This window comes from Streptomyces gamaensis, assembly GCF_042656465.1.
Lineage (GTDB): Bacteria > Actinomycetota > Actinomycetes > Streptomycetales > Streptomycetaceae > Streptomyces > Streptomyces gamaensis.
The window spans coordinates 54,065-164,430 of record NZ_JBHSPB010000004.1 but is presented as its reverse complement, the minus strand read 5'-3'; the positions used below and the strand labels follow the sequence as shown (position 1 = coordinate 164,430).

Sequence of the window (110,366 nt, the reverse complement as noted above, 5' to 3'; positions counted from 1 at the left end):
TAGTACGTGACGTCGTGCGGATCGCCGCCGGCCTCGACCCCGTACGCCTCCAGGCCCGCAGCGTCGCACAGCGCCAGCGCCCGCCGTATGTGAAAGCCCTGGCTGACCAGAACGGCCTTCTTGACCCCGAAGACCCGCACCGCGCGCGTGCACGAGTCCCAGGTGTCGAAACCCGCGAAGTCGTCGACGATCCGGCTGTCCGGGATGCCGCGCCGGGTCAGATACGCGCGCATCGCGCCCGGCTCGTCATAGCCCTCCCGGCTGTTGTCACCCGTGACCAGCAGCACCTTCACCTTGCCCGCGCGGTACAGATCCGCCGCCGTGTCCAGCCGGTGGGCCAGATACCGCGACGGCGTGCCGTCCTCCTCAAGACCCGCGCCGAAGACCACGGCGACCGGCGCCGACGGCACCTCACCGGCCTCCCGCAGCCGCGGCGAGGCCGACGCGTACACCCACGTCGAGGGCAGCAGGGCCAGCACGCACAGCGCCATCGTCCACCGCGCGGCGCGCCGCCGCTCCCGCGCGGTACGCGGCAGCCGCAGCGCGCGCACCGGGCCGACGCCCGGCAGCCGCCTTCCCATGCTGCCCCCTCTCCGCGCAAGAGCTCTTTTCCGGTCACGAGGATCAACGCCGGGGGATACCCGGCGGTTCCCGCCGGGTATCGGCCGGATGGCCGGACCGCACGCCGTCGCTGCTGTCACACCCTGCCGTTACCGTCGGGGTATGAACGGAGTCGGGGTATGAACGGATCGGCACCCACGGCGAGGGCGGCGGCCGAGGTGCCCGGAATCGCCGGATACGCGGAGGCGGACTGCGAGCGCTGGGCCCCCGAGCCCGACAAGCGCCCCGGCCGCACGGCCTTCCAGCGCGACCGGGCCCGCGTGCTGCACTCCGCCGCGCTGCGCCGGCTCGCCGGCAAGACCCAGGTCGTCACCCCCGGCGGCAGCGGCGCCGCCTGGGACGCCAGCCCCCGCACCCGGCTCACCCACTCCCTGGAGTGCGCCCAGGTCGGCCGGGAGCTCGGCGCCGCCCTCGGCTGCGACCCCGACCTCGTCGAGGCCGCCTGCCTGGCGCACGACCTCGGCCACCCGCCCTTCGGCCACAACGGAGAGCACGCCCTCGACGAAGTCGCCGCGCCCTGCGGCGGGTTCGAGGGCAACGCCCAGTCCCTGCGCCTGCTCACCCGGCTCGAACCCAAGCGCTTCGTCCCCGGCCCCGGCGGCGCGGAGCCCGTCAGCGTGGGCCTCAACCTCACCCGCGCCGCCCTCGACGCCGCCACCAAGTACCCCTGGCCGCGCGGCGGCCACCCCGCCGGCCCCGCCTCGCGCAAGTACGGCGTCTACGCCGACGACCTGCCCGTCTTCGCGTGGTTCCGCCGCGGCGCCCCCGAGGGCCGCACCCCCTTCGAGGCCCAGGTCATGGACTGGGCCGACGACGTCGCCTACTCGGTGCACGACGTCGAGGACGGACTGCACGCCGGGCACCTCGACCCGCGCGCCCTGCTCGCCGGGCCCGAGCGGCGCGAGGTCTTCGCCGTCGCCGCCCGCCGCTACGCCCCCGGCGCCGGCGAGGAGGAGCTCGCCGGCGCCCTCGACCGGCTGCTCCGCCAGGAGTGGTGGCCCCACGGCTACGACGGCTCGGCCGTCGCCCAGGCCCGGCTCAAGGACGCCACCAGCCAGCTCATCGGCCGCTTCTGCCTCGCCGCCGAGGGCGCCACCCGTGCCGCGTGGGGGCCCGGCCGCCTCACGCGCTACCGCGCCGAGCTCGTCGTCCCCCCCGAAGTCCGCCTGGAGTGCGCCGTGTTGAAGGCCGTCGCCGACCGCTACGTCATCCAGCGCGAGGACCAGGAGAAGCTCCGCGCCGACCAGCGCGTCGTCATCGCCGAGCTCGGCGCGGCGCTCGCCGCCCGCGCTCCCGACGGCCTCGACCCGCAGTTCCGCTCCCTGTTCGACGCCGCGGCCGACGACGCCGGCCGGCTGCGCGCCGTCGTCGACCAGATCGCCGCCCTCACCGACAGCTCCGCCCGCTCCCTGCTCACCCGCCTCAAACAGCACGGGAGCTGACCGGAACGTGCCGCAAAGGACGACGGAATGTCCACACAATCCAAGGAGTTCCCCCACACCGTGCGGGTACTGACCCGCACGGGGTAGTACCTTCCTCCGGCGGCCCGCTCCGCGGGAGGACCCTCCCCCGGAGGACGCCGGCCGGGGGCGGTCGACGCAGCCGTACTGCGTGGCAGCGAGGAGGCAGCAAGTGGTCGACGCACACCAGACGTTCGTGATTGTCGGAGGGGGCCTGGCCGGCGCGAAGGCCGCCGAGACCCTGCGCGAGGAGGGATTCACCGGCCGTGTGATCCTCATCTGCGACGAACGCGACTACCCGTACGAACGCCCGCCGCTGTCCAAGTCGTACCTCACCGGCGACGCCGAGCGCGACAGCGTCTTCGTCCACGAACCCGCCTGGTACGCCCAGGCCGACATCGAGCTCCACCTCGGCCAGCCCGCCGTCCACCTCGACCGCGCGGCCAGGACCGTGCGGCTGGGCGACGGCACCGTCGTCGGCTACGACAAGCTGCTGCTGGCCACCGGCGCCGAGCCCCGCCGCCTCGACATCCCCGGCACCGGCCTCGCCGGCGTCCACCACCTGCGCCGCCTCGCCCACGCCGAGCGGCTGCGCGGTGTCCTCGCCTCCCTCGGCCGCGACAACGGCCATCTCGTCATCGCAGGCGCGGGCTGGATCGGTCTGGAAGTGGCCGCCGCCGCCCGCGGCTACGGTGCCGAGGTGACGATCGTCGAACCCGAGCCCACCCCCCTGCACACCGTCCTCGGACCCGAACTCGGCTCCGTGTTCACCGATCTGCACTCCTCCCACGGAGTGCGCTTCCACTTCGGCGCCCGCCTCACCGAGATCACCGGCCAGGACGGCATGGTGCTGGCCGCCCGCACCGACGACGGGGAGGAACACCCCGCCCACGACGTCCTCGCCGCGATCGGCGCCGCCCCCCGCACCGCCCTCGCCGAGGCCGCGGGGCTCGCCCTCGTCGACCGCGCCGACGGCGGGGGCATCGCCGTCGACGCCTCCCTGCGCACCTCCGACCCCGACATCCACGCCGCCGGTGACGTCGCCGCCGCCGAACACCCCTGGCTGCACACGAGGTTGCGCGTCGAGCACTGGGCCAACGCCGTCAACAGCGGCCCCGCCGCCGCCCGCGCCATGCTCGGCCAGGAGATCGTCTACGACCGCGTCCCCTACTTCTTCTCCGACCAGTACGACATCGGCCTGGAGTACTCCGGCTACGCCCCGCCCGGCGCCTACGACCAGGTCGTCTGCCGGGGCGACGTCGGCAAGCGCGAGTTCATCGCCTTCTGGCTCTCCGAGGGCAGGCTCCTGGCCGGGATGAACGTCAACATCTGGGACGTCACCCAGCACATCCAGACCCTCATCCGCACCGCCACCCCCCTCGACCCCGAAGCCCTCGCGGACCCGGCGGTGCCCCTGGAGTCACTGCTGCCCTAGGGTCGTCGCATGACGAGCGCACCGATCCGTACCGCTGTGGTGCCCGTGGCGGAGATCTTCGGCCTCCGCCACCCGGTGCTGCGCCCCGGCCTGCCCGCCGAGGCCGCCGTCTACCCCGAGGACGGCGACCCGCGCACCTTCCACGTCGCCGCCTACGACGGGGCCGGCGCGGTACGGGCCTGCGTCACCTTCTTCCCCGACCCCTTCCCGCACCCCGCGCCGGGCACGGACGCCGCCTGGCGGTTCCGCGGCATGGGCAGCCACCCGGACGTCCGCGGCCTCGGCTACGGCGCCGCCGTGCTGCGCGCCGGGCTCGCCGAGGCCGCCGCCCGCGGCGCCGGCCTGGTGTGGTGCAACGGCCGCACCTCGGCCCGCGGCTTCTACGAGCGCCTGGGCTTCACGGCCACCGGCGAGGAGTTCGTCCTCGCGCCCAGCGGCCCGCACCACGTCTTCTCCCTCCCGCTGCCGCACCCGCGCGGCCGCGGCGACGGGACTGTCGGCGGTCCCCCGTAGAATTCACGCGTGGCAGGCAGGATCAATGACGACGATGTGAGGGCGGTGCGGGACGCGGTCCCGATCGACGCCGTCGTCTCCGAGTACCTCCAGCTGCGCAACGCCGGCGGCGGCAATCTCAAGGGCCTGTGCCCCTTCCACGACGAGAAGTCCCCCTCCTTCCAGGTCAGCCCGGCCAAGGGGCTCTTCTACTGCTTCGGCTGCCAGGAGGGCGGCGACACCGTCGACTTCGTCATGAAGATCGACCACCTCTCCTTCACCGAGACCATCGAGCGGCTCGCCGCCCAGGCCGGCATCACCCTGCGCTACGAGGAGGGCGGCTACACCCCCGGCCGCCAGCAGGGCGAGCGCATCCGCCTCGTCGAGGCCCACAAGCACGCCGCGAAGTTCTACGCGGAGCAGCTCGACTCCCCGGAGGCCGAGACCGCCCGCGCCTTCCTCGCCGCCCGCGGCTTCGACCAGGCCGCCGCCCAGCACTTCGGCGTCGGCCACAGCCCCGCCGGCTGGGACCACCTCACCCGCCACCTGCGCGGCAAGGGCTTCAGCGACAAGGAGCTGATCCTCTCCGGGCTCGCCCAGGAGAGCCGCGGGGGCCGCCCCATCGACCGCTTCCGCGGCCGCCTGATGTGGCCCATCCGCGATATCACCGGCGAGGTCATCGGCTTCGGCGCCCGCAAGCTCCGCGAGGACGACAACGGGCCGAAGTACCTCAACACCCCCGAGACCCCGATCTACAAGAAGTCGCACGTCCTGTACGGCATCGACCTCGCCAAGAAGGAGATCGCCAAGACCTCCCGCGCCGTCGTCGTCGAGGGCTACACCGACGTCATGGCCTGCCACCTCGCCGGGGTCACCACCGCCATCGCCACCTGCGGGACCGCCTTCGGCGGGGACCACATCAAGATCCTGCGCAGACTGCTGATGGACAATTCCGGCGCCGAGGTCGTCTTCACCTTCGACGGCGACGCCGCCGGGCAGAAGGCCGCCCTGCGCGCCTTCGAGGACGACCAGAAGTTCGCCGCCGAGACCTCGATCGCCATCACCCCCGGCGGCATGGACCCCTGCGAGCTGCGCCTCGCCGAGGGCGACGAGGCCGTCCGGACGCTCGTCGACTCCCGCACCCCGCTGTTCGCCTTCGCGATCCGCCAGGTCGTCGGCCGCCACAACCTGGACACCGCCGAGGGCCGTGCCGCCGCCCTGGAGGCGGCCGCGCCCATCGTCGCGAACATCAAGAACAGCGCCATCCAGCACGAGTACGCGGTGCAGCTCGCCGGCATGCTCGGCATCCTCGACTCCCAGTTCGTGGTGCGCCGCGTCGGACAGCTCGCCCGCTGGGCCCGCGAGAACGGCCGCCGCCCCGAGCAGGCGCGTACGGGCCGTACCGCGCCCCCCGCAGGGGCACCGCAGCCCGCCCACCGGGGCCCCGCCCTGAACCTGCGCAGCCCCGCCCACCGCACCGAGCGCGAGCTGCTCAAGCTCGCCCTGCAGCGGCCCGAGCTGGTCGCCCCCGCCTTCGACGCCTACGGCGAGGACGAGTTCACCGCGCCGCCCTACGCCGCCGTCCGCCGCGCCATCGAGACGGCCGGCGGCGTCACCGACGCCCCCGCCGACTATCTGGCCCGCGTCCGCGACCGCGCCCCCGACGACACCGTGCGCGCCCTGGTCACCGAGCTGGCCGTCGAGGCCGTGCACGCGCGCACCGTCGACGAGGTCTACGCCGGCGAGCAGCTGGTCAGCGTCCGGCTGCGGGCCGTCGAGCGCCGCATCGAGGAGATCCAGACGGGCCTGGTGCGCCTCGGCCCGCACGCCGACCCCGAGCACCTGGCCGCCGTGCAGAACGAGCTGTGGGTCCTGCAGCAGTACGGCATGTCCCTCAAGGAACGCGGCGCCGCCGCCCTGTGACGCCCGGTCACCCTCCGGACCCAGAAAGTACCCGCACGCCCCTCGTGGCGGGACTGTGTTGTCCCCCACACTGGTGGGCGGTGCCGAGTCCTCCGACCGCGGCGGAGCCGGACCCGGAGCGCCCCGGCCGGTGTTCTCCCCCGTGACACCGGCCGGGGCAGCCGCGGGTCCGCCGCTGCCCGCCGGGGGTCCGGGGTCCTCCCCCGGGACAGCACTGTGCGAAGCCGCTCTCGCTCCCCGGGGCCGGACGGCGGCCCGGCCGCCGCCGTGCCCCACGATCTGCCACCGCAGCAGCGATCACCTTGGAGGTCGCCCCCGTGCAGACCCGGACCCCGACCCTGCTCACGGCCCCGACGCCGCCGCCCCCGGTCCCCGCCGTCCCCCGGCAGCCGGAGCCGCCGGCCGTCGAGAGCCTCGCCGACGACCCCCTCCCGAGGGAGGCGCCCCCGCCCGCCGACACCAGCGGACCGTCCTCCGATCTGTTCCGCCAGTACCTGCGCGAGATCGGCCGCATCCCCCTGCTCTCGGCGGCCGAGGAGGTCGAGCTCGCCCGCTGCGTGGAGGCCGGGCTCTTCGCCGAGGAGAAGCTCAACAGCACCCCCGACCTCGACACCCAACTCGCCCTGGACCTCGACCGGTTGGTCGTCATGGGCCGGATGGCCAAGCGCCGGCTCATCGAGGCCAATCTGCGCCTGGTCGTCTCCGTCGCCAAGCGCTACATCGGCCGCGGCCTGACCATGCTCGACCTCGTCCAGGAGGGCAACCTCGGGCTGATCAGGGCCGTCGAGAAGTTCGACTACGCGCGCGGCTACAAGTTCTCCACGTACGCGACCTGGTGGATCCGCCAGGCCATGTCCCGCGCCCTCGCCGACCAGGCCCGCACCATCCGGGTGCCCGTGCACGTCGTGGAACTCATCAACCGCGTGGTGCGCGTACAGCGCCGCATGCTCCAGGAGCGCGGCTGCGAGCCCACCTCCGAGGAGGTCGCCGCCCACCTCGACCTCACCGAGGAACGCGTCAGCGAGGTGCTGCGGCTGGCCCAGGAGCCGGTCTCGTTGCACGCCCCGGTCGGCGAGGAGGACGACGTCGCCCTCGGCGACCTCATAGAGGACGGCGACGCCGCCTCCCCCGTGGAGTCGGCCGCCTTCCTGCTGCTGCGCGAACACCTGGAGGCCGTGCTCTCCACCCTCGGCGAACGCGAACGCAAGGTCGTCCAGCTGCGCTACGGGCTCGCCGACGGCCGTCCCCGCACCCTGGAGGAGATCGGCCGGATCTTCGGCGTCACCCGCGAACGCATCCGCCAGATCGAGTCCAAGACCCTCAACAAGCTCCGCGACCACGCCTTCGCCGACCAGCTGCGCGGCTACCTCGACTGAGCCCGCGCGACGCCCCTCGGGGGCACCGCCTTCAGCCCGCGAAGGCCCCCGGATGGGTCTGCTCGCGCACGGTCGCGTACTGCTGGCGCACCGCCTGCCCCGCGGCCAGTTCCTCGCCCGGCTCGAAGACCTGCCCGGCGGCGGTCGGCCACAGCGGGGGCTGCTGCGGGGAGCGCGTGCCCTGCGCCGCGCCCAGCGCCCACGCCGCCTGCCGGGCCGCGCCCAGCGCCGCCCACTGCGCCGGCTGCACCACGACGACCTGCGCGCCGAACAGGGCGGGCGCCAGCGCCCGTACCGCAGGAAGCTCCGCCGCGGCCCCCAGCAGGAAGACCCGGCGCACCTGCACGCCCCGGCCGCGCAGCACGTCCAGGGCGTCCGTGAGTCCGCACAGCATGCCCTCGAAGGCCGCCCGCGCCAGGTGTTCGGGCTTCATGCTCTCGCGCCGCAGACCGGTCAGCGTGCCCGCCGTGTGCGGCAGGTGCGGGGTCCGCTCGCCCTCCAGGTACGGCAGCAGGACGAGCCCGCACGCGCCCGGGTTGGAGCGCAGCGCCAGCTCCGACAGGCCCGCCAGGTCCGTGCCCAGCAGCTCGGCCGTGCCGCGCAGCGTCCGTACCGCGTTGAGGGTGTGCACCACCGGCAGATGCATCCCGGTGGCGTCCGCGAGGGAGGTGATCGTCCCCGAGGGGTCCACGAGGGCCTCGGGGTGCACCGAGCACACCGAGCCGGAGGCGCCCAGCGAGATCATCGCGTCGCCGACGCCGACCCCCAGACCGAAGGCCGCCGCCATCGTCTCGCCCGTCCCGGCCGAGATCAGCAGCCCTTCCGGGGTGTGCCCGGCGGGCTCGGCGGGCGCCAGCACCTCCGGCAGCTCCGCCTGCCGGCCGAGCGCGAGCTCCACCAGGTCCGGCCGCCAGGACCCGTCCGCCGCCGACCACAGGCCCGTGCCCGAGGCGTCCCCGCGGTCCGTGGTGCGCCGCGCGGGCCGGCCGAGCAGCTGCCACACCAGCCAGTCGTGCGGCTGGAGCACGGCGGCCACGCGCTGGGCCGACTCCGGCTCGTTCCGCGCCAGCCAGCGCAGCTTCGCCACCGCCTGCCCGGCCTGCGGCACACAGCCGACCGCCTGCGCCCAGGCGGCCCGGCCGCCCAGCGCGTCGGCCAGGTCGGCGGCCGAGGCCTGCATCCGGCGGTCGTTGCCGAGCAGGGCGGGCCGCACCAGCACGCCGCCCGCGTCCAGGGTGAGCAGCCCGTGCTGCTGCGCGGAGACGCCGATGGCCTGCACCCCCTCCAGCAGCCCGCCGGCCGCGGCTTCGCCGAGTGACATCAGCCACGCCTGCGGGTCCCCGTCGGGGGCCGGTGGATGCGGTGCGTACCCCTGCCTGAGCACGGCGCCCGTGTCCGTGTCGCAGACGACGATCTGTGTGCTCCCGGTCGAGCTGTCAAGCCCGGCGACTATGCCCATGCGGTGATGATGCCAAACCGCAGGCATTCGGCCAGCCGGCAGGTCGCCGGCGGGGTCAGCTGCTGGAGGTGCCCCAGTCGTCCTCGCCGCCCCCGCGCTGCTCGCGCAGGGAGCGCACGCGCTCGCTCACCGACTCCGGGATCCGGTCCCCTACCTTGTCGCTGACCGTGTCGAACGCCTTGCGGGCGAAGGCCCGGCCGTTGACCGCGGCGGCCTCCGCCGTATTGCGCACCGCCGGGTTCTGGGCGAACTGCTGGGCGCCCTTGCGCAACTGCTCGTAGCGCTCGCGCCCGGCCCGGGCCCCGAGCACGTACCCGATGGCAGCACCGATGATGAACGTGAGCCGGTAGCGCATCGCGCTCCACCCTTCCCTCGGATCCCGCTCGCCTCTGGCGTCCCAGCTTCCCCCATGCCGTGCCCGCGGTCCCCACCGGACCCCGGTCCGGCGTCTGCCCCCGGGCTGCGGAGGCCGCTCCCGGATACCGATTGGCGGAGCACCCCCCTGCTTGCGCTAATGTATGTCTCGCAGCGAGCGCCCGCCGCCCGGGAGACCCGGCGGTACGGCAAATGCGGCAAACCGGACATTCCCCTGTAGCTCAATTGGCAGAGCAGCCGGCTGTTAACCGGCAGGTTACTGGTTCGAGTCCAGTCGGGGGAGCTCGGTCCTCTATAGCTCAATTGGCAGAGCAGCCGACTGTTAATCGGCAGGTTACTGGTTCGAGTCCAGTTGGAGGAGCAGTGCGAGAGAGGGACCTCTTCGGAGGTCCTTTTTTCATGCCGGCGGGAACCAACCTGCCGTGATCGAAGTCCTCAACGTCAGGTCGGTCACGCGAAACGACCCCTCGGGGGCAGCAGATCGTATGAGCGGCTATGCTGCGGCAGACGGCGCGCACAGATGTGCGCGACGCGCCGTGAACGGGGCGGTAGCTCAGCCGGTTAGAGCAGCGGACTCATAATCCGTCGGCCGTGGGTTCGAGTCCCACCCGCCCCACCGCGCGGCAGTAGTGCAGGAACGTTATGGCCTGCGCTTTTGTGTCCGAAGGGGCCGCCATCCACAGGGTGGCGGCCCCTTCGGCGTCCCCGGAGGTGTCCGCGCCGGGACGCGACCGGGCGGGCGGCGCCGGAAGGGTACACGACGGCGCGGGCGCGCCCCGTGCGCGGAGTGTGCCGCGGCCGCCCGCCGGGCAGGGCCTTCCCGTGACCGCGAAACCGCCCTCGTCCGCGTCCCGCGCCCCCGGCGGCGGCACCTGGCCCTCCGTCACCGCCGACCGTGCGGGCTCCTTCAACGCCGCGGCGGTGCAGTACGCGGCCGGCCGCCCGTCCTATCCGCCCGCCGTGCTCGACGCGGTCGAGGAGTTGTGGGGCCGCTCGTCCGCGGGTGCGCTGGCCGTCGACGTCGGCGCGGGCACGGGCATCGCCACCAGGCTGCTGCGGGAGCGCGGCGCGCGCGTGGTCGCGGTCGAGCCGGGCGCGGGCATGGCCGTCCAGTTCCGGCGGATCCTGCCCGCCGTCCCGCTCGTCCGCGGTGACGGCAACGCGCTGCCGCTCGCCGGTTCCTGCGCGGATCTCGTCACCTACGCCCAGTCCTGGCACTGGACCGACCCCGCCCGTGCCGTGCCCGAGGCCTGGCGCGTGCTGCGCCCCGGCGGCGCGCTGGCCCTGTGGTGGAACGAGGACGCTCTGGACGTCCCGTGGATCGCCGCCCAGGCGGACCGTGTCGTCCGCCACTTCGGCACCGATCCCGCCCCGCGCCCGCGCGACCACCCCGGGCGGCTGCGGCTGGCCTTCGCGGGTGTCTCTCCCGTTCCCGCCCACGCGCATCGCACGCTGCGGTGGGCCCGTACGGTGCCGGTGGACACCCACCTCGCCAACATCGGCAGCCGCAGCTGCTTCCTGGTGCAGGGCTCCGAGCGTGCCCGGGACTTTCTCGCCGAGGAGCGGGCCCGCCTCCTCGCCGACCGCCCCGACGGCCTGGTCGAGGAGGTCTACGACGTGCTGCTGATCGTCGTCAGGAAGCGTGGTCCGCGCGGCAGGGAATCAGACCGCCGTCCACAGCGACCTTGACACCCAGCGACAGGGCCGCCGGTTCCCGGCCCGGGCCGCGGGGGAGCGGCTGATAGAAGGCGAAGGCCTGGTACGCCTGGGGGTGCGCGCTCCTGTCGACCAGGTTGGCCACGGGCTCGCAGGCCGCGTCGACGATCCAGGCCCGGCGCAGGACCCGCTGTCCGCGCGACTCCTTGCGGGCGTGCAGCATGCGCAGGTTGTCGATGACGAGGATCTCCCCGCGCCGCAGCGGGATTTCGGTCCTGGGCGCGGTCCGCACGTACCCGTCGTGGAACGCCCGCGCGGCCCGCAGCGCGCCCCTCGTGCCGTAGACCGCTTTGTCGAAGCGCCAGCGGACGCCCACGGCGGTACGGCCGCGCCGGCGGAAGACCGGCTGGTTCACGGCGACCAACTCGTCCCGGCAGAACGTGAACTGCTCCCGCATGAGCTCGCGCAGCAGACGAGGATCCGCTTGCCGCACCGTGTCGAACAGCGTGGCACCGTCCACCAGGACGCTCTCGCCGCCGGCGTCGGCGGGCCGCGCGCAGTGCAGCAACAGCAGAGCCGGCGGCGCCACGCCGGGGCCGTCGATGAACGCGCCGTCGGTGTGACAGCCCACGTCCTTGGGGCCGACGGCCTGGTACTCGTCGACGTGGTCCCGCCACGCGGGGGACAGCTCGTGCCCCTCACGGCCGTCGCCGCCGGTCACGGTGCCGATGATGCCGAATCTGTCGCCCCTGGGATGCAGTTGTCTGCGTCCCAGGGCGTCGGCGAGGACCACCAGGGGGTCCGGGTCCCGGGTGTCCCGGCCCGGCGGGCGGACCTCCGCCACCGCGTACCCGTCCCGGCTGACGGCTTCGGCCAGTGCGCGGCGCTCCGCCTCCGGCACCCTGCCCGGCTCGGCCAGAGGGATCGTCAGGCGGTCGGTTCCCATCGGTGCCTCCGAAGCGTCACGGCCGCGGGCCTGTCGAGGACATCGGACCTCCGAAGCCCCCGAAGTCCCCAAGTGCGGTGTCCGCAGCCCACGGTGGCACGTGACGGGCCCCGCTGCCACAGGCTGTGGGGCCCTCGACGCGAGCGGCGCGCGCCCGTCGGGACCGCGCCCGGCCGGCACATCGGCCTGCCGCACGCAGAAACGTTCTGACCTGTGGGCACGGCAACGTCCCAGGATGCCGCGGCAATCGCGGCGGTCGTCGAGGCTTCACGGGCCCTCCGCGCGGACAGGGTGAGGACGGGCGGAACCGCTGCCGGCCGGTGGTGAGGAGGCCCGTGAGGGGCGGCCGGGTGCGGGAGTGCCGCGGTTTTCCGCCGGGATCCGGAACCCGGAGACCCGGTTCGCCCATCAGCAAGATCGGAAGAGTCCGCCATGTCCTTCGGGGCAGCAGCATCGTCCGGAGCGACGTGATGACGCACACACCCGCCGGCGCCGGCACCTACGGCCCCGAGGACAGCCGCCCGACAGCCCGCGCCAGGCACTGGCTCGTGGCCGTCGCGTCCGTCACCGTCCTCGCGCTGATCGCCTGGCCGGTCATGAGCCACTTCGAGATCCCGCCGTTCACCGACAAGGGCGACCCGGTCAGCTTCGGGCAGCCCCAGCCCCCGCCCGCACCCGAGGGACAGGCGGGCGGCAACAACGGCGCGCAGCCAGCGGACTCCAAGGTGCTCATGCCCACCGGCCCGCAGGCCGAGTTCACCAACACCGACACCCTCGGCGACGGCACGCACATCGCCGAGACGACCCTGGAGGGCAGGAAGTCCGGGTTCACGGGCAAGGTGTGGGTGTGGGCGCCCAAGGAGTACGCGGACCCCAAGTACGCGAACGCCGGCTTCCCCGTGCTCATCGCCCTGCCCGGCGGCCCCGGCTACCCCAAGAACTACTGGATCGGCCGGAACCTCAAGCTCCAGCAGTCGATCGCCAAGTGGTACAGCGAGGGCAGGAGCAAGCCGTTCCTGCTGGCCATGCCGGTGCTCAACCCGGACGCCAAGCGCTACTACGACGGCAGTGACATCCCCGGCCAGCCGAAGATGGGCACCTGGCTCACCGAGGACGTGCCGGACCTGATGAAGGCCAACTTCCGCACTGTCAAGTCCCGTGACGGCTGGGCCTTCATGGGCTCCTCCTCCGGCGGCTTCGCCGGGCTCAAAGCGGTGCTCAAGCACCCGGACAGGTTCAAGGCCGTGATCGCCTCCGGCCCGGACATCGTCCCGGACTCCCCGATGTGGAAGGGCCACGACAAGGAGAAGGCCGAGAACAACCCCGAGGTGCTCGCCAAGCAGCTCATCGACCGCAAGGGCCCGGACGTCTACCTCGCCTTCCAGGTCGGCACCAAGGAGGAGTTCCCGACGATGCGCAACGTCAAGCGCTTCATCGACAGTTACGGGCACGGGCCGGTGCACACGACGCTGCGGGAGATCCCCGGCGGCAAGCACGACGCCGCGACGTACGTGCCGAGCATGGGCGAGGGCCCGATCGAGTGGATCAGCCGGCAGCTGGAGGGCCCGACCCCGGCCTCCTGAGCAGGCCGTCCGCACATCGGGGGCACCGGATCCGCGCACGGCGGAATACGGTCCGCCGCTCGGCCGTTGGGCAAGCTGAGTGCCCAGGCCGCGATACCGGAAGAGGTAGCGACGTATGACCAGCAGCACCGTCGAGCTCACCAAGGACAACTTCGACGAGGTCGTCTCCGGAGGCGAATTCGTCCTCATCGACTTCTGGGCGTCCTGGTGCGGCCCCTGCCGGCAGTTCGCTCCGGTCTACGAGAAGGCCGCGGAGCGCCACGACGACCTGGTCTTCGGCAAGGTCGACACCGAGGCCCAGCCCGAGCTCGCCGCCGCCTTCCAGATCAGCTCGATCCCCACCCTCATGATCGTCCGCGACAACATCGCGGTCTTCGCCCAGCCCGGCGCACTGCCCGAGGCCGCGCTGGAGGACGTCATCAGCCAGGCCCGCGCCCTGGACATGGACGAGGTGCGGTCCGCCGTCGCCGAGGAGCAGTCCCGGCAGCAGGCGGCCGCCGAGGCCTCCGGCAACGGCCAGGGCAGGACCACCGGTGAGTGACCTGCTGCTCGTCCGGCACGGCGAGACCGAGTGGAGCCGCGCCGGACGGCACACCGGGCTCACCGACGTCCCGCTGACCGCGCACGGCGAGACCCAGGCGGCCGCGCTGCGGCCGCTGTTCGCGGAGCGCAAGCTCGGCCCCGTCCTCGTCAGCCCCTTCCGGCGGGCGGTACGCACCGCCGAACTCGCCGGTCTGGACGGCGAGAAGGAACCGGACCTGCACGAGTGGGACTACGGCGGCTACGAGGGCGTGACCACCGAGGAGATCCAGCGCGAGCGCCCCGGCTGGAGCCTGTGGGACGACGGCGTCGTCCCCGGGCCCGCCGGCCACCCGGGGGAGACACCCGAGCAGGTCGGCGCCCGCGCCGACCGGGTGCTCGCCCGGCTCGCCCCCTGGCTGGACGACCCGGCCGCCGGAGAGGTCGTGCTCGTCGCGCACGGGCACTTCCTGCGGGTGCTCACGGCCCGCAGACTCGGGCTGCCGCCGGCGGCCGGGGCGCTGTTCCGGCTGGACACCGCGGCGGTCAGCCGGATCGGTACGGAGCACGGGCGCCCCGCGCTGCTCGCCTGGAACCTGCCCGCCGAGGGCTCCGCCGGCCCCGGCTGACCCACCGGGCGCACCAGCACGCGCGGCGGGTACGCCACCGGCGGCCGGTCACGCGCGATGATCGGGGGGACGGCCGGGCGCCTCCGGCCGTCGTACGGACCGATTCCCCACGCCGTCACGCACCCTGGAGGGCCCATGGCCACCACCCGCACCGCGCACACCGTCTGGGAGGGCGAGCTGCTCACCGGCAGCGGCACCGTCACCTTCGACTCCTCCGGCATCGGCTCGCAGCCGGTCTCCTGGCCCTCGCGCGCCGAGAAGGCCAACGGGAAGACCAGCCCCGAGGAGCTCATCGCCGCCGCCCACTCCAGCTGCTTCTCGATGGCGCTCTCGCACAAGCTGACCGGCGACGGCACCCCGCCGACCCGCCTGGAGACCAAGGCCGACGTCACCTTCCAGCCCGGCGAGGGCATCACCGGCATCCACCTGTGGGTGCGCGGCGAGGTCCCGGGCCTGGACGAGGAGGGCTTCGCGGCGGCCGCGGAGGACGCCAAGAAGAACTGCCCGGTCAGCCAGGCGCTCACCGGAACGACGATCACGCTGAGCGCCGAGATTGCCTGACGCGCGCCCCGTACGGGGAGAGGGCCGGCGGGAGGCTTCCCGCCGGCCTTCGCCGGGTGCGGCGGCGCCGCTCAGGACTTCACGCTGAGGACTTCAGCATCGCTCAGGACTTGAGCGTCGCGTAGACGATCAGGCTGCGCACCGGGTGCCCGTTCGCGTCGAGCTCGCAGGCACAGGTGACCAGGCGCAGTGCCCGCTCGGTGGTGTCGCCGTAGACCTTCTTCGCCGGGAAGGAGTTCTTGGCGACCTTCTCCGTGCCGGTGACCGTGAAGTGCAGCACCGTGCCGTCGCCGCGCTCGACGTCGACGACGTCGCCCTTGCCGAGCCGGTGCAGCTCGTGGAAGACGGCCTGCCCGTCGGGGCCGTCGTCGTGGCCGATGATCACCGCCGGGCCGCGCTCGCCGGGGACGGCACCGCCCGTGTACCAGCCGGCGGTCTTGCCCTTCTCCGGCGGCGGCACCTGCACCGTGGCGTCCTTGTTCAGCCCCAGGCGCAGCAGTTGGCTCCGCACGCCGATGGACGGAATGGACACCCCCGCCGGCTCCTCCGGCGAGGCCGGGGTCGCGCTGGCCGCCGGACGCTCGCCGCCCAGGGAGCAGCCGGCCAGCACGGCGCCGAGCACGGAGGCGAGCAGGGCGGGCAGGGCGAGCACGGAGAGTGAGGGGCGAGAGCGGGACATTCGGGGGGATTCCGTCCGGGGCGGGGAGCCGGCCGGGATGGCGGGCGCGCACCACGCTAGGGGCCGGGCCGGGGCCGCCGCTTCGGGTAAACGGCCAGTTCTGCGCCGCCCGCCTCCCCCTAAAGAATGATCCTGACCGCCCACGGTCCAGAATGCGCCGCCTACGGCATCATCCGCTGCAGCAGCCCCCAGGTGAACTCCGCGACATGGCCCGTACGCCGCCCGGCCGCGTCCGGGGCGTCGAAGGCCAGCTGCCAGCGGGTCGGCGCCGTGCCCTCCATGGGGCGGGCGGGCGCGAAGGCCCGGGCCACCTCGTCCACGGTGCACGACCACGGGCGCAGGTCCTCGACCGTACGCAGCGCGGGGCCGGGCGTGCCCGGGGCCCGTACCAGCCACTCGTTCCACACCGCGCCGCCGGGCGCGGCCAGTACCTCGAAACGCAGGTCCGGCCAGAGCGGCAGCCGCCACCGCAGCGCGTCGAAGGCGAGCTCGCCGACCCGGCGCACGCCGGTGGCCTCGGGCTCCCCGAGCACCGAGCGGTAGCGGGAGAGGGCGGAGCGGCTCCTGGGGGAGCGCAGCATGGCCTGCCAGCGCCGGTTGGCCTCGCGCAACTCCGCGCGCGAGGCGTCCAGTTCGCGCAGGGCGTCCTCGACCAGCCCGGGCTGGTGATCGGCCATCCGCCACAGCAGGACGAGCTGGAACTGGCGCGGGCCGAAGGCCGGGCCGGAGGCGGCCCCCGGGGCCTGATCAGTGGCAGCACTCATGAAGCCATCGTGACGCACAACCGGTGCCCTGGGAGGCCACTGTGGCGAAAGGGGCCGGGTTAGGGTCGAACGACCGATCACGATCACCGATCACCCGACACCGACCGTCACACGGAGGCCAGATGGCCGCGCAGGGCGACACCGCCCCGCCCCCGCTCCTGCGGCTGCGGGGCGTCAGCCGCAGCTACGGGGAGCGCAAGGCACTGCACCCGCTCGACCTCGACCTCCAACGGGGCTCCTGCACCGCCCTGTTCGGGCACAACGGCTCCGGGAAGTCCACGCTGCTGCGCATCGCGAGCGGCCGGGACGTCCCCACCGGCGGCAGCGCCCTCTTCGACGGCCGCCCCGTCGCCGAGGACGACCCGGAGGTACGGGCCAGGGTCGCGGTCGTCGGCGACACCGTGGCCACCTACCCCGACCTGACCGTGCGCGAGCACCTCGAACTCGTCGCCGTCGCCCACGCCGTGGACGACGCGCACGCGTGGATCGACCACGTGCTCGCCGACCGCAGACTCGCCGACCACGCGCACGCCCTGCCCGGCTCGCTCTCCTCCGGCCAGCTCCAATCACTGCTGCTCGCGGCCGCGCTCGTACGCCCGCGGGACCTGCTCGTCCTCGACGAACCCGAACAGCGCCTCGACCCCGGCGCCCGCCGGCGCCTCGCCGAACTGCTCGCCGCCGAAAAGGCGGACGGCGTCGCCGTGCTGCTCGCCACGCACCAGGCCGAGCTCGCCGAAGCCGTCGCCGACCGGATGATCGCGCTGGAGGACGGCCGGCTCGTCGCCGAAGGGACACCGGCGGACGTCCTGCGGGAACTGGGGATACGGGCATGAGCGCGCCGGAGCGGCGGGGGGAGCCGCGCGAGCGGGGTGCGGAGGCGTCCGGGGTGACGGAGGCCGGCCCGGCCCGGGGTCCGCTCGCGGCGGAGGCGCCGGGGGCCGGGCGGCAGGGCCCGGCAACCGCGCGCGGCGGGGCCGCGGCTTCCGGGGGTGCCTTCGCCGGGGCGGATGCGGTGCCCGGGGGAGCCTCCGGTGGTGTCGGCGCGGTTTCCGGGGGTGCCTTCGCCAGGGCCGATGCGGCACCGGGGGGTGCTTCCGGTGGTGTCGGCGCGGTTTCCGGGGGAGCCCTCGCCGGGGCCGATGCGGCACCCGAGGATGCCTCCGTCGGCGCCGACGCGCCGTCCGAGGGCGCCTCCGACGGCACCCTCGACGATGCCCCCGACGGCACCCCCGACGACGCCTCCTGGAACGAGGCCGACGACGACCGCACCGGCGAGACTCTGCGGTGGCTGCGTGACAAGCGCCGCGCGCACCGTCGGCAGAAGGGCCGCGAGGTCGCCGTCGTCGTCTACACCCTGCTCGTCGCCGCCCTCGGCTACGGCGGCGGCTACGCCTTCCACTTCCTGCGGAACGTCGAACTGGGCGCCGACTACAGCGGCTTCGCCGACGGCGCGCAGCGCGTACTGCCCGCCCTGTTCGCGCTGCTGACCTGCGGTCTCGCTCTGGCCGCCGCGCGGGACGCGCTGTGGCGCGGCCCGGTCGTCGTACCGGGGCCGTCCGTCGGGTGGCTGCTCGCGCAGCCGGTGCGCCGTGCGCGGGTGCTGCGGCCGTGGTTCTGGCTGTCGGCCGGGCTCGCCGTCGCCTCCGCGCTGCTGCCGGCCCTCGGCGGGGCGGTCGCCCTGCGCGTGGTGGGCCTGGCCCCGGCCCCGACGGCGCTGCTCGCCCTGCTGCCGGCGGCGGTGTGCCTGCCCCTGCAGGCCGTCTGCCTGGCCATGGCCGTCGAGCGGCGGCCCGCTCTCGCGCGGGCCGTGCGCCGCTGGACCCCGGCCGTCGTGGTCGCCCTGATGCTGCTCACCGCGCAGTTCGCGGCGGCCGCCTCCGGGCGGCGGCTCGCGCCGCTGGAGACCGTCGAGTTGTGGTCCGGGCCGTGGGGCTGGGCGGCCCAGCCCGTACTCGCCGCGACGGGCGCCGCCGCGCCCGCCTGGCCGCTCGCCCTCGCGCTGCTCGGCCTGCTGACCGCCGCCGGACTGGTGCTCGGGCACCGCGACGCGGCGCACGTGCCGAACGCGCAGCTGCGCCGCAGGGCCGCGACCGCGCAGACCGTCACCTCCGTGCTGTGGACGGTCGAACTGCGGGCCGCCAGGCTCGCGTTGCTGGACGCCGTCGGCGACGGCCGCATCCGCCGGGTGCGGCTTCCCGTGCCGCGCAGCCGCCGCCTGGTGGTCGTCTGGCGCGACGCGCAGGCGCTGCTGCGTGCGCCCGGCCGGCTCGCCAAGGCCCTGATGTGGACGGTGTGCGCCGCCGGCACGGCCGCCCTGGGGGTGCAACTCGACGGCGGGAAGCGGATGTTCGTCCTCGCGCTCGCCCTGTTCCTGGGCTACGTCGCCGTGGGCGCGCTCGCCGAGCCGGCGCGGCTGGAGACGGACGACGTACGGCGGGCGGCGTGGGCGCCGTACCGCTTCCGCACGCTGATGCTCCAGCACGCGATCGTCCCGGCCGGGGTGGGCGCGCTGCTGGGGCTGCTCGCGGGGGTGCCGTTCGCCGTCGCGGGCGCGCCGTGGGCGCTGCTGCTGATGCCGGTGTGCGCGGTGCCGTGCGCGGCGGCCGCCGTGTTCGCGGCCTGCCGGGGGCCGATGCGGACGCACCTGCTGTTCACGGGCGTCACGACGCCCGTCGGGGATCCGGGGGTACTCGTCTTCTTCGCCTGGTACGCGGCGGGGCCGCTGCTGACGGTCGGGGGTCTGCTGCTCGCGCTCGGCCCGGCCCTGACGCGGGGGCTGGACGCGGCGGCCGTGGGCAACGCGGCGGCTGTGACGGCCGTGTTGACGGCCGTACTGCTGTACGCGGCGGGGCGTGCGGCGGGTCGGCTGGTGCGGCGCTGAGCGGCTGTTCCGCGTGGCGGGGGACTCGTACTGGCGGGTACGGCGCGCCGCCGGCTCCGCGCGCCGCCGGCTCCGCAAGCGTCGTGGCCGCACGCGGCGGCCGCCCTCATCGTGACCGGCCGCCCGGCGGGCGGGACCGGGCTCCGGCGGCCCCGGCGAGGGGCGCCGCCGATCAGCCGGTCTCGCCCAGCATCCGCCGCAGCAGGTCCCGCAGGGTGCCGCGCTCCTCGGCGGACAGGCTCCCCAGCGGCTCGCGGGCGAAGTCCAGCGACTGCCGCAGCCGCGCGGCCGTCACCCTGCCCTCCGGGGTGACCGCCGCGAGCTTGACGCGGCGGTCGTCCGGATCCGGGTGGCGCTCGACCAGGCCGCGCGACTCCAGGCGGTCGATGATCCCCGTGATGTTCGACGGCTCGCACTTGAGCTGCTGCGCTATGCGCCGCATGGGCAGCGGCTCGCGCGCGAGCAGGGCGAGCACCTTCGCCTGCGCCCCGGTCAGGGAGTGCTTCCCGGCCGCCTCCTCGTACTCCTCGTGGTAGCGCGCCACGACGGTCGCGATGAGGTCGACCACCTCGCAGGTCAGGGCGTCGTTTCGAGTGGCCATGCCCCCAGGATAGCGCTTTGCTTGACAACATGAAATATCAAGGAGCATGGTTGTTTCAGTTGCTGAAGTTTCATTGCTGAACCCTTGAGGAGGCGCGTCCCCCATGACCGCAGCGTCCGCATCCCCCGTGCCCGCGACGGCCCGCGAGTGGCACCTCGTCAGCCGTCCCCACGGCTGGCCGGAGCCGGAGAACTTCGCGCTGCGCGAGGTCGCGGTCCCCGAGCCCGGCGAGGGCCAGATCCTCGTGCGCAACATCCACCTCTCGGTCGACCCGTACATGCGTGGCCGCATGAACGATGCCGCCTCGTATGTGCCCGCCTACCAGCTGGACCGCCCGATGGAGGGCGGCGCGGTCGGCGAGGTCGTCGCCTCCCGCTCCGAGGCCTTCGCCGTCGGCGACCATGTCCTGCACGGGCTGGGCTGGCGCGAGTACGCGCTGGTCGACGCCGGCGCCGCCGCCAAGGTCGACCCGGAGCTCGCCCCCCTGTCGACCTACCTCGGCGTCCTCGGCATGCCGGGCCTGACCGCCTACGCCGGTCTGCTGCGCGTGGCCTCCTTCCAGGAGGGCGACGCCGTCTTCGTCTCCGGCGCGGCGGGCGCGGTCGGCAGCCAGGTCGGCCAGATCGCCAAGCTGAAGGGTGCCTCGCGGGTCATCGGCAGCGCGGGCTCCGACGAGAAGGTGCGCCTGCTCGTCGAGGAGTACGGCTTCGACGCCGCCTTCAACTACAAGAAGGGCCCGGTCGCCGAGCAGCTGCGCGAGGCGGCCCCCGACGGCATCGACGTCTACTTCGACAACGTGGGCGGCGAGCACCTCGAAGCCGCCATCGACGCCCTCAAGCAGCACGGCCGGATCACCGTCTGCGGCATGATCTCGCAGTACAACGCGACCGAGCCGAGCCCCGGCCCGCGCAACCTCGTCTCCGTCATCGGCAAGCGGCTGCGCATCCAGGGCATGATCGTGCGCGACCACTACGACCTGCAGCCGCAGTTCGTCAAGGAGGTCTCGCAGTGGATCCGCTCCGGTGAGCTCATCTACCGCGAGACCGTCGAGCACGGCATCGACTCCATGCGCGACGCCTTCCTCGGCATGCTGCGCGGCGAGAACATCGGCAAGATGATCGTGACGCTGGACGCCTGACGTCCCCTGGGCGTCGGACGGGCCGCGCTCCCGCCGGAGCGCGGCCCGTCGCCGTGTCCGGGATGTCAGCCCACCTCCGCCAGGACGAGCCCGGGCTCCGTCGTCGAGCCCTCCGCGAGGAGGCCGCCGTCCGGCGCCCAGGCCGCGCTCAGCCCGCAGGCGTCGTACGGACCGGCCGGGCCCGCGTGGTTGGCGAGCAGCACGTGCAGGCCGTTGTCGCGGGCCAGGGCCGGGAAGATCCGCCGCCGCTCCTCCGCGCCGCCACCACGCCCGTAGAGCGAACTGGCCAGCAGCACCCGGCAGCCGTCGGCGGCTGCGCGCCGGGCGAGGTCCGGGAAGTGCGCGTCGTAGCAGATGGCCAGGCCGAAGGCGGTCCCGTCGAGCGTGAACCGGCCGTCCGCCGCGCCGGGGACGAAGCCGGCGGTGCGCTCGGGGTCCGTCACGTGCAGCTTGTCGTAGCGGGTCAGGAGCGCGCCGTCCGGCCCGTACACGAAGGCGCTGATCGACGGACCGCCCGGCAGCCGCCCGGCGCAACTTGTCACGGCGGCGACCCGCGCCGTGCGGCAGGCGTCGCGGACCGGGTCCAGTCGCGGGTCGTCCGGCGCGAGCGCGAGCGCGAGCCGGTCCGGGCCGGCGGCTATCGCGTCGAGCTCGTAGCCGGGCAGGGCCAGTTCGGGGAAGACGACGAGCGCGGCTCCGAGCCGGCCCGCCTCACTGATCAGCTCCGCGGCGCGGGCGGCGTTCGCCGTCACGTCGCGAGGCTCGGAGGTGAATTGAGCTGCTGCGATGATCATGTGCACATGATTGCCGACGGGCGGGGGAGGAGGTGACGGGGATACGGGGCCGTCCCGACGCCCGGACAGTGCCCCCTGGGGCAGGACGTTGTCACCGGGGCCCGTAGGGCGCAAGGGGAGTGTCAACTCCCTCTTCCCACCGTCGATTTCGCGCCACAATGCCGACATGCAACTCGCCGAACTCGTCACCTCCGCGCACATATCCGCCTCGCCTGCCGGCCTGTTCGACCCCCGGGCCGGTCAAGGCGCCCGTCAGCTGGCCGAGTTGGGGATAGCGCTCCTGCTGTCCTCCCTCATCGGCCTGGAGCGCGAGATCCAGCAGAAGAGCGCCGGGCTGCGCACGCACACCCTCGTCGGTGTGGGCAGCGCGCTCATCATGGAGATCTCGGTGCACGGCTTCGGCGCCGCCGTCGGCCTGCCGAGCGTGTCCTTCGACCCCTCCCGGGTCGCCGCGCAGATCGTCTCCGGCATCGGTTTCATCGGCGGTGGCCTGATCTTCGTCCGCCGGGACGCGGTACGCGGCCTGACCACGGCCGCGACCATCTGGCTCACCTGCGCCGTGGGCATGGCCTGCGGCGGCGGGCTGCCGCTGCTGGGCGCGGCCGTGGCCGCCGTGCACTTCCTGGTCGTACGCGGCTTCCCCGTCGTCACCCGGCACCTGGCGACCGTACCGGCCGTCGAGCGCGTCGAGCTGCGGCTGTCCTACCGTACGCACCGGGGTCTGCTGGGCCGGGTGCTGGAGCTGTGCACGAAGCGCGGCTTCCGCGTCACCGACGTCCACATCGACTCCGCACCGAACGGCGAGGGCCCCTCCGCCGACGTCGTCCTGAGCCTGGAGGGCAAGGGCTCCGCGCACCCGCTCGTGGAGGAACTCGCCCACTGGGACGGGATCGTGGGGGTGGGGCTGCGGTCGCAGCGGGACAGTACGGAGTGAGGTGGGACGGGGCGGAAGCCCGTTCCGCCCCGTGAGTGGGCCTGCTGCCTCAGTTGTTGGTGCCGGTCGCCCAGATCGGGCGGCCCTCCGGGTTGTAGATGACCACGTTGTGGTCGTCCTGGACGGCCAGCGTCGAGCCCTGGTTCTCGTGCGCCCCCGTCCTCGACTCCCAGATCACGCGACGGTTCTCGTCGAGGACCACGAGGTTGCCGTCGTACGCGAACACGGCCGCGCGCCCGTTCGGATAGACGCCTTCCGCCTGCCACGTCGGCTTGTCGTCCTGGTACAGGACGAAGTTCCCGTCGTCCTGCAGGCGGAGGACCGAGTCGCCCCTGCCGTTGGTCAGTGCCTGGTTGCGAACGATGCTGGTGCCCGTCGGGAATACGGCGTCCGCCATGCCCTTGCCCCCTGTCGCGGGCCCGGGGCCTCTCCCCGGACCGCCCACGACGGTAGCCGCACGCCTGTCGGCCACGTCAGGGCCGAAATCGCTGTCTCGATCCGGTGGGGGAGCCGGGGATTCCGGCCGGACTGTGCCGACGCTGCCCCAGTCAACGGGGCGAGGAACGCGCGGAGTTGCTCCATGCGTTCCCTGTGGGTGACGGTCCGTACAACCGCCCCGGCCAGGCGCGCCCGTTCCGGACTCGCCGTCCTGGCGCGTCTTCAGCCACGCCGCGCGACCGCGCGGCGCGCGGTGGATCGCAGGCGGTGCGCGGTGTCGATGGCGGTGGTCCGTGTCCGGTGGGCGGCTTCCCGCAGTGGGCTGAGTGAGCGTCGGCCCGGGCCTCGCTTGAGCAGGTCCTGGTAGAGGCCGAGGTGTTGTTCGGCGATACGGTCCGGGGCGTAGCGGGCCGAGTTGTGCCGGGCTGCTTCGCCCATGCGCCGACGCAGGGTGTCGTCGCGGATGAGGTCGCACAGCGCGGCGGCGAGGCCTTCGGTGTCGCCGGGGCGGACCAGGAGTCCGTCGACGCCGTGGGTGATGATCTCGCGCGGCCCGTGGGGGCAGTCGGCTGCGACCACAGGAAGGCCGCAGCGCATGGCCTCGGCGATGGTCATGCCGAAGGACTCCCGGTCGGAGGCGGAGACAGCGATGGACGCTTCCGCCAACTCTGCTTCCAGGGAGCCGACATGGTCGTTGAGGAAGACGTGGCCGTTCAGCCCGAGGTCGTCGATGAGGGTGGCCAGGGTGTTCCTCTCGTTGCCGGTGGTGTCGCCTCTGCCGAAGATCCGCAGTTGCCAGTCCGGGTGGGCGGCGACGACGTGGGCGAAGGCCTTGACGAGGAGGTCGTAGCGCTTTACGGGGATGAGCCGTCCCGCGGCCACGACGACCTTGCCGGCGTGACCGGTCGGCCTTGCGGTCATGGCGGGGACGCTGTTCGCGATCGCCTGCACCCGTACGTCGGGCAGGCCCAGTTGCCGGTAGGCGTCCGCGTCGGCTTCGGTCACGGTGGTGAGCGCGTCCAGCAGGGGGTAGCGGTGACGTATCTCATGGCGCATGCGCCATCCGTGGCCGGAGAGGGAGAGGTGTTCCTGGCCCACTCTGATGGCGGCGGGGTGAGCCTGCCGGGCGATGTGCACGTTCAGTCCCGGTCTGGTGCCGACGATCACGTCTGTGTCCGGACGGGACAGACAGCGGCCGATCCGTTCGTCCGTGAGGCGGCTGTACTGCCGGTGACGGCCGTCCGCGCGGGGAAAGACTCGGGCGGGCTGTGCGTGGCGGGGATCGTCGCCGTCGTAGTGCGCGGAACCGCGGCGCAGGTCCACCAGAGGCGTCAACCGCACCTGCGGTGGTGCCCCCATGGCCGGTGTCGTGCGGTAGCGGAGCACCGAGATGATCTCCACGTCGTGGTGGGCGGCCAGTGCGGCGGCGAGGTTGAACGTCGACCTGATCGTGCCGCCGACGGTGTAGGCGTTGTGGAGCAGGAAGGAAATACGCATCTGTCTGCATCTCCGGCGGACTGGCTGGACGGGCGGGCACCCCTGCCTGGTGTGGTGGAGACACAGCGTGCAGAACCGACCCAAAGATGATCTAAAGAACCCAAAGATCATCTTTGGGAAAAAGGGCACGCGGTATGCAAGGCTCGACAGCGTGAAAGGCATCCTGGTCGTCGAGGACGATCCGCAGCTCGGGCCCGCCCTGCAGCGCGGCCTGACAGCGGAGGGCTACCGCGTCGAACTCGTCCGTGACGGCACCACCGCACTGGAACGGGCCCTGACCGGTGATCACGCGGTCATCGTGCTGGACATCATGCTCCCCGGCCTGAACGGCTACCGCGTCTGCTCCGCTCTGCGCGCCGCGGGCCTCAGTACGCCCGTGCTGATGCTGACCGCGAAGGACGGCGAGTACGACGAGGCGGAGGGCCTGGACACCGGCGCCGACGACTACCTGGTCAAGCCGTTCTCCTCGGTGGTCCTGCTCGCGCGGCTGCGGGCCCTGCTGCGCCGGGGCAGCACCGCCGCGACCGGCCGGTCCGTGCTGCGCGCCGGCGACCTGTGGGCGGACCTGACCTCCCGCCGCGCGGGCCGGGGTGCCACCGAATTCGCCCTGACACCGAAAGAGTTCGCCATCCTCACTTGTCTGCTGCACGCACCGGACGGCCCGGTGTCGAAGGAGGCGATCCTCGACGAGGTCTGGGACCCGGCCTACAGCGGGGGCACCGCCATCGTGGAGGTGTACATCTCCGCGCTGCGCAAGAAGATCGACGCCCCCTTCGCCACCCACAGCATCGAGACCGTCCGCGGATACGGTTACCGCCTCACGCCCTGCGAACAGCCGTCATGACCGCACAGCAGCGTTCCTCACGCCGCGCACCGGCCCTGTTCCGTGTCCTGTCCGGACAGGCGCGCATCGCACTCGCGTCAGGGGCCGCCGCCCTGGTGCTGTTCGGCAGCGGGGCGTGGTGGCTGTTCGAGCATGTCCGCGCGGACGCGTATCGGACGACGGACAACCGGGCGTACGAGCTGTCCGTTCAACTCGCCGCCCAGGCGGCCGCCGGCAGAGAAGATCTCAAGGACCCCGTGCTCAGCTGGCCCCTCATCGAGGTCGACCGGACAGGCCGCATCATCGCCGCAGTCGGCGGCACCCAGGACCTCACCGGTCTGAAAGCGCTGCTCCCCCCGCCCCCCGCCCAGCCTCCACACGGGACGACCAGCAGCCCGCAACGGGGCACGGTCCACGTCGGCGCGGTCGACGAACACGACCGGGCCCGCTTCCACCGTCCCGACGGAACGCTGAAGCCGCCCCCCAGCCACGACACCACGGCCGAGCAGCAGGCTCTCCTCGCCCACCGGCAAGCTCACACTTTCGCGCACCGCACCATCACCGTCTGGGCCACCGCCGTGCACACCCCCGCGAAGGCATGTCGCCTGCCCACCGAAGCCGACGGATCGTGCCGCTCCACCCTCTATGTCCTCGTACCCCCCTCCTACGCCGAGCTGGCCACCGCCCCCTTGCGCACCCCGCTCATGACAGGTGTCCCTCTCGCCGCGCTGCTGGTCGCCGCCCTCGCCTGGACCACCGCACGCCGCTCCCTGCGCCCGGTCGAGGCCATCCGGCAGGAGGTCGCCGTGATCACCGACACCAGCCTCGACCGCCGGGTCCCCGTCCCCGACGCCCGCGACCCCGTCCGCCACCTGGCACTGACCACCAACACCACTCTGGACCGGCTGGAGACCGCCGTAGAACGCCAACGCCGCTTCGTCGCGGACGCCTCGCACGAACTGCGCTCCCCGGTCGCCGCCCTGCGCTACGAACTCGAAACCGCTCTCGCCCACCCCGACACCGTCGACCCCCGCCGGACCCTCCACGAGGCCCTCGCCGCCACCCGGCGCATCCACAGTCTCACCGAAGACCTGCTCCTGCTGGCCCGCCCCGACCAGCCCGGCGGCCACTCCCTGATCGACCTGGCCGGCCTCGCCGCGGAACTCGTCCACGAGTACCAGCACCGCGGGCACCCCGTCTCGCTGCGCAGCAGCCCCGACCAGGCCCCCGTCCGCGGCGACGGCGCACAGCTCCACCGACTGCTGCGCAACCTCCTCGACAACGCCGTACGGCACGCACGCACCGCCGTCGTCCTGGACGTCACCGACGACGGTCCGACACACACACTCAGCATCCACAACGACGGCACCCCTCTGACCCCGGACGAATGCGAGCGCGTCTTCGAGCGGTTCACCCGTCTCGACGAGGCCCGCGCCCGCGACACGGGCGGCAGCGGCCTCGGGCTCGCGATCGCCCGCGATATCGCCGAGCGCCACCACGGCACCCTCACCGCCCGCTCCGACCACCCCCGTCCCGGCACCACCTTCATCCTGACCCTCCCCGGCCCGCCGGACACGACCGCGTGAGCTTCAAGTCGTCACGCACGATGCGGTGCGCCACTATGCCCGGTGCGTCCACCGGCCGTGCCCGCTGGACGCGGCCGGCCGGGTGGGTGCCACCGATCCTTGCCCTCGGTCTCGGGGTTTGGGGGAACACGAACCCCTCCGCGTGGACCGACGAGATCGTCACGATCGACGTGGCACGCCGGTCCTGGCCGCAGTTGATGGACCTGCTGGGGCAGGTCGATGCGGTGCACGGCCTGCACTACGCGCTGATGTACCTGGTCGGGCAGTGGAACGGGGGGCTCAACGAATTCCTGACGCGGGCGCCCTCCGCGGTGGCGGTGGCCGTCGCGGCGGCCGGCCTCACCTGGCTGGGACGGCTGCTCGGCGGTCCGCGTCTCGGGCTGTGCGCCGGGCTGCTGCTCGCCGTTCTGCCGACCGCGTCGCGCTACGCGCAGGAAGCCCGCTCGTTCGCCTTCGTCATGGCGGTAGCAGTCCTGGCCACGTGCGCCCTGGTGAAAGCCCTGTACAGCCAGGCCCGGGGCCGGTGGCCGGCCGGCTATGCCGTGCTGCTCGCCCTGCTGGGCTGGTTCAACCTGCTGGGGCTGCTGCTGGTGGCCGCCCACGCGGTCACCGTGGCCCTCCGGCGCCCGAGCCGCCGCGTCGTCGTCCGCCTGCTGCTGGCCCAGGCCGCGGGCATCGCCGCCGTCGTCCCGCTGCTGATCCTCGCTTACGCCCAGAGCTCCGCCGTGGGCGACGCCGTACCGGTCACCGCCGGAACCCCGTTCAATTACTTCACCTGGCTCCTCACCCCCGGCCAGGACACCCTCCCCACCGCGCTGAAGCTCCTGCTCACCGGCACCGCCCTCGCCGCCCTGACCTTCCTGGTGGTGCGCCGGCACAAGGCCCCGCCTCTGGCCCTCGCGGTGGGCGTGCCCTGGATGATCGTCCCCCCGCTGCTCCTGGCGGCCGTCTCGCTCGATCACCCCCTCTTCGCCTACCGCTACCTGCTGTTCTGCCTGCCGGCCCTGGCCCTGCTGCTCGCGACGGCCGCCACCGTCGCCACCTGGCGCCTGCAACTGCTGTTCGTGCTCCTGGTGGCCATCCCCCTCGCCTCGTCCCACCTGGCCATACGCCAGGAGGACAGCCGTCCGTGGGACACCAGCGCCGTCATCAGAACCCTGAGCATCCACGACGCGCCCGGCGACGCCGTCATCTTCAGCGGCGCCCGGTGCGGCCTGATCGCCAGCGCTTTCAAAGAGGCCTTCATGAACCGCCCCGACCTGGGCAGGGGCCAGACGGCCGCCACACTCGGCGCCCTGGACAACCTGCCCGCCGACCCGGCCCTACTGCAACAGCGCCTGGCCCGCACGTCCCGCGTCTGGCGCGTCGACTGCAACTACCTCTCCGGCGGCGCCCGCCAGGCCGCCGCCCGCACCGCCGAAGCCCAGGAAGAAGCCCTCACCCGCGCCGGCTTCTCCCCCGCCTGCCACCACAGCGCCCGCGGCATCGACGTCACCCTCGAACAACGCCCCACCACATGAGCCAGGACATTGTGACCCGGCAATCCCCGTGGCAGCGCAAACTTCGCCGCTTCGGCTGTGCGGGGCGGCCGCAGCCGGACGTGCGGGAGCGCCTGGTGCCGCCGTACCCCGGGCCCGGCACCCGGCTGTGGGGGCGGCTCGGGGCGCCGTCGGCCCTGGCGCTGCCTCTGGCCCCTGTACACGGGCCATCCGGTCCCGATCGACGCGTGGCGCAACCGGATGCGGCTCGACACCTGGATATAGACCTGTGTGGTGAGGCGACCAGGCCCCGTCGTCCTCAGCGGCTGCACCCTCACTGCCCGCCAGGCGCGTCTTCAGCCGTGTCGCGCGATGTACGCCATCGCGCCGGACTCCGGGAGCTCCACCCACACCTTCGTCCCCTCGTGCGACGGCGACGCCGCCGTGATGCCCCATTCCCCCTTGCACTCCCGCACCAGGCAGGACAGGAAGAGCAGTTGCCGCCTGCGGCCCGCTTCGCACGTGCGCTCCGCGTCGGGGTTCGAGGGGTGCGCGCCGTGCGGGTCCCAGTTGACGATGCGGAGCGTTTCGCGTGACCACCGCAGGGACTGGTACAGGTCGTGTCCCGGCGCGAACGCGACGCCGCACGCGAGGAGTTCGGTGACCACGTGCAGTACCGGTTCCGCGAGGTAGCGGATGCTGTGGACGCGGAGCGCGGCCAGTACGTTCGCCCGTACGACGGGGGCGTATCGGGCTTCGCCCGGGACCGTGAAGCTGTACGCGAGGCCCTCGGGGGTGGGGGTGGCGGTGCGGTACGGGGTGGGGTGCGGGTGCCGGGGGCGGCCGGGGGTGATGAACGGGCAGGGCTCGTCGGGCATGCGAACTCCCGGTTCGGGGTGGGGTGTTGGGTGCGCACGCTGCTGCGCGTGCGGGTTGTGTACGTGTGACGGCGTGCCGGTGGCCTGTCGCCCTGGCGGGCATGCCGGGGGATGCGCTTCCGGTTCGCGCCGTGCGTGCGCTGTGCGCTACTGAAGGTAGCGGATCGTGGGGCCAATTGGCCCCCTCGCTGAAAAATTAGCCCCTTCGGTGGATGGCTCTCTCCGTGAGGCGGCAGACTGCTGCCCATCCGCGAGCTGAAGGGGAGCCATGGCACAGAGGACGTCGCCCACCGAGCGTCAGAGGAGGCTCGGTTCGGAACTGCACAAGATGCGCCTGGCTGCCGAGGTGAGTGCTGAGGCCATCGCCTCACTGCTTGGTGTCGACCGCAGCAAGATCTCGAACATCGAGAGGGGGCTGAGGCCCATCAGCCCGGAGCGGCTGCGGAGTTGGGCTTGTCACTGTGCATGCGCTGACGAGGCATACGTGGATGCGCTCGCCGTCATGGCCCAGTCCGGCCGGGGCTGGTGGGAGCGCTACAGAGGGAGTCTCCCGGGTGGGCTCTTGGACATCGCGGAGATGGAGGCCTATGCGGTGCGACTGCGTGCGGCGCATATTGTGCATATCCCGGGCCTGCTCCAGACCGTTGACCACGCTCGCGCGATCTTCGGCGCGGCTGTTCCCCCTCTGCCTGAGCGGGAGTTCGAGCTTCGGATGGTGCACAGGATGGAACGTCAGCAAGTCCTCACGAGAGACCATGCCCCTGAATACTTCGGCATCGTGCATGAAGCTGCGCTCCGTATGCAGTTCGGTGGTCGGAGCGTTGCTCGTGCTCAGCTTGAGCACCTTCTGCACATGTCGGAGCTGAGTCATGTAAGTCTGCGCGTGGTGCCGGTCTCGGGTGGGGCCTTCCCGGGGGCCGGGCAGACGGTGGTGTATGCCGAGGGCCCGGTGCCACAGCTCGACACCGTGCAGATGGACAGTACGCATGGTCCCGAATTCCTCCATGGCGAGGCGCAGTTGTCCAAGTACCGTATGCAACTGGAATGGATGGAACGGATGTCGTTGGATCCGGGAGACTCGCGCAACTTTGTCCAGGACATCCTTCGACAGCTCTGAGGAGCGCGTGATGCCGCATATCCATTGGGAAGACCCGTACTGCGCGGAGGCCAGCGCCTGCTTCCGTATAGGAACCGACTCGCTGGGCAATGCCTACATCGCCGTCAGCGGTGCTGAGGATGCTTACCTCACCGACACCCGCGAAGCCCTTCGGGCTCTCATCCGGGCCATCAAGGCCGGCCAGGCCGACCACCTGCTCTGACGGCGCACCGCGCCACCGTCAGTCCGAGCAGGCCCCCGCCGGGGGCACCCCGAACCGCAACCCGGAACCGCACCCCCCGGAACCGGGAAGGTCACCCCGTCGTGATCCGCCGATACGCCAGTTCCGCCAGCGCGTTCTGGCCCTCCTTGTTCGGGTGGAACCAGTCCCACTTGCTCAACTGCTCACCCGTGAACTCATAGCCGTGCACCGCGTCGTCGAAGCGGCACAACGCGTCCTTGCCGCACACGTCCCGCAGCGCGTCGTTGTACGCCGCCACCCGCTGGGAGACCTGCTCGCGCCGCTGCCGTGCCGCCGTGTCCACGGCGTCCGCGTCGCGGAGCATGGACTGGCAAATGCCCAGTTTCCACACGGTCTTGGCGTACGGGCTTTCGCGCCCCTGCGACCACAGGCGTTTGAGGTCGGGGACGGAGGCCACGTACAGCTGGGCCTTCGGCAGGGCACCGCGCAGCTCCCGTACGGAGGCCGCGAAGCCGGCGCGGAAGTCCTCGGCGGAGGTCATCGCGTCCACGCTGGGGCGGCACGCGTCGTTGGCGCCGATGAGGACGGTCACCAGTTCCGGCTTCCGGGCGGCGGCGGAGCGTACCTGGTCCGGCAGGTCGGCGATGCGGGCGCCGGTGCGCGCGTAGTTCCAGCTGTTGTCGAGGGGGTCGGAGAGGAGCCGGCCGGCGAGGCTCTGCGGCTGGCTGCCGGTGGCCCAGGACACCTCGGGGCAGTCGCTCAGCGCGGAACAGGCGTCGAAACCACGGGAGATGGAGTCGCCTAGGGAGGCGATCGAGGCGGGTCTGGGGTTCCAGCGGGGCCCGGCGCTCGCGCTGGGGCCCGCTCCCGCGCGGCCGTCGTGGGTGGTGTCGCGCAGGCTGTCACAGCCCGCGACGGCGGCGACGGCGGCCAGTGCCGCCGTGGTGGCCACGGCGGCCCGCAGCCGGGCGCGCGGCCTGTGGTCCGTACTGCCGTTCACGGCGCGCATCGTGCGTTCCCTCCCGCCCGGTGGCAATCGTCGGTACCCGTTCGACGGTACGTCACCGCGACAGTGAGGGGCGCGGTAGCGTCGTGCGGCGGGAACCCGCGCGAAAAAAAGCGAAAGACAACACGTCACTTCCTGTCCCTTTTCAGGAGAATTGCTCCCGATGGTGTTTACTGTTGGTTACCTCGTGAGCTGGTGCGGGAGTAGCCATTGGGGCAGAATGTCTGCTGCTGTCCCAGGCGGGACCGGTACGGATGCGAGGCCGCTGGGGAAGGCGAACCTCGAACCGCACGGGAGGTCCCGGTGACGACACGTGGAGTTCTCTACGTGCACTCCGCGCCGCGCGCGCTGTGCCCGCACGTCGAATGGGCCGTCGCGGGCGTACTCGGTGTGCGCGTCACACTCGACTGGATCCGCCAGCCCGCCGCCCAGGGCACCTGGCGCTGCGAATTCTCCTGGCAGGGCCAGGTCGGCACCGCCTCCAAACTCGCCTCGGCCCTGCGCGGCTGGCACCTGCTGCGCTTCGAGGTGACCGCGGAGCCCTGCGCCACCGCCGAGGGCGAGCGCTACAGCTCCACCCCCGACCTCGGCATCTTCCACGCCGTCACCGGCATCCACGGCGACATCCTCGTCCCCGAGGACCGGCTGCGCGCCGCGCTCGCCCGCGCCGCCCGCGGCGAGAGCGAGCTGGAGGCGGAGATCGCCAAACTGCTCGGCAAGCCCTGGGACGACGAACTGGAGCCCTTCCGCTATGCCGGTGAGGGTGCGCCGGTGCGCTGGCTGCACCAAGTCGTCTGACTGTCCTGGGAGATGTGAAGCGGCCCGCCCCCCGAAGTCTTTCGGGGGGCGGGCCGCTTCGTACGCGCGGAAGCGATCAGGCCGCGTGATCAGACGCTGCGGAACGCGAGGACCACGTTGTGGCCGCCGAAACCGAAGGAGTTGTTGACCGCCGCGATCGGGCCCTCCGGCAGCGGGCGGGGCTCGTCGCGCACGATGTCCGCGTCGATGTCCTCGTCCGGATCGTCGACATTGATCGTCGGCGGGGCCGTGCGGTGGTACAGGGCGAGCACGGTCGCGACCGTCTCGATACCGCCGGCACCGCCCAGCAGATGACCCGTCATCGACTTCGTCGCGGAGATCGCGACGTGGTCCAGGTCGTCGCCGAGGACCTTGCGCAGTGCCTTGATCTCGGCCGCATCGCCCTGCGGGGTGGAGGTGGCGTGCGCGTTGACGTGCACGATCTCCGAGGGCTTGAGGTCGGTGCCGTCCAGCAGGTGCTGCAGGGCGGCGGCGATGCCGCGGCCGGTCGGCTCGGGCTGCGCGATGTGGTGGCTGTCCGCGGACAGGCCCTGGCCCAGCACCTCGCAGTACACGCGCGCGCCGCGCCGGGCGGCGTGCTCGGCCGACTCCAGCACCACGACGCCCGCGCCCTCGCCCAGCACGAAGCCGTCCCGGGCCTTGTCGTAGGGGCGGGAGGCCTTCTCCGGCTCGTCGTTGTTCTTCGACATCGCCATCATGTTGGCGAAGGCCACGATGGGCAGCGGGTGGATCGCCGCCTCCGTACCGCCCGCGACGACGACGTCGGCGCGGCCCGTACGGATCATCTCGACCGCGTAGCCGATGGCCTCCGCGCCCGACGCGCACGCGCTGACCGGGGTGTGCACGCCCGCCTGGGCGCCCACCTCCAGGCCGACGTTGGCGGACGGGCTGTTGGGCATCAGCATCGGCACGGTGTGCGGGGACACCCGGCGGACGCCCTTGTCCTTGAGCACGTCGTACTGGTCGAGCAGGGTGGTCACGCCGCCGATGCCGGAGGCGATGACCGTGCCGAGGCGCTCCGGCGAGATCGCCGGGTCCTCGCCCGCCCGGGCGGTGTAGCCGGCGTCGGCCCACGCCTCACGGGCCGCGATCAGCGCGAGCTGCGCCGAGCGGTCCAGCTTGCGGGTCAGGGGGCGCGGCAGGACGTCCTCCGGGTCCACGGCCGCCGGGGCGGCGATACGGACCGGGAGGTCGGCGAACCGCTCGCCCTCCAGGGCCTTCACGCCGGAGCGTCCGGCGAGCAGGCCTTCCCAGGTCGATGCGCTGTCGCCACCCAGCGGTGTGGTTGCGCCGATACCGGTGACGACCACGGTGCGATTGGTCGGGTTCACAGGAATTTTCGTCTCCACTGTTGAGGTACGGGCACCGCCACCGCCGGGGTGGCGACGAACGCTCAGGTCAGGCCTGGTGCTTGAGGATGTAGTCGGTGGCGTCGCCGACCGTCTTGAGGCCCTTGACCTCGTCGTCCGGGATCTTCACGTCGAAGCGCTCCTCGGCGGCGACGACGACCTCGACCATGGACAGCGAGTCGACGTCCAGGTCGTCGGTGAAGGACTTGTCCTCCTTGACGTCCTCGGTCGGGATACCGGCGATCTCGTTCACGATCTCGGCGAGACCCGCGAGGATCTCTTCCTTGGTGGCGGCCATGGCGGCGCTCCTTCTGTGCGGTGGAACTTCTGTGTTGATGGGTACTGCTGGGGGTGAGACCTGTGGATCTCGCCTAGGGGAGGGTAACGACCGTCGCCGCGTACGCCAGACCCGCCCCGTAACCGATGACGAGCGCGGTGTCGCCGCTCTTGGCCGCCCCGGTCGCCAGGAGCCGTTCCATGGCGAGGGGGATCGAGGCGGCGGAGGTGTTGCCCGTGGTCTCCACGTCGCGGGCGACCACGACGTTCTCGGGCAGCTTCAGGGTCTTGACCATCGAGTCGATGATCCGCATGTTCGCCTGGTGCGGGATGAAGACGTCCAGGTCCTCGGGGCTGACCCCGGCGTCGTCCAGCGCCTGCTGGGCGACCTTCGCCATCTCGAAGACGGCCCAGCGGAAGACCGCCTGGCCCTCCTGCGTGATGGCCGGGTAGCGGATCTCCTCGGCGGCCGGACGGTCCCCGGCGGCACCGCCCGGGGCGGGCGTGGTCCGGTAGACGTCCCACGGCAGGGTCTGCTTGATGGCGTGCGCCTTGTCGCCCTCCGAACCCCACACCGTGGGGCCGATGGCCGGCACGTCGGAGGGGCCGACGATCACGGCGCCGGCGCCGTCGCCGAACAGGAAGGCCGTCGCGCGGTCCTCCAGATCGGTCAGGTCCGAGAGCCGCTCGACCCCGATGACCAGGACGTGCTCCGCCGAACCCTCGACGATCAGGCCCTTGGCCAGGGTCAGCGCGTAGCCGAAGCCCGCGCAGCCCGCCGAGATGTCGAAGGCGGCCGGCTTGCCCGCCCCGACCAGGTGCGCGATCTCGGTCGCGACGGCCGGGGTCTGCTGGAAGTGCGACACCGTCGAGACGATCACGGCATCGATCTGCGCGGGGTCGATGCCCGCGTCGGCGATCGCCTTGCCGGACGCCTCCACCGACATGGCCGCCACCGTCTCCTCCGGGCCGGCCCAGTGCCGGGTGGCGATGCCGGAGCGGGAGCGGATCCACTCGTCGGACGAGTCGATGTACTTGAGGATCTCCTCGTTGGGGACCACCCGGGTGGGGCGGTAGCCGCCCACACCGAGGATGCGCGCGTAGGGGGCGCCCTTGGCGGGCCGGATCTTCGCGGTCATGCTCTCGGGCTCCTTATTCGGCCGGGTTCGCGGCGGCGTCGGCGGAGTGCTCGGCGATCAGCTCGCGAGCCGCGTCGAGGTCGGCCGGGGTCTTCAGGGCGAGCGTCTTTACGCCCGGCATGGCCCGCTTGGCGAGGCCCGTCAGGGTGCCGCCGGGAGCCAGCTCGATCAGCGCCGTGGCACCGAGCCGCTGGAAGGTCTCCATGCACAGGTCCCAGCGCACCGGGTTGGCCACCTGGCCCACCAGGCGGGCCACGACGTCCTTGCCGCTGTCGACGACGGCGCCGTCCTTGTTGGAGACGCAGCGCGTGTGCGGGTCGGCGGGCACCAGACCGTCGACGGCGGCCTCCAGGGCCGCGACGGCCGGAGCCATGTGGTGCGTGTGGAAGGCTCCCGCGACCTTCAGCGGGACGACCTTGCGGGTGCCCTCCGGCTTGTCCTCGGCGAGCGCGGCCAGTTGCGCGGCCGTACCGGCGGCCACGATCTGGCCGGCGCCGTTGACGTTCGCCGGGGTCAGGCCCAGCTTCTCCAGGTGCGGCACGACGACCTCGGCGTCGCCGCCCAGCAGGGCCGCCATGCCGGTCTCGGTGACGGCGGCGGCCTCGGCCATGGCCAGCCCGCGCCGGCGCACCAGGCGCAGCGCGTCGGTGTCGGAGATCACGCCCGAGAGGGCCGCGGCGGCCAGCTCGCCGACGCTGTGGCCGCCGATGGCGCCGACGCGGGCGGAGAGCACCTCCGGCGCGAGGAGCTGCCGCGCGGAGAGCAGCGCGGAGGCCACCAGCAGCGGCTGGGCGACGGCCGTGTCACGGATCTCGTCCGCGTCCGCGTTCGTGCCGTAGTGGACCAGGTCCAGGTCGATGGCGGCCGACCACTCACGGAGCCGGTCGGCGGCACCGGGGAGGTCGAGCCAGGGGGTCAGGAAGCCGGGCGTCTGAGCGCCCTGGCCGGGAGCGACGAGTACGAGCACCCTCACACTCTCTCTCGTGGACAGCAGGCCCCACCCGTGGGGACAGGGACCAAGAACCATCAGGGGAATTGTTGACGTTCGACAAAAACTACGGCTGCGGCTCGGCCTCCGCCAGACGGCCCAGGATCAGCGCGATCCGCAGCGTGAACGCCGAGCGCACATCCGACGGGGACCATCCGGTGACGTCCGTCACACGTCGGAGCCGGTATCTGACGGTGTTCGGGTGGACGAAGAGCATCCGTGCCGCGCCTTCCAGGCTACTCGCCTGCTCCAGATAGACACTCAGGGTCTCCAGCAGCGCCGAGCCCGCCTCTTCCAGCGGTCTGTAGATCTCCTCCACCAGCTGCTCGCGCGCCGAGGCGTCACCGGCCATCGCCCGCTCCGGCAGCAGATCGTCGGCGAGGACCGGGCGCGGGGCGTCCGGCCAGGCCGCGCACGCCTTCAGGCCCGCCGCCGCGGCCTGCGCCGAACGCGTCGCCGACAGCAGGTCCGCCACCACCGGACCGGCCACCACCGGGCCCGGAGCGAACGGCCCGATCAGCGCCTTCGCCGTCTGCAGCGGCTGGTCCGAGCCGCCCGCGATGACCACCAGCCGGTCGCCCAGCACCCCCGTGAGCACCTGGAGCTTGGCGTGGCGTGCGGCCCGCCGGATCGCCTCCACCGTCAGCTCGCTGTCGCCGTTGGGGGCCGTGCCCAGCACCACCGACACATGCGCGGGCGCGCTCCAGCCGAGCGCCGCCGCCCGCGACAGGGCCCCCTCGTCCGCCTCGCCCGAGAGCACCGCGTTGACCACCAGCGACTCCAGACGGGCGTCCCACGCGCCACGGGCCTCGGCCGCCTGCGCGTAGACCTGCGCCGTCGCGAAGGCGATCTCCCGCGCGTACACCAGCAGCGCCTCGCGCAGCACCGCCTCGTCGCCCGGCGCCGCCACCTCGTCGATCGCCGACTCCATGACCTCGATGGTCGTGCGGACCATCTCCACCGTCTGCCGCAGCGTGATCGCCCGCGTCAGCTCCCGGGGGGCCGTGCCGAAGACGTCCGTACTGATCGCCTGCGGGGTCTCCGGGTGCCGGAACCACTCGGTGAACGCCGCGATACCGGCCTGGGCGACCAGACCGATCCAGGACCGGTTCTCCGGGGGCATCGCCCGGTACCACGGCAGCTGGGCGTCCATGCGGGCGATCGCGGCGGCGGCCAGCGTGCCGGAGGACTTCTCCAGGCGGCGCAGGGTGGCGGCGTGCGGGTGAGGGGTGTTGGCTGCTGGTTCAGGCACGGGGACAAGCCTGCCTTATCCGGGTGCCCCGCGGGGCCGCCGGGCTACCGTGGCCCGATGACGCACGGACGAGTGGCCCTGCAGCGGGCCGCGCAGCGCTTCACCGGCGGGGACCCCGACGCCGGGATCGACACCCGGCACGCCTTCTCCTTCTCCGGCTTCTACGACCCCGACAACGTGCGCTTCGGGCCGCTCGCGGCCTGCAACGAGGAGCGCCTCGCACCCGGCGCGGGCTTCGCCGAGCACCCGCACCGCGACGTGGAGATCGTCACCTGGGTCGTCGAGGGCGAGCTCACCCACGAGGACTCCGCCGGGCACCGCACGGTGATCCGCCCCGGGGACCTGCAACGGCTCAGCGCCGGCGCGGGCGTACGGCACAGCGAACGCAACGAGGGGGCCGGACCGCTGCGGTTCGTCCAGATGTGGCTCACCCCGCGCGACTTCGGCGGCACGCCGTCGTACGAGGTCGTGCGCGCCCTGCCCGAGCGCCCCTACCGGCTCTCCGGCGCGGACGCGGTCCTGCACGTGCGCAGGCCGCACGGCGGCGACCGGCCGGAGCTGCCGGACGCGCCGTTCCTGTACGTCCACGTGGTGCGCGGCCGCGTCCGCCTCGCCGGCGAAGAACTCGGCGAGGGGGACGCGGCCCGCATCCAGGACGCGGCGGGACTGACCGCCGAAGCGGCTGCCGGCGGCGCCGAGTTGCTGGTGTGGGAGATGTTCGCGGAACCGCGCTTCGGGTAGAGCGCGGGCGCCGCGCCCGGCGGGGCCGACCGCCGAGGCGTTGTCCGGCGGCGCCGAGCCGCTGGTCCGGGAGATGCCCGCGGAACCGCGGTTCGGGCAGGGCGGGTTCGCCGGCCGTGCGGCCGCCCGCAGGGCCTACGCCGCGCGCGGTCCCGCCAGTTCGCCGAGGATCGCGTCCGTCAGCGGTGGCCAGGCCTCGACCGCCCACGGGCCGAAGGCGCGGTCGGCCAGGGCCACGCAGGCCGCGCCCGCGTCCGGGTCGACCCACAGGAACGTACCCGACTGCCCGAAGTGCCCGAACGTGCGGGGCGAGGACGAACCGCCCGTCCAGTGCGGGGACTTGGCGTCGCGCAGCTCGAAGCCCAGGCCCCAGTCGTTGGGCCGCTGGTGGCCGTAGCCGGGCAGGACGCCCGACAGGCCGGGGAAGGCCACCGACGTCGCCTCGTCCAGCGTCGCGCGCGCCAGCAGCCGCGGCGCCTGGAGCTCGGCCGCGAAGCGGGCCAGGTCCGCGACGGTGGAGACGCCGTCCTTGGCGGGGGAGCCGGGAAGAGCGGTGTCCGTCATGCCCAGCGGCTCCAGCACCGCCTGCCGCAGATACTCGGCGAAGGGGATGTCCGTGGCCTTCGCCAGATGGTCGCCCAGGGCCTCGAAACCCGCGTTGGAGTACAGCCGCCGCGTGCCCGGCTCCGCCATCACCCGCGGCTCGTCGAAGGCCAGCCCCGAGGTGTGCGCGAGCAGGTGGCGGACCGTCGAACCCGCCGGGCCCGCGGGCTCGTCCAGCTCGACCGCGCCCTCCTCGACGGCGATCAGCGCCGCGTAGGCGGCGAGCGGTTTGGTCACCGAGGCCAGCGGGAAGCGGTGCGTGAGCGGCCCGTACGACCCCGCGACGGTGCCGTCGGCCCGGACGACGGCCGCGGCGGCGGTGCTCACCGGCCAGTTCTCGATCAAGCGCAGGCTCTCCATGGCCCCGAGCCTATCCCGGCCAAGATTCCCTCAAGTCCGCGCTTGCTTGGAGTGCACTCCAGCTCTCTAGCGTTGACGACATCACAGCACTCCACGACTGTGAACGGCCCGTGAAGGGCCGCGAGGGGGAATTCACATGACCGTTCTCGACACCGCGGCGGCACTCGCGCAGGCACCGGCCTGCGCCGCGCACGAGGAGCGGCGCCGGCCCCGCCCGGCGGGCCGCGACCGCTACACGATCAGTGAAGTGGCCGCCGTCACCGGGCTGTCCGCGCACACCCTGCGCTGGTACGAGCGGATCGGGCTGATGCCCCACGTGGACCGCTCGCACACCGGCCAGCGCCGCTACACCGACCGCGACCTGGACTGGCTGGACCTCGTGGGCCGGCTGCGGCTGACCGGGATGCCGGTCGCCGACATGGTCCGCTACGCCCAGCTCGTCCGCGAGGGCGAGCACACCCTCGCCGAGCGGGAGGAGCTGCTGAGCGCGCACCGCGACGACGTACGCCGCCGCCTGGCCGAGCTGCAGAGCACCCTCGACGTCCTCGACTACAAGATCGACAACTATGCCGCCGCCCGCCGCGCGGCCTCCGAAAGGGCCTGACCACAGCATGAGCACCGACAGCAGCAACACGATCGCCACGGCCCGCCTCGGCACCGGCGGCCCCGAAGTGGGCGTGCAGGGCCTGGGCTGCATGGGCATGAGCCACGCCTACGGGACGGCCGACGCCGCCGGGTCCCGCGCCACCCTGGAGCGCGCCCTGGAGCTGGGCGTCACCCTCTTCGACACCGCCGACGTCTACGGCCACGGGCGCAACGAGGAGTTCCTCTCCCCCTTCGTCCGCGCCCACCGCGAGGAGATCACCCTCGCCACCAAGTTCGCCATCGTCCGCCGCGAGGACGACCCCTCGTTCCAGGAGATCCGCGGCGACCGGGCCTACATACGGCAGTCCGTCGAGGGCAGCCTGCGCCGCCTCGGCGTCGGGCACATCGACCTGTACTACATGCACCGCCGCGACCTGCGCGTGCCGATCGAGGAGACCGTCGCCGCGATGGCCGAGCTGGTCGCCGAGGGCAAGGTGCGCCACCTCGGCCTGAGCGAGGTCTCCCCGAACGAGCTGCGGGCCGCGCACGCCGTGCACCCGATCGCGGCCGTGCAGTCGGAGTGGTCGCTGTTCAGCCGCGACGTCGAGGACGGCGTCGTGCCCGCGGCCAAGGAGCTGGGGGTGGCCTTCGTGCCGTACTCCCCGCTCGGCCGCGGCTTCCTCACCGGCTCGTTCGCCGACGCGGACAAGGACCTCGGCGCGGACGACTGGCGGCGTACGCAGCCGCGCTTCACCGGCGACAACGCGGCCGCCAACGCCGCCCTGCTGGAGCCGCTCCGGCGCTTCGCCGAGCGGCGCGGCGTCACGCCCGCGCAGCTCGCGCTGGCGTGGGTGCAGCAGCGGGCGCGGGTGCACGGCATGACGGTCGTCCCGATCCCCGGCACCACCAAGCGCCACCGGATCGAGGAGAACCTGGCCGCCACCCGCCTGGTCCTGACCGACGCCGAGCTCGCGGAGCTGGAGCCGATCGCCGGCAAGGTCGCGGGCACCCGCTACCCGGACATGTCCTTCACGGCCGTCGGCCGGGACTGAGCCCGCTCCAACCACCGTACGCGGCAGGGGGGTTCAGCTCTCGCCCGGGGTCACCAGCCCCGACTCGTACGCGAAGATCACCGCCTGGGCGCGGTCGCGCAGGCCCAGCTTGGCCAGGATGCGGCCGATGTGGGTCTTGACGGTCTGCTCGGCCAGCACCAGGGCGGCGGCGATCTCCTGGTTCGACAGGCCGCGCGCGATGAGTTCGAGGACTTCCGTCTCCCGGGGCGTCAGCGCCTTGAGGCGCAGGCCCGGCGTCCGGTTCGGGGCGGGGCGCTGCCGGGCGAAGTCCGCGATGAGCCGGCGGGTCACCGAGGGCGCCAGCAGCGCCTCCCCGGCGGCCACCACCCGGACCGCCGAGATCAGGTCGGCGGGCGGCGCGTCCTTCAGCAGGAAGCCCGAGGCGCCCGCCCGCAGTGCCTCGTAGACGTAGTCGTCGACGTCGAAGGTGGTGAGCATCAGCACCTTCGGACGGTGGGTCACCCCCGCCGGCGGGTCGAGCAGGCGGCGGGCGGCCTCCAGGCCGTCCATCTCCGGCATCCGCACGTCCATCAGCACCACGTCGGGGTGCGCGCGGCGGCTCAGCTCGACGCCCCGCACCCCGTCGGGGGCGTCCCCGACGACGTCGATGTCGGGCTGGGCGGCGAGCAGGGCGGCGAAGCCCGCCCGCACCATGGCCTGGTCGTCGACGATGATCACCTTGATGGTCATGGGCGGGGGGAGTCCTCTTCGTTCACGTTCTCGGCCGCGTTTGTGTCGGCGTTCTTGTCCGCCTTCTTGTCGACGTGCTCGTCCGCTTGCTCGCTGCGGCCGGCCGGCGCGGTCAGCGGCAGCCGGGCCGCCACCCGGTAGCCGCCGTCCGGCAGCGGGCCGGTGTCCAGCGTGCCGCCGAGCAGCCGCACCCGCTCGCGCATGCCCACCAGTCCGTGCCCGGTGCCGGAGCTCTCCAGCGGTGAATGCGGGTGCGGCGCGGGGGAGTTGACGACCACGACGGTCAGGGCCGGGCCGTCGGCGGTCACCGACACCCGGGTCGCGGCGCCCGGCGCGTGCCGTACGACATTCGCGAGCGCCTCCTGCACGATGCGGTACGCGGACAGGTCCACCGCCTGCGGCAGCGTCTCCGGCTCCGGCAGGGGGGCGAGCCCGACGGGCACCCCGGCCCGTACGGTCGCCTCGACCAGCTGCGGCAGCCGGGCCACGCCGGGCTGCGGGGCCTTCTCCGCGCCGCGCGGCCCGCCGCCCTCCTCGCTGCGCAGTACGCCCAGCAGCCGGCGCATCTCCGTCAGCGACTCGCGGGCCGTCGCGGCGATCGAGGTGAACTCCTCCCGCGCCGCCTCCGACAGTTCACCGATGCGGTACGGGGCGCTGTCCGCCTGCACCGTGATCACCGACATGTGGTGGGCGACCACGTCGTGCAGCTCGCGGGCGATCCGGGCGCGCTCCTCCAGCAGGGTGCGGCGGGCCCGCTCGGCCTCGCTGATGGTCTCCTGCTCGGCCAGCGCCCGCCGCGCGTCGCCGCGCTCGCGCAGCGCGGCCCCCAGCACCATGAGCGCGGCGCCCACGGCGGGCACCGTCACCCAGGCCCCCGAGCCGCGCTCGACGGCGGACCGCAGCACGACGCCCGCCACGGTCGTGAGCAGCCATACGGCCATGAGCGTGCGCCACCGCTCGCGCAGCCCGACCGCGAACAGCAGCACCAGCAGCCCGATGATCTCCATCGGCGGCCAGGGCCAGGGCAGGTCGGGCGCGGGCGGAGCGGCCAGCTGGACGAGCGCGCCCGCCACATCGGCGGCCAGCACGATCATCCAGGCCGCGAGCGGCCGCTGCACCGCCATGAGGAACGGGCCGGTCTGCACCAGCGCGAGCCCGAACGCCAGGCCCAGATGCAGCCCGTACGGATGGCTGAGCACGACGGTCGTGACCGGCAGGAGGACCGCGACGAGGACGAGGGCGACGGCGTACGGCAGGCGCCGCACCCACCACCGGCGCGCCTGGCCGAGCAGCGGTACGGGCGGCCCGGCGGGGGTGAACAGATCGCGCAGGGCGGGAAGAACACGGGAGGACATGAGGGCTTCAGCCTAGGCGTGCGGCCGTGCCCGCCGCGTCGCACCACGGTGCCGGATCCGGAGTCATACCGGGGTATGAGCGCCCGGCTACAGCTCCGCCAGCAGTTCGGCCTTCTTCGCGCTGAACTCGGCGTCGGTCAGCAGCCCCGCCGCGTGCAGGGCTCCCAGGTGGCGGATGCGGTCGGCGATGCCGCCGGGATCGGGGCGGGCCGCGGGGGCGGGGTGCGGCGGGCACCCGTCCTCGCCGTCCGCCGTAGGACGCTCGGCCCGTACGGCCTGCAGGACCGCCGCCGCGAAGGGGAGCGACTCGTGGATGAGCCCGTAGCCCATGCCGAAGACGACCGCCGCCGGGTCGTGGTCGACGTCTCCGGGCCGTGTCAGCCCCTCGGCGCCGCGCCCGACGAGCCGCAGGTAGCCGCCCGCGATCTCGGGCGAGCGCCACTCGACGCCGCTCAGCGCGGAGACCTCGAAGCGCTGGTCTCCGGCCTTCCACTTCGCGGAGGACGCGCCCGTCCAGAACCAGCGGAAGGCGACCGAGCGGCCGTCGAAGGACGCCTTCCCGTCGTAGGCCTTGAACGACAGCGGCGGCGCGGGCGCCGCCACCAGGTGCCGTTCGGCGGGTGCGCCGGCGGCCGGGCCCAGCGCGGCCCGTACCTCGTCGGCGTAGTAGGCGGCCAGGGTCTCGCGCTCGGCGGGCAGGACCAGCCGGTAGGGGTCGCTGCCCTCCTTGAGCTGACCGTCGGCCACGTCCATCAGCGGATCGGCGCCCGGTCTGGGCCGCGCGCGCAGCACCACCGTTCCGCGCCGCCCCGGGGCCGTCTCGACGGCCGCGAGCGCCTCGTAGGGGACGCGCCGCTCGCCGAGCACCTGGAGCAGCCTCGGTGTGCGAATCCCCCGTTCGAAGCGGATGAGCACGGAGTCGGTCTCGAACTCCCAGGCGGTGTGGAAACCCGCCAGCACATCACCCATGCGGCTCATCGTATGCGGCGCCCGCCCGCCCGTCCCCCTCCCGGAGCTACGCGCGTCAAAGCGGCGCGGGGCCCGGGCGACGGCGCGGCGGGGCGCTGCCCGGCCGGGGGCCGCTCAGGCGAGGTCGGCCGCGCAGCCGCTCCCGTCCTTGGCGCAGCGCACCGCGGCGGGCGAACCGGCGCCGATGGCCGCGAAGTTGGCGAGGCTGGTGGTGCCGGGCTTGAAGTAACCGGCGTGCCCGTCCGCCCCGTTCGCGGAGAGCACCCGCGCGCCGAAGCCGGCCGAGACCGGGTCGGCGCCGTGGCCGAGACCGCCGAGCTCCAGGTGCGGCACGCTCTGGATCCAGTCGTCCGGATCGCGCATCGCCCATATCCGGGCGCTGGTGCCGAGGTCGGAGACCCGGTCGGCGCGCATGCCGGGGCTGCCGGCCACCGCCACGTCCGTCACCCGCGGGGGCAGCTCGCGGGCGGCGACCCCGCACACCACGGAGCCGTAGCTGTGGCAGAACAGCGCGACGGGCCCGTTGCCGGGCAGCGCCCGCAGCAGGGAGCGCAGCCGCAGCGCCCCGTCGGTGGCGAGCTTGCCGGTCGCGGCGTCCATCCCCACCCCGGCGGGGGAGGTGTAGTCGGCCCAGGCGATGACGGCCGTGCGCACCCCGGGGGCCGCCTCGCTCTCCGCGTCGTGGAGCGACTCGGCCATGCCCACGGGCGCGCTGTAGGCGCGCTGCGACTTCTCGAAGGTGAGCAGGTTGGTGTCGACCCCGGGGACCACGACCGAGACGCGCTCGGCCCGGTCGAGGTCGCCGACGACCTCGGCGACGCGGCCGCCGCCGAGCGGATCGAAGGCGAGGATCTGCCGGCCGTCCCGGCGCAGGGAGTCGAAGCGGTGCATGCGCCGTTGCGCGTCCTGGCGGCCGGCGGCGGTGAGGCCGCCCTCGCGCAGCCGTTTCTCCTCGGCGGTACGGGCCTGGCCCAGGGCGATGCTGTTGGCCCGGTAGCGCAGCGCGACGGGGGCGCCGTTGAGATTGCCGACGACGAGCGGATAGCGCTCGGCCAGCCGCTCGCGCTGGAAGCCGGTCAGCGAGCCGAAGAAGCGGCCCAGCACGGAGGGTCCCGCGCCGGGGTCGGGCAGCGGCTGTCCCGCTATGGAGCCGTGCAGCCACGCGCGCAGCGAGGCCGCCCGCGCGTCGCCTGCCCCCTGGTGTCCTCGTACGGCCGTCCAGCCGGTGGTGGCGAGCATGACGAACACCACGGCCAGGGCGAGCAGTGCGCGCCAGACCGTGGTGGCGTTCGTCCACGGGACGGAGGAGGGGGAGCCGAGCTCCGGAAAGGAAGTCACCGCGGGCCACCCTAGGAGAAACCGGCGGGCGTCCGCGAAATCAGTGAGCTATCTCACGTTTGGCTCAGGGTAATTGGGCGTGTTCGGGCGCGTTGCGATCAAGTGCGCCAGTTTTCCGCCAACGCGGGTCCGAGCTGGTCGAGGTAGGTGGAGGTGAGCCGGCGCAGCTCCTCCAGACCGCCCTCGCCGCGCTCGCCCCAGAGCTTGCCGGTGACACGGGTCACCCCGCCGAAGGCGGCGACGAGCACGTGCGGCCGGGGGTCGGTCGCGGGGTCCAGTCCCTCCCGGCGGGCGATCTCCTCGACGATCCGCTCCTCCAGCTCGGCGAGCCGGCGCAGATGCGCGGCGAGCAGCGCCGGTGTCGACTCGATCATCCGGGTCGTGCGCAGGTGCAGGTCGACGGGGACGACGGCGGCGATGGCGTCCCGCACGCTGTCCCAGCCGTCCAGGGTCGCGCCGCGCAGCGCGGCGAGCGGCGGCTCCGCGGCCGGGCGCCGCTCCAGCGCCGCGAGGAAGTGCGCCTGGCCCAGCTGCTGCATGGCCAGGGCGACTTCCTCCTTGTTCGCGAAGTACCGGAAGAAGGTGCGCTGCGAGACCTCGGCGGCCTCGGCGATCTCGTCGACGGTCGTGCGCTCGTAGCCCTTGAGCGCGAACAGCTCCAGCGCGCAGCGGATGAGGGCCTCCCGGGTGCGGCGCTTCTTGCGCTCGCGCAGTCCGGCGGGTGCCCTGTGCTCCACCACGTCCTCGGCCGTGTGCATGGTCGCCTCTCCTCGTTCTCGACCCGACGGGACCTCGACCCGACGGGACCCCGGGCGAGCCAGGCCGCGTTTCCGCTGCTCAGGATAGTCGCGGCGAAGTTGACAGATACCCACTCCTGCTGGTGTTTGTCAATTGTCAGACGCTGCCATAATCTCCCGATATGAATGCTCAGACCACCGTCGCCGCCGCGACGCCGGACCTCGGGCCCCGCAGAGGACTTCGAGGCCACCCCTGGCTGACCCTTCTCTCCGTCGCGATCGGCGTGATGATGGTCGCGCTCGACGGCACGATCGTCGCCATCGCGAACCCCGCGATCCAGAAGGACCTGGGTGCCTCGCTCGCCGACGTCCAATGGATAACCAACGCCTATCTCCTCGCCCTCGCCGTCGCCCTGATCACCGCGGGCAAGCTCGGTGACCGCTTCGGCCACCGGCAGACCTTCCTCATCGGCACCGTCGGTTTCGCCGTCTCCTCCGGCGCCATCGCCCTGTCCTCCAGCGTCTCCCTCGTCGTCGGCTTCCGCGTGCTGCAGGGGCTGTGCGGCGCGTTGCTGATGCCGGCCGCGCTCGGGCTGCTGCGCGCCTCCTTCCCGGCCGAGCGGCTGAACATGGCCATCGGCATCTGGGGCATGGTCATCGGCGCCTCCACCGCCGGCGGCCCGATCCTCGGCGGCGTCCTCGTCGAGCACGTCAACTGGCAGTCCGTCTTCTTCATCAACGTGCCCGTCGGGGTGCTCGCGCTCGCGCTCGGGCTCGTCATCCTCAAGGACCACCGGGCCGAACACGCCCCGAGGTCCTTCGACTTCCCCGGCATCCTGCTGCTGTCCGCCGCGATGTTCTGCCTCATCTGGGCGCTGATCAAGGCACGCGACTGGGGGTGGGGCGACACAAGGACCCTGATATTCCTGGGCGTTGCGCTGCTGGCCTTCCTCGCGTTCACCTTCTGGGAGGCCCGGGCGCGCGAACCGCTGCTGCCCCTGGGGCTGTTCCGCTCCGTGCCGCTGAGCGCCGGCACCGCCCTGATGGTGCTGATGGCCTTCGCCTTCATGGGCGGCCTGTTCTTCGTCACCTTCTATCTGCAGAACGTGCACGGCATGTCGCCCGTGAGCGCGGGCCTGCATCTGCTGCCGCTCACCGGCATGATGATCGTCTCCTCCCCGCTCGCCGGGGCCCTCATCACCCGGGTCGGGCCGCGCATCCCGCTCGTGACCGGCATGCTGCTGACCGCCGCCGCCTGCTTCGGCATGAGCGGTCTGGAGCCCGGCTCCGGGACGGGCCTGATGTCGGTGTGGTTCGCGCTGTTCGGTCTCGGCCTCGCGCCGGTCATGGTGGGCGCCACCGAAGTCATCGTCGGCAACGCGCCGTTGCAGCACGCCGGGGTCGCCGGCGGACTGCAGCAGGCCGGGATGCAGGTCGGCGGCTCGCTCGGGACGGCCGTCCTGGGCGCGGTGATGGCGGCCCGCGTCGACCACCTGCTGCCCGGCGCATGGGCCGGCGCCGGGCTGCCGCCCGGCACCCCCGAGCAGATGTCCCAGGCCTCCGACGCGGTCGCGGTCGGCGTCGCCCCCGTGCCGCCCCAGGCCCCGCCGCAGCTCGCCGCGAAGATCGCGGACGTCGCGCACGACACGTTCGTCTCCGGCATGAGCCTGTCCTTCACGGTGGCGGGCGCCGTCGCCCTCCTCGCCGCCGCCGTGGCCCTGTTCACCAAACGCGGCAAGAACGCCGCCGCGGGGGGAGGCGTGGCCCACGTGTGAGGGGTACGGAACGGGCTGCGCCCGTGGCACTCCACGTGTGAGAGCCGCCGGACACGGTCCGGCCCGCGCCGTGGCGCCGACTGCCGGCCCGGCGCCGGACACCCCGCTCGGCGGTGAGTGGCCGGCGCGCCACGAGCCCGGCGACCGGGGCTGTGGGCCGCGCGGCGCCCAGCCGTCGCTCGGGGCGGGGCCCGACGAGGCGGTCAACCGGTCCTGCCCGGCGCGGCGTTGACCGGCTCTGCCGAGGGGCGGCGCGTCGGCGCATGAATGCCGTACACGGCTCGTGCGCCCCGCACGTCACGGCCGACTGCCGAAGTCCCCGAAAAGCCGGTGCCCCCGGACAGCGCATTCGCTGTCCGGGGGCACCGTTCACACGCTCAGGCCGAGCGCAGCGGTCAGGCGTCGCCGCCCGCCGTGCCCGGGTCGGCCGCCGCCACGTCGAGGAGCTGGTAGCGGTCGATCGCCTGCTTCAGCGCGGAGCGGTCGACCTTGCCCTCCTTGGCCAGCTCGGTGAGCACGCCCAGGACGATCGACTGCGCGTCGATGTGGAAGAAGCGACGGGCCGCGCCACGGGTGTCGGCGAAGCCGAAGCCGTCCGCGCCCAGCGACTGGTACGTGCCGGGCACCCAGCGCGCGATCTGGTCCGGGACGGCGCGCATCCAGTCGGACACGGCCACCTTCGGGCCCTCGGCACCGGCGAGCTTCTTCGTCACGTACGGGACGCGCTGCTCCTCCTCCGGGTGGAGCAGGTTGTGCTCCTCCGCCTCGACGGCGTCCTTGCGCAGCTCGTTCCAGGAGGTCGCGGACCAGACGTCGGCCTTGACGTTCCACTCCTCGGCGAGGATCTTCTGCGCCTCCAGGGCCCACGGCACCGCCACACCGGAGGCGAGGATATGCGCGGGGATCGCGCCCTTCTCGCCCTCCTTGAAGCGGTACAGACCCTTGAGGATGCCCTCGGCGTCCACGTTCTCCGGCTCGGCCGGGTGCTGGATCGGCTCGTTGTAGACGGTGAGGTAGTAGAAGATGTCCTCCGCCTGCTCGCCGTACATCCGGCGCAGACCGTCCTTGACGATGTGCGCGATCTCGAAGCCGAACGCCGGGTCGTAGGCGACGACGGCCGGGTTCGTCGAGGCCAGCAGGTGCGAGTGGCCGTCGGCGTGCTGCAGGCCCTCACCCGTCAGGGTGGTACGGCCGGCGGTGGCGCCCAGGACGAAACCGCGCGCCAGCTGGTCGGCCATCTGCCAGAACTGGTCACCGGTGCGCTGGAACCCGAACATCGAGTAGAAGACGTACACCGGGATCAGCGGCTCGCCGTGCGTGGCGTAGGCGGAACCGGCGGCGATCAGCGAGGCGGTGCAGCCCGCCTCGGAGATGCCGTCGTGCAGCATCTGACCGGTCGGGGACTCCTTGTAGGCGAGCAGCAGCTCGCGGTCCACGGCCTCGTACTGCTGGCCCAGCGGGTTGTAGATCTTCGCCGACGGGAAGAGCGAGTCCATGCCGAAGGTGCGGTACTCGTCGGGCGCGATCGGCACGAAGCGCTTGCCGATCTCCTTGTCCCGCATGAGGTCCTTCAGCAGGCGGACGAACGCCATGGTGGTGGCGATCTGCTGCTGGCCGGAGCCCTTCAGGGTCGGCGCGTAGGCCTTGTCGCCCGGCAGCTGCAGCGGCTTGGAGCGGTTGACGCGGGTGGGCACGTAACCGCCCAGCGAGTTGCGCCGGTCGTGCATGTACTGGATCTCTTCCGAGTTCCGGCCCGGGTGGTAGTACGGCGGCAGGCCGGACTCCAGCTCCTTGTCGGCGATCGGCAGGTGCAGCCGGTCACGGAAGCGCTTGAGGTCGTCGACCGTCAGCTTCTTCATCTGGTGGGTCGCGTTGCGGCCCTCGAAGTTCGGGCCCAGCGTCCAGCCCTTGACGGTCTGCGCGAGGATCACGGTCGGCTGGCCCTTGTGGGCCTTGGCCGCCGCGTAGGCCGCGTAGATCTTCTTGTGGTCGTGACCGCCGCGGCCCAGGTGCAGGATCTGGTCGTCGGTCATGTTCTCGACCATCTTGCGGAGACGGTGGTCGTCGCCGAAGAAGTGCTCACGGATGTACGCGCCGGTCTCGGTCGCGTACGTCTGGAACTGGCCGTCGGGGGTGCTGTTGAGCTTGTTGACCAGGATGCCGTCGCGGTCCTGCGCGAGCAGCGGGTCCCAGGAGCGGTCCCACACCAGCTTGATCACGTTCCAGCCGGCGCCGCGGAACTGCGACTCCAGCTCCTGCATGATCTTGCCGTTGCCGCGCACCGGGCCGTCGAGGCGCTGCAGGTTGCAGTTGACGACGAAGGTCAGGTTGTCCAGACCCTCACGGGCGGCCAGGGACAGCTGGCCCAGCGACTCCGGCTCGTCCATCTCGCCGTCGCCGAGGAAGGCCCACACGTGCGACTTGGAGGTGTCGGCGATGCCGCGGGCCTCCATGTAGCGGTTCATCCGGGCCTGGTAGATCGCGCCGAGCGGGCCGAGGCCCATCGAGACGGTCGGGAACTCCCAGAAGTCCGGCATCAGGCGCGGGTGCGGGTAGCTCGACAGGCCGTAGGGGGCCTTCGACTTCTCCTGGCGGAAGGCGTCCAGCTGGCGCTCGGAGAGCCGGTCCAGCAGGAAGGCGCGGGCGTAGACGCCGGGGGAGGCGTGGCCCTGGAAGAAGATCTGGTCGCCGCCGTCGCCGCCGTCCTTGCCCCGGAAGAAGTGGTTGAAGCCCACGTCGTAGAGCGAGGCGGAGGAGGCGAAGGTGGCGATGTGGCCGCCGACGCCGATGCCCGGGCGCTGGGCGCGCGAGACCATGACGGCCGCGTTCCAGCGGGTCGCGTTGAGGATCTTGCGCTCGATCTCCTCGTTGCCGGGGAAGAACGGCTCGTCCTTGGTGGCGATGGTGTTGACGTAGTCCGTGCTGCGCATCTCGGGCACGGCCACGTTCTTCTCACGGGCGCGCTCGATCAGGCGCAGCATGAGGTAGCGGGCACGTTCCCGGCCTCGCTCATCGACGGCTGCGTCGAGCGAGTCGAGCCATTCCCGGGTCTCCTCGGGATCGAAGTCCGGGACCTGGCTGGGAAGGCCGCCAATGATGATCGGGTTGCGATCGGATCCGGAAGCCACGCTGTTCCTTCGCTGTTCGGGTCGTGGCGTGCTCTGCACACAATCGATGCTGTGCACGCGGTCACATACGGTCTGTGCTCATGTCGCGCCGGCTCCATCGTGGACCGCGACGGCCGAAACGTCATCTCTACCGGGCGGTAACCACCGCTCGTGAGACGACGTAGCGACGGTCGGCCGTCTCGCGACGGCCAAATCGCAACCATACGCCCCCTATGGGGGTCGTTCACGTACGGCCGTTCGGCGGGGAAACCCGAAAACGTACGGTGGCACTTCGCAAACCCGGCAGAATGCTGTGTCATGAATCACTCGGCAACCGCGCCCCACAGCTGGAGTTGCGCCGGGACAGCCGCATCCGTCACCGTTTCGGCGGTCTCGATGGCCGGGTACTTGCGCGATCCGCCCGGCACGTGTGGACTACGCCCATCGCTTCGTGTACGCGCGGAGCGAAAGAAGCTTTCGAAAGATGACAGGAGGAATCCGTGAGCGCGACCGCGGACCACGCGGAGGAGCGGACCAACCCGGCGGCACGGCTGGGGTTCGAGCCCGGACAGGTGGTCCAGGAGATCGGTTACGACGACGACGTCGATATGGATCTCCGTGAAGGCATCGAGTCCGTCATCGGCCAGGATCTTGTCGACGAGGACTACGACGACGTCGCCGACGTCGTCCTGCTGTGGTTCCGGGACGAGGACGGCGACCTCACGGACGCGCTGGTGGATGCCATCGGCTTCCTCGAAGACGGCGGCATGATCTGGCTGCTCACTCCCAAGACCGGCCGCGACGGCTACGTCGAGCCGAGCGACGTCAACGACGCCGCGCAGACCGCGGGTCTGTCCCCGGCGAAGAGCATCAGCGTCGCCAAGGACTGGAGCGGCACCAGGCTCAGCGCCTCCCGGCGCTAGCCGCACCCCTCCACAGGCGGACCTCGTTACCGCGCCCCCCTCGGCACCGGCCGACGGGGGGCGCGGTGCTGCGCCCTCCGGGCGGGATGACACACTGGCCGCACCACTCGCCGGCGACCGGGCCGCGACCGGGAGTCCCCGGGCGGCGCGCCCCTGGCCGGCCCCCGTCGAGAGAGGGATGCGAACCCATGGCGATCGAGGTCGGCACCAAGGCCCCGGACTTCCAGCTCAAGAACCAGCACGGCGAGCTGGTCCGGCTCTCCGACTTCCGCGGCGAGAAGAACGTCGTCGTCCTCTTCTACCCCTTCGCCTTCACCGGCGTGTGCACCGGCGAACTGTGCGCCCTGCGCGACGAGCTGCCGAAGTTCGTCAACGACGACGTGCAGCTGCTCGCCGTCTCCAACGACTCCCCCTTCTCGCTGCGCGTCTTCGCCGAGCAGGAGGGCCTGGAGTACCCGCTGCTGTCGGACTTCTGGCCGCACGGCGAGACCTCCCGCGCCTACGGCGTCTTCGACGAGGACAAGGGCTGCGCCGTGCGCGGGACCTTCGTCATCGACAAGGAGGGCGTGGTGCGCTGGACCGTCGTCAACGGCCTGCCCGACGCGCGTGACCTGAACGACTACGTCTCCGCGCTGGCGGCCCTCTGAGCCCCGCGCGCCGCACCGGGGTCCGCGGCGACGAAGGCCGCGAACTCCGCTGAAGAAGACGCAACCGGTGGGAACCGGTCAGCAGTCCCCGGACGTTGACCGGTTGCCATCGCACCACCGGAGACGCGGGCGCCGGAGCGGCGCCGCGTCCCCCGCAACCGATAACCAATGGAGGACTCGTGGGAGTCAGTCTCAGCAAGGGCGGCAACGTCTCCCTGACCAAGGCGGCCCCGAACCTGACCGCGGTGACCGTCGGTCTCGGCTGGGACGCCCGTACCACCACCGGTACGGACTTCGACCTGGACGCCAGCGCCCTGCTGACGAACGACCAGGGCAAGGTCGCGGGCGACCTGAACTTCGTCTTCTTCAACAACCTCAAGAGCCCCTGCGGTTCGGTCGAGCACACCGGTGACAACCTCACGGGTGAGGGCGAGGGCGACGACGAGACCATCAAGGTCAATCTGGCCGCCGTGCCCGCCGATGTGCAGAAGATCGTCTTCCCGGTGTCGATCTACGACGCCGAGTCCCGGCAGCAGAGCTTCGGCCAGGTCCGCAACGCCTACATCCGCGTGGTGAACCAGGCCGACGGCTCCGAGCTCGCCCGCTACGACCTGACCGAGGACGCCTCCACCGAGACCGCCATGGTCTTCGGTGAGCTCTACCGGCACGGCGCGGAGTGGAAGTTCCGCGCCATCGGCCAGGGTTACGCCTCCGGCCTGCGCGGCATCGCGCTGGACTTCGGCGTCAACGTCTGAGTCAGAACCCGGACCGCGCCGTGAGCGCGGCCGACACCGTACGGCGTCCGGCGTCGCACACCCGCTCCCCGGCTCCCGCCGGGGAGCCGGCGGGGTGCGGCGCCGGACGTGCGTGAAGGCTCCCTGTTCCCCGCTGTTTCCGCTGTTCCCGCGGACGGAACGCGGACGGAACAGGGGCGGGCGTCGGGACCGCGCGGTACCGCCCTAGACTTCGGGGTCAACGTTTTGTAAAGCCGCGCTCGGCGCGCGGGGGAACCCCATTAACGAAGGATTGGGTGCCAGTGCTCCTGAAAACCTTTGGCTGGTCGTTCGCCATCACGGCGGCCGGACTCGCCTTGGCCGGACTCCTGTGGGGGTGGCAGGGCCTGGCGATTGTCGCGATCCTGTCCGTCCTGGAAATTTCGCTCTCATTCGACAACGCGGTCATCAACGCCGGAATTCTGCGAAAGCTCAACCCGTTCTGGCAGAAGATGTTCCTGTCCCTGGGCATCCTCATCGCCGTGTTCGGGATGCGGCTGGTCTTCCCGGTGGTCATCGTCGCCATCACCGCCAAGCTCTCGCCCGTCGAGGCGGTCCGGGTCGCCCTGCAGGACCACGAGCGCTACGAGGCGCTCGTCACCAGTGCGCATCCGGCCATCGCGGCCTTCGGCGGCATGTTCCTGCTGATGATTTTCCTGGACTTCATCTTCGAGGACCGCGACATCAAGTGGCTGGCCTGGCTGGAGAAACCGCTCGCCCGGCTGGGCAAGCTGGAATCCCTGTCGGTCGTCATCGCCCTTGTCGTCCTGCTGATTTCCGCCACCACGTTCGCCACCGCGGTACCCGTCCACAACGGTGAGGGCACCGTCGACAAGGCGACGACGGTACTGCTCGCGGGCATCGGCGGCCTGATCACCTATCTCATCGTCGGCGGCGTCTCCGGTTTCTTCGAGGACCGGCTGGAGGGCGAGGAGGACGCCGAGGAGGAGACCGGCCAAGGGGAGAAGGCCCCCGCGGCGAAGGGCGCCTCGGTCGTCGGACTGGCCGGCAAGGCCGCCTTCTTCATGTTCCTGTACCTGGAGGTCATCGACGCCTCCTTCTCCTTCGACGGGGTCATCGGCGCGTTCGCCATCACCAACGACATCTTCGAGATGGCGCTGGGCCTGGGTATCGGCGCGATGTACATCCGGTCCCTGACGGTCTTCCTCGTCCGCAAGGGCACGCTCGACGACTACGTCTATCTCGAACACGGCGCCCACTACGCGATCGGCGCGCTCGCGCTCATCCTGCTCGTCACCATCAAGTACGAGATCAACGAGGTCATCACTGGGCTCATCGGCGTGGTCCTCATCGGGCTCGCGTTCTGGTCCTCGGTGCTGCGCAACAGGCGCGCGGCGGGCGCCGGCGAGGACGCGGGAAGTTCCCCGCACATCACCTCCGGGGTGTGACTCCGGCACATTTGCGGAAGCCTTCGGTCGGGGCGGTCGTGAGGGTCACCTCACGGCCGCCCCGCGGCAGTTGAGGCCACGAAGGGGTGGGGGCAATGGCACTGTGGGACAAGTTCTTCGGCAACTGGGGGCGTGCGGCGGAGCAGCAGCTCGACCATTTCGGCGGTGTGAACGGCGCCGTCGAGCTCACCAAGCGGCACCCGACGTTCTCGCTCACCAAGCAGGGCGCGGTCACCGGCAATCTGCGGGTCAACCTCTCCTGGCGGATGCGCACCTCGGAGTTCACCGACCGGCCGCGCGGCGGCGGGCTGCGCAGTCCGCTCAGCAAGTTCCGGCCCGAGATCGTGCAGGCGCAGGGCACCGCCATGGTCAACGTCGACCTCGACCTCGCCTGTCTGTATGAGCTCAAGGACGGCACGAAGGGAGTGGTCCAGCCGCTCGGCAACATACTGGGCAGCCTCAACTCCCCGCCGTACATCCAGCTCAGCGGGGACGACCGGTTCGGCTCGGGCTCGGGCGAGACGATCTACATCAACATGGACCACCGCGACGACTTCAAGCGCCTGCTGGTCTTCGTCTACATCTACGACGGGACACCGGCGTTCGACCGTACGCACGCGACGGTCACGCTGTATCCGGGCAACGGGCCCCGGATCGAGATCTCGCTGCACGAACGCGCCCCCGAGGCGCGTTCGTGCGCCGTCGTCCTCATCGAGAACGTCAAGGGGGAGATCACGCTGCGGCGCGAGATGAAGTACGTCTACGGCTTCCAGTCCGAGCTCGACCGGCTCTACGGCTGGGGTCTGCAGTGGGGGAGGGGCTACAAGACCAAGGTCTGACGGAGCCGTGCCCCTACGGGGCGCGGTGCCCCTACGGGGCCGGCTGGAACTGCGGGCCCTGCGGGGGCAGCTGGAACCCGTTGTCCACCGCTTCCGGGTACGCGGCTCCCTGCGGGGCGGCCGGAGCCTGCTGCGGATACCCGTAGGCGGGCTGCGTGGTCGCGGTCGCCGGGTACGCCGGGACGGCCGGGGGCACGCTCGGCGGCGGTGGATAACCGTAGCTGTGGGGTGCCGCGTGCGGTTTCGCCTGCGGTGTCGCCTGCGGCGGGCCGGGCGGCGGTACGGCCGGGGGCAGCGGCATGCCCACGGAGCCGGGCAACGGCGCGCCGGGAGCGGTCTCGGGGTACGCGGACGCCTGCCCGGGGCCGCCGGGGGCGGCGAACGGTTCCGGGGACCAGCGGGGCTGTGCGGGGTCCGCCGGCGCGGGTGCGGTCGGGGTTGTGGCGGGGTGCGCCGGGTCGTCGGGGGTCTGGGGCCAGCCGGGCTGTGCGGGTGTGCCCTGTGCCGTGGCGGGGTGTGCGGGCTGGTCGGGGGTCTGGGGCCAGCCGGGCTGTGCGGGTGTGCCCTGTGCCGTGGCGGGGTGTGCGGGCTGGTCGGGGGTCTGGGGCCAGCCCGGTTGCCCGGATGCGGCGGTGTGTGCCGGAGTCGCGTCCGGCAGTGATGCCGCCGTGCTCGTGGGGGCCGGGCCGGAGCCCGTCGGGGTGGACCCCGGTCGCGGTTCCGGGAACCGGCCCGGCTGTCCGCTCGCGGTGGGGTGTCCCGTGCCCGGAAGCGGGCCCGGTTGCCCGGGTGCGGGGGCCGGGGTGTCCCCGGGCAATGGGTCCGGGTGCGGGCCCGGCACGCCCGCGAACGGTTCCGGGTGCGGGCCCGGCTGTCCGGGTGCCGGGTCGCCGCCCTCCTCGACCGTGATGCCGAACTCCGTGGCCAGGCCCAGCAGTCCGGAGGCGTAGCCCTGGCCCATGGCGCGGAACTTCCAGGTGTCGCCGCGCCGGTAGAGCTCGCCGCAGATCAGCGCGGTCTCGGAGCCGGTCTCCGGGTGCAGTTCGAAAACGGCGACGGGCGCGGCCCCGTCGCCGGCGGCGTCGTACAGGAGCAGACACAGGTCCCCTACGGGCTCGAACGTGCCGCCGTCCGCCGACGCGGCGAGGACCACGCGGTCCACGCCCGCCTCCAGCGCCGCCAGATCTGTCTCGATCGTGTCGGTCAGCCCCTCCGTCAGCCGCCGCTTCGCCAGGTGGCGGACCGCGCCGGAGGGGTGCCGGGGCTGGTTGTAGAAGACGAAGTCGTCGTCGCAGCGCACGCGGCCGCCGGCGTCGAGCAGCAGCGCGGAGGCGTCCACGTCGGGGACGCCGGGCCCCGGGGTCCAGCGCAGCACGGCCCGTACGTGCCGGACGTCCAGCGGGATGTTCGACCCCTTCAGCATGGCGTGCGTCATGTCCGCCATCCTGCCTTCCTCCTCGCGGGCCGGACAACGCAGGGGGCGGGCGCGCCTCGAACACACGGGGCAGATGGTTCTCCAGCGCTTTGGGGAACTCTTGACCCGTCCTCGCGCGTACGATAATCGGCCACGCTTCCCGGGCGGACGGGCCGAGCCGGAGGCAGTGGCACACGGGGAGAGACATGAGGCACTTCGCACATCTTGCGCCCGCGGAGCGGAACGCTCTGTTCCACCGTGAGCCGGGCGCCTTCGACGCCGGCTCCCCGCTGCCCGTCCTCGCCACCGCCCTCGGCGCCACGCTCTACAGCCCCGCGACCCGCCCCGCCCTCGCCCGCGACGTCGTCAAACAGGCGGACCGGGGGGTGGTCTCGATGGTGCTGTGCCTGGAGGACTCCATCGACGACGCCGATGTCGCCGCCGCCGAGGACAACCTCGTGCGGCAGTTCGCCGAGCTCGACGCCCTGGCCGCGGCGCGCGGGGAGCGAGGGCTGCCGCTGCTGTTCGTCCGCGTCCGTACGCCCGAGCAGATCACGGGCCTGGTGCGCCGGCTCGGCCGCGGCGTGCGGCTGCTCACCGGCTTCGTCCTGCCGAAGTTCACCGAGGAGCGCGGCCTCGCGTTCCTGGAAGCCCTGACAGCGGCCGAAAACGCCTGCGGGCACCGGCTGTTGGCGATGCCCGTCCTCGAATCGCCCGAGCTGCTGCACCTGGAGACCCGTACCGACACCCTCGCCGGCATCGCCCGCGCCGTCGGCAAGTACCGCGACCGGGTGCTCGCCCTGCGGCTGGGGGTGACCGACTTCTGCTCCGCCTACGGGCTGCGCCGTGCCCCCGACATGACCGCCTACGACGTGCAGATCGTCGCGTCCGTCATCGCCGACGTCGTCAACGTGCTCGGCCGCGCGGACGGCAGCGGTTTCACGGTCACCGGCCCGGTGTGGGAGTACTTCCGCCAGCACGAGCGGATGTTCAAACCGCAGCTGCGCCGCAGCCCCTTCGCCGGCCCCGCCGAAGCGCTGCGCAGCGCGCTCATCGCCCACGACATGGACGGCCTGCTCCGCGAGATCGAACTCGACCGCGCCAACGGCCTGCTCGGCAAGACCTGCATCCACCCCTCCCACGTCGCCCCCGTGCACGCGCTGTCGGTGGTCAGCCACGAGGAGTACAGCGACGCGGCCGACATCCTGCGGCCCGGGCACGACGGCGGCGGCGTCCTGCGCTCCGCCTACACCAACAAGATGAACGAGGTGAAGCCGCACCGCGCCTGGGCCGAACGCACCCTGCTGCGCGCAGAAGTCTTCGGTGTGGCAAGGGAGGACGTGAGTTTCGTGGAACTGCTGGCGGCGAGCGTACGGACGGCATGAACGTGCAACAGGAAACAGACGGCCCGAACGGTACGGACGAGGGGAACAGCGCGGTGGTGTGGTCGGGACAGTGGGTCGCGGACCGGCTCGGAGTCGGTCTCGACGGCGACGCCGCCCTGCCGGAGCTGCTCGGCCTCGCGCTGCGCCGCAACCCCCGGCGCGCCCATCTGCTCGTCTCGAACGTGCTCGGCAAGCACGTCCCGCAGCGCCCCTCGACCGTGTACGGCGCGGGCCTGGGCCTCGGCCGCCGCGTCCGGGAGCTGCTGGGAGAGGAGGACGCGGCCCGTGCGGTCGTCCTCGGCTACGCCGAGACCGCCACGGGCCTGGGCCACTCGGTGGCCGACGGCCTGGCCCTCGCCCCGTACCTGCACTCCACCCGGCGGCCGGTGTCGGGCGTGGCGCCCGTCGGCGGCTTCGAGGAGGAGCACAGCCACGCCACCTCGCACCTGCTGCTGCCCGAACGGCCGGAACTGCTCGCCGGTGAGGGCCCGTTGGTGCTCGTCGACGACGAGTTCTCCACGGGCCGCACGGTCCGCAACACCATCGCCGCCGTGCACGCCCGCTTCCCCCGTGAACGCTACGTCGTCGTCGCCCTCGTCGACATGCGCGGCCCGGCCGACCGCGAACGGCTGCGGGAGTTCGCCGCGGACCTCGGCGCCCGCGTCGATGTGATCACGCTGGCGGCGGGCGAGGTCCGGCTGCCGGAAGGGGTGCTGGAGCGCGGGCAGGAACTCGTGGCACGGCACGCGGGGACGGACGGACCGGCGCCCGTACGGGTCGGCCCCGCCGCGCCCGTACGGGCGGAGCCCGGCTGGCCCCGAGGGCTGCCCGACGGCGGCCGGCACGGCTTCACCCCCGCCCACCGGGACGTGCTCCAGGCGGCGCTGCCGCGGATGGCGGCCCGGATCGCGGCCGCGCTCCCGGCGGTACGGCGGCGCGTCCTCGTCCTGGGCACCGAGGAGTTGATGTACGCGCCGCTGCGCCTCGCCGAAGCGCTGGAGCGGCTGCTCCCGGACAGCGACGTGCGGTACTCGACGACGACGCGCTCGCCCGTCCTGGCCGTCGACGACCCCGGCTACGCGATCCGTACCCGGCTCGTCTTCCCCGCGCACGACACGCCCGCCGACGGACCCGGCGAGCGGTACGCCTACAACGTGGCGGGCGGCGGCTTCGACGCGGTCGTCGCCGTCACCGACTCCACGGGCGACACGCCCGAACTGCATGCCCCTGACGGCCTGTTGGCGCGGCTGGGGGAGCACACGGGGAGCGTACTGCTCGCGGTGATCCCCTCCTACGTGCCCGCCTCCGCTGTCGCCGGCGCCGGTCTGCCGGAGCCGCTGCGCGGGCCCGCGTTCTCCTCGTACGCGCCCGACGACGTCGGCTGGCTGCTGCAGGACCTCTCCGACGTCACGCTGGAGGCACCCACCGAGGAGCGCGAGGAGGCCATCCAGCGCGGGGGCGCGCACTACGCGGAGTCCCTGCCGGTCGAGTACCAGCCCAGCGAGGAGTACCAGGCGCTCTACCGCGCCGCACTCGACGCCTCGGCCTCCCGCGTCGCACGCGCGGTCGGCACCGTCACAGAGACCGTGCTCGCGGAGCGGACGCGCCGGCCGGTCCTGGTGTCGCTGGCCCGCGCCGGCACGCCCGTCGGCGTCCTCATGCGCCGCTGGGCCCAGCACGCGCACGGCCTCGACCTGCCGCACTACGCGATCTCCATCGTGCGCGGACGCGGCATCGACGAGAACGCCCTGCGCTGGCTGGCCGACCGCCACGACCCCGCCGACGTCGTCTTCGTCGACGGCTGGACCGGCAAGGGCGCCGTCACCCGCGAACTCGCCGACGCCCTGCGCCGATCGGGCTTCGACCGGGCCGGCTTCGACCCGCGCCTCGCCGTGCTCGCCGACCCCGGCCAGTGCGTTGCGACCTACGGCACACGCGACGACTTCCTCATCCCCTCCGCGTGCCTGAACTCCACCGTCTCCGGGCTCGTCTCGCGCACCGTCCTGCGCGCCGACCTCGTCGGCCCGCACGACTACCACGGCGCCAAGCACTACCGCGAACTCGCCCGCGCCGACGTCTCGCGGGCCTTCCTCGACGCCGTCGCCGACCGCTTCACCGACGTGGGCGAGGACGTCACCCTCGACGTCAAGGCCCTCTCCGCCACCGACCGCACCCCCACCTGGGCCGGCTGGGCGGCCGTCGAGCGCATCAGCGAGGAGTACGGCATGGGCGACATCAACCTCGTCAAGCCCGGCGTCGGCGAGACCACACGGGTGCTGCTGCGCCGCGTCCCCTGGAAGATCCTCACCCGGCGCGGCGCGGGCGCCGACCTCGACCACATAAGGCTGCTGGCGCACCAGCGGGGCGTACCGGTGGAGGAGACCGACGGACTGCCCTACAGCTGCGTCGGGTTGATCCACCCGCGGTACACGCGCGGGGCCACCGGGGCGGACGGCACGGCGGTGGCGTCGTGACCACCGTTCCCCGCGCGCTGGTCGCCAGCGACCTGGACCGTACGCTCATCTACTCCGCCGCCGCACTGGACCTGCGCATGCCGGACGCCGAGGCACCCCGGCTGCTGTGCGTGGAGACGTACGAGCACAAGCCACTGTCCTACATGACCGAACAGGCGGCCGCTGGGCTGGCGGAGCTGGTCCGTACGGCCGTGTTCGTCCCCACCACCACGCGCACCCGCGAGCAGTACCGGCGGGTCCGACTCCCCGGCCCCGCACCGCGGTTCGCGGTCTGCGCCAACGGCGGCGAACTCCTCGTCCACGGCGAGTCCGACCCGGCGTGGCGGGCCCGCGTCGACCGCGCCCTCGCCGACGGATGCGCGCCGCTCACCGAGGTCCGCGCACGGCTGCTGCGCACGGCGGACCCGGCGTGGCTGCTCAAGGAGCGCACGGCGGAAGACCTGTTCGCGTACCTGGTCGTCGACCGCGCACTCCTGCCGAAGACCTGGGTCGAGGACCTGACGGAGTGGGCCGACACCCGCGGCTGGAGCGTCTCCCTGCAGGGCCGCAAGCTCTACACCGTGCCGAAACCGCTCACCAAGAGCGCGGCCGTCGCCGAGATCGTCCGCCGCACGGGAGCACGCGAAGTGCTCGCCGCCGGGGACTCGTTGCTCGACGCGGACCTGCTGCTCGCCGCCGACCGGGCCTGGCGGCCCGGCCACGGCGAACTCGCGGAGACCGGCTGGAGCGCGCCGCACGTGAACGTGCTGGAGGAACGGGGCGTGCTGGCCGGCGAGGCGATCGTGGGGGCGTTCGCGCGGGCGGCCGCCGACGGTGGCAGGATTCCCGCGAACGGACACGCACAGCAGCCCGCCAGCCCATGACCCGCCAGCCCGTGACCCGCAAGCCGATGAGTCGAGGAGCACCCCCCATGGCCAACATGAAGGCAACGCCGCTCACTCCCGAGCTCTACGAGTACGTCCTCGCCCACAACCCGCCGCTCGACCCCGTACAGCAGGCCCTGATCGAGACCACGCGCACCGCGCTCGGCCCGACCGCGCACCTCCAGGTCGCCCCGGAACAGGGCCCGTTGCTCGCCTTCCTCGTCCGCCTCACCGGTGCCCGGCACATCGTCGAGGTCGGCACGTTCACCGGTCTGTCGGCCCTGTCCATGGCCCAGGCCCTGCCCGCCGACGGCCGGATCGTCACCCTCGACGTCTCCGAGGAATGGACCGCCTACGCCCGCGAGGCGTGGGCCAAGGCCGGCGTCGCCGACCGTATCGACCTGCGGATCGCACCCGCCCTGGACTCCCTGCGCGCCATGCCGGCGGACCCGCACATCGACCTCGCCTTCCTCGACGCCGACAAGCCGAACTATGTCGCGTACTGGGAGGAGTTGGTGCCCCGGCTGCGCCCCGGCGGGCTGCTCGTCGTGGACAACGTCCTCTTCTCCGGCGAGGTCCTCGACCAGGAGGCGGCCGGCACGTCGGGCGCGGCCGTACGCGACTTCAACGAGCACGTGCGCGCGGACCCGCGCATGGAGTCCGTCCTGCTCACGGTCGCGGACGGGCTGACGCTGGCGCGCAAGCGCGGATGACGACGACGGTACGGGGCCTGTCGCGGCCCCGTACCGCTCTCTCCTGTGCTTGTGCTCAGCGGCAGCAGCCGCCACCGCAGCAGCCGCCACCACCGCCGGCGGACGGTGCCGGGGAGGCTGCGGTACCGGTGACGGCGACGGTCGACAGCAACTTCACGGTGTCCGCGTGCCCTTGGGGACAGGGAGCGGGCGCCGAGGACTCGGCCATGGGGCGGTTGAGCTCGAAGGTGTCGCCGCAGGTGCGGCAGCGGTAGTCGTAACGAGGCATGAGGGCAGGCTACCTTTGCCCACCCACCCACCCGCCCGGCACCCGGAAACGAGTCCTTCCCCACCGGGGGCTGCGCCCCCTGGACCCCCGATCGCGGCTGCGCCGCTCGTCCTCAATCGCCGGACGGGCTTGATTGTGCGGCCGAGCCGCGAATTCAAGCCCGTCCGGCGATTGAGGACCGGGGTCTGGGGCGGAGCCCCAGTTTCGGGAAGGGGCGGGGTGGGGAACAAGCCCGCCGCAGGCACCATCGACCCGCACCCCGGGGAAGGCTCAGCGGCCCGCCCGACCGCCCCGCTCCTCGCGAATCGCCCGAACAACCCCGGCCACCACCACACGCACCGCCTCCGTCTCCGTCAGGAATCGCCACCAGTCCGGATGCCGCCCCTGAAGACCGGACACCGCCCGGTCGAGCCGGGCCACGGCCTCGTCCAGCGGCTGCGCGTGCCGGGGGTCCGGGACACTGCGCCCGGCCATCGCCAGTACCTGCGCGTCACGGATCGCGAAACGCGTGCGTTCGACCTCGCCGCTGTGGTCGGCGGACACCTCGTCGAGACGGCGCAGCCGGTCACCGGCCGCCGAGACCGCCTCGTCGACCTCGGCCAGCAGCGTCCGTACCGTCGCCAGCCCGGCCAGCGCGTCCTCCCACCGCTGCTCGTCGCGCGCGGCCCGTACCTCCCGCAGCCCGGCCTCCGCGCGGGCGACTGCCCCGGCCGCCCGGTCCGGTACCTCCTGGAGGTCCTGCCAGCAGGCGGCGCTGTACCGGCGGCGCAGTTCGCTGAGGACGGGCCCGACCCCGGCCGCCCGTGTGGTGATCGCCTCGGCGCGGGTCCGCAGCGAGACGAGCCGTTTGTCGATGTCCGCGACCTGCCGCGGCAGCCCCTCGGCGTCGGAGCGGATCGCCTGCGCCTCGCGCAGGACGCGTTCCGCGCGCTCGACGGTCTCCCGCACCCCGTGCTGCGCCGCGCCCTGGTTGAGCCGGGTCAGCTCGGGGGAGAGCGCGGCCAGCCGGGCGGCGAGCCCGTCCGCGCGCAGCCCCGACGCCCGTACCGCGTCCAGCGCCCCGCTCGCGGCCAGCAGCCCCTGCCGGGCCCGTTCCACGGCCGGGGCGACCTCCGCGAGCCGGCTCTCGGCCCGGGCCAGGAGCGGGCCGATGCCCTGCGCGAACCGCTCCAGGTCGGCCCGGACGCGTTCCAGCTCGCCCTTGGCCCGCGTCAGCCCGTCGCGGGCGCGGGCGGCGGCCGAGGAGTCCAGGTCGTCCCGGTCCAGGTCGTACGCGTCGACGGTGTTGATGTAGGCGGTCGACGCCTGGTCGACGCGCTGCCCGAACGCCTCGAAGCCGGCGGCCGCCTCGCGGGCGGCGGGCGAGGGATCGGCGGCGGTGATCGTCTCGATGGAGAGCCGCAGCCCGCGCTGGGCGGTGTCCAGCTCGTAGAACGCGGCGGCCGCGGCGTCCTTCGCGGCCTGCGCGTCCGCCCGCGCGGCCGCTTCCGAACGGAAGAGACCGCCCCAGCGGCGGGCGCCCCCGCCGCTTCCGCCGCCGTCCCGGCCGCCGCTTCCGCTTCCGCCTCCGCCGAAGATCGCCGTCACGTGCCCCTGCCCTCTCCCGCTCCCGGCGGATCGCATGGATCGCGTGGATCACCCCTGGTCCGGGGGCCATTGTCCCATCCGGTACGGGGGTGCCCCCGGGGGCAGGGGCGCTCAGTCGGCGGGGGAGACCCGCACCGAACCGTTGTCGCTGCGCGCCGTGATCGAGTGGGGGCTCGCGCTGTCACGCGGGACATCGACCTGCGTACTGCCGTTGCCGCTGCGTACGTCCACCTTGTACGTGCCCTTCGGGACGGTGATCCGCGTCGCCCCGTTGTCGTTGTCGGTCTCCACCCGCTCGGGAACGCGCGCGAACGCGAGCCGGACCGTACCGTTGCCGGAACCCGCCTTCACCCGGCGGGAGCCGGTGCCCGTGGCGATCACCTCACCGTTGGCGCTGCGCAGGTCCAGGTCACCGGTGGAGTCCGTCACCTCGACGCGCCCGTTCTGCGAACGGATACGGAGCGCGGTCTCGAAGCCCTTCGCGGTGACCGCGCCGTTGCCGTCCCGTACGGACAGCTCGACCCCGCGCGGCACCTCGATCCTGTACTTCGCGGAACAGTTCGCGATGCCGGAGCAGTGGGAGCGCAGCTTGAGCGTGCCGTCCTCCATCTCCCAGCTCGCCCTGGCCGACCCGCCGAGGGTCCACGAGGAGAACCACCGGGTGACGCCGACGTCGGCCCTGCCGTCCTTCGCCGGGACGAGTTCGACGGGCGCGTTGTCCGTCTCGATGCCCAGCCGCTTCCCCGCGACCGGGAACGCCTTGTGCTCGGGGCTCGCGTCCTCGGCGTCCGCGGTGGCCGCACCGCATCCGGTCGCCGTCATCCCGATGACAGTGATCACGCCGAGGGCGAGGGCGGTGCGGGTACGGGTGCGGACGGTCATGGGGGCTCCGTAGGGGGGCGGTGCGGTGGCGATGCGGTCGGGCGTTTCGGCTTCGGTAACGAGGCTAGGGAGGCGCGGGCCGGGCGGGAATACAGCTCACTGCCGCTTCGGGGGTGGGGTTGTCCCCCGGTCCCCCGCCCCCACGGGCCCGCCCGCCCCCGTTCGCGCACCCGACCACCGCCCGGGTTTGCGAGGACCCGGGGCCCGCCCTGTAGGCTGTCACTTCGTGCCAGGGCGCATAGCTCAGCGGTAGAGCGCTGCTCTTACAAAGCAGATGTCACAGGTTCGAATCCTGTTGTGCCCACCAGTAAGAACGCCCCCGCAGAAGTCCTCCACGGGGGCGCTGACGGTAGATTTTGACGGCAGTCCCTACTCCGGACGCTTCTGCCGTCGCCGCAAGAGTCGGCCTAGCTGTCCTCGACTTCCTTCATCAGCAGCCGGAGAGTCAGCGAGTGCTTCTCGGGCGGCAGTTCATCCATGGCCGTGCGGGCATAGGCGACACCGCCGGCATGGTCACCGGACCGCGCCAGCATGAGACCACGGTGCATTTCCAAGTGCGTGGCGAAACGGGGGAGCGAGGCGGGCAGTTCACGCCGGGCCGCGTCCTGGGCCGCTACGGCGCTGTTCTCGTCGCCGAGCCTTGCGGCCAGCAAGGATGTGAAGACGTTCATGCGCCACCAGGGCACCGCGTAGTCGCTGGTCTGCTCATGGGATCCGGTGGCATCGAAGACCCGGCGCCCCTGCTCCAGGAGCTTCCGGGCTGTGGCCGTGTCGCCCCGGAGCGCGGCCGCGTGTGCCTTGCCCATGATGGCGTTCAGGAGCCCCAAGGACGGCTTGTCGCTGATGGCCATGGCCTGATCGGCCAGTACGTCCGCCACACCCAGGGACGCGCCCTCGTAACCGAGTGCGATGGCCGCCCGCCCGCGCACCCATACCCGCGCCGCCTCGTCGCCCGACTCGTCCGCCGCTCGGGCCGCCATGCGGTACCAGCTCACTGCCTTGGAGCCGTCCGCTCCCGGGAACGTCTTGGCGTACAGGGTCATCAGCCGGGACGCGACGGACCACAGCCGGGGGTTGTCGAGCTGCTGCTGGACGACCATGAGTTCGCCCGAGACGCGACGCTGGATGTCCGCCGCGCCCAACGACATGTAGTCCGTCCCGTAAGCGGCCAGCTTCCCCTCCCAGTCGTCGACGGACGGGCCGCCGGCGAGACGGGCGCTGAATCCCACGGTCAGCAGGTCGGAAGCCACCACGGGAGCTATGGCGGCCGCCGCTACATCACTGATGAACGTACGTCGCTTCACCTCGGCCTCAAGGACTGCTAGGGGTACGTCGAGCACGGCGGACAGGCACCGGAGGTAGAACGGCCCCGGCGTCACCTTGCAACATTCCCAGTTGCTCACGTACTCCCGGGTGAGGCCGGTGCCGAAGATTTTGTTGATCTCCGATGCCAAGCGGCTCTGACTCCAGCCGCGTGCCTTGCGTAGGTCCCTGATCAGTTGCCCAATGGCCATAGGCCAAGACTGCCACTGTGCGTGCACCTGGTCCGGGCAACGGAGGGTACCGGCAAGGGACTTGCCACTACTCGTGCCACTACAGCGCCTGCCCGTTCAGGTCGATGGTGTCGTGCATGGCGAACCATGGACAGCGGCTGAGGGGCGAGGCCGACCGGGAGAGCACAACAGGGGCGGACAGCGGCCGCCCCCAGCGGCGGACTCGTCGTCGGCAGGCTCCCGCGTCGCAGACAGCGCCCGTGCCCCTCTCGTACTGCGGGGTGTGCATCGGGCACCGCCTGGTCCACTGCCCCGACTGCGCCGGCTTCGGCGACATCACGGCTGAAGGGTGCGCCACCTGTCGCAGCACGGGCAAGCTCCCGTGCCCTCGCTGCGCGGGCGGGGACCGTGAACCGCACTCCTGGTGGTGACCTCATCGTCACCGAGCAACCTTCAACCCCCCTGAACAGGAAGGCAGTTATAGGTGAGAGTCGACCGGCCGGACTTGGACCAGATGCACCGCTACGTGGTCACGGTGCCGCACACCAGCGGCCCGTCACACGCCGAGCACCCCACCCCGGTACGCCCCGGGGACACCTGCCCCGGGTGCGCCACCGTGGACGCTGCTCTCGCCGAAGCGGTACGCCGCAGGGACACCGAAGCCGAAGCGCGGAGCGCGGCGGACCGCGCCCGTCACTGGCAGCGGGCCCACCGGCCGGTGTCGGCACGGTCGCCGGAAGAACGGCGGCGGCCCCTGCCCGGACGGAGCCGCGCATGACGACTCCCCAGGCGACCGGCCACGGCGAAGAGCGCCAGGCGCGCGACGTACCCGCGCCGTCTCCCACCCCGGTCCCCGCCGGCACTCGCGAGATCCCGCCCGAGGAGGCAGACAGGCCCTGCCGCTTCCCGTGCTCGATCTGCCGCAGCAAGGGGCGCCAGTGAGACGGCGCGCCCGCCAACGCCGGGCGTCGGCGTACCGCGAGCACGCGGCAACCGGGCTCGGCGCGCTCACGGCCGCGCTCATCGTCGCTGCGGTGTGCGCTGCCGTGTGGCTCGCGGTGACGAGCGTCCCCGCACACCGGTAGCAGCGGATGCCCCGCCCTGGGCGCCTCTGTGAAGGCGCGCGGGGCGGGGCATCGGCCGTCCGCCGGGGACCCTGTACGCGGTACACATTCCGTACACACGACCCCGGGACACCCCGTGATCACGAGTGAAAGTCGGTTACCTGTTTCGGCAGGTCAGAGCGTTGCCGCAACCGTTTCCGCTGGTCACGAAGGTGCTCTGAATGCGCTTACAAAGCCGTACTTGAGCCGGAACGTCGTCAAGCCGCACCCCGGGATCGAGCTGCGGCAGCTTCTGCCTGCATCCGGTCCGTAACGTCGATCCATTCTCCGGGGATCTCGCCGGTCTCGGCTTCGATGCGAGCCAGCTCGCGACCACGCACTGCGGCGGTGCTGATGTCCTCGGCGATCTGACGCCACTTCGCGAACGCGGGGCCCCTCAGGCTTCGTGGTTCTGGCGCCATCCGGCTTCGATGCGGGCTTGGGGCGAGAGTGGTTCAGAGGGCGCCGGTCCGGATCGCGGTGACGAAGGCGGTCCAGGCCGGCGCCCTGGGTATGAGTACGGGGCCGTGGGGGGTGCGTTTGCTGTCGCGGACGGGGACGGTGGTGGGGGCAGGGGCGGTTCCGGGTATGTGGTCGGCGACCTCCAGGCAGTTGCCGCCACCACCGGCGCTGTAGCTGCTCTTGCGCCAAGTCCTGGTGCGCAGTTCAGATGGTGTCTGCATGTGCGTGTTCCTCCGCCACCGACCGGATCAGTGCCAGGGACGCCTCTGGTGGCAACGCGACGGCCCGTGCGAGATCGTAGGACGCCGTGTACATGGCGACTAGGGAAGGGTCATCCAACAGTCGGCCTGTGTGTTCACTCTCCGTGTAGACCACGGGTGCCGCATCGGCGAAGGTCATGATGGATGTCAGGCCGCAACTCATGAGCGGGTGTGCTCCGGTCGCGATGGGCAGCACCTGGATCAGGATCCGGTCGCGCTGTGCCAACGTACCGATGTGGTTGAGCTGTTCGGCCATGGGCCGCCGACCACCGACAGGCAACCGGATCACCGACTCGTGCAAGATGGCCCAGAACTTCGGCTTCGCCGGTCCTTCAAGAATGGAGGCGCGTTCCAGCCGTGCCGACAGGCGCTTCTCGGCGAGTGACTCCGGTTGCAACGGGTCATGGGCGCGGATCACGGCGCGTGCGTACGCCTCGGTCTGCAGGACGCCAGGGACCAGGATCGGGGAGAACTCGCAGATGGACGCTGCGTACGGCTCCAGTTCCGCTGCCTGTGCGAAGTAGTCCGCGTGCTTGGACTTCCGCACCGCACCACAGTGCCGTTCGAAGAACCCGTTGGTCTCCAGCGCAACATCGATCCGATGCGCCAGATCCGGTGGCATCCGCCGTGTCCCGGCCTCCAGCTGACCGATGAACGCCCCACTGCAAATGACCCGTTTACCCAGATCCGCCTGTGACAGCCCCGCCGCCTCCCGCAGGTGCCGCAGTTCCGCCCCGTACAGGGCCTGCGGAGACGCGGACGGGTCGAGTTCCTTGGCAGGGGGCATCGGGCAACTCCGTGTACGCGGCATCTGACTATGTCATTGGCTGGACCACAGGCACTCCCGAGTGCACCGCTCCGACGCCAAAGTGAGCTGGCACACACGGTAGTTGCCCGTTCCGCATGAGCGGGACACGTTCGATGGAGGTTCGATGCACACCCCGGAAATCGGTGAGATCGTGCGCGACACGGAGGCCAATCGCCTCGGCCAGGTGATGGCCAGAGAAAGCAACGGCTACGCCCTCCGCCCCGTGCGTGGCGGCATTGAGTGGACCGCTCAGCCGTCCGCGCTCGAACCGCTCACCGAGCGGGAGTTGCTGAGTGCCCGGGTGGCGGAGGCCAATGCCGGGAGCCGGCGGAGCGGCCGGTGACGGAGCGGAAGGAGGAGGAGACGCACTGGTGCCTGCGGTGTGCGCGGCTGAGCATGGCGCGGACCATGGCGATCCGGGACGGGCGGATGCGGGACGCGTTCGCGATCGAGGACGAGCGCCAGCAGCACGTACGGGAGGTGTGCCCGTGAGCGTTCCGGTGCCGCACTCGGGCGGGGCTGCGGTCATCGCCCGCAGTGAAGTGGATTCGCGTACCGAGTGCGGGCGGCCCGCTGACGTACGGGACCGGGCGGCCGTCTGCCGTAACTGGGCCGCGTACGCCCGTACGTGATGCCCGGGCCGGCTCACGCCGCCGCTTCGCGGCAGTCCCGGCACAGGCCCGGGTGGGGTGCCCGGAACGCGCGGTCGCAGCCGTCGCAGTTGCGCAGGGGGTGGGGGCGTACGGGTTCCGGCTTCGGTGCGGCCGCCGGTACGGATGTGGGCAGGGCGGGCGGGAGCCAGTCGGTGAGGCGGTGGGTGAGGATCCTGGCGGGCCACTTCAGGCCCTCCGCCGGGAGTTCGCGGGTCAGGGTGTGCCTGAGCTGGTGCGGGCCGATGCCCCGGTCCAGCCAGGTCCGGACGAGCGGGGCCATGTGCCGGATGTCCCGCCCGGAGAGCAGCAGGCGCGGGTCGCGGCGGCGGAGGGAGGCCAGGATGTCGGCCGCCTCCTGGTCCACGGGTTCCTGGTCCACGGGCGGGAGTTCGGGGGTCGCCCGGGTGGGGGTGGGGGCCGCCGCCGGTACGTTCGCGGGCGTACGGTCCGTACGCGTCGGCAGCTGCGGTTCCGGGTGCCCGGTCCCGTCCGCAGGGGTACGGCCCGTACCGGCCGGAACCGCCGTACCGCCCGGCACCTTCCCCCACCGTGCCCCCGGGTGCTCGTACCACGTCGTCCGCGTCCGTACCCGCCCGTCCTTCCCCCGCACCCGCTTCCGCAGCAAGTACCCGGCCGCCTCCAGCTCGTTGAGCGCGCGGCCGATCACGGTCGCGCCCTCCGGGAAGACCTCCGCCAGCTGCTTGATACCGATCCTCGCGCCGTCCGGGAGGGCCTGGATGTACACCGCCAGGCCGCGCGCGACCAGCGACAGCGAAGCGTGCAACGCCAGGTGATTGCCGATGACCGTGAAGCGATCGGTGTGGCGGTGACGGACGTGGGTGACCCCGCGCAGCGGGACAACCGATGAGGTGGAGTGACAGGGGGCCTGGGCGATAGGCTGGGTCTCAGTCATTGGGAAGGCCGACTTCCTTGATGATCAGGCCCTCGACCGGGATGGCTAGGTCCCGTCGGGGGCCGTCTGCGTGTCTGGGTTCTTGCCGCGAACGTACACACGCAACTCACCCCGCATCCCCCGTACTTCGCCGCCTCACCCGATGGAGTGAGACCAGCCCCAAAGGCGACGTCCCCCGTCACCTGAGGTTCCAACAGGGCTGGAAGGGCTTGGTACTTACCCCACGTTCTTTACAAGAAGGCGGCAGGACCCACCGGGTCCCGGTCCACCGGGTCCCGGGGACCTCGACCCGGCACCGCGCACGCGGCCGGGGTGCGGTTCACGCGCGTCCGGGCCCGGGCCCGCAGGCCGGCTCGCGCGGTGCCAGGATGACGAGGCGGAGATCCTGGGAGTACGCGGGAATCAGCACGTGGGACACGACTTCCACTTCCTCGCGTTCGCGCCCCGGCAGTCTCAACCGGAAAACCCGGCCGTCCGCGTACGCGGTCACACTCCGGTCTTCGGTCCATATGCGGAAGCACTCGGGCTCCCGGAGGACGTCTTCGACCAGCATGGCCAATTCGCTGTCATCCGGCCGGCATGCCAGGGCGAAACGGATCTGTGCGAGGAAAACCGGTACGTGGTCGATCCAGTCGACCAGGATCTCACGCGCTTCGGGGTCGGTGAGGATCCAGTGCATGAGATTCGCCTGCGGGAGCTTCGCCCATGGGAACCACGCGTGCATTTCCTGGTTCAACGCGACGATGTTCCACAGTGAGTCGGTGCAATAGGCAGGGGCCGGGGACTGCCGGTCGAGCAGCAGCCGCACAGTGTTCAGGTCGGTCTGGCTGGCTTCTTTGGTCAGCGGAGTGGTTCCGGCCGCGTACTGGCAGAGTGCCCAGTGCTCGTCCGGTCCGAGGGACAGGACTTCCGCGAGCCGGTCGATCAGCTTCCGGGAGAGGCGCGGCGGTATGACGCCCCGTTCGAGATCACGGAACCAGCGCTCGCTGACATCCAGCGACCTCGCCACTTCCGCCTGGGACATCGGGCGCTCATGGCCCCGAGTGCGGCCGGCTTCCGCCCGCCACGAGCGTAAGAGCTCAGGAAATGCCGCAGGGGCAGGAGCTGCTGGAAGACGGGTCGATTTCCTGGAAGGAAAGTACCCAAGTGTTGTGATTTGCTGTGCGGCAGACATAGACACTCACGCAGAACGTTCCCCCCCAGCGCCCTGGCGCCGGCCGACGGGGGCAGTCTAACCTGCCGTACTCTCACCTACGCTGTGAGCGTTTTCACTGGGTAACCGAAGGGTCGATGACCGTTTTGTGAAAACGGAAGTGATCCTTCCTGCATTGCGTCAAAAATAGGTGCTGTCGGACAAGTTGGCCCTGCCGGCCTCCGGACGGGACGGCTGCCCGGGGGTCAGGCGCAGCGTGTCCCCGACGTGCACCACGGTGCGGCCTGCGGGGTGGGCGAGGGCGCCCAATATGTTGTGGTGCAGGCGGGCCAGCGTCCGGTGGATCCCCCGGTCCTCAGGAAGCGTGCCCTGCGGCCGAGTTGTCATCGAACAGCGAGGGGTGGCCTTGCGTACCCACGCGGTGGCCTCGCCCAGCGTGAGCGTTCCTCCCGGCCAGGCCTCCTCCGGAAACCCTTCGTCCCCGGTGCCCGTACCGGCCGTGTCCACCAGGAGGTTGGGGCGGAACCTGCGGACGTCCCAGTCCCCCTCCGGGTAGAGCCGGTGAGCGGCGCGGAGACTCGCTGTGGTCAGTACGTGCAGGGCCGACTTGGTGTCGAAGAAGACCCCTGGCTGGGTGGCCAGTTCCTTCGTCGCTCCGTTCGCCTCTTCGTCCTCGTCGTCCAGGACCTTCTCGAACAGGGCGCGTTGGCCGGGGAGCGGGCGGACGAGACGGGACGCGCGTCCCAGCCAGCCGGAGAGGCACTGGTCCAGTCGCGGGTCGCCGGCTTCGAGCTCCGTCCCGCCGGGCAGGCGCACAAGGACGCCGTTGTCGGGGCAGGTTCTGGCGGAGGCCAGCAGCAGCCGTCTCTCCTTCTTCGCGGAGAGGATCTTCCCCGACGCGACGTCGAGGACCGCGAAGCCGCGGTCCCCCTCCAGTCCCCGGTCGGTCAGCGTCACCGCGGGCAGGCGCTCGCCGCCCATCGACTTCACCGGATATCGCCAGACCTGCGCGACCGTCCCCACGACGTACGACAGCGTGTCCGCCCCAGGCATTGCCCCTGCCTCCGAATTGCCCGATGCCGCGCCGGGCCGCCCGTGGAATGGCGGCTCGACTTGGCCAAGGGCCGCCAACCTACCTCATCCGTCCCGGGGCGCCGGGCGGATCGCACCGGCAGATATCTGCCGGTCCACTCGCGGGGATCTTTTCGGGCAGTGCGCCCAAGTACCGGCAGATTATTGCCTGTTGACACTTCGTGCTGCCTGCATCAAAGATCTTCGTGCAGGTCGTCGGGGGTATGAGCGGACCTGAGCCTCGCCCGGCCGACGGCATACCAGCGTCAGTCACACTCCAAGGAATTCCGTGCCTCTGTTCAGCACCGCACGACAAGACCTGGCACGCTTCGCGAATGCCCATAACCTTCTGCAGGCCGGTGTCCAGTCGGTCCGTTCGGATTCGTACCGGAGCAGGTTCGGACGGTGGGAAGAACGGGCGAGTGTCCGGGCCAAGCCTCAGCGGGCACTCCGTGAGGAGGACGAGGGCAGGCTCTACTTCCCGCCCGAATTCGTCCCCGTTGTCTCGCACCCGCTGGTCCGGGAACGGGGCCAGGAATGCGCGGAGCGCATCCTCGTGCACCGTCTGCATCACTACCTGTACTTCACCGTGGAACTGGAACAGGTCGCGGTCATCCCGATCAGCTCGAAGATCAGCCGTGGGCGGGCCGGACTTCACCTGCCGGAGAAGATGAAGGAAGACGCCTTCAAGATCACCACGGATGAGGCGTGGCACGCCCAGTTCACCTACGACATGCTCAAGCAGGTCGAACGGCGCACCGGCGTTCCGGCGCACATGCCCGAGACACCGCAGTTCGTCGAGAGCCTCGACCGGATCCACCGCCGTATCGACCCGGACCTCAAGGGTCTCGACGAGCTCGTCTTCGCGGTCGTCAGCGAGACCCTGATCTCCAACATGCTGGGCGAGATCCCCCGTGACGAGCGTCTGCCCGTGGCGGTGCGCGAACTCGTCGCCGACCACGCGGAGGACGAAGGCAAGCACCACGCGTACTTCAGCAGCCTCCTTGAGTACCTGTGGCCGGCGCTCAGCCGGGACCAGCGGCGGCGTATCGGCCCGCTGATCCCGGAGCTGATCTTCACCTTTCTTGAGCCCGATTACCGGTCGATGAGCTATGGGCTCCACGAGACGGGATTCACCGCCCCGGAGATCGACCGGATCATTCACGAGTCCTACCTTCGCGACGATGTGAACAAGACCATCGGTGAAGCGGCCCAGGCCACGATCCACTACTTCAGGATGATCGGCGTCATGGACGACCCGGGGACCCGGGACGCGTTCCTCGCTTCCGGTCTCGCCGCCGACCTCTGATCAAGCCGCTCGTAAAAGTCAGCACAGGAGAACACCGTGGCAACCATCCGTCATGCGACGCGAAGTGACGGCGAGACCGTCCGGCGCATCGCCTTTCCCGTCCTCTGCGAGTACGGCATCCCGGCCGACCCGGACGGGACCGACGCCGACCTCATGTCGTTCGGCGACAGGCCGGACGACAGCGTTGTGCACCTTGTCGCGGAGGAGGACGGCATCATCGTCGGTGCGCTTCTCGCCGCGCCCGAAGGGCAGGGCCAGGGGCTCATGCGGCTCTCGAAGGTCATGGTCCGGGCCGGTCACCGCCGGAAGGGCATCGGCACCGCTCTCCTCGAAGAGGCCGCACGTACTGCGCAGGGCGCCGGTTTCACGGAAATGACCGTCACGGTCCGCCCGTTCTGCCAGGAGGCCGTGAGTCTCTTCGAGGCCCGGGGATGGCTCCGGAGCCCCGGTGCCCCTGTCTCCGCACCGGCCCCGGACCGTGGCTATGTGCTCGCACTCACCCGGGTCGTCGAAACCGTCGCGGCCTGACCGCTGCTCCGCTGCCCGGTCGAGCCATGCCTCACCCTCCACCGCATTCTCGTCAGCACAGAGATGAGTCATCAGCCATGGCCCCCGAGGGACACACACAAGAACTGCTCGTCCGTCAGGCCACCCTGGAAGCAGAAGGCGTCCTCGGCCTGGAACTCGTTTCCCCCTCCGGCAAGGACCTCCCCGAGTGGGATCCCGGAGCGCACATCGAGCTGGTACTGCCCTCGGGCCTGATCCGCCAGTACTCGCTGTGCGGTGACCCGCAGGAGCGCGGTTCCTATCGCATCGCTGTGCTGCGGGAGAGGGAGGGGAGAGGCGGCTCGGAGGAGATCCACACGACGCCGCTGGTGGGCATGGTTCTCCGGGTCCGCGGCCCGCGGAACAGGTTCCCGCTGGTCGAGGCGGGCCACTATGTGTTCATCGCCGGCGGCATCGGCATCACACCCGTTCTCGCGATGCTGCGAGAACTGCGCGCCCGTGACATCCGCGCCGGCTTCTCGCTGCTGTACGGCGGGAGGTCGCTGAACAGCATGGCATTCCGGGACGAACTCCGCCATCTCTGCGGCGACTTGGTCAGCTTTGTTCCCCAGGACGTCATGGGGCTGCCGGACATCGAAGCCGCACTCGCGGGGATGCCGTCCGACACGGTGGTGTACTGCTGCGGCCCGGAGGGTCTGTTGCGTGCCGTGGAAGACGCCTGTGACCTTCTGTTGCCGGACAGCACTTTGCACGTCGAGCGTTTCACCCCGCCCGCCCGGCCCTCCCAGGGCGCCGAGGACGCCGCGCTTGCCGAGAAGAACGCTGTCGGGGAGAACGCTGCCGAGGAGAACGCTTTCGAGGTGGAGCTGCGGCGCACCGGCACAACGGTGGAAGTGCCCCCTTGCAAAAGCATTTTGCAGGCAGTGCGGGAGGCCGGGGTCAGTGTGCCGTCCTCCTGCGAGCAGGGTCACTGCGGAACCTGCGAGACGGCCGTCCTGGCGGGCACGCCTCTGCACCGCGACACGCTGCTGACCGACGAGGAGCGGGAAGCTTCCGAGACGATGATGATCTGTGTGGGGCGATCGCGGTCCGAGAAGCTGGTGCTGGATCTATGATCCACTTCTTGCAACACGCCTGCACTGTCCATCCCGACACTTCGATCTCCCCAGGTCGCGGCACCGAAAGGGCTGCATCGTGAACACGCTTTCCGCCATAGGCTCGTTCCTGGTGGTCGCCACCACACTGATGGTGGCACCCGGCCCCGACACCGCCCTGGTCCTGCGGGCCTCGGTCGTCCACGGCAAACGTCACGCGTTCGCCACGGTCCTGGGCATCAGCAGCGGAGCGGCCACCTGGGGAATCTCGGCCGCGCTCGGCATCTCCGCGCTCGTCACGGCTTCCGAAGTGGCCTACAACACCCTGCGGATCGCCGGCGCCGCCTATCTCGTGTGGATGGGCGTGAGCATGCTGTGGAAGACGCTGCGGCGGGTCACCGCGGACAACTCCGGCGAGGAGACCGACTGGTCGACGGCCGTCACGGGCGCCGAGACGCCGATGCGGGCGTGGCGGCGCGGAATCACCACCAATCTGCTGAATCCCAAGGTCGGCGTCTTCTATGTCGCGATGCTGCCGCAATTCGTGCCGGACGGCGCGTCGCATCTCGCGATGGGCCTCCTGCTCTCCCTGATCCATGTGCTCCTTGGTGTGCTCTGGTTCGGCCTGCTCATCCAGGCGACGGATCTGGCCCGCAAGTGGCTGCAGCGCCGCTCTGTCCAGCTGGGCATGGACAGGGCCACCGGAGCCGTCCTGGTGTGCTTCGGCCTCCTGCTCGGTCTGTCCAGCTCCTGACCGACGGGTACGGGTGGCAGACTGTCCGCGACGAACCCGTGACACAGGGCAAGCGGACACAGGGGGCAACATGCGCAAGACGGTAGCTGTCGGGCTGGGGGTGCTCGTGACGGGCGCCCTGCTCGTCGGGTGCGACGGGAAGAACGGGGCCGCCGGGACGGTGTCGAGCCCCTCCGGCGCCGCCGGTACGCCCCCTGCGAGCGCACCACCCCCGGCCTCCGCCGACGGCAAGGCCGACACCGCCCACCTCCCCGACGTCATCGGCAAACGCCTCCCCGAGGCCCGCAAGGCCGTCGAGGCCGCCGGGTTCCGGCGCATCACCCCGCACGACGCCAGCGGGCGCGACCGGGCGCAGGTGATGACCTCCAACTGGAAGGTGTGCACGCAGAAGCCCGAAGCGGGCAAGCAGGACAAGAGCCAGGAGGTCGCGCTCGGGGTCGTCAAGGTCTCCGAGTCCTGCCCCGCCAAGGACAGCGGCGCCCCGGAGAAGGCCGGCGACACCGTTCCCGACCTGAAGGGGAAGTCGGTGAAGTCCGCGTACGAGTCGGTGGGCGCGCGGAAGGTGGACGCGCAGGACGCCAGTGGGCGTGGGCGGCACGTGCTGGTGGGCTCCAACTGGCAGGTGTGCTCGCAGAGTCCGCGGGCGGGGGAGAAGCTGGGCGAGAAGGTCGTGGTGCGGGCGGTCAAGTACGGGGAGAGCTGCCCGTAGCGGGTCCCGTACGGCGGGAGCCAACCGTACGGAGAGCGCCGCCCGTAGCGGGCCCACCCGCGAAGTCAGCCGCCCGCAGCGGACCGCTGCGCCGTGTCCTCCCGAAAGGACGCCGCAGCCCGCGTCGTGAGCGGTACCGGGCCCGTCGGCCCCGGCATCAGTAAGGGATGTCCCTGTCCCTCCAGCCACGCCCGGTACGTCGGGTTCCCGCGTGCCAGCGCGATGTAGGCGTCCTCCAAGTCCGTGAAGAGCGCATCGTGTTCGCAGGCGGAAAGCGCTCCCGGGCGTATCGCCAGTGACAGCTCCGCCGTGAGCGGATCGCCGTGGAGCGGGCGGATGACCGTTCCCGCGGTCGGTTCGGCGGTCGGCTGGCAGGGGCGTACGGCCTCGCCGGAGGCGACCAGGTCGGCGGCCGTGGCGTTGTCGCGTACGTGCACCAGGCGCGGGTTGAGGCCGGCGGCGGTGAACGCCCGCCGCATCGCGGCCCATTCGTGGTCGGCGGTCGGGTCGACGATCCAGGAGTCGGCGGCGAGGTCGGTGAGGCTGACCACGTGCTGCCGCGCGGCCGGGTGGGCGGCGGCGACGGCGACGAAGCGGGGTTCGCCGGTGGCCAGGACGCGGCGTTGTATGCCGGGCGGGACGTGCAGGGGGAAGCCCTCGGTCTCGTGGACGAAGGCGACGTCGAGCTGCTGGGTGGCCAGGAGTTGGAGCAGGGTGGTGGAGGAGACCTCGATGTGGATGGTCACGTCGGTCTCCGGCAGGCGGCGGTGTATGCGGCGCAGCCACTCCGTGACGACGCGGCCGCCCACGCTGCCGAGGCGCAGCCGTGCGCCGCCGATGCCGGCGGCGGCGTCGCGGGCGGCGGCGACGAGGGCCGCCATCTCGGCGACGATGGGGCGGGCGCGGGAGAGGACCGCGTGGCCCAGGGGTGTGGGGCGGCTGCCGGTCTGGCCGCGGGTGAAGAGGAGTCCGCCGATCGCGGCCTCGATACGGCGGAGTTGGGTCGTGAGCGAGGGCTGGGTCATGCCCAGTTGCAGCGCGGCTTTGCGGACACTTCCCGCGTCCGCGATGGCGCAAAGCGCACGGAGGTGTCTGACCTCTAGCTCCACGTCGGGAGCATAACTGCGGCCTCCTATGTCACACCAGACACATGTCAGGAACATGTCGGCCGGAAGCGGAATCGTTCCGGCCGGGTGCTGGGCGCAGGGTAGGCGATTCGATGGTGTTATGGCCAACTGGCATCATCCGCACCGTTGATTACTCGTCAGAGACTCGGCGGGACCAACAGTTCATCCGCGGACCCCGGTCGCACGGCCCCACCCCGTGCGGTGCGAGGGGTTCTCGGCACGAATGGAGTCCCCCACATGAAACGCTCCACCACGGTGCTGTCGGCAGCTCTCGGTCTCGGGCTCGCGGCGGCGGTCGTAACCGCCGTGCCCGCGACCGCCGCATCGGCTCCCGCCCCGTCCTCCTCCCAGGGCTACACGGCGTCCTCGTACGCCGGTTCCGCCCAGGAGAAGGCGAACAACAAGGCGTTCTTCGAGGCGGTCGTGAAGTCCGCGCTCGCCAAGCAGGCGGCCTCGCCGGGCCTGCGGACGGTCACGGTCACCTACGACGCGAGCAACGCACCCTCGTTCTCCAGAGAGATCGCCAACAGCGCACAGATATGGAACAGTTCGGTGCGCAATGTCCGGCTGCAGCAGGGCGGCAACGCGGACTTCAGCTACTACGAGGGCAACGACCCGCGCGGCTCGTACGCCTCCACCGACGGGCACGGGCGCGGCTACGTCTTCCTCGACTACCAGCAGAACCAGCAGTACAACTCCACCCGGGTCGCCGCGCACGAGACCGGGCACGTGCTCGGCCTGCCGGACCACTACTCGGGGCCGTGCAGCGAGCTGATGTCCGGCGGCGGCCCCGGCCCGTCCTGTCAGAACGTCTACCCGAACGCCAACGAGCGCGCCCGCGTCGACGAGCTGTGGGCCAACGGGCTCTCCGCGTTCGCCAAGGACGGGCTCACCAAGGTCCGCTGATCACCGGCGCGTTCCGCGAGGTCCACTGATCCACCCACCCCGTCCACCGGTCGCCGGCCACGCCACCCCCGGCCCGCACGGTGGACAACGGCGGCCCGGCTCCCCCCACGGAGCCGGGCCGTCCCCGTGCCGTACGAGAAGGAGTGCGGTACGGGCCGTACGGGAAGCGGACCCTCCGCGTACGCGCGCTCGTACCGCTGTCGCGCCCGCCCGTGCCCCGGCGCGCCCCCGGCGTACGGCCCGCGCGGTAACGGCCGCTACGGCGCCTGCGTTTCCCCCTCCTCGGGGCGGCGCATCACATACGCCGCGCCCGCGCCCGCCGCGAACAGGGCGAGGACGGAGACGGCGGTGCCGATCCAGCCGGCGCCCAGCCACTGGCCGCCGAACCAGCCCAGGCTCACGCTGTACGCCGCCCACGCGAGACCCGCCAGCGCCGACCACGGCAGGAACTCGGCGACCCGGCGGTGCATCGCGCCCGCGCCGAGGCTGACGACGCTGCGCCCGGCGGGCGCGAACCGGGCGAGGACCACGAGCGGGCCGCCGCCGCGCAGCAGGGCCGTGCCCAGGCGTTCCTGGGCGGCGGTCAGCCGGCGGGAGCGGGAGATGGCGCGGTCGAGGCGGTCACCGCCGCGCCAGGCGAGCCGGTAGGCGGCCAGGTCGCCCAGGACGGAGGCGGTCGCCGCGCACATCACCAGCGTGAGCATCTGCGAGACGTGGGGGTGGCGGCCGGCCGCGTCGCCCACCGCGTCGGCGGCGGTGCCGGCCGCGGCCGTCGCGGCGGTGATCACCAGTACGCCGCTGGGCAGCACCGGGACGAAGACGTCGAGCACGATCGAGACGCTGACGATGGCGTACATCCAGGGCGTATCCGCCCAAACCCCCAACTGCTCCAGCACGTCCTGATCTCCTGGTAGGGACCCCCGCCGCGACGTCGCAGGGGAGCGGCAGGGGCGGCCTTCACAACCGCACAGCCTACGCCTGAGGCTGGTGGGACATGAGGGCGGGGCGCGGGTTCGCGGGCGGGTGTTGCCCGTGTCACGGGGCGGTTCACGACCCTACGGACGGGCGTACGGACTGCCGTACGGACGCTCCGGCGGACGGCCCGGCGCGCGCGACGGCGGGGCCCGTCCGTGCCGGGCCCCGCCGTACGTCGTGAGGTGCTCGCGCGAGCGTCAGCGGCCGCGCCGCAGGAGCCGGTCGAGCGTGACGGCGCCGGGCCCGGTGAAGACCAGCAGCAGCATCGCCCAGGCGAACATCGCCGAGGACTCGCCGCCGTTCTGCATCGGCCACAGGCCCTCGGGCTGGTGGACGGTGAAGTACGCGTAGGCCATCGAGCCGGAGGAGACGAACGCGGCGGTGCGGGTGCCGGTGCCGAGCAGCACCAGGACGCCGCCGACGAGCTGGATCGCCGCCGCGTACCAGCCCGGCCAGGTGCCGAAGGGGATCGTGCCGCCGTTGCTGCCCGCGGCGCCGCCGAGGACACCGAGGAGCGAGGCCGCGCCGTGGCAGGCGAAGAGCAGGCCGACGACGACGCGGAAGGCGGACAGGGCGTAGGGGCGGGCGGCGTCGAGCCGCTCCGCGAGGGAGGCGGGCGCGGTGGGGGTCGCGCCGGCCGGGCGGGCGGGGCTCGCCGTGGCGGGGGTGGGGGGCATGGCAGTGCTCCTCGTATCGGGGGGACGGATGCGAGGATTCCACATTAGGTTGAGCTTTCAATGTTTGCAAGTTCAAGTTTTTATAAGGAGGTCCGGGAGAGGGTCCGGCGGCGATCATCCGGCCTAGGGTGTGGGCGTGCTCGCCGCCGCGGCCCTGCTGCCCGTGAACACCACCCTCGGGGTGGTCCTCGCCGTCCTGCTCGTCGCCGCCGTGGGCGTCGCCGCGCTCGCGCGCCTCGCCGACTTCCGCGAACGCGGCTACCACCGGGCCATCGCACTCGCCGGGATCCGCGCGGCCGTCCAACTGGCCGCCGTCTCCGCGCTGATCGGCTGGGTGGTGCGGGAAGTACCGCTGCTGCTGTGCTTCCTGTTCCTGATGTTCGCCGTGGCCGTACGGACCGCCGGGCGCCGTATCACCGACAACCGCACGTGGTGGTGGGCCGCCGTGCCCATCGCCGCCGGCGTCGCCCCCGTCGTCGCCGTGCTGCTGTTGACCGGGCTCGTCCCCCTCAAGGGCGTCGCGCTCGTACCGATCACCGGCATCCTCATCGGCGGCGGCCTCACCGCGACCGTGCTCGGCGGACGGCGCGCCCTCGACGAACTGCGCACCCGGCACGGCGAGGTCGAGGCGGGCATGGCCCTCGGGCTGCCCGACCGCGACGCCCGGCTGCTCGTCGCCCGCCCCGCCGCCTCCGAAGCGCTCGTCCCCGGCCTGGACCAGACCCGCACCGTGGGCCTCGTCACGCTGCCCGGCGCGTTCGTCGGCATGCTGCTCGGCGGCGCCTCGCCGCTCCTCGCGGGCGCGGTGCAGCTGTTCGTGCTGGTCGCGCTGCTGGCCGTGCAGGCCGTGGCGGTCGCCGTCGTCCTCGAACTCGTCGCGCGCGGGCGGCTGCACCGCGCGGACGGGGGCGGACGCGCCCGGCGGCGGTCGCGTACCCTGAGGGGAGCAGAAGGGGAGTAGCTCTTCGCCGGACCGTCGACACACTGCTGGGCCCAGCCCGGCCGGCGCCCGGAGGCCCGCGCACCGCTCGCGGGCCAGCGAGACCTTCGGCCGCAGTGTCCACGACGCTGCCGTGCCGAAGCGACCCCGGAAAGCCTTTCGGTCCCTCTCGGCGCGGCAGCCCCACCGACAGGGGAAACCGCCTCCGTGTTCAGCCTCACCGTCGCCGCGCTCGTCTTCGGCGTCATCTTCCTCGCCGAACTGCCCGACAAGACCGCCCTCGCCTCGCTGATGCTCGGCACCCGCTACCGGGCCTCGTACGTCTTCGCCGGCGTCGCCGCCGCCTTCGCCGTGCACGTCGCCCTCGCCATCGCCGCCGGCAGCCTGCTCACGCTGCTGCCGCACCGGCTGCTGGAGGTGATCGTGGGCCTGGCGTTCGTCGTCGGCGCGGCGATGCTGCTGCTGAAGAAGGACGACGGGGAGGAGGAAGTGGCCCGGCCGGCCGACCAGTCCTTCTGGAAGGTCTCCGGGGCCGGCTTCACGCTGATCCTCGTCGCCGAGTTCGGCGACCTCACCCAGATCATGACCGCAAACCTGGCCGCCCGCTACGGCGATCCGCTCTCCGTCGGCGTCGGCGCCACGCTCGGCCTGTGGGCCGTCGCGGGCCTGGGCATCGTGGGCGGCCGCGCCCTGATGAAGCGGGTGCCGCTCGCGCTGATCACGAAAGTCGCGGCGCTGGTGATGCTGGTGCTGGCGGGCTTCAGCCTCTACGGGGCGGCGGTCGGCTGACGCCGACGGGGACGGGGTGCGCTGCCGCGCGGTTCGGCGTTCCGCCGGGGCGTGGTCCTGGGCTGCCGTGCGCGCGGGTACCGGGCCGGTGCCGCTGGGCCGGTTCCGGCTGCGGGTGCACTGCCGTGCGGGGTTCCGTGTCGTGTGCGGGGGCCCGCGCCTGTGCGGCGGTGCCGCGCGGGTACGGGGCCGGTGCGGCCGTGCCGCGGGGCCGGTTCCGGCTCACATGGTCGCCGGGGTGTCCGGGTCGCGTCCCGGGTACGCGTACGGGCCGTACGGAACCGGGCACCTGTCCCGGCCGTACGGCCCGTACGGGCGTTCAGCCCGTGATGCTCAGCGTGATGCCGCCGTCCGGCAGGGCCGTCACCCGTACCCGCGTGAGGTCGGTGACGTGCGGGTCCGGCGCGTAGGCCGCCGCGCGGGGGCCCACGCCCACCACGCGCATGCCCGCGGCCCGGCCCGCCGCGATCCCCGCCTCCGAGTCCTCGAAGACGACGCAGTCCTCGGGTGCGAAGCCGAGCGCGGCCGCGCCCTTGAGGAAGCCCTCCGGGTCCGGCTTGCTCGCGCCCACGGACTCCGCCGTCACCCGCACGTGCGGCATCGGCAGTCCGGCCGCGCCCATGCGGGCCGTGGCCAGGGCGAGGTCGGCGGAGGTGACCAGGGCGTGCGGCAGCTCCGCGAGGGCGGCCATGAAGGCGGGGGCGCCACCGACCGGGACGACGCCGTCGACGTCGGCGGTCTCGGCGGCCAGCATGCGCGCGTTGTCGGCGTGGTTGAGCTCCATCGGCCGGTCCGGCAGCAGCGCCGCCATCGTGGCCCAGCCCTGCCGGCCGTGCACGACCTTCATGACCTCGTCGCCGTCGAGTCCCTGCTCCGCGGCCCAGTGGCGCCAGCAGCGCTCCACCACGGCATCGGAGTTGACGATCGTCCCGTCCATGTCCAACAGGAGAGCGCGGGCGGTCAGCGTGGTGCTGGTGGCGGGGGCGTGGTGGGCCGGCTGCATCGGCGTACTCCAAGGCGCGGGAGACAGACAAGCGGCCCCGCCCGCCGGTCAGGGAATACGGGCGGGGCCACTTTGTTCCTCAACGATACAAAAAGACCGGGGCGAAACGCCAACGCCCCAGGTCGGCCCCCCGGCACCCGCCTCCGGGACCGCGCGCCCGCCCTGCCCAATGGCCTAGCCCGGCGGGCCCCGCGCGCCGATCCGGCCCACGATGGAGCGTGACGGCACCCGCGGCCCGGCCGGAAGCCGTCGAGCCGCACGAGAGCCGCACCCCGGCCGCGTCCCCGCAGCGACAGGAGCGACCATGGCGGACCAGACCCCGGAGCCCGCCGGGGCCGCCGACCCCGCACCCGGCCGGCCGCCCGGCGCCGTGGCCGGGCCGGAGCCCGGCCGGAGCCGGTCGCGGCGCGCGGTCATGGTCTCCATCGGCGCCCTGCTCATGGGCATGCTGCTCGCGGCCCTCGACCAGACCATTGTCTCCACCGCCCTGCCCACCATTGTCAGCGACCTCGGCGGCCTGGAGCACCTGTCGTGGGTCGTCACCGCCTACCTGCTCGCCTCCACCGCCGCGACTCCCCTGTGGGGCAAGCTCGGTGACCAGTACGGCCGCAAGAAACTGTTCCAGACGGCCATCGTCATCTTCCTCGTCGGCTCCGCGCTGTGCGGCCAGTCACGGAACATGGGCGAGCTCATCGGCTTCCGCGCGCTGCAGGGACTGGGCGGCGGCGGGCTCATCGCCCTGTCGATGGCGATCGTCGGCGACATCGTCGCCCCCCGCGAACGCGGCCGCTACCAGGGCCTGTTCGGGGCGGTCTTCGGCGCGTCCAGCGTGCTCGGACCGCTGCTGGGCGGGCTGTTCGTCGACAACCTCAGCTGGCGCTGGGTGTTCTACATCAACCTGCCCGTCGGCCTCGTCGCGCTCGCCGTCATCGCCGCCGTGCTGCACATCCCCGTCCACCGCACCCCGCACCGCATCGACTACCTGGGCACCTTCCTCATCGCCGCCGTCGCCACCTGCCTGGTGCTGATGACCTCGCTCGGCGGCGTCAGCTTCCCGTGGACGTCCTGGCAGATCGTCGGCCTCGGCGTCCTGGGCCTCCTGCTGCTCGTCCCCTTCGTCCTGACCGAACTGCGCGCCGCCGAACCCGTACTGCCGCTGGGCCTGTTCCGCATGCGCACCTTCACGCTCTGCTCGGTCATCGGCTTCGTCATCGGCTTCGCCATGTTCGGCTCCATGACCTATCTGCCGACCTTCCTCCAGGTCGTCCAGGGCGTGACACCCACCCTGTCCGGCGTGCACATGCTGCCGATGGTCTTCGGCATGCTCATCGCCTCCACCGGCTCCGGCCAGCTCGTCAGCCGCACCGGCCACTACCGGATCTTCCCCATCGCCGGCACCGGCGTCACCGCCGTCGGCCTGCTCCTGCTGCACCGGCTCCAGCCCTCCAGCGGCGTCGCCGAGATGAGCGTCTACTTCTTCGTCTTCGGCTTCGGACTCGGCCTCGTCATGCAGGTCCTCGTGCTCATCGTGCAGAACTCGGTCGGCTACCAGGACCTCGGCGTCGCCACCTCCGGCGCCACCTTCTTCCGCTCCATCGGCGCCTCCTTCGGCGTCGCCGTCTTCGGCACGATCTTCTCCAACCGGCTCGGCCCCCGCGTCGCCACCGCCCTCGCCGGCACCCCGCTCCCGCCCGGCGTCACCCCCAAGTCCCTGACGTCCGACCCCCGCGCCATGGCCCTGCTGCCGCCCGGCACCCGCACCGCCGTCATCGCCGCCTACTCGCAGTCCATCACCGAGGTCTTCCTCTACGCGGTGCCCGTGATGCTGCTCGCCTTCGCCCTGGCCTTCCTCGTCAGGGAACAGCCGCTGCGCGGCGGCTGCACCGTCCCCGACGCCGGCGAGGTCGTCTCCTCCAACCCCGTCCACCGCTCCTCCCACGACGAGGCCGCCCGCATCCTCTCCCTGCTCGGCAGCCGCGAGGGACAGCGCCACATCTACGCCAAGCTCACCGCACGGGCCGGGCTCGACCTGCTGCCCGCCGCCAGCTGGCTGCTGCTGCGCATCAAACGCCACGGATCCGCCGAGCCCGCCCTCCTCGCCGAACGCGTCGACATCCCCCTGCGCGTCATCACCGACGCCACCCGGCAGTTGGAGACCCGCGGCCTGGCCGTACGCCAGGGGCTGCCGCTCGTCCTCACCGACGAGGGCCGCCGGCAGGCCGAACTGCTCTTCCGCGCCCGCGAGGAGTCACTCGCCGAACTGCTGGGCGACTGGTGGACCAAGGACCGCCCCACCGACCTGCGCCAACTCGTCCAGGAACTCTCCGGCGAACTGTGCGGATCCGACGCCGAACAACCCCACGACGGGCCCCGCGGCGACCACGACCACCCGCGCTGACCACCGCCCCCGTCACCCGCGCGTACCCCCGTCCCCGTGGCAACGCCCAGGTGGCCGGAGGGCGACCTGCGGGTGTGGCCCAGGACTCAGTAAGGTCATCCACAGCCCGACGAGGGTGACCGAACTTGGGCGACCGGAGGAGCGGCAGGGCGTGGCGAATGCACAGACGGGTGGACCGGCCGGTCCACCGGGAGCGGGGCAGCGGACCGGCCTCGCGCCGGCGGCCCTGTGGCTGCTCGCCGGGCTGCTGGCCGTGCGTCAGGCCGCCGCGGTGCTGCGGCTGCCCCCCGAGCGGCGGTTCACCGAACTGGAGCGGTGGATCGGCGAGAACGGCGTACTGCACGTCCGCGGCTCCCTCTACGACAGCGCCGGCGAGAAGTTCACCGGCACCCCCTTCGGCGGACTCGTCCTCAAACCCCTCACCCGCGCCGCCGAGAACAGCCTCGGCCTCGGCTGGACCTTCGGCACCCTGCTGCTCGTCGCCGCCGTCGCCCTCGTCGCCGCCCGCTCGCTGCCCCGCCCCGTCTCCCGCCGCACCGCGCAGTTCGCCGCGCCCGCCGCGCTCTGTCTGACGGTGCTCTCCCTGCCCGTACGCAACACCTTCACCCTCGGCCAGACCAGCATCCTTCCCGTGCTGCTGGTCCTCCTCGGCTGCGCGCTGCCCCGCCTCGCCGGCGGCACCGGCCGGGCGGGCGGCGTGCTCGTCGGCCTCGCCGCCGCGCTGCAACCGGCCGTCCTGCTCTTCGCCGTCCTGCAGTGGCTCACCGGACGGCGCAGAGCCGCCCTCACCGCAGGCGGCACCTTCGCCGCCTGCACCGCCCTCGCGTGGGCGCTGATGCCCGCCGACTCCGCCGCCTACTGGGTGCACCACATCGCCGGCGCCGGCCTCGGCCAGGCACCCGACGGGCTCGCCAACCAGTCCCTGCACGGACTGCTGCTGCGCCTCGGCCTCGGCGGACCCGCCGAACTCGCCCTGTACGGGCTGCTGTCCGCCGCCGTCGCCGTCCTCGGCCTGCGCCGCGCCGCCGCCTACGCCCGCGACGGGCAGCTGCTGCTCGCCACCGCCGTCACCGGCTGCGTCACCGTCGCCGTCTCGCCCACCGCCTGGCAGCACCAGACGCTGTGGATCCTGCTCGCCGTCGTCGGCCGGGTCGGCAGGCGCCGCGCCGACCGCCTGGTGTGGCCCGTCATGGTCGTCCTCGTCATGACGCTCACCAGCACCGTGCTGATGCCCGACAAGAACCCGGTGCTGCGCCCCATCGGCGACAACGCGCCGCTGCTCGCCGCCCTCCTGGCCGCCTGCGCCGTGCCCTTCCTCACCCGCGACCGCGAGCACTGGGACCGCCCCGTGCCCACGCCCGTCAGCGCGCCGCGCCCGGGCCGGCTCTCCTGGGTGCCGCTGTTCCGCTTCTGGAAGCGGCCGCTGACCCGGCCCAACGTGCTCCTGGAGCTGATGCTGATACGGGTCGGCTACTGGTTCTACTCCTACATCCGCGCGAGCGCGCCCGACGAGCGTGCCCTCGCCGAGGGCCACGGCCGGCAGATCCTCGGCATCGAGGAGTTCCTGCACCTCGACGTCGAGCACGGCTTCAACCGGTTCGTGGCAAGCGTGGACTGGCTCACCGGCGCCATGAACTACTACTACGGCACCTTCCACTTCCTGGTGCCCGTCTCCCTCCTCGTCTACCTGTACGTGCGCCGCCCCGGCACCTACCGCTGGGCCCGCACCGCCCTCTCCCTGGCCACGCTCCTCGCGCTCGTCGGCTTCTGGGTATATCCGCTGGCGCCGCCGCGGCTCATGCCCGGCCGCGGCTTCATCGACACCGCCAACGGCCCCCAGGACCTGGACAATCCGGACTTCGGGGCGTTGACCGAGCTGTCCAACCAGTACGCCGCCATGCCCTCGCTGCACATCGGCTGGTCGCTGTGGTGCGGCGTCGTCATCGCCGCCGTCGCCCCCAGAGCGTGGATGAAGTGGCTCGGCATGCTCTACCCGCTGATGACCTTCCTGGTCATCCTCGGCACCGCCAACCACTACGTGCTCGACGCCCTCGGCGGCGCCCTCGTCGTCACCCTCGGCTTCGCGATCCAGTACGCGCTGGCCGGACCGGGACGCGGCACGGCCGCACCGCCCGCGGAAGGCGGCCGGCCCGGCGCCGAGGGGCCGCTCGACGCCGGGCCGGTGGTACGGGAACGGGAGCAGACCCCGGCCTGAGGCCGGGCGGCGTCAGCTGCCGACCGTGATCTGCTGCGAGGAGTCCGTGGTGTCCGTGACGTCGTAGACCGCGTTGAACGTCGAGGACGTGGCGGACGTCGGGCAGCCCATGCCGCCGGTGACGGTCACGGGAACCACCGCGTCGGTGACGGTGATCTGCGACGGCGCGCCGTTGGTGAACGTCGCGGCGAAGCTCGCCGGCCCGCTCGGCGCGGCCGTCACCGTGCAGGTGGCGATGCCGGAGGTCTGCAGGACAAGGCCGCCGGTGGGCACGGTGAGGGTGGCGGTGACGGGCGAGCCGTTCTGCATCGAGACACCCCACGTGCCCGAGGTGGCGATGCTCGCGCTCACGCCCGGCATGCTCGTGGAGCAGTTGGAGTAGGTCGGCGGGTTGATGGGGCTGGCGACCGGGCCCGAGGGGTTGGTGTTGCCGGGCGCGGCCGGTATCTGGTTGTTGCCGTTCCCGGGCTGGCTGCTGGAGACCGAACACGTCACGGTCACGGATCCGGCCTGGAAGCTCGCGCTGCCGTTGAGCGTGGCCGCGAACGAGTGCCCCGCCGGGCCGACGGTGGTCGAACCGGCGTCGAGGGTACGCGCGTCGGCGCTGCCGGTGGCGGTGAGGGTCAGCGCCGCGGTAGCGGCGAGAGCGGCGCCCGAGGCGACGAGGGCACGCGTACGGACTCTCCGGACGGTCATGCGAACTCCTTCGGGGGTTGGTGGAGTTGCGGAATCGAGCGAGGTGATGGTCATCGGGACGCCGGCCCGGAACCGCCCGTGGGGCGCCGGCCGGTCTCCCGGGCGTACGACCGAGGGCCTGGCGTCACCGGAGCCGTGCGGAGGCGTGCGGGCCGGCTGTGGGGCCGTCGTTCCGGTTGGTTCCCGGGGCTGGGGCGGGCGTGGGGCCGTCGGGCCCGGCGTCCGGGGCGGCTGGGCCCGGGGGTGTTTCCGGGGCGGGTGGTACCCGCGGGTCCGGCTCCCCCGGGGAATCGGCCTCCGGCGCCGAAGGCGCCCTGGGTTGCCAGGCGAAGATCATGCTGCCGCCGACCACGCCGAGCACCGTGCCGAGCAGGAAGCCGCCGAGGTTGGAGATGACCAGCGCGGCCGCCGCGCACATGACGGTGACGATGCCGGCGAGCGTGCGGTAGTACGGCGCGAACCAGGCGCTCAGGCCCATCACGATCATCACGAGGCCCATCAGGACGGCGGGGACGCCCGCGATGCCCTGGACGAGCATGACCTTCAGCGGGGCCAGCGGGATCGCGCTGATCTCCGCGCCGGCGGCGACGGCGAACAGGCCGCCCCAGAACGGACGTCCCTTGCGCCACTGCCGCCATGCCTGCCACGGCCGGCGCCGGCCGGTCACGGGCTCGGTGCCGGCCGCCACGTCAGAAGCACTCCTGCTTGCCCTTGTGCAGCTGGAGGTTCAGGCCGGCGAGCTTGAAGGTGCCCGCGGTGGTGGCCCAGGCGGTCTGGTGGAGATTGTCGACCGTGACCTTCTGGGCCTGCTGGGAGAACATGTCCTGCATGCCCTTGGCCTTGCGCGGGCCCTTGTCCAGCGTGGAGGCGTCGCGGCCGATCTCGATGTCCTGGAACGAGGCGTTGCCGGACATCTGGGTCGCGTCGACGAACAGGTCCTCGGCCTTGACCGGGTTGCTGGGGTCCTGGCCCGCGCTGATGTTGAGCGACACCGCGCCGATGACGGGCAGTTCGGTCACCACGGACTGGCACAGGCTGTGCAGGGTGGCCTTCTTGATGCCGGTGACGACGACGGGCATCAGCTGGTCGCGCTTGTTCACGTCGAAGCTGCCGTACTGGGCGAAGCCCTCGCCCTCCAGCTGGTCGGCCGCGACCTTGAACTGCTGCCCGGACACCGCGAACGAGGCGGCCAGCGCCCCCTGCGCGAGCGCCACGGCCAGCGCGGCCGTGGCCGCGAACCCCGGTACGGCCAGTACGGCGAACCGGCGCCACCTGACGCGTCCGGTGACGGGTCTTCCTTGCTCGTCCTTCATGCTGTTGCCCCTCGTCGAAGCGGTAGGGCAGCGCTGCGTAACCGTGCCGCCGCGCTGCGGGCGTACGGGATGGAGCGTGGGGGGACGTGACGCGTCGGTGCGGGCGCGGCGGACCGCACCCCCGCGAGGTGTACCCGAGGGTAAGTCCGGCGCGGAGGGCTGGCAAGGGTTTGTGCAGGGGATGCGGCTGGAGTGGGGCGGTCCTGAGTTCCTTGTGTGCAGGGCAAGTTGAACCGCCGCGTCGGTACCACCCTCACCTCCGCGCTTTACCGGACCATGGCCCGGGTAAAGGCCTGATTGGCGTGCTGGACAGCGAGGGCAGGACGACTCATGACGACCGCAGTGCACCCAGTCCCCGTCCCCCCGGCCACCGCGGCCGGCGGACTTCCCCTGGCCGGGCACCTGTTGGCGATCCTCCGCGATCCGCTGACGTTCTTTCAGAAACAGCATGCCGTCGGCACGGAAGGAGTGGTGAAGCTGCGCCTCGGCCCCAAACCGGTCCATCTGGTCACCCGGGCGGACCTCGTGCGGCGGCTGCTGGCCGACCCGGTCGCCTTCGACAAGGGCGGCGCCTTCATCGACAGCGCCAAGGCCCTGGTGGGCAACGCCGTGGGCACCTGCCCCACGGTGGACCACAGGACGCAGCGCCCCATGCTGCAGCCCGCCTTCCACCACCGCAGGATCGTGGAGTACTCGCGGGTCATGCAGCGCTGCGCGGCCGCGCTCGCCGGCTCCTGGCAGGACGGGCAGTATGTCGAACTCGTCGACGTGCTGCACCGGTTGGCGGCCCGGGTCGCCGCCCGCACCCTGTTCTCGGGCCCCGGCGCCGCGCACGCGGCCGAGGAGATCCAGCGGCACTTCCCGGCGATGCTGGCCGGGCTGCACCGCAGGATGTTCATCCCCGTCGACTGGGTGCACCGGGCGCCCGTCCCCGTCAACGCCGCCTTCGACGCGGCGCTGCACGGCATCCAGCGCACCGTCGAGGGCGAGATCCGCGCCTACCGCGCGGAGGAGGCCGGCGGGGCGGACCGGGGGGACCTGCTGTCCGCGATGATGCGCGCCCGCGACCCGTACACGGGCGTCCGGCTCACCGACGCCGAGCTCAAGGACCAGGTCATCAGCATGCTGATGGGCGCCATCGAGACCACCGGCAGTACGGCCGCCTGGCTGCTGCACCACCTCGCCGGGGAGCCGCAGGCCGAGGAGACCGTCCTCGCGGAGCTGCGCCGCGCGGTCGGCGAGCGCGGGGTCCGTGCCGAGGACCTGCGCGGGATGGGCGCCCTCAAGCAGTGCCTGACCGAAGTCCTGCGTCTGTACCCGCCGTTCTGGCTGCTGAGCCGGGTCGCCACGCGTCCGGTGGAGCTCGGCGGCTATCTGGTCCCGGCGGGTGCGGACGTCCTCTTCAGCCCGTACTGCCTGCAGCGCGACCCGGGGGTCTTCGCGGACCCGGACCGCTTCGACCCCTGGCGCTGGGACCCGGACCGCGTCACGCCCGCCCAGAAGGAGTCCCAACTGCCCTTCGGTACCGGCTCGCGCAAGTGCCTCGGCGATGTCTTCGGCGCCACCGAGATCTCCCTGATCGTCGCGACCGTGCTGCAGCGGTGGCAGATCGGCCCGGCCACGGGGCTGAGGGTCGTGCCGGTGGTCAAGGGGACCATGCGGCCGAGCCTCATGCCGATGGTGGTGCGGCGCAGGGAGGAGGCGTACGCGCGCTGAGAAGGGCTCCCTTGGGTCCGCGGGCGCTACGGGGCGCCGACGGGCGCCGCGAGCACCGGCTGCGGGGCGGGGGCCTGCGCGATGCGCGCCTCGGGCTCCGGCCAGCACCAGGTGAGCACGGACGGCGGGGCGATGTGCCGGGGCACCTGCTCGGCGTAGCGCAGGAGTTCCGCGACGAGCGCGGCGAGCGGGGTGACGGGCAGCACCGTCGGGTACTGCCAGGCGGCGGCGCGGGAGACGGTCGCGTCCACGTACTCCCAGGAGGCGTCACGCGCCGGGTCGAGGCTGTCGCGGTGCAGGGCCGCGTAGGGGAGCAGGGTGATCAGGGCCCGGCGGAGTTCCAGGGTGACGGCCGGTGCCGCCCCGGGGCCCTGCTCCAGCGCCCGTCGCACGGCCTGGCCGACGCGGTCCGGGAGGTACGGGCGGGGGACGGGCGGCGGCTCCGGCAGCGCGGGGCCGCCGCACCGGGCGCACTCCCGGCGGTTCCGGGGCCGCGACGCTCCCGCGAGAGTGCCCGTCACGCCGTCGCGCGCGGCGCGCGCCAGCGATCTCAGACGCGAGAAGACGCCCGAGGTACGACGCGGGGAGTGACCCGGGAAGTGGCGCGCGAGGGAACGACGTTGACGGCGCGATGAGGGCATGGACATGCTGAAGTACCGCCTCGGACCAGTGCAGTTGGGCCTGAACACCGTAACGGTCTTCATGAAATATGGGCAAGTCGCTTTTCAAAAAGGCTCGTTGGCCGTGCGGCGGGTGCCGGGAAAGCGGTACCCTCAGCGTCTCTGGAGGACGTTGTGGCGGGCCGTGCCCTGAGTAACGGCCGTGCCACGGAACAGAGATCGGATGACCGTGCCCCGTACCCAAGCCGACGCCCAGGACTCCCGCTCCCTGCACGAGCGGATCGCCGCCGACCTGCGTGCCGAGATCATGGCCGGAGACCTGGCCCCCGGCGAAAACCTGCCGTCCACGGCCCGGCTCAAGGAGCGGTTCGAGGCGTCCAGCGCCACGATCCAGAAGGCGATGCAGCTCCTCAAGGACGAGCGGCTCGTCATCGGACGCTCGGGCCTGGCCGTCATCGTCCGCGAGCACCGGCAGCGCACCAGCCGCCCCGCCGGCCTTGCCACCCGCCCGGTCCCCGCGCCGCGCCGCCCGCTCGTGAACTCGCGGCGCAGCGAGGGGCAGAGCCGGTTCCTGGAGGTCAGGGAGACGGTGCCGCCCGCCGACATCTCCGCCGCCATGAACATCCAGAACGGCACCGCCGCCCTGCTCCGCCGGCACGTGCTGGAGGTCGACGGCGAGCCGGTCGAACTCGTCAAGTCCTACTACCCGTTGGAGCTCGCCCGGGGGACCGCCATCATGGAGCGCCGCGGCCTCAAGGGCGGCACTCCCGCCCTGCTGGCCGAGCTCGGCCACCCGCCCCGCCTCAGCATCGACCGCGTCTCCGCCCGGGTCCCCACCCAGGAGCAGTACGACGCGCTGCGGCTGCCCACCAGCCTGCCCGTGCTGCGTACCCTCCGCGTCGTCTACAGCGACCACGAGCGCCCGGTGGAGGTCACCGAGCTGGTCAAGGCGGGTCATCTGAGCGAGACGGAATACGAGTTCACGCCCGCTTGACAGCAGGGCGCTCCCGGCCGCCGCTCGCGGCATCATCAAAGGCAACACCCCGCTGCCCGTCCGCCGAGGGAGCCTGACATGACCGGAGCCGATGGTCTGGACATCACGCACTACGGTCCCGGAGCCCTCCCCGTCATCCGGCGGGCCCTGCTCGACATCTACGGCGAGGTCCTCGCCGACCGCCTGGCCGACCCCTTCCACTCGGTCACGCGGTTCGGCGAGCGCCTCGCCGCCCACGCCGCCCTCCCCGGCTGGGAAGTCGTCGTCGGCTACGACCGGGGGCGCGCCGTCGGCTATGTCTACGGCGCCCCGCTCCCGGCCGGAAGCGACTGGTGGTCCCGGCTGTCCCCCGGCCTGTCCGGCGCCGAGACCGCCGAGGACGGCACACGCACCCTCGCCCTGTACGCCCTCTTCGTCCGCCGTGCCTGGCGCGGCACGGGCGCCGTCCGCCGTCTGCACGACGAACTCCTCGGCGGCCGTTCGGAGTCGCGGGTGACGCTCATGGTCGAGGCGGACCGCCCGAGGCTGAGAGAGCTGTACGAGGGCTGGGGCTACGCGCATGTGGGCGATCAGCGGCCGGGGCCGGGGCCGGGCGGTGCGGTGTACGCGACGCTGCTGCGGGCGCGGGAGCGGGCGGCGGCGTCCGGCAGCTGAAGCGGGCGCTCTGCGGGGGCGTGCCGTCGCGTCGGCACCCCGGGTCACCCGTACCGCACCCGCATCCCCTTCACCCCGTTCAGCCAGGCCGAGCGCAGCCGTCGTGGCGAACCCTCCAGGCGGATGCCCGGCATCGTGTCCGCGATCGCGGAGAAGATGAGGTCGATCTCCAGGGTGGCCAGGGACCTGCCCAGGCAGAAGTGGGGGCCTCCGCCGCCGAAACCGAGGTGGGGGTTGGGGTCGCGGGTGATGTCGAAGGTGTCGGGGGAGGCGAAGACCTCGGGGTCGCGGTTGGCGGAGGCGTAGAACAGGCCGACGCGCTGGCCGGCGGCGATCCGGGCACCGCCCAGGACCGTCTCGCGGGTGGCGGTGCGCTGGAAGGAGGTGACCGGGGTGGCCCAGCGGACGATCTCCTCGGCCGTCGTGGCGGGGCGTTCGCGGCAGTAGAGGTCCCACTGGGCGGGGTGGGTGAGGAAGGCGTGCATGCCGTGGGTGATGGCGTTGCGGGTCGTCTCGTTGCCGGCCACCGCCAACAGCAGGACGAAGAACCCGAATTCGTCCTCTCCGAGGTTCCCCGCGTCCTCGGCCGCCACGAGCCGGGTGACGATGTCCTGGGCCGGACACTGCTTGCGGCCGCCGGCCAGCGCCATGGCGTAGCCGATGAGTTCGGCGGCCGCGTTCGCGCCGGCTTCCTGGGTGACGGCCAGTTCCGGGTCGTCGTAGGCCACCATCTTGTTGGACCAGTCGAAGACGCGGGCGCGGTCCCGCTGCGGGATGCCGATGAGTTCGGCGATGGCCTGCAAGGGGAGTTCGCAGGCGATGTCGGTGACGAAGTCGCCGCTGCCGCGGTCGCGGGCCGCCGCGACGATGGTCTCGGCGCGGGCGCGCAGCGCGGCCCGCAGCGAGCGGATCGCCCGCGGGGTGAAGCCGCGCTGGACGATGGCGCGGACCCGGGTGTGCTCCGGCGGGTCCATGTTGAGCATGATGAGCCGCTGGGCGTCGATCTGCTCGCGGGAGATGTGCGGGTTGAAGCGGATGATCGAGGTGTTGCGGTGGGCGGAGAACACCTCGGGGCGGGTCGAGACCTCCTTGACGTCCGCGTGCCGGGTCACCGCCCAGTAGCCGTCGTCGTCGAAACCGGCCACGCCGTGCGGCTGGGCGTTCCACCACACCGGCGCGGTGCGCCGCAGCACCGCGAACTCCGGCAGGGGGATGCCGCGTTGGCACAGGTCCGGGTCGGTGAGGTCGAAACCGTCGGGGAAGGGGAGGGGGAGGGGGAGCGCTGGAGGGGGCATGGCGGGTGCTCCGGGCGTCGGGGGTGCGGTGCGGACACACATCGAGTTGATGCACCGTCAGAAAAGCCGGTCGCTCGTTCGAACGTAGTGAGGGGCCCCGGGGCGGGCAAGGCGGGTGACGCCATCTGTTGTCCGGGCCCAGGGTGCGCGACCCTGGCGTACCGGGGGTAGCAGTCAGCGATGCCAGACGCCAGGAGAGGACGAGCCATGGCCGCGGAACCCGTCATCGTCGAAGCCGTACGGACCCCCATCGGCAGGCGCGCCGGCACCCTCGCCGGTCTCCACCCCGCGTATCTGCTGGGCGAGACCTACCGCGAGGTGCTCGCCCGCACCGGCATCAAACCGGACTGCGTCGAGCAGATCGTCAGCGGCACGGTCACCCACGCCGGCGAGCAGTCGATGAACCCCGCCCGCACCGCCTGGCTCGCCATGGGACTGCCCTACGAGACCGCCGCGACCACTGTCGACTGCCAGTGCGGCTCCTCGCAGCAGGCCAACCACATCGTCGCCAACATGATCGCCGGCGGGGTCATCGACATCGGCATCGGCTGCGGAGTGGAATCCATGTCCCGGGTCCCGCTCGGCAGCGGCTCCAAACACGGGCCCGGCAAGCCGTTCCCCGACGAGTGGAGCGTCGACCTGCCCAACCAGTTCGAGGCCGCCGAGCGCGTCGCCCGCCGCCGCGGACTGACCCGCCAGGACGTCGACGCGCTCGGACTGCTCTCCCAGCAGCGGGCCGCCCGCGCCTGGGCCGAGGAGCGCTTCAAGCGGGAGACCTTCGCCGTGCAGGTGCCCACGACCGAGGAGGAGCAGTACGCGGGACAGGGCATGTGGCGGCTCGTCGACCGCGACGAAGGGCTGCGCGACACGGACATGGAGGCGCTCGCCGGCCTCAAACCCGTCATGCCGACCGCCGTGCACACCGCCGGCAACTCCTCCCAGATATCCGACGGCGCGTGCGTCCTGCTGTGGTCCTCCAAGCGCATGGCCCGCGCGCTGCGGCTGCGGCCGCGCGCCCGTATCGTCGCGCAGGCGCTCGTCGGCGCCGACCCGCACTTCCACCTCGACGGGCCCGTCGACGCGACCCGGGCCGTCCTCGGCAAGGCCGGCATGACCCTCGACGACATCGACCTCGTCGAGATCAACGAGGCGTTCGCGTCCGTCGTGCTGTCCTGGGCGCGGGTCTTCGACCAGGACCTGGAGAAGGTCAACGTCAACGGCGGAGCCATCGCCCTCGGCCACCCGGTGGGCGCGACCGGCGCCCGGCTGATCACCACCGCGCTGCACGAACTGGAGCGGACGGACAAGGAGTTCGCCCTCATCACGATGTGCGCGGGGGGCGCGCTCGCGACGGGGACGATCATTCAGCGGCTGTAGCGGAGCCGCCCGCCGACGGCGGCGGCGCCTCCTTCCGCCCAGGGCCCTCGAACGCCACCCGCGCCTCGAACGCCGCCCTGCGGGTCGCCCGCCGCAGCGCCGCCAGCACCACCGGCCCGAGCGCGAGCGTCCCGCCCACCGTCACGGCCGCGCGCGGCAGGTCCCAGCCCAGGGAGGTCGCCAGACAGTACGCGACGAACCGGGCCAGGTTGTCCGGCAGCGGGTCACCGGGGACGAACGACACCCCGGTGGCCAGCGTGCCGATGTACGGCCAGCCCTGCAGATTCATCACCGTCCCGTACAGCAGCGAGGCCACGGCCCCGTACCCGGCCAGCATCAGCACCTCCCGGCGCCCCCGCAGCCGGTCCGCGCCCGGCAGCAGCCCCGCGCCCAGCGACACCCAGCCCATCGCGAGCATCTGGAACGGCATCCACGGCCCCACCCCGCCCGTCAGCAGCGCGGACGCGAACATCGCCAACGAGCCGAGCACGAAGCCGAATCCGGGGCCCAGCACCCGGCCCGAGAGCACCATCAGGAAGAACATCGGCTCGATACCGGCCGTGCCCGCCCCCAGCGGCCGCAGCGCCGCGCCCGCCGCCGCCAGGACACCCAGCATCGCGATCGCCTTCGCGTCCAGACCGCTGTCCGCGATCGTCGCCACGACGACCGCCAGCAGCAGCGGCAGCAGCGCCGCGAACAGCCAGGGGGCGTCCTGCGCGTGCGCCGTCCCCGCCCCCGGCCCGGCCAGCAGCGGCCAGCCGAAGGCGGCGACACCGACCGCCGAGACCAGCACCAGCGCGGCGACCGAACGCGGACCGAGCCGGACGGCACGGGCCTGCCCTTCGGTACGGAGCGTGTCCGCGGTGCTCATGACGTTCCCTCCAGTGCCGCCCGTACCTGCGGCACCGTCAGCCACGGCAGGGGGGCCAGCACCTTGGCGACCTGCGGGGCGAAGGCCGGGGAGGAGACGACGACCTCGGCCGTCGGACCGTCCGCGACGAGCTCGCCGCCCGCGATGACCAGGACCCGGTGGGCGAGTTCGGCGGCCAGCTCCACGTCGTGGGTGGCCAGGACGATCGCGTGCCCGTCGGCGGCCAGGCCGCGCAGGATCTCGACCAGACGCGCCTTCGCGGCGTAGTCCAGACCACGGGTCGGCTCGTCGAGGAGGACGAGCGGCGGTCGCGCCGTGAGCACCACGGCGAGCGCGAGCGCCAGACGCTGCCCCTCGGACAGGTCACGGGGGTGCGTCGAGTCCCCCACGTCCGGGAGGAGTTCGCGCACCAGGGCACGGCAGGTGCCCGGGGCTGCGTCCGCGTCGTGGTCGGCGGCCTCGCACTCGGCGGCGACCGTGTCCGCGTAGAGCAGGTCGCGGGGATCCTGGGGGACGAGACCGACGTGCCGCAGGAGCCGGGCGGGGGCCGTGGTGTGCGGGGTGACGCCGCCGACGCGGACCTCGCCCGCGGTGGGGCGGTGCATACCGACGAGGGTGCGCAGGAGCGTGGACTTGCCGGCGCCGTTACGGCCCATGAGGGCGGTGGTCTCGCCGGGGCGCAGGGTGAGGGTGAGATCGCGGAGGGCGGTGACGGGGCCGTGGCGGAGGGTGAGGCGGGTGACGTATGCGGGGGCGGTGGCGGCTGCGGGCGCGTCGGGACCTTCCCCTGCCCGGCCCGTTCCGGGACCGGGGCTCCGCCCCGGCCCCCGCTCCTCGAACTCCCCCAGCCGCTCCCTCAACGGGCCCGCCGCGCGGCGGGCGTCGCGGACCGACAGCGGCAGCGGGGACCACCCCGCGAGCCGGCCCAGGTCCACGACCGGCGGGCGGACCGGGGAGACCGCCATGATCTCCGCCGGGGTGCCCGCCACCGGGGGCTCGCCGGGCCCCGGGACCAGCACGACCCGGTCCGCGTACTGCACGACCCGCTCCAGCCGGTGCTCGGCCATCAGTACCGTCGTACCCAGGTCGTGCACGAGCCGCTGCAGGACCGCCAGCACCTCCTCGGCGGCCCCCGGGTCGAGCGCGGACGTCGGCTCGTCCAGGACCAGCACCTTCGGGTGCGTGGTGAGCACCGAGCCGATCGCGACGCGCTGCTGCTGCCCGCCCGAGAGCGTGGCGATGGGCCGGTCGCGCAGGGCGGCGAGCCCGAGCAGGTCCAGGGTCTCCTCGACGCGGCGCCGCATCGTGGCGGGCGCCAGGCCCAACGACTCCATGCCGTAGGCGAGTTCGTCCTCGACCGTGTCGGTGACGAAGTGGGCGCGCGGGTCCTGGCCCACGGTGCCGACGACGTCGGCGAGTTCGCGCGGCCTGTGCGTACGGGTGTCGCGTCCCGCGACGGTGACGCGCCCGTACAGGGTGCCGCCGGTGAAGTGCGGCACGAGCCCGCTGACGGCCCCGAGCAGGGTCGACTTGCCGACCCCGGACGCCCCGACGAGCAGACACAACTCGCCCTCGGGCACGGCGAGATCCACCCCGCGCAGCACGGGCGCGTCCGCGCCGTCGTAAACGACGGAGACACCCTCGAAACGGATCACTGGGGGGCCTCCTCGGGGCACGGGGCGGGGGGTTGCGGGCGGGTGTCGGGACGGGCGGCGCGGGTTTCCGGGGCGCGGGGACTGGGCGGTGCGGTGGTGTTGTGGGCGTGCGGCTCGCCCGGCGCGGGCGCGGGTATGTCGTCGACCGGAGGGCGGGCGCGCGGCGGGGGAGCGGCGTCGGGTGGGGCCGGGGAGGCCGGCTCGGCCGTCGGCCGGACGCGGGCCCTGGGGAGGTGACCGGGTGGTGCGGTGGTCCGCTCTCGTGGTGCGGGCATGGGCGCGTCGCCGGCCGACGGGCGGGTACGCGGCGCCGGGCCGTCGTCCGGGGCCGGGGAGGCCGGAGCGGCCCCCGGCCGGACGCGGCCCTGGCCGTCGGCTGCCGCGTGCGGGTACGGCACGAAGGCGCCCTCTGGCGTGCGGTGCATGCGGTACGGGCGGGGATCGGGTTGCCCGGGCGGAGGTGTCCCGGACCCGTCGGCTGCCGTACCGGCCCTCGCTCCGGGCACCGTGTCCGTGCCGTCGTCGGCGGCGGCAGGCGTGGCCGGTTTCGGGGCCACTGCCGCCGGCAGCAGCCCCAGCAGTACCGATGCCGCGGGCCACAGCGGGAGTTCGGGGGAGGTCAGCGGGACCGCCGGTGGGTGCAGGGACGTCGGTGCGTACGTGCTCGCCCATACCGTCAGGGCCGCCACCGCGACGCCCGAGCCCGACACCAGCCAGGCCCGTACGCCCCAGCGGTCCGGGCGGTAGCGGGTGCGGGCCGAGCGGCGGCCGCCCAGCCACAGGCCCGCGAGCGCCGCCGCGAGCCCGGCGGCCAGTACGGGCATCCCGTATCCGCCGTCCGCGTCCTGCTCGGTGAGCAGCCCGAACGTGCCCACGCACACACCCAGCAGCCCGCCGAGCGTGAGCACGGCCGTCACGTGCCGGACGGCGCGCGGGACGGGGCGCGTACGCCCGTACCCGCGCGCGTCCATCGCCGCCGCCAGCGCCACGGAACGCTCCAGCGCGCCCTCCAGCACCGGCAACCCCACCTGGAGCAGGGCCACCGGTCCCCGGTCGCGGCGGCCGCGCAGCCGGCGGGCGGCCCGCAGCCGTCGCACGTCCGCGACCAGGTTCGGGGCGAAGGTCATCGCGACGACGACGGCCACCCCCGCCTCGTACAGCGCGCCCGGCAGGGACTTCAGCAGCCGCGCCGGGCTGGCGAGCGCGTTCGCCGCGCCCACGCACACCAGCAGCGCGGCCAGCTTCAGCCCGTCGTACAGCGCGAAGACCAGCCCCTCGGCCGTGACCCGGCCGCCCACGCGCACGCCCCGCGCCCAGTCGGGCAGCGGGAGTTCGGGCAGGGTCACCAGCACATGGGTGCCGGGGATCGGCGAGCCGAGGACGACCGCGAAGGCCAGCCGGATACCGAGCACGGCGAGCCCGAGCCGCAGGAACGCCCCGTACGAGCGGGCCCACGGCGCCTGGGTGCGGCGCGCGGCCACCACGTACCCGGCGACGCCGACGAGCAGCGCCAGCAGCAGCGGGTTCGTGGTGCGCGAGGCGGCCGCGGCCAGGCCGAGGGCCCATACCCACCAGGCGCCCGCGTGCAGCGCGCCCGCCCGGTCGGCGACCGGTGCCGCGACCGCGCGGCCCAGCCGGGTGCCGGCGCGCCCGCTCATCCGCGCCGGCGCCGGGCCTGCCAGACGGCGGCGGCGCCGAGGACCACGACGGCGGCGACGCCGGCGAGGAGCCCGGCGGACGGCCCGCCGTCGTCCTCGCCGCTGCCGCCGGAGGCGGCCGAACTCCGCGCCGGGCGCGGGTTCTTGTCGCCGACCTGCTCGCCGCAGCCCGCTTTCGGGTAGCCGGAGATCGCGCACAGCAGCGCGGAGGAGTCGTAGCGCAGCGGCTGCGCGACGGCGGCGAGCGCCTCACCGGCGCTCGCGTCCTTCGCGACCTGCGCGCACGCGCTGCGGGCGGCGGGCGGCGTCTCCCCGCCGGGCGCGTCCTCGGGGGTGCCGAAGTCCACGACGACCGCGACCCGCTTGCTGCCCTCCTTCGCCGGCGTACCGTCGCAGACCGCCCCGAAGTCGGCGGCACCCCGCGGCTTCGCGGCCTCGGCGGAGTCCTGGCTCACGGCGAACCGGAACCCGACGCTCTGCCCGTCCCCGGGCCGCGCGGTGGCCGGCCCCTGCGTCGCGTACGTCCACGCGCCGCCGGAACCGGCTTCCCAGAACGACCAGTAGCGGTAGCCGGCGGCGTGCGCGGGGGACTGGCCGAGCACGGCGAACAGGACGGCGAGGACCAGGGCGGCGAGGGCGCGCGGGCCGCGGCGTGCGGCGAGCGGACGCGCGACGCGCGGGCTCCGGGCCGTCCGGCCGGGCAGGGGCCACCGCGCGGAGCGTTCCGCCGCCTGTCCGGAGGCGGTCACCGACAGGTGCCGCTGCCGAGACGCCGGCCGGCGGGACCGGCCGAGGCCGGCTCCCCGTATCCCCCTGGTCACTGCTTCTTCTTCCGGCCGCTGAGCAGGAAGCCGACCCCGACGCTGGCCACGAAGAAGACCGCGACCACCCACCAGGCCCCGAACGTGCCGCCCTTGTCCTCCTTCTTCTCCTTCTCCGGCTTCGCCGACGGCGAGGAGGAGCCCTCGGAGGCCGGCTTCGGGCCGGTCGCGTTCAGCTGCGCGACGAGGTCCGTACCCGCGAAGTCACGCGGATCCCCGCCGGCCGCGCGCGTGGCGAGGACGAGCTTGGCCAGCTTGCCCGGGTCGCCCTTGGCCCAGTCGGCCGTGCCGCTGTCCTTGGACCGCAGCCAGTCCAGCGGCTTCGCGGCCGCCGCGCGGTGCCCGCCGGCGGCCAGGGCGAGGACGGTGTCGGCGGTCATGCCCTGGTCCGGCTTGGCGGGGGCGCCGGGCATGGCCGACATCAGGTGGCCGCCGTTCGCCTCCAGCGTCCGGGACAGATAGCCGCTCGCGGCCTGCGCGGCGGCGTCCGCGCCGGCCGGCTTCGCCGACGCGTCGCCGGCGCAGTCGAGCGGCTTGACCGGCTGGTCGGCGTCCTGCTTCACGGGGTCGACGGCGTACCCCTTGCCGCGCGCCGCGAGCCCGGCGGCGGCGCTGGCGAGCCCGTCGGCGCGCAGCCCGCCGTCCTTGTCGCGCTGGTAGGAGAACGCCCCGCGCTCGTCCTCCTTCGCCTCGCAGCCGAGTTGGAAGGACAGCAGCGCCGCGACGGGGTCCTTGCCGTTCTTCACGGCCGCCTTCGCCGGGTCCTGCCCGGTGGCGGCGAACGCGCCGATCGCCGCCGAGGTGGAGTTCGCGTCGGTGGGGCTGCCGGCCTGGTAGCCCCAGCCGCCGTCGTCGTTCTGGCGCGCCTTGAGCCAGTCCAGGCCCTTGGTCACGGCCTCGCTGCGGCCGCCGACCGCCGCGAGGGCCTGCACGGCCACGGCCGTCTGGTCGGTGAACTCGTCCTTCTGCGGATCGCAGGCCTTGCCCGTGTCGGCCCGGAAGCCGGGGAAGCCGCCGTCCGCGCACTGCTGTCCCGCGAGCCAGTCCACGGCCTCCTTGGCCGGGGTCACGCCGGAGCCGTGCTGGGCGAGGAAGGCCAGCGACTGCCGGAAGACGCCGTCGAACTTCGGGTCGTTCGTGCCGTAGAGCCCCGGGGCCGCCGGGGACGGGGCGCCGTCGGCGAAGGCGGCGGGGGCCACGGCCGCGGTGAGCACGGCGGCGGTGGCGAGTGCCGTGGCGCCGCGGCGCGCGGTGGCGGCGAAGGAGGGGGCCATGGGGTCTTCGGTGCCTCTCGGTGGGTCCTTGCGGGTACGGGCCTGCGCCGCCGGCTTCCGCCGGGGTGCGAACGCCGCGCACGGACGGCCGCCGCGCGGCAGCGCGCGGTGGCACCGGGCTCGGCTCCGCATACCTCGACGGCGCCGGTGGACCGGCCGGGTGCACCGCCGCTGTCGGCGGTACGGCCGGTCCGCAAGCCTGTCGCCTGGGCCCGGGTGCTCCGGCTCGTACGGGGCAGCGCGCCGCGCAGGGGCGCGCACGGACCGTACTCACGGTTGCGGGTCAGCGCCGGATTTGCACCGGCTTCCCCCGTTCCGAGGCGGGATGAAGTTGTCACGGACACTTTAGCCGCCGCGGGGGAGGGCGGGGCCCGGCCGCGGGGGCCGGTGATCGCGAAGGCGGGCGCGCACCGGGCTGTCGGCGCCATTGCCCGCCCCGCCTCGGGCTGCTATTGCTGCACTGACGGCCCGTCAGAAAAAGCGGCCGGAAGCGACAGCTGGCAGCGACGTCCGGACACCCGGCGGAGGCGAGCGGACATGACGGAATTCACCGAGCACGGACAGCTGTTGATCGGCGGCGTGATGACCGACCCCGCGCCGGACGGGCCCGGTCCCCGCTCCATCGATGTGATCTCCCCGCACACGGAACGCGCCATCGGCCGCGTCCCGCACGCCTCCCGCGCCGACGTGGACCGGGCCGTCACCGCCGCCCGTACGGCCTTCGACTCCGGCGTCTGGGCGGAACTGCCCCCGGCCGAACGCGTCGAGGCCGTCACCCGCCTCCGGGACGGCATCGCCGCGCGCTGCGAGGAGTTCGCCCGGCTGATCTCCGCGCAGAACGGCTCCCCCTACTCCTGGAGCGTGCTCGCGCAGGCACTCGGCGCGGTCATGGTCTGGGACGCCGCGCTGGAGGTCGCGCGCGGCCTCCCCTACGAGGAACGGCGCACCGGAGCGCTCGGCCCCCTGCTGGTGCGACGCGAACCGGTGGGCGTCGTCGCGGCCGTCGTACCGTGGAACGTCCCCCAGTTCACCGCCGCCGCCAAGCTGGCGCCCGCGCTCCTCGCGGGCTGCTCGGTGATCCTCAAACCGGCGCCGGAGACCCCGCTGGACGCCTACCTGCTGGCGGAGACGGCCCTGGAGGCCGGGCTCCCCGAAGGGGTGCTGTCGATCCTGCCCGCCGGGCGGGAGGTCGGCGAATACCTGGTCGGCCACCCGGGAGTCGACAAGGTGTCCTTCACCGGATCGGTCGCGGCGGGTAAACGCGTGATGGAAGTGGCCGCCCGCCAACTGACCAGAGTCACCCTGGAGTTGGGTGGGAAATCGGCGGCCGTCGTCCTGCCGGACGCGGACCTCGACGCGGCCGTCGCCGGGATCGCCCCGAGCGCCTGGCTCAACAACGGCCAGGCCTGCGTGGCCCAGACCCGCGTCCTGGCCCCCCGCGCCCACTACGCCGAACTCGCCGACCGCCTCACGGCCGCCGCCCGCGCCCTCGTCGTCGGCGACCCCCTCGACCCCGCCACCCAACTCGGCCCCCTCGTCGCCGAACGCTTCCGCCGCCGCTCCCTCGACTACATCGACCTGGGCCTGCGCGAAGGCGCGAAACTCCTGACCGGCGGCGGCCGCCCCGCCCACCTCCCCACCGGCTGGTACGTCGAACCCACCCTCTTCGGCGAAGTCACCAACACGATGCGCGTCGCCCGCGAGGAGATCTTCGGCCCGGTGATCTGCCTGCTCCCCTACGACAGCGAGGAAGAGGCGATCGCGATCGCGGACGACTCCGAGTACGGGCTCTCGGGGAGCGTGTGGACACGGGACGTGGAACGGGGGCTGGACGTGGCGCGCAGGGTCCGCACCGGCACCTACTGCGTCAACACCTTCAGCCTGGACATGCTGGGCCCCTTCGGCGGCTGCAAGAACTCAGGCCTGGGGCGGGAGTTCGGGCCGGAGGGCTTCGCGGAGTATCTGGAGCCGAAGACGATCCACTTGCCGGCGGATTCGGCGGATTCGGCGGATTCGGCGGCTTCGTCGGCGGGGGAGTGAGTGCCGTGCCCGCTCGGTGGCGCGTGGAGGTCGACCGCGACGTGTGCGTCGGCTCGGGAATGTGCGCGGCGCTGGCACCGGACTCCTTCGCCCTGGGCCCGGACCGCCGGTCGCGGCCGCTGGAGGAGGAGACGGACCCCAGGGAGGACGTCCTGGAGGCGGCGGAGAACTGCCCGGTGGAGGCGATCTCGGTACGGGTGGCGGGGGCGGGGGTGTTTCCGGCGGGGGACTGACGAGCTTTGCCGGGGCGTGATGTCAGCCGACCCACGTGGTCCGGACAACGTAGATTCGCCGACGGTGATCGAACTTCTGGTACCAGAGAATCAGCCTGTCCGTGCTGACAGAGCGCAGCTTGCGGGGGTTCTGCTCGTCGTAATCGTCACCGGCTTCCAGACGCAGCTCTGCCAGATCGAGGATTCCCCGGATGATCCGGTCGACCTCAGCCCGGCCGTTGGCCGGAAGGCCTCCGAGGACATGCTGTTCGTCGGGGACGAACTCGCAGCTCCATCCGTCGGACTCGGGCCCGCCGTCAGCCAAGGCCGATCTCCTTCTCGGCCGCGTCCAGAATGCGAGCGATCTCGCTCTGGGCCTCCAGGACCTGCTGGTCGCTCGATTCAGGGTCACCGGTTGTCCGCTCGGCGGCCCGGAGCGCCGCTGCACGTGCGGGCTGGCGCTCGATGGCCACGAAGACGGCCCACTTGATCAGGAAAGTGCGCATCCAGCCGATGGATTCGGTCCGCACAGCCTGGTCGAATGCCTCACCGAGTTCTCGGTCGTACTGGGCCAGGTTCAGTGGTCTGATGTGGCGTACCGCCTCACGCAGGGCTTCCCGCGTCATCGCGGGCTGCGGGATGAGCGCGTCCGGGTCCCCGTACGGCTCCACGGGCTGTGTACTCATGCTGGGGCCTCCTGAGCGAAACGCATGTGCAGGCAGGGTAACGGGCGCGGCCCTGGACCTACCTGCTGTCGCCACTCGAACCGGTGGCCTGTTCCGCCGCGGCCGGGCAAGGCAGGGAGGTGTGCTACTGACCCCTGGCGGCAGAATCGCACGGGACGCCGCCCTGCTCGACAATCGGCCCGCGACCCACGCGGAACTGCTCGGAGCCCGTGGCTGCGGCAGGGCATCGCAGTGCTCCGGGAAGCATGTGGGTGCCCGTGCCCGCCGGGGGCACGGGCACCCACACCAAAGGGCTGCTACACCTGGTTCCACGCCTTCTGCCCCGCCGCCGGCGGAACATACGCGAAGAACTTGTTCTCCAGATCCGCCCCCCGGATCACCCCGCCCGTGTGGTACGTCAGCCCCCACTCGTCGATCGCCGACCCGTCCGCGAACATGCACATACTGTGCAGATTCCCGCGGTTGACGTCGTCACCCTCTCTGATCCAGCCCCCCACCTCGTACTTGTGCTGCCCGAACTGCGAAGTCCCGCCCAGCGAGGCGCAGTACACGGCGGCCGGGTTGGCGCCGCCGTGCACCGGCGGCAGGGCCGGCTTGCGGATGTAGGCGAGGCTCGCGAGGGTCGGGGCGTCGGCGGCGAGCGTGTCGGCGGGGATGACGATCTGGGAGCCGTCCGCCGCCCGGAAGTGACAGAGCTCGCGCACCGTGCCCAGCGGGGTGAGCGTGGCCTGGTTGTCGTAGTACGCGCGGTAGGCGGCGGGCGTACCGCCCTGCCGCTGGCACCACCCGGCGGGCGACTCCGTCTTGCCGGCCGGCCGGGCACTGGCCTGCGTCGTGGCCGTCGTGGCCAGGAGCGCGGCTCCGGCGGCGAGAACCAGGGCGGTTGTTGTGACTCGTGCTCGCATTGCGTCCTCCCGAGCTGTGAGTTCGGTAATGGAACGGCGGACAGCTTGGGGGAGGGGGTGAGGCGGCGTCAACGGGTGCGAGCGGCAATCGGACGATGGGATTCTGCTCTGCAAGCGGCTTGACGGGAGTGTCACCGGCCGGCGGAACTACGCGGAACCGCCCTGCCCCGGATACACCACCGTCACCTTCACCGGTGTCCCGGCGCGGAACGTGAGGGCTTTGCCGCTCCTGATCGTCTCGCTGCGCCCGCCGCCCTCGATCCGGGCCTCCACCCCGGCCGGCGAGCCGTCGTTCTTGCAGGGGAAGAGGAAGACGTACCTGATGTCGTTCCCGACCTTCTCGGGAGCGATGTCGAAGGTCTGGTACTGGGTGAGCGGGTTGTACAGCCTGAGCAGCCCTCCCTGGCCGCCGGCCTCCGGAAGGACGCCTGTGAAGACGGCGGTGCCGCCCGATTTCATGCCGTGCTTGTACCGGTCCGGATGGTTCTCCTGCTGCTGGAATCTGCTGGCCGCCCGGCCGTTGACCGACCAGGTGATCTCCCGCGTCGAGCTCTCCGCGTTCGACAACAGCACCTGGGTCTCGTCCGCTGATTCGACCGACACCTCGATGGCGACCCTGCGTCCCTCACCCGCCGCCTCCTTCTCGGCCAGGTATCTCTCGGTGTGCACGGCGTACACCTCGGCGAATTCGACGTTCCCGTGGTCCACGCACTCCTCCGCGAGGATGGCGGGGGTGATGGACTTCAGGATCTCGTCCACGTCCGCGAGGTCGCTGGGCGAGACACCCGAGCCGTCCTCGTCCTCCCGGATCTTCCGCGAGAAGTACTGCTTGATCGGCTCCAGGTTCTCGTCGGCCCAGACCCGGGCCGTCGAGTACCTCAGCGCGTCGTTGATGTTCTTGACGTCCTCCTCGTCGATCTCCGCGCCCTTCTGCCTGCGGGCCGACAGGATGTGGCCGTAGAGGCGGGTGTTCCTCGGTACCTTCCAGAGGGACTTCTGCCACTCCGGGCGTTCCTCCGCATAGCGGTAGTTGGGTATGGCGTCGTACGCGTCACGCGCCGCCCGCGCCCGGCCGAGATCGGGCATGAGCCAGTCCTGGACCGAGCGCTGGGCACGGGACCACTTCTCGTCCAGCCAGGAGGTGAGGGGTGCGAACACCTGCCGCAACTCCGGGAAGATCTCGAAGAGTTTCTCCGCGATGAGGATGGCACCGCCCGCCGCCTTGGCCCCGGTGCGCACCGACTTCGACGCGGGGCGCCGGTTGGCGGCGACGCTGCGCTGCCACACGGCGTACTTGTGCTTGATCCGGCTCCCCAGGCTCTTCGCCTGCGACTGCACCCGCGCCGGCTCGGCGTCGACGATCGCCTCGGGCGGGATGTAGTACATGGCGGCGACCTCCATGTTCCGCTGCACGGCACCGTCCATCGGGCGCCCGGTCAGCCCGCTCGACCCGTAGATGTTGAAGGTCGTGCCGAGCTTGTTCTTGTCGATCTTGTAGACCCAGCCGTTGGGGCCGGCGTACTTCCGGGCTGTCTCCTTGTCCCAGCTGGTCGAGATGTACGCCGAGTTGCGCATGTCGCCGCTCAGGTGGGGGCGTTCGGCCACGTCGAACCCGTTGGAGGAGAAGCCGTTGACCAGGATGCCGCTCTTGGGGGCGCGGGTGTCGCCCCGATAGAGGAACCGCTGCCCTTCCGGCCCGACGAGATCCGTTCCGGGGACGTAGCGCATGACACCGCCGGCGGCGGCCTTGGTGCCCGGCGCAGGCTTGCCGAACGGGTGGGCGTTCGCGTGCGGGGTGACGTTCGGGTCGAAGCCCTTCTGCGCCGTCCCCGGAATCTTCACGTTCGGCTGCGCGGGCCCGGCCACGGGCGCGCCGCGCCCGGTCGCCGGCCGTGACAGCGGGGTCGCGCTCTTGATGTGGTCCGGGGGAATCCGGCCTGTGGCCACCCATTCCCCTTGGGCCTGGGCATGGTCCACGAGACTGGTGTCCACGCCGCCCTTCGCCTGGAGGCTGCTGCGCAGGTTGTAGAAGCTGCGGTTGGGCACGATCTCGTACAGGTACACGGTCGGTCGGCCCGCCAGCAGCTGCTCGCTGAACCTGATCGCGAAGGCGCGATTGGAGGTCGTCGAGACGAAACCGCTGGATCTCGCCTGGCTCGCGTTGCCGATGGTGGTGGCGCCGCGGGCGTGCTTCTCCAGGTCCAGGTCCTTGCCGTAGGAGGAGAAACCGTCACGGAAGACCTCCGCCGGGGGCCGGGTGTCCACGCGGTACAGCACCGTCGGCGGCTTCTGCCCGGCCGGCGCGTCCGTGCGCGGCAGGGCGGGATCCCGCTTGACGGGCCGCTTCACGATGTCCGCACGGGGCTTCTTCCTGGACTCCGTGTGCTCCTCGACGACCGGGTCCGGCACCCGCAGGTCCTGCTCGCCTGTGTCCCGCTTCTTCCTGCTCTTGCCGTTCTGCCCGCTCTTCTCCTTCGGCGGGTCGGTGAACAGACGCCCGACGACGTTCCGGTAGCCGCCCAGGACCGGCCGGGTGCGCTGCTCCTCCTTGCTGATCTCCTCCGTCCTGCCGACGACGACGCGGGCGACGTTGGACAGGGATTCGGTGCCGCGGTCGTAGTAGCCCGTGTGCACCCTCTTGATGTTCCTCCAGAAGCTGTCCTCCTGGTTCCACTGGGGGTAGCTGGATTTCATGCGGGTGACGCTCTTGGTGGCGTTCTTGGCGTAGTTCTTGTGCGTCGTGTCGATGCTGAACCAGTCGAGTGCACTGATGAGATCAGCGTCATTGGCCGCGGTGTAGAGGTTGGCGTCGAGGTGCTTGGCGCGCAGCCCGCTGCCCGGGCTGCCGAGCAGGGCGAGGTTGTCGATCACGGGCCTGCCCGCAGTGTCGGTACCGGCGCCGGTGGCCGTGTGCCCGGCGACCACACTCCCGTAGCTCAGCCCGCTGATGGTCAGCGAGGGGTAGGCGGGCATGTCCAGGGCCTGGCGGACAGCACTCTTGCGCCAGTGCTCACGCCAGATGTCCAGATCGGACCGCAGGAGTTCGGCGCCCGCACTGGCCGGCTGCTCCCAGGCGGCCTCCGCGAACCCCTGCGGG

The 110,366-nt window shown here is 72.5% G+C and carries 105 protein-coding genes, 4 tRNA genes, 1 pseudogene and 1 riboswitch (2 of these 111 running past the window's edge); of the genes and pseudogenes, 57 read left to right on the top strand and 53 right to left on the bottom strand.

Annotated features, from left to right (window positions below):
* Window positions 1-581: the 5' portion of a SanA/YdcF family protein gene (locus tag ACFP1Z_RS08085; protein ID WP_390315230.1), read on the bottom strand. The gene continues 127 nt to the left of window position 1, outside the view; 581 of the gene's 708 nt are visible here — the first part of the coding sequence; the start codon lies at window positions 579-581; its stop codon lies beyond the left edge, outside the window.
* A gap of 159 nt (window positions 582-740) precedes the next feature.
* Between ACFP1Z_RS08085 and ACFP1Z_RS08080 the strand changes: the two genes are divergently transcribed.
* From ACFP1Z_RS08080 to ACFP1Z_RS08060, 5 genes are all read left to right on the top strand, one after another.
* Window positions 741-2,063, top strand: a complete 1,323-nt coding sequence (locus ACFP1Z_RS08080; RefSeq protein ID WP_390315229.1) for a deoxyguanosinetriphosphate triphosphohydrolase — start codon at window positions 741-743, stop codon at window positions 2,061-2,063.
* 190 nt (window positions 2,064-2,253) lie between these two features.
* Entirely contained in the window at window positions 2,254-3,516 is a 1,263-nt protein-coding gene (locus ACFP1Z_RS08075) for an NAD(P)/FAD-dependent oxidoreductase (RefSeq protein ID WP_390315228.1), read from the top strand.
* Between the two features lie 9 nt (window positions 3,517-3,525).
* Window positions 3,526-4,029 (top strand): GNAT family N-acetyltransferase, encoded by a 504-nt coding sequence (locus tag ACFP1Z_RS08070; RefSeq protein ID WP_390315227.1) that lies wholly within the window; start codon window positions 3,526-3,528, stop codon window positions 4,027-4,029.
* A 9-nt stretch (window positions 4,030-4,038) separates the two neighbouring features.
* Complete coding sequence (gene dnaG / locus ACFP1Z_RS08065) at window positions 4,039-5,931, top strand: DNA primase (RefSeq protein WP_390315226.1); 1,893 nt, start codon at window positions 4,039-4,041, stop codon at window positions 5,929-5,931.
* 296 nt (window positions 5,932-6,227) lie between these two features.
* Complete coding sequence (locus ACFP1Z_RS08060; protein ID WP_417801278.1) at window positions 6,228-7,307, top strand: RNA polymerase sigma factor; 1,080 nt, start codon at window positions 6,228-6,230, stop codon at window positions 7,305-7,307.
* Window positions 7,308-7,338: 31 nt separating this feature from the next.
* Here ACFP1Z_RS08060 and ACFP1Z_RS08055 read toward each other — a convergent pair whose 3' ends face one another.
* Entirely contained in the window at window positions 7,339-8,766 is a 1,428-nt protein-coding gene (locus tag ACFP1Z_RS08055) for a xylulokinase (protein ID WP_390315224.1), read from the bottom strand.
* Window positions 8,767-8,821: 55 nt separating this feature from the next.
* A complete protein-coding gene (locus ACFP1Z_RS08050) occupies window positions 8,822-9,121 on the bottom strand; it encodes a YtxH domain-containing protein (RefSeq protein WP_390315223.1) in 300 nt (99 codons plus the stop codon).
* 230 nt (window positions 9,122-9,351) lie between these two features.
* On the opposite strand from ACFP1Z_RS08050, the gene ACFP1Z_RS08045 reads away from it, so the two are divergent.
* From ACFP1Z_RS08045 to ACFP1Z_RS08030, 4 genes are all read left to right on the top strand, one after another.
* Window positions 9,352-9,424: transfer RNA gene (locus ACFP1Z_RS08045), tRNA-Asn, on the top strand.
* Between the two features lie 5 nt (window positions 9,425-9,429).
* Window positions 9,430-9,502 (top strand) — tRNA-Asn (locus tag ACFP1Z_RS08040).
* Window positions 9,503-9,683: 181 nt separating this feature from the next.
* Window positions 9,684-9,757, top strand: a tRNA-Ile gene (locus tag ACFP1Z_RS08035).
* Window positions 9,758-9,963: 206 nt separating this feature from the next.
* Window positions 9,964-10,830 (top strand): class I SAM-dependent methyltransferase, encoded by an 867-nt coding sequence (locus ACFP1Z_RS08030; RefSeq protein WP_390315222.1) that lies wholly within the window; start codon window positions 9,964-9,966, stop codon window positions 10,828-10,830.
* Here the strand turns inward: ACFP1Z_RS08030 and ACFP1Z_RS08025 are convergent.
* The gene (locus ACFP1Z_RS08025; RefSeq protein ID WP_390315221.1) at window positions 10,775-11,743 is read right to left on the bottom strand and encodes a TauD/TfdA family dioxygenase; all 969 of its coding nucleotides are present in this window, start codon (window positions 11,741-11,743) and stop codon (window positions 10,775-10,777) included. The genes ACFP1Z_RS08030 and ACFP1Z_RS08025 overlap by 56 nt on opposite strands.
* Before the next feature lie 470 nt (window positions 11,744-12,213).
* On the opposite strand from ACFP1Z_RS08025, the gene ACFP1Z_RS08020 reads away from it, so the two are divergent.
* The 4 genes from ACFP1Z_RS08020 (at window position 12,214) to ACFP1Z_RS08005 (ending at window position 15,035) form a co-directional block, all read left to right on the top strand.
* Window positions 12,214-13,326 (top strand): alpha/beta hydrolase, encoded by a 1,113-nt coding sequence (locus tag ACFP1Z_RS08020; RefSeq protein WP_390315220.1) that lies wholly within the window; start codon window positions 12,214-12,216, stop codon window positions 13,324-13,326.
* A 115-nt stretch (window positions 13,327-13,441) separates the two neighbouring features.
* The gene (gene trxA, locus ACFP1Z_RS08015) at window positions 13,442-13,867 is read left to right on the top strand and encodes a thioredoxin (RefSeq protein ID WP_390315219.1); all 426 of its coding nucleotides are present in this window, start codon (window positions 13,442-13,444) and stop codon (window positions 13,865-13,867) included.
* The gene (locus tag ACFP1Z_RS08010; protein ID WP_390315218.1) at window positions 13,860-14,474 is read left to right on the top strand and encodes a histidine phosphatase family protein; all 615 of its coding nucleotides are present in this window, start codon (window positions 13,860-13,862) and stop codon (window positions 14,472-14,474) included. The genes trxA and ACFP1Z_RS08010 overlap by 8 nt, the downstream gene beginning before the upstream one ends.
* A 135-nt stretch (window positions 14,475-14,609) precedes the next feature.
* Entirely contained in the window at window positions 14,610-15,035 is a 426-nt protein-coding gene (locus ACFP1Z_RS08005) for an OsmC family protein (protein WP_390315217.1), read from the top strand.
* A 103-nt stretch (window positions 15,036-15,138) separates the two neighbouring features.
* Here the strand turns inward: ACFP1Z_RS08005 and ACFP1Z_RS08000 are convergent, their stop codons facing one another.
* On the bottom strand, window positions 15,139-15,714 hold the full coding sequence (locus ACFP1Z_RS08000) for a class F sortase (RefSeq protein WP_390315216.1): 576 nt from the start codon (window positions 15,712-15,714) through the stop codon (window positions 15,139-15,141).
* A 161-nt stretch (window positions 15,715-15,875) separates the two neighbouring features.
* Window positions 15,876-16,478, bottom strand: coding sequence for a hypothetical protein (locus ACFP1Z_RS07995; RefSeq protein WP_390315215.1), 603 nt, complete (start codon window positions 16,476-16,478; stop codon window positions 15,876-15,878).
* Between the two features lie 122 nt (window positions 16,479-16,600).
* Between ACFP1Z_RS07995 and ACFP1Z_RS07990 the strand changes: the two genes are divergently transcribed.
* Window positions 16,601-17,311 carry an ABC transporter ATP-binding protein gene (locus ACFP1Z_RS07990; protein ID WP_390315214.1) on the top strand — a complete coding sequence of 237 codons (711 nt, stop codon included), beginning with the start codon at window positions 16,601-16,603 and terminating at the stop codon, window positions 17,309-17,311.
* Window positions 17,308-19,359 carry a hypothetical protein gene (locus tag ACFP1Z_RS07985; protein ID WP_390315213.1) on the top strand — a complete coding sequence of 684 codons (2,052 nt, stop codon included), beginning with the start codon at window positions 17,308-17,310 and terminating at the stop codon, window positions 19,357-19,359. The genes ACFP1Z_RS07990 and ACFP1Z_RS07985 overlap by 4 nt, the downstream gene beginning before the upstream one ends.
* Window positions 19,360-19,531: 172 nt before the next feature.
* On the opposite strand, the gene ACFP1Z_RS07980 is transcribed toward ACFP1Z_RS07985, so the two are convergent.
* Window positions 19,532-19,960 (bottom strand): MarR family winged helix-turn-helix transcriptional regulator, encoded by a 429-nt coding sequence (locus ACFP1Z_RS07980; protein ID WP_390315212.1) that lies wholly within the window; start codon window positions 19,958-19,960, stop codon window positions 19,532-19,534.
* Window positions 19,961-20,063: 103 nt separating this feature from the next.
* Here ACFP1Z_RS07980 and ACFP1Z_RS07975 point away from each other — a divergent pair, with 103 nt between their 5' ends.
* Entirely contained in the window at window positions 20,064-21,098 is a 1,035-nt protein-coding gene (locus ACFP1Z_RS07975) for an NADP-dependent oxidoreductase (protein ID WP_390315211.1), read from the top strand.
* A gap of 65 nt (window positions 21,099-21,163) precedes the next feature.
* Here ACFP1Z_RS07975 and ACFP1Z_RS07970 read toward each other — a convergent pair whose 3' ends face one another.
* Window positions 21,164-21,892 (bottom strand): carbon-nitrogen hydrolase family protein, encoded by a 729-nt coding sequence (locus tag ACFP1Z_RS07970; protein WP_390315210.1) that lies wholly within the window; start codon window positions 21,890-21,892, stop codon window positions 21,164-21,166.
* A gap of 199 nt (window positions 21,893-22,091) precedes the next feature.
* On the opposite strand from ACFP1Z_RS07970, the gene ACFP1Z_RS07965 reads away from it, so the two are divergent.
* Complete coding sequence (locus ACFP1Z_RS07965; protein ID WP_465269266.1) at window positions 22,092-22,826, top strand: MgtC/SapB family protein; 735 nt, start codon at window positions 22,092-22,094, stop codon at window positions 22,824-22,826.
* Between the two features lie 49 nt (window positions 22,827-22,875).
* Here ACFP1Z_RS07965 and ACFP1Z_RS07960 read toward each other — a convergent pair whose 3' ends face one another.
* A complete protein-coding gene (locus ACFP1Z_RS07960; protein WP_390315208.1) occupies window positions 22,876-23,223 on the bottom strand; it encodes a hypothetical protein in 348 nt (115 codons plus the stop codon).
* A gap of 263 nt (window positions 23,224-23,486) precedes the next feature.
* Window positions 23,487-24,761, bottom strand: coding sequence for a glycosyltransferase family 4 protein (locus ACFP1Z_RS07955; protein ID WP_390315207.1), 1,275 nt, complete (start codon window positions 24,759-24,761; stop codon window positions 23,487-23,489).
* 151 nt (window positions 24,762-24,912) lie between these two features.
* Between ACFP1Z_RS07955 and ACFP1Z_RS07950 the strand changes: the two genes are divergently transcribed.
* From ACFP1Z_RS07950 to ACFP1Z_RS07940, 3 genes are read left to right on the top strand one after another with little or no spacing between them, the layout of a single operon-like run.
* Complete coding sequence (locus ACFP1Z_RS07950; RefSeq protein ID WP_390315206.1) at window positions 24,913-25,605, top strand: response regulator transcription factor; 693 nt, start codon at window positions 24,913-24,915, stop codon at window positions 25,603-25,605.
* A complete protein-coding gene (locus ACFP1Z_RS07945) occupies window positions 25,602-27,170 on the top strand; it encodes a sensor histidine kinase (protein ID WP_390315205.1) in 1,569 nt (522 codons plus the stop codon). The genes ACFP1Z_RS07950 and ACFP1Z_RS07945 overlap by 4 nt, the downstream gene beginning before the upstream one ends.
* A gap of 35 nt (window positions 27,171-27,205) precedes the next feature.
* Window positions 27,206-28,690, top strand: a complete 1,485-nt coding sequence (locus ACFP1Z_RS07940; protein ID WP_390315204.1) for a glycosyltransferase family 39 protein — start codon at window positions 27,206-27,208, stop codon at window positions 28,688-28,690.
* 314 nt (window positions 28,691-29,004) lie between these two features.
* Here ACFP1Z_RS07940 and ACFP1Z_RS07935 read toward each other — a convergent pair whose 3' ends face one another.
* A complete protein-coding gene (locus ACFP1Z_RS07935) occupies window positions 29,005-29,526 on the bottom strand; it encodes a hypothetical protein (RefSeq protein WP_390315203.1) in 522 nt (173 codons plus the stop codon).
* A gap of 268 nt (window positions 29,527-29,794) precedes the next feature.
* Here ACFP1Z_RS07935 and ACFP1Z_RS07930 point away from each other — a divergent pair, with 268 nt between their 5' ends.
* Complete coding sequence (locus tag ACFP1Z_RS07930; protein WP_390315202.1) at window positions 29,795-30,643, top strand: helix-turn-helix domain-containing protein; 849 nt, start codon at window positions 29,795-29,797, stop codon at window positions 30,641-30,643.
* A gap of 10 nt (window positions 30,644-30,653) precedes the next feature.
* The gene (locus ACFP1Z_RS07925) at window positions 30,654-30,845 is read left to right on the top strand and encodes a hypothetical protein (protein ID WP_390315201.1); all 192 of its coding nucleotides are present in this window, start codon (window positions 30,654-30,656) and stop codon (window positions 30,843-30,845) included.
* A gap of 91 nt (window positions 30,846-30,936) precedes the next feature.
* Here the strand turns inward: ACFP1Z_RS07925 and ACFP1Z_RS07920 are convergent, their stop codons facing one another.
* Window positions 30,937-31,833, bottom strand: a complete 897-nt coding sequence (locus ACFP1Z_RS07920) for an SGNH/GDSL hydrolase family protein (protein WP_390315200.1) — start codon at window positions 31,831-31,833, stop codon at window positions 30,937-30,939.
* A gap of 300 nt (window positions 31,834-32,133) precedes the next feature.
* Here ACFP1Z_RS07920 and ACFP1Z_RS07915 point away from each other — a divergent pair, with 300 nt between their 5' ends.
* Window positions 32,134-32,628: a DUF3145 domain-containing protein gene (locus tag ACFP1Z_RS07915; RefSeq protein ID WP_390315199.1), complete on the top strand. Its 495-nt coding sequence runs from the start codon at window positions 32,134-32,136 to the stop codon at window positions 32,626-32,628.
* Window positions 32,629-32,717: 89 nt separating this feature from the next.
* On the opposite strand, the gene fabF is transcribed toward ACFP1Z_RS07915, so the two are convergent.
* The 5 genes from fabF to ACFP1Z_RS07890 all read right to left on the bottom strand — a co-directional run bounded on the left by fabF (window position 32,718) and on the right by ACFP1Z_RS07890 (window position 37,653).
* Window positions 32,718-33,980: a beta-ketoacyl-ACP synthase II gene (fabF, locus tag ACFP1Z_RS07910; RefSeq protein ID WP_390315198.1), complete on the bottom strand. Its 1,263-nt coding sequence runs from the start codon at window positions 33,978-33,980 to the stop codon at window positions 32,718-32,720.
* A gap of 67 nt (window positions 33,981-34,047) precedes the next feature.
* Window positions 34,048-34,296: an acyl carrier protein gene (locus ACFP1Z_RS07905; RefSeq protein ID WP_390315197.1), complete on the bottom strand. Its 249-nt coding sequence runs from the start codon at window positions 34,294-34,296 to the stop codon at window positions 34,048-34,050.
* A gap of 73 nt (window positions 34,297-34,369) precedes the next feature.
* Complete coding sequence (locus ACFP1Z_RS07900) at window positions 34,370-35,413, bottom strand: ketoacyl-ACP synthase III (protein ID WP_390315196.1); 1,044 nt, start codon at window positions 35,411-35,413, stop codon at window positions 34,370-34,372.
* 13 nt (window positions 35,414-35,426) lie between these two features.
* Window positions 35,427-36,380, bottom strand: a complete 954-nt coding sequence (locus tag ACFP1Z_RS07895; protein WP_390315195.1) for an ACP S-malonyltransferase — start codon at window positions 36,378-36,380, stop codon at window positions 35,427-35,429.
* 88 nt (window positions 36,381-36,468) lie between these two features.
* Window positions 36,469-37,653: a PucR family transcriptional regulator gene (locus ACFP1Z_RS07890; protein WP_390315194.1), complete on the bottom strand. Its 1,185-nt coding sequence runs from the start codon at window positions 37,651-37,653 to the stop codon at window positions 36,469-36,471.
* Window positions 37,654-37,710: 57 nt separating this feature from the next.
* Between ACFP1Z_RS07890 and ACFP1Z_RS07885 the strand changes: the two genes are divergently transcribed.
* Window positions 37,711-38,394, top strand: coding sequence for a pirin family protein (locus ACFP1Z_RS07885; protein ID WP_390315193.1), 684 nt, complete (start codon window positions 37,711-37,713; stop codon window positions 38,392-38,394).
* A 135-nt stretch (window positions 38,395-38,529) separates the two neighbouring features.
* Here the strand turns inward: ACFP1Z_RS07885 and ACFP1Z_RS07880 are convergent, their stop codons facing one another.
* A complete protein-coding gene (locus ACFP1Z_RS07880; RefSeq protein WP_390315192.1) occupies window positions 38,530-39,357 on the bottom strand; it encodes a serine hydrolase domain-containing protein in 828 nt (275 codons plus the stop codon).
* Between the two features lie 136 nt (window positions 39,358-39,493).
* On the opposite strand from ACFP1Z_RS07880, the gene ACFP1Z_RS07875 reads away from it, so the two are divergent.
* Together ACFP1Z_RS07875 and ACFP1Z_RS07870 are read left to right on the top strand one after the other, a co-directional pair.
* Complete coding sequence (locus ACFP1Z_RS07875) at window positions 39,494-39,961, top strand: MerR family transcriptional regulator (RefSeq protein WP_390315191.1); 468 nt, start codon at window positions 39,494-39,496, stop codon at window positions 39,959-39,961.
* A 7-nt stretch (window positions 39,962-39,968) separates the two neighbouring features.
* On the top strand, window positions 39,969-40,994 hold the full coding sequence (locus ACFP1Z_RS07870) for an aldo/keto reductase (RefSeq protein ID WP_390315190.1): 1,026 nt from the start codon (window positions 39,969-39,971) through the stop codon (window positions 40,992-40,994).
* Window positions 40,995-41,027: 33 nt separating this feature from the next.
* Here ACFP1Z_RS07870 and ACFP1Z_RS07865 read toward each other — a convergent pair whose 3' ends face one another.
* The 5 genes from ACFP1Z_RS07865 to ACFP1Z_RS07845 form a co-directional block, all read right to left on the bottom strand.
* On the bottom strand, window positions 41,028-41,705 hold the full coding sequence (locus tag ACFP1Z_RS07865; protein WP_390315189.1) for a response regulator: 678 nt from the start codon (window positions 41,703-41,705) through the stop codon (window positions 41,028-41,030).
* Complete coding sequence (locus tag ACFP1Z_RS07860; protein WP_390315188.1) at window positions 41,702-43,060, bottom strand: ATP-binding protein; 1,359 nt, start codon at window positions 43,058-43,060, stop codon at window positions 41,702-41,704. Before ACFP1Z_RS07860 ends, ACFP1Z_RS07865 begins: the two co-directional genes overlap by 4 nt.
* An 87-nt stretch (window positions 43,061-43,147) precedes the next feature.
* The gene (locus ACFP1Z_RS07855; protein WP_390315187.1) at window positions 43,148-44,029 is read right to left on the bottom strand and encodes a DUF4429 domain-containing protein; all 882 of its coding nucleotides are present in this window, start codon (window positions 44,027-44,029) and stop codon (window positions 43,148-43,150) included.
* A 114-nt stretch (window positions 44,030-44,143) separates the two neighbouring features.
* Complete coding sequence (locus ACFP1Z_RS07850; RefSeq protein WP_390315186.1) at window positions 44,144-45,367, bottom strand: alpha/beta hydrolase; 1,224 nt, start codon at window positions 45,365-45,367, stop codon at window positions 44,144-44,146.
* A gap of 98 nt (window positions 45,368-45,465) precedes the next feature.
* Complete coding sequence (locus tag ACFP1Z_RS07845) at window positions 45,466-46,125, bottom strand: TetR family transcriptional regulator (protein WP_390315185.1); 660 nt, start codon at window positions 46,123-46,125, stop codon at window positions 45,466-45,468.
* Between the two features lie 161 nt (window positions 46,126-46,286).
* Between ACFP1Z_RS07845 and ACFP1Z_RS07840 the strand changes: the two genes are divergently transcribed.
* The gene (locus ACFP1Z_RS07840) at window positions 46,287-47,879 is read left to right on the top strand and encodes a DHA2 family efflux MFS transporter permease subunit (RefSeq protein WP_390315184.1); all 1,593 of its coding nucleotides are present in this window, start codon (window positions 46,287-46,289) and stop codon (window positions 47,877-47,879) included.
* Window positions 47,880-48,274: 395 nt separating this feature from the next.
* Here ACFP1Z_RS07840 and aceE read toward each other — a convergent pair whose 3' ends face one another.
* Window positions 48,275-51,007, bottom strand: a complete 2,733-nt coding sequence (gene aceE, locus ACFP1Z_RS07835; RefSeq protein ID WP_390315183.1) for a pyruvate dehydrogenase (acetyl-transferring), homodimeric type — start codon at window positions 51,005-51,007, stop codon at window positions 48,275-48,277.
* A 479-nt stretch (window positions 51,008-51,486) separates the two neighbouring features.
* Here aceE and ACFP1Z_RS07830 point away from each other — a divergent pair, with 479 nt between their 5' ends.
* The 5 genes from ACFP1Z_RS07830 (at window position 51,487) to ACFP1Z_RS07810 (ending at window position 55,577) form a co-directional block, all read left to right on the top strand.
* Entirely contained in the window at window positions 51,487-51,909 is a 423-nt protein-coding gene (locus ACFP1Z_RS07830; RefSeq protein WP_390315182.1) for a DUF3052 domain-containing protein, read from the top strand.
* A gap of 188 nt (window positions 51,910-52,097) precedes the next feature.
* Complete coding sequence (locus ACFP1Z_RS07825) at window positions 52,098-52,556, top strand: peroxiredoxin (protein ID WP_390315181.1); 459 nt, start codon at window positions 52,098-52,100, stop codon at window positions 52,554-52,556.
* Between the two features lie 179 nt (window positions 52,557-52,735).
* Window positions 52,736-53,311 (top strand): TerD family protein, encoded by a 576-nt coding sequence (locus ACFP1Z_RS07820; RefSeq protein WP_390315180.1) that lies wholly within the window; start codon window positions 52,736-52,738, stop codon window positions 53,309-53,311.
* A 281-nt stretch (window positions 53,312-53,592) separates the two neighbouring features.
* A complete protein-coding gene (locus ACFP1Z_RS07815; protein WP_390315179.1) occupies window positions 53,593-54,738 on the top strand; it encodes a DUF475 domain-containing protein in 1,146 nt (381 codons plus the stop codon).
* A gap of 95 nt (window positions 54,739-54,833) precedes the next feature.
* Complete coding sequence (locus ACFP1Z_RS07810; protein ID WP_390315178.1) at window positions 54,834-55,577, top strand: TerD family protein; 744 nt, start codon at window positions 54,834-54,836, stop codon at window positions 55,575-55,577.
* Between the two features lie 31 nt (window positions 55,578-55,608).
* Here the strand turns inward: ACFP1Z_RS07810 and ACFP1Z_RS07805 are convergent, their stop codons facing one another.
* A complete protein-coding gene (locus ACFP1Z_RS07805) occupies window positions 55,609-57,021 on the bottom strand; it encodes a TerD family protein (RefSeq protein ID WP_390315177.1) in 1,413 nt (470 codons plus the stop codon).
* A gap of 176 nt (window positions 57,022-57,197) precedes the next feature.
* On the opposite strand from ACFP1Z_RS07805, the gene ACFP1Z_RS07800 reads away from it, so the two are divergent.
* The 4 genes from ACFP1Z_RS07800 (at window position 57,198) to ACFP1Z_RS07785 (ending at window position 62,426) form a co-directional block, all read left to right on the top strand.
* The gene (locus tag ACFP1Z_RS07800; RefSeq protein ID WP_390315176.1) at window positions 57,198-58,376 is read left to right on the top strand and encodes an HpcH/HpaI aldolase/citrate lyase family protein; all 1,179 of its coding nucleotides are present in this window, start codon (window positions 57,198-57,200) and stop codon (window positions 58,374-58,376) included.
* A gap of 2 nt (window positions 58,377-58,378) precedes the next feature.
* Window positions 58,379-60,850 carry a phosphoribosyltransferase gene (locus ACFP1Z_RS07795; RefSeq protein ID WP_390315175.1) on the top strand — a complete coding sequence of 824 codons (2,472 nt, stop codon included), beginning with the start codon at window positions 58,379-58,381 and terminating at the stop codon, window positions 60,848-60,850.
* Between the two features lie 77 nt (window positions 60,851-60,927).
* Entirely contained in the window at window positions 60,928-61,713 is a 786-nt protein-coding gene (locus ACFP1Z_RS07790; RefSeq protein WP_390315525.1) for an HAD family hydrolase, read from the top strand.
* Between the two features lie 47 nt (window positions 61,714-61,760).
* Complete coding sequence (locus tag ACFP1Z_RS07785) at window positions 61,761-62,426, top strand: O-methyltransferase (RefSeq protein WP_390315174.1); 666 nt, start codon at window positions 61,761-61,763, stop codon at window positions 62,424-62,426.
* A 55-nt stretch (window positions 62,427-62,481) separates the two neighbouring features.
* On the opposite strand, the gene ACFP1Z_RS07780 is transcribed toward ACFP1Z_RS07785, so the two are convergent.
* From ACFP1Z_RS07780 to ACFP1Z_RS07770, 3 genes are all read right to left on the bottom strand, one after another.
* Window positions 62,482-62,694, bottom strand: a complete 213-nt coding sequence (locus ACFP1Z_RS07780) for an FmdB family zinc ribbon protein (protein WP_390315173.1) — start codon at window positions 62,692-62,694, stop codon at window positions 62,482-62,484.
* A gap of 270 nt (window positions 62,695-62,964) precedes the next feature.
* Window positions 62,965-64,281 carry a coiled-coil domain-containing protein gene (locus ACFP1Z_RS07775; protein ID WP_390315172.1) on the bottom strand — a complete coding sequence of 439 codons (1,317 nt, stop codon included), beginning with the start codon at window positions 64,279-64,281 and terminating at the stop codon, window positions 62,965-62,967.
* A gap of 111 nt (window positions 64,282-64,392) precedes the next feature.
* Entirely contained in the window at window positions 64,393-65,163 is a 771-nt protein-coding gene (locus tag ACFP1Z_RS07770) for a DUF4097 family beta strand repeat-containing protein (RefSeq protein ID WP_390315171.1), read from the bottom strand.
* 232 nt (window positions 65,164-65,395) lie between these two features.
* Here ACFP1Z_RS07770 and ACFP1Z_RS07765 point away from each other — a divergent pair.
* Window positions 65,396-65,470 (top strand) — tRNA-Val (locus ACFP1Z_RS07765).
* A 100-nt stretch (window positions 65,471-65,570) separates the two neighbouring features.
* Here the strand turns inward: ACFP1Z_RS07765 and ACFP1Z_RS07760 are convergent.
* The gene (locus ACFP1Z_RS07760; protein WP_390315170.1) at window positions 65,571-66,677 is read right to left on the bottom strand and encodes a helix-turn-helix domain-containing protein; all 1,107 of its coding nucleotides are present in this window, start codon (window positions 66,675-66,677) and stop codon (window positions 65,571-65,573) included.
* A gap of 79 nt (window positions 66,678-66,756) precedes the next feature.
* Window positions 66,757-66,945: a hypothetical protein gene (locus ACFP1Z_RS07755; protein WP_390315169.1), complete on the bottom strand. Its 189-nt coding sequence runs from the start codon at window positions 66,943-66,945 to the stop codon at window positions 66,757-66,759.
* 649 nt (window positions 66,946-67,594) lie between these two features.
* Between ACFP1Z_RS07755 and ACFP1Z_RS07750 the strand changes: the two genes are divergently transcribed.
* On the top strand, window positions 67,595-67,741 hold the full coding sequence (locus tag ACFP1Z_RS07750) for a hypothetical protein (protein ID WP_390315168.1): 147 nt from the start codon (window positions 67,595-67,597) through the stop codon (window positions 67,739-67,741).
* Between the two features lie 473 nt (window positions 67,742-68,214).
* Here the strand turns inward: ACFP1Z_RS07750 and ACFP1Z_RS07745 are convergent, their stop codons facing one another.
* A complete protein-coding gene (locus ACFP1Z_RS07745) occupies window positions 68,215-68,442 on the bottom strand; it encodes a DUF397 domain-containing protein (RefSeq protein ID WP_390315167.1) in 228 nt (75 codons plus the stop codon).
* The gene (locus ACFP1Z_RS07740) at window positions 68,426-69,268 is read right to left on the bottom strand and encodes a helix-turn-helix domain-containing protein (RefSeq protein WP_390315166.1); all 843 of its coding nucleotides are present in this window, start codon (window positions 69,266-69,268) and stop codon (window positions 68,426-68,428) included. The genes ACFP1Z_RS07745 and ACFP1Z_RS07740 overlap by 17 nt, the downstream gene beginning before the upstream one ends.
* Before the next feature lie 145 nt (window positions 69,269-69,413).
* On the opposite strand from ACFP1Z_RS07740, the gene ACFP1Z_RS07735 reads away from it, so the two are divergent.
* The 3 genes from ACFP1Z_RS07735 to ACFP1Z_RS07725 are packed head-to-tail and all read left to right on the top strand — an operon-like array spanning window position 69,414 to window position 69,921.
* Window positions 69,414-69,632 carry a hypothetical protein gene (locus ACFP1Z_RS07735; protein WP_390315165.1) on the top strand — a complete coding sequence of 73 codons (219 nt, stop codon included), beginning with the start codon at window positions 69,414-69,416 and terminating at the stop codon, window positions 69,630-69,632.
* Window positions 69,629-69,781, top strand: a complete 153-nt coding sequence (locus ACFP1Z_RS07730) for a hypothetical protein (protein WP_390315164.1) — start codon at window positions 69,629-69,631, stop codon at window positions 69,779-69,781. Before ACFP1Z_RS07735 ends, ACFP1Z_RS07730 begins: the two co-directional genes overlap by 4 nt.
* Entirely contained in the window at window positions 69,778-69,921 is a 144-nt protein-coding gene (locus ACFP1Z_RS07725; RefSeq protein WP_390315163.1) for a hypothetical protein, read from the top strand. The genes ACFP1Z_RS07730 and ACFP1Z_RS07725 overlap by 4 nt, the downstream gene beginning before the upstream one ends.
* A 13-nt stretch (window positions 69,922-69,934) precedes the next feature.
* Here the strand turns inward: ACFP1Z_RS07725 and ACFP1Z_RS07720 are convergent, their stop codons facing one another.
* The 3 genes from ACFP1Z_RS07720 to ACFP1Z_RS07710 form a co-directional block, all read right to left on the bottom strand.
* Complete coding sequence (locus ACFP1Z_RS07720; RefSeq protein WP_390315162.1) at window positions 69,935-70,855, bottom strand: helix-turn-helix domain-containing protein; 921 nt, start codon at window positions 70,853-70,855, stop codon at window positions 69,935-69,937.
* A gap of 319 nt (window positions 70,856-71,174) precedes the next feature.
* On the bottom strand, window positions 71,175-71,879 hold the full coding sequence (locus ACFP1Z_RS07715; protein ID WP_390315161.1) for an MmyB family transcriptional regulator: 705 nt from the start codon (window positions 71,877-71,879) through the stop codon (window positions 71,175-71,177).
* A gap of 309 nt (window positions 71,880-72,188) precedes the next feature.
* The gene (locus ACFP1Z_RS07710) at window positions 72,189-73,061 is read right to left on the bottom strand and encodes an MOSC domain-containing protein (RefSeq protein ID WP_390315160.1); all 873 of its coding nucleotides are present in this window, start codon (window positions 73,059-73,061) and stop codon (window positions 72,189-72,191) included.
* A 307-nt stretch (window positions 73,062-73,368) separates the two neighbouring features.
* On the opposite strand from ACFP1Z_RS07710, the gene ACFP1Z_RS07705 reads away from it, so the two are divergent.
* The 5 genes from ACFP1Z_RS07705 (at window position 73,369) to ACFP1Z_RS07685 (ending at window position 77,452) form a co-directional block, all read left to right on the top strand.
* On the top strand, window positions 73,369-74,388 hold the full coding sequence (locus ACFP1Z_RS07705; RefSeq protein ID WP_390315159.1) for a diiron oxygenase: 1,020 nt from the start codon (window positions 73,369-73,371) through the stop codon (window positions 74,386-74,388).
* 36 nt (window positions 74,389-74,424) lie between these two features.
* The gene (locus tag ACFP1Z_RS07700) at window positions 74,425-74,916 is read left to right on the top strand and encodes a GNAT family N-acetyltransferase (protein ID WP_390315158.1); all 492 of its coding nucleotides are present in this window, start codon (window positions 74,425-74,427) and stop codon (window positions 74,914-74,916) included.
* Window positions 74,917-74,993: 77 nt separating this feature from the next.
* The gene (locus ACFP1Z_RS07695; RefSeq protein WP_390315157.1) at window positions 74,994-76,010 is read left to right on the top strand and encodes a PDR/VanB family oxidoreductase; all 1,017 of its coding nucleotides are present in this window, start codon (window positions 74,994-74,996) and stop codon (window positions 76,008-76,010) included.
* A gap of 79 nt (window positions 76,011-76,089) precedes the next feature.
* Entirely contained in the window at window positions 76,090-76,743 is a 654-nt protein-coding gene (locus tag ACFP1Z_RS07690) for a LysE family translocator (protein ID WP_390315156.1), read from the top strand.
* A 70-nt stretch (window positions 76,744-76,813) separates the two neighbouring features.
* Window positions 76,814-77,452: a hypothetical protein gene (locus ACFP1Z_RS07685; RefSeq protein WP_390315155.1), complete on the top strand. Its 639-nt coding sequence runs from the start codon at window positions 76,814-76,816 to the stop codon at window positions 77,450-77,452.
* Between the two features lie 65 nt (window positions 77,453-77,517).
* Here ACFP1Z_RS07685 and ACFP1Z_RS07680 read toward each other — a convergent pair whose 3' ends face one another.
* Window positions 77,518-78,561 carry a LysR family transcriptional regulator gene (locus ACFP1Z_RS07680; RefSeq protein WP_390315154.1) on the bottom strand — a complete coding sequence of 348 codons (1,044 nt, stop codon included), beginning with the start codon at window positions 78,559-78,561 and terminating at the stop codon, window positions 77,518-77,520.
* 255 nt (window positions 78,562-78,816) lie between these two features.
* Between ACFP1Z_RS07680 and snpA the strand changes: the two genes are divergently transcribed.
* Window positions 78,817-79,485, top strand: a complete 669-nt coding sequence (gene snpA, locus ACFP1Z_RS07675; protein WP_390315153.1) for a snapalysin — start codon at window positions 78,817-78,819, stop codon at window positions 79,483-79,485.
* A 257-nt stretch (window positions 79,486-79,742) separates the two neighbouring features.
* Here the strand turns inward: snpA and ACFP1Z_RS07670 are convergent, their stop codons facing one another.
* Together ACFP1Z_RS07670 and ACFP1Z_RS07665 are read right to left on the bottom strand one after the other, a co-directional pair.
* The gene (locus tag ACFP1Z_RS07670; RefSeq protein WP_390315152.1) at window positions 79,743-80,381 is read right to left on the bottom strand and encodes a DedA family protein; all 639 of its coding nucleotides are present in this window, start codon (window positions 80,379-80,381) and stop codon (window positions 79,743-79,745) included.
* A gap of 276 nt (window positions 80,382-80,657) precedes the next feature.
* Window positions 80,658-81,137, bottom strand: coding sequence for a DoxX family protein (locus tag ACFP1Z_RS07665; protein ID WP_390315151.1), 480 nt, complete (start codon window positions 81,135-81,137; stop codon window positions 80,658-80,660).
* Window positions 81,138-81,267: 130 nt separating this feature from the next.
* On the opposite strand from ACFP1Z_RS07665, the gene ACFP1Z_RS07660 reads away from it, so the two are divergent.
* On the top strand, window positions 81,268-82,098 hold the full coding sequence (locus ACFP1Z_RS07660; RefSeq protein ID WP_390315150.1) for an ABC transporter permease: 831 nt from the start codon (window positions 81,268-81,270) through the stop codon (window positions 82,096-82,098).
* A 186-nt stretch (window positions 82,099-82,284) separates the two neighbouring features.
* Window positions 82,285-82,866, top strand: coding sequence for a TMEM165/GDT1 family protein (locus tag ACFP1Z_RS07655; protein ID WP_390315149.1), 582 nt, complete (start codon window positions 82,285-82,287; stop codon window positions 82,864-82,866).
* 319 nt (window positions 82,867-83,185) lie between these two features.
* On the opposite strand, the gene ACFP1Z_RS07650 is transcribed toward ACFP1Z_RS07655, so the two are convergent.
* Window positions 83,186-83,869 carry an HAD-IA family hydrolase gene (locus ACFP1Z_RS07650; protein WP_390315148.1) on the bottom strand — a complete coding sequence of 228 codons (684 nt, stop codon included), beginning with the start codon at window positions 83,867-83,869 and terminating at the stop codon, window positions 83,186-83,188.
* 304 nt (window positions 83,870-84,173) lie between these two features.
* Between ACFP1Z_RS07650 and ACFP1Z_RS07645 the strand changes: the two genes are divergently transcribed.
* Window positions 84,174-86,267 carry a DHA2 family efflux MFS transporter permease subunit gene (locus ACFP1Z_RS07645; RefSeq protein ID WP_390315147.1) on the top strand — a complete coding sequence of 698 codons (2,094 nt, stop codon included), beginning with the start codon at window positions 84,174-84,176 and terminating at the stop codon, window positions 86,265-86,267.
* Between the two features lie 151 nt (window positions 86,268-86,418).
* The gene (locus ACFP1Z_RS07640) at window positions 86,419-88,482 is read left to right on the top strand and encodes a bifunctional glycosyltransferase 87/phosphatase PAP2 family protein (protein ID WP_390315146.1); all 2,064 of its coding nucleotides are present in this window, start codon (window positions 86,419-86,421) and stop codon (window positions 88,480-88,482) included.
* Window positions 88,483-88,494: 12 nt separating this feature from the next.
* Here ACFP1Z_RS07640 and ACFP1Z_RS07635 read toward each other — a convergent pair whose 3' ends face one another.
* From ACFP1Z_RS07635 to ACFP1Z_RS07625, 3 genes are all read right to left on the bottom strand, one after another.
* The gene (locus tag ACFP1Z_RS07635) at window positions 88,495-89,178 is read right to left on the bottom strand and encodes a hypothetical protein (RefSeq protein ID WP_390315145.1); all 684 of its coding nucleotides are present in this window, start codon (window positions 89,176-89,178) and stop codon (window positions 88,495-88,497) included.
* Between the two features lie 124 nt (window positions 89,179-89,302).
* Window positions 89,303-89,866 carry a DUF6114 domain-containing protein gene (locus tag ACFP1Z_RS07630; protein WP_390315144.1) on the bottom strand — a complete coding sequence of 188 codons (564 nt, stop codon included), beginning with the start codon at window positions 89,864-89,866 and terminating at the stop codon, window positions 89,303-89,305.
* 1 nt (window position 89,867) lies between these two features.
* Window positions 89,868-90,491, bottom strand: a complete 624-nt coding sequence (locus ACFP1Z_RS07625; protein WP_390315143.1) for a DUF6230 family protein — start codon at window positions 90,489-90,491, stop codon at window positions 89,868-89,870.
* A gap of 330 nt (window positions 90,492-90,821) precedes the next feature.
* Here ACFP1Z_RS07625 and ACFP1Z_RS07620 point away from each other — a divergent pair, with 330 nt between their 5' ends.
* Window positions 90,822-92,207, top strand: a complete 1,386-nt coding sequence (locus tag ACFP1Z_RS07620) for a cytochrome P450 (RefSeq protein WP_390315142.1) — start codon at window positions 90,822-90,824, stop codon at window positions 92,205-92,207.
* Window positions 92,208-92,233: 26 nt separating this feature from the next.
* Here ACFP1Z_RS07620 and ACFP1Z_RS07615 read toward each other — a convergent pair whose 3' ends face one another.
* A complete protein-coding gene (locus tag ACFP1Z_RS07615) occupies window positions 92,234-92,728 on the bottom strand; it encodes a hypothetical protein (RefSeq protein WP_390315141.1) in 495 nt (164 codons plus the stop codon).
* Between the two features lie 322 nt (window positions 92,729-93,050).
* Between ACFP1Z_RS07615 and ACFP1Z_RS07610 the strand changes: the two genes are divergently transcribed.
* Both ACFP1Z_RS07610 and ACFP1Z_RS07605 read left to right on the top strand, forming a co-directional pair.
* Window positions 93,051-93,821, top strand: a complete 771-nt coding sequence (locus tag ACFP1Z_RS07610; RefSeq protein ID WP_390315140.1) for a GntR family transcriptional regulator — start codon at window positions 93,051-93,053, stop codon at window positions 93,819-93,821.
* Between the two features lie 78 nt (window positions 93,822-93,899).
* Complete coding sequence (locus ACFP1Z_RS07605; protein ID WP_390315139.1) at window positions 93,900-94,475, top strand: GNAT family N-acetyltransferase; 576 nt, start codon at window positions 93,900-93,902, stop codon at window positions 94,473-94,475.
* Between the two features lie 44 nt (window positions 94,476-94,519).
* Here ACFP1Z_RS07605 and ACFP1Z_RS07600 read toward each other — a convergent pair whose 3' ends face one another.
* Window positions 94,520-95,770, bottom strand: coding sequence for a cytochrome P450 (locus ACFP1Z_RS07600; protein ID WP_390315138.1), 1,251 nt, complete (start codon window positions 95,768-95,770; stop codon window positions 94,520-94,522).
* Between the two features lie 207 nt (window positions 95,771-95,977).
* On the opposite strand from ACFP1Z_RS07600, the gene ACFP1Z_RS07595 reads away from it, so the two are divergent.
* Window positions 95,978-97,147, top strand: a complete 1,170-nt coding sequence (locus ACFP1Z_RS07595; RefSeq protein WP_390315137.1) for a steroid 3-ketoacyl-CoA thiolase — start codon at window positions 95,978-95,980, stop codon at window positions 97,145-97,147.
* On the opposite strand, the gene ACFP1Z_RS07590 is transcribed toward ACFP1Z_RS07595, so the two are convergent.
* The 5 genes and pseudogenes from ACFP1Z_RS07590 to ACFP1Z_RS07570 form a co-directional block, all read right to left on the bottom strand.
* Complete coding sequence (locus ACFP1Z_RS07590; protein WP_390315136.1) at window positions 97,131-98,018, bottom strand: ECF transporter S component; 888 nt, start codon at window positions 98,016-98,018, stop codon at window positions 97,131-97,133. The genes ACFP1Z_RS07595 and ACFP1Z_RS07590 overlap by 17 nt on opposite strands.
* Window positions 98,015-99,673, bottom strand: a complete 1,659-nt coding sequence (locus ACFP1Z_RS07585) for an ABC transporter ATP-binding protein (RefSeq protein ID WP_390315135.1) — start codon at window positions 99,671-99,673, stop codon at window positions 98,015-98,017. Before ACFP1Z_RS07585 ends, ACFP1Z_RS07590 begins: the two co-directional genes overlap by 4 nt.
* Window positions 99,674-100,215: 542 nt before the next feature.
* Window positions 100,216-101,331: pseudogene (locus ACFP1Z_RS07580) on the bottom strand (CbiQ family ECF transporter T component); the annotation flags it as partial.
* The gene (locus ACFP1Z_RS07575; protein ID WP_390315524.1) at window positions 101,328-102,035 is read right to left on the bottom strand and encodes an SCO2322 family protein; all 708 of its coding nucleotides are present in this window, start codon (window positions 102,033-102,035) and stop codon (window positions 101,328-101,330) included. The gene ACFP1Z_RS07575 and the pseudogene ACFP1Z_RS07580, both read right to left, overlap by 4 nt.
* Window positions 102,036-102,148: 113 nt before the next feature.
* Complete coding sequence (locus ACFP1Z_RS07570) at window positions 102,149-103,426, bottom strand: prenyltransferase/squalene oxidase repeat-containing protein (protein WP_390315134.1); 1,278 nt, start codon at window positions 103,424-103,426, stop codon at window positions 102,149-102,151.
* A 214-nt stretch (window positions 103,427-103,640) separates the two neighbouring features.
* Window positions 103,641-103,737, bottom strand: a riboswitch (cobalamin riboswitch).
* 226 nt (window positions 103,738-103,963) lie between these two features.
* On the opposite strand from ACFP1Z_RS07570, the gene ACFP1Z_RS07565 reads away from it, so the two are divergent.
* Entirely contained in the window at window positions 103,964-105,466 is a 1,503-nt protein-coding gene (locus tag ACFP1Z_RS07565; protein ID WP_390315133.1) for an aldehyde dehydrogenase, read from the top strand.
* 5 nt (window positions 105,467-105,471) lie between these two features.
* Entirely contained in the window at window positions 105,472-105,699 is a 228-nt protein-coding gene (locus tag ACFP1Z_RS07560) for a ferredoxin (RefSeq protein ID WP_390315132.1), read from the top strand.
* Between the two features lie 22 nt (window positions 105,700-105,721).
* Here the strand turns inward: ACFP1Z_RS07560 and ACFP1Z_RS07555 are convergent, their stop codons facing one another.
* The 4 genes from ACFP1Z_RS07555 to ACFP1Z_RS07540 form a co-directional block, all read right to left on the bottom strand.
* On the bottom strand, window positions 105,722-106,003 hold the full coding sequence (locus tag ACFP1Z_RS07555; RefSeq protein WP_390315131.1) for a hypothetical protein: 282 nt from the start codon (window positions 106,001-106,003) through the stop codon (window positions 105,722-105,724).
* Window positions 105,996-106,364: a hypothetical protein gene (locus tag ACFP1Z_RS07550; protein WP_390315130.1), complete on the bottom strand. Its 369-nt coding sequence runs from the start codon at window positions 106,362-106,364 to the stop codon at window positions 105,996-105,998. The genes ACFP1Z_RS07555 and ACFP1Z_RS07550 overlap by 8 nt, the downstream gene beginning before the upstream one ends.
* 296 nt (window positions 106,365-106,660) lie before the next feature.
* Window positions 106,661-107,269, bottom strand: coding sequence for a hypothetical protein (locus tag ACFP1Z_RS07545; RefSeq protein ID WP_390315129.1), 609 nt, complete (start codon window positions 107,267-107,269; stop codon window positions 106,661-106,663).
* A 147-nt stretch (window positions 107,270-107,416) separates the two neighbouring features.
* On the bottom strand, window positions 107,417-110,366 hold the 3' portion of the coding sequence (locus ACFP1Z_RS07540) for an alpha/beta hydrolase (protein WP_390315128.1). The gene runs 620 nt beyond the window's last position; 2,950 of the gene's 3,570 nt are visible here — the last part of the coding sequence; its start codon lies beyond the right edge, outside the window; its stop codon occupies window positions 107,417-107,419.

Coding starts and splice junctions, on each gene's coding strand:
- ACFP1Z_RS07855 (WP_390315187.1), bottom strand. CDS start 44,029: ATGGGTGATGTGCTGGCGGGTTTCCACACCGCCTGGGAGTTCGAGACC.
- ACFP1Z_RS07645 (WP_390315147.1), top strand. CDS start 84,174: ATGGCGGACCAGACCCCGGAGCCCGCCGGGGCCGCCGACCCCGCACCC.
- ACFP1Z_RS07945 (WP_390315205.1), top strand. CDS start 25,602: ATGACCGCACAGCAGCGTTCCTCACGCCGCGCACCGGCCCTGTTCCGT.
- ACFP1Z_RS07550 (WP_390315130.1), bottom strand. CDS start 106,364: ATGAGTACACAGCCCGTGGAGCCGTACGGGGACCCGGACGCGCTCATC.
- ACFP1Z_RS08070 (WP_390315227.1), top strand. CDS start 3,526: ATGACGAGCGCACCGATCCGTACCGCTGTGGTGCCCGTGGCGGAGATC.
- ACFP1Z_RS07625 (WP_390315143.1), bottom strand. CDS start 90,491: ATGAAGGACGAGCAAGGAAGACCCGTCACCGGACGCGTCAGGTGGCGC.
- ACFP1Z_RS07970 (WP_390315210.1), bottom strand. CDS start 21,892: ATGATCATCGCAGCAGCTCAATTCACCTCCGAGCCTCGCGACGTGACG.
- ACFP1Z_RS07900 (WP_390315196.1), bottom strand. CDS start 35,413: ATGACCGCGAAGATCCGGCCCGCCAAGGGCGCCCCCTACGCGCGCATC.
- ACFP1Z_RS08025 (WP_390315221.1), bottom strand. CDS start 11,743: ATGGGAACCGACCGCCTGACGATCCCTCTGGCCGAGCCGGGCAGGGTG.
- ACFP1Z_RS07545 (WP_390315129.1), bottom strand. CDS start 107,269: ATGCGAGCACGAGTCACAACAACCGCCCTGGTTCTCGCCGCCGGAGCC.
- ACFP1Z_RS07745 (WP_390315167.1), bottom strand. CDS start 68,442: ATGCAGACACCATCTGAACTGCGCACCAGGACTTGGCGCAAGAGCAGC.
- ACFP1Z_RS07785 (WP_390315174.1), top strand. CDS start 61,761: ATGGCCAACATGAAGGCAACGCCGCTCACTCCCGAGCTCTACGAGTAC.
- ACFP1Z_RS07940 (WP_390315204.1), top strand. CDS start 27,206: ATGCCCGGTGCGTCCACCGGCCGTGCCCGCTGGACGCGGCCGGCCGGG.
- ACFP1Z_RS07840 (WP_390315184.1), top strand. CDS start 46,287: ATGAATGCTCAGACCACCGTCGCCGCCGCGACGCCGGACCTCGGGCCC.
- ACFP1Z_RS07735 (WP_390315165.1), top strand. CDS start 69,414: ATGCACACCCCGGAAATCGGTGAGATCGTGCGCGACACGGAGGCCAAT.
- ACFP1Z_RS08020 (WP_390315220.1), top strand. CDS start 12,214: ATGACGCACACACCCGCCGGCGCCGGCACCTACGGCCCCGAGGACAGC.
- ACFP1Z_RS08005 (WP_390315217.1), top strand. CDS start 14,610: ATGGCCACCACCCGCACCGCGCACACCGTCTGGGAGGGCGAGCTGCTC.
- ACFP1Z_RS07980 (WP_390315212.1), bottom strand. CDS start 19,960: ATGGCCACTCGAAACGACGCCCTGACCTGCGAGGTGGTCGACCTCATC.
- ACFP1Z_RS07665 (WP_390315151.1), bottom strand. CDS start 81,137: ATGCCCCCCACCCCCGCCACGGCGAGCCCCGCCCGCCCGGCCGGCGCG.
- ACFP1Z_RS07860 (WP_390315188.1), bottom strand. CDS start 43,060: ATGTCCTCCCGTGTTCTTCCCGCCCTGCGCGATCTGTTCACCCCCGCC.
- ACFP1Z_RS07985 (WP_390315213.1), top strand. CDS start 17,308: ATGAGCGCGCCGGAGCGGCGGGGGGAGCCGCGCGAGCGGGGTGCGGAG.
- ACFP1Z_RS07810 (WP_390315178.1), top strand. CDS start 54,834: ATGGCACTGTGGGACAAGTTCTTCGGCAACTGGGGGCGTGCGGCGGAG.
- ACFP1Z_RS07870 (WP_390315190.1), top strand. CDS start 39,969: ATGAGCACCGACAGCAGCAACACGATCGCCACGGCCCGCCTCGGCACC.
- ACFP1Z_RS07975 (WP_390315211.1), top strand. CDS start 20,064: ATGACCGCAGCGTCCGCATCCCCCGTGCCCGCGACGGCCCGCGAGTGG.
- ACFP1Z_RS07960 (WP_390315208.1), bottom strand. CDS start 23,223: ATGGCGGACGCCGTATTCCCGACGGGCACCAGCATCGTTCGCAACCAG.
- ACFP1Z_RS07740 (WP_390315166.1), bottom strand. CDS start 69,268: ATGCCCCCTGCCAAGGAACTCGACCCGTCCGCGTCTCCGCAGGCCCTG.
- ACFP1Z_RS07610 (WP_390315140.1), top strand. CDS start 93,051: ATGACCGTGCCCCGTACCCAAGCCGACGCCCAGGACTCCCGCTCCCTG.
- ACFP1Z_RS07885 (WP_390315193.1), top strand. CDS start 37,711: ATGACGCACGGACGAGTGGCCCTGCAGCGGGCCGCGCAGCGCTTCACC.
- ACFP1Z_RS07650 (WP_390315148.1), bottom strand. CDS start 83,869: ATGCAGCCGGCCCACCACGCCCCCGCCACCAGCACCACGCTGACCGCC.
- trxA (WP_390315219.1), top strand. CDS start 13,442: ATGACCAGCAGCACCGTCGAGCTCACCAAGGACAACTTCGACGAGGTC.
- ACFP1Z_RS07845 (WP_390315185.1), bottom strand. CDS start 46,125: ATGCACACGGCCGAGGACGTGGTGGAGCACAGGGCACCCGCCGGACTG.
- ACFP1Z_RS08055 (WP_390315224.1), bottom strand. CDS start 8,766: ATGGGCATAGTCGCCGGGCTTGACAGCTCGACCGGGAGCACACAGATC.
- ACFP1Z_RS07770 (WP_390315171.1), bottom strand. CDS start 65,163: ATGACCGTCCGCACCCGTACCCGCACCGCCCTCGCCCTCGGCGTGATC.
- ACFP1Z_RS08080 (WP_390315229.1), top strand. CDS start 741: ATGAACGGATCGGCACCCACGGCGAGGGCGGCGGCCGAGGTGCCCGGA.
- ACFP1Z_RS07955 (WP_390315207.1), bottom strand. CDS start 24,761: ATGCGTATTTCCTTCCTGCTCCACAACGCCTACACCGTCGGCGGCACG.
- ACFP1Z_RS07715 (WP_390315161.1), bottom strand. CDS start 71,879: ATGTCCCAGGCGGAAGTGGCGAGGTCGCTGGATGTCAGCGAGCGCTGG.
- ACFP1Z_RS08050 (WP_390315223.1), bottom strand. CDS start 9,121: ATGCGCTACCGGCTCACGTTCATCATCGGTGCTGCCATCGGGTACGTG.
- ACFP1Z_RS07710 (WP_390315160.1), bottom strand. CDS start 73,061: ATGCCTGGGGCGGACACGCTGTCGTACGTCGTGGGGACGGTCGCGCAG.
- ACFP1Z_RS07780 (WP_390315173.1), bottom strand. CDS start 62,694: ATGCCTCGTTACGACTACCGCTGCCGCACCTGCGGCGACACCTTCGAG.
- snpA (WP_390315153.1), top strand. CDS start 78,817: ATGAAACGCTCCACCACGGTGCTGTCGGCAGCTCTCGGTCTCGGGCTC.
- ACFP1Z_RS07930 (WP_390315202.1), top strand. CDS start 29,795: ATGGCACAGAGGACGTCGCCCACCGAGCGTCAGAGGAGGCTCGGTTCG.
- ACFP1Z_RS07925 (WP_390315201.1), top strand. CDS start 30,654: ATGCCGCATATCCATTGGGAAGACCCGTACTGCGCGGAGGCCAGCGCC.
- ACFP1Z_RS07805 (WP_390315177.1), bottom strand. CDS start 57,021: ATGGCGGACATGACGCACGCCATGCTGAAGGGGTCGAACATCCCGCTG.
- ACFP1Z_RS07990 (WP_390315214.1), top strand. CDS start 16,601: ATGGCCGCGCAGGGCGACACCGCCCCGCCCCCGCTCCTGCGGCTGCGG.
- ACFP1Z_RS07825 (WP_390315181.1), top strand. CDS start 52,098: ATGGCGATCGAGGTCGGCACCAAGGCCCCGGACTTCCAGCTCAAGAAC.
- ACFP1Z_RS07875 (WP_390315191.1), top strand. CDS start 39,494: ATGACCGTTCTCGACACCGCGGCGGCACTCGCGCAGGCACCGGCCTGC.
- ACFP1Z_RS07865 (WP_390315189.1), bottom strand. CDS start 41,705: ATGACCATCAAGGTGATCATCGTCGACGACCAGGCCATGGTGCGGGCG.
- ACFP1Z_RS07920 (WP_390315200.1), bottom strand. CDS start 31,833: ATGCGCGCCGTGAACGGCAGTACGGACCACAGGCCGCGCGCCCGGCTG.
- ACFP1Z_RS08000 (WP_390315216.1), bottom strand. CDS start 15,714: ATGTCCCGCTCTCGCCCCTCACTCTCCGTGCTCGCCCTGCCCGCCCTG.
- ACFP1Z_RS07760 (WP_390315170.1), bottom strand. CDS start 66,677: ATGGCCATTGGGCAACTGATCAGGGACCTACGCAAGGCACGCGGCTGG.
- ACFP1Z_RS07635 (WP_390315145.1), bottom strand. CDS start 89,178: ATGACCGTCCGGAGAGTCCGTACGCGTGCCCTCGTCGCCTCGGGCGCC.
- ACFP1Z_RS07570 (WP_390315134.1), bottom strand. CDS start 103,426: ATGGCCCCCTCCTTCGCCGCCACCGCGCGCCGCGGCGCCACGGCACTC.
- ACFP1Z_RS07905 (WP_390315197.1), bottom strand. CDS start 34,296: ATGGCCGCCACCAAGGAAGAGATCCTCGCGGGTCTCGCCGAGATCGTG.
- ACFP1Z_RS07620 (WP_390315142.1), top strand. CDS start 90,822: ATGACGACCGCAGTGCACCCAGTCCCCGTCCCCCCGGCCACCGCGGCC.
- ACFP1Z_RS07600 (WP_390315138.1), bottom strand. CDS start 95,770: ATGCCCCCTCCAGCGCTCCCCCTCCCCCTCCCCTTCCCCGACGGTTTC.
- ACFP1Z_RS07605 (WP_390315139.1), top strand. CDS start 93,900: ATGACCGGAGCCGATGGTCTGGACATCACGCACTACGGTCCCGGAGCC.
- ACFP1Z_RS07685 (WP_390315155.1), top strand. CDS start 76,814: ATGCGCAAGACGGTAGCTGTCGGGCTGGGGGTGCTCGTGACGGGCGCC.
- ACFP1Z_RS07565 (WP_390315133.1), top strand. CDS start 103,964: ATGACGGAATTCACCGAGCACGGACAGCTGTTGATCGGCGGCGTGATG.
- ACFP1Z_RS07755 (WP_390315169.1), bottom strand. CDS start 66,945: ATGCACACCCCGCAGTACGAGAGGGGCACGGGCGCTGTCTGCGACGCG.
- ACFP1Z_RS07720 (WP_390315162.1), bottom strand. CDS start 70,855: ATGACTGAGACCCAGCCTATCGCCCAGGCCCCCTGTCACTCCACCTCA.
- ACFP1Z_RS07595 (WP_390315137.1), top strand. CDS start 95,978: ATGGCCGCGGAACCCGTCATCGTCGAAGCCGTACGGACCCCCATCGGC.
- ACFP1Z_RS07800 (WP_390315176.1), top strand. CDS start 57,198: ATGAGGCACTTCGCACATCTTGCGCCCGCGGAGCGGAACGCTCTGTTC.
- ACFP1Z_RS07995 (WP_390315215.1), bottom strand. CDS start 16,478: ATGAGTGCTGCCACTGATCAGGCCCCGGGGGCCGCCTCCGGCCCGGCC.
- ACFP1Z_RS07880 (WP_390315192.1), bottom strand. CDS start 39,357: ATGGAGAGCCTGCGCTTGATCGAGAACTGGCCGGTGAGCACCGCCGCC.
- ACFP1Z_RS07790 (WP_390315525.1), top strand. CDS start 60,928: ATGCCGGACGCCGAGGCACCCCGGCTGCTGTGCGTGGAGACGTACGAG.
- ACFP1Z_RS07590 (WP_390315136.1), bottom strand. CDS start 98,018: ATGAGCACCGCGGACACGCTCCGTACCGAAGGGCAGGCCCGTGCCGTC.
- ACFP1Z_RS07935 (WP_390315203.1), bottom strand. CDS start 29,526: ATGCCCGACGAGCCCTGCCCGTTCATCACCCCCGGCCGCCCCCGGCAC.
- ACFP1Z_RS07695 (WP_390315157.1), top strand. CDS start 74,994: ATGGCCCCCGAGGGACACACACAAGAACTGCTCGTCCGTCAGGCCACC.